The following is a 115,343-nucleotide window of genomic DNA, read 5'->3' on the forward strand; positions in this document are numbered from 1 at the left end:
CTCATTTCTTTAATCGACATAAGTATCTTCATTTTTGTTGAGGAAGGCGTATGGTAAGCCCATCAAGAGACCCCCACCAATAAAGTTTCCGACAAAGGTTACACCCCAGTGACGAAGAATATTAGGTATGTCAAAATTAGCAATTGAATCTGCTGCAACACTAAACTTAACAATCGCAAAAGAAGCAAAGTTCGCAGCAATGTGTTCGTTTGTTAAGAATACAAACATGTAAATTGCTGACAAAACAAGCCAAAGTTTAGCCCCACCGTCTTTCACCAAAACAAATGAAAGAATGGCAATGTTTACAAAGATATTGGCTAAAATACCTTCAAGTAAGACTAACTCATTGGAACGACCTAACTTCATCTCTACAACCCCTGAAATGAAGCTATCATGTGTTAGATTTGCATAGGCTGCTGAGTGGGCAAAGCCCCAACCTGCTATCAAAGCTCCGATAAGGTTGAACAAGGTACAGTAAAGCAAAATCTCAGCTGTTTTTCTCCAAGAGATTTTTTTCAAGAAACTACCAGCTGTTAAAAACATCATATTTGAAGTTACCAACTCGGCATTCAAGAAAACAATGTAGGCCAATCCCCAAGCAAAAACGAATGGGAAGAGGAAGCGACCACTGCCTGGTGCGATTTTATTTATCAAGTCAGCACCAACTGCACCTGCAGCCGTACTAAATGTCAGAAAAGCACCTGCAAACATGGAACGAATCGCATACTTAAACTTACTTTGGCTATAAAGACTTTCTTTCTTCTTACAAGCAAATTCAATCTTTGAGATAAATTCTGAAGAGACCATAAAAAAACTCCTAAAACTTTTATTTGTGAATATTATAACATAAAGCACGCATTTTGAAAAGCCTTTCTTGTATACGTTTTCTACAAAGAAAATCAATGCATTGGGGAATTCCATAAATCTCTCCTTTACCCATTAACAGAAAAACATTCCAATGTTTCAAATTGATCATCCAAAAATTCAAACTCAAATAGGTGCCAGTCATCGAATGTTTGCTCACAATAACTAACTGTTCCTTGATTGTAGTCAATGATAGGTTTCCCCAGCTTGTTCTTCACATCTTCCTCGCTGACTTCTCCATACATTTCCTTAAGATCAGCTAGCATGAAGTTGATAATTCTATTGAGATTTTCCTGATAATTTTTTGATAACAGTTCAACTTTATCTATAAAGTCACAATCAGGCTCTTCGTCCCAAACAAAGGTCACTCCCTCATGCTCATAAGTGTATTGCTGTAAACTCTCATCAAAATTCATTGTTCACTCTCCAAATCATTATCATTTACTAAAAATTTATTAACATTAATCAAAATGTTCAAATGTTTTCATAAAAATGTCTTCTACACGCACATACGATAAAATAACAACGCTTGCAATGATTAGAAGATATCATCAGAATGTTCACTTGCTTGTTGCACAAACTCGAAAATATTCGAAGATATGGGTTTCATTTCCAGTGAACCTAATGCCCCCAAATCATTCATATAAATAGTGTCGTCAGAATCTTTCTTTATAAAAAAAGCGACATCCCCATCTTGCCCAATCAGGAAAAAATCTGGTTCCCACTCTTCTATTTGGTAGGTGGAGTTTCTCTCTAGCAAATCTAGCCTCGAGTATAAGGTGATACCTGTATTCTCTATTACCAACTCTCCTGCTTTGTCGATTTTGCTCAAGAATTCTGCGTATAGGTTTGGAAGTACCAAGTCAATCTGATTATTCATTGTCAACTCTTCATCTATTTTTCCTACTGCGAAAGTCCTATATTTCATCTTCACTTAGTTCTCTAAAATGTGAAATATGATATCCAAAATAACACTTCCCCCGATTTTCCTATGAAGATTCAGTGTCCAGCCATATTGGCAATTTCTCCCAAGTATATCATAGGAAGGTCCTTGTCAAATGGAAAACTACTTGTTGTATCCTCTTTGAGCGTAGCTAAAGACTTTTCTCTTAACTGACTCATTATCTATCCTCTCTTATACTAGACATCCTTCGGTTTCTTACGATAAATCTTTCAACCTATTGACCAGTTTCCTTTCATATTGAAAAGATACCATTAAAGTTGAATGATCATCTTGCGAGTATCATACATTATCAAATTTTATAGTTTTCAATTTCTTCTCTACTCATGCCTACAAGTTCTGTCGTCCACAATCCTACAATGTCCGACAAGACTGAATCGCAGGTATACTCTTCTTCACCGTCTATATACTTACAGGAAAAGACAGGTTTCCTTGTCGCTGCTTGATAAAATGCCATGGCTACTTTTTCTAGTTTTTGGGGATTGAAATCAAGTGATAGTTTTTGAGCCATATTTCCTCGTACCAGATCCCAATTTTCCTGCTTAACCTGATAGCTTTCTCGTATTTTAGACACATAGCCCCTACAAAATGCTTTCAATAAGTCTGTATTCTGATAAAGATACTGACAGCTAAAATCCGAAATACAACCTGCGTGAAGTAGGAATGTCAGTAAGTCATCCAGACTTTCTGCTACTCTTCCCACTTGGCCCTCACTTCCGATAAAGCCTATGCTGTTATCTTCAAGAAAAACATATTCGCCCCCACTGCCATCCTGGGCAAATGCCTTACAGGCAAGAGAGTATTCCTCATTGTTCCCTGAAAACTGGACTTCACTTATCTTGTCATAAAAATAAATATCACATTCAGTCATCAGTAAGGTCCTTAACTGTTCATTTTCTCTGACTTCTTGTAGCTTATCCATGATCATTCCTTTCTTAAACTAAACACTTATCCATCTATTACAATTCTAATATGGTAGTTTTTAGTTTCATTCTTTAGATTCTTCACAAGGAGATCATTCTGTTTTGATTTGCCACAGAAAAATGATAGAGTCTTTCTGTTTTTCTGTTCAATAAACACATGATACCTTGCCCCATTCAATTTGACACTTCGAATATATTTGACTTCAATCCTTCTGATGTTATTCAGCGGAATGATTCGCTTCACAAATACGAAAGCATTGTGAATATAAAGTCTCCCATTGGCAATGTGAAATGGGGCAAAAAAATTACCACCACTACGACGGACAATTATAAAACGTCGCCAAAAGATTAGTAAAAGAATAGAGGCTAATAAGTAAAAGGCAAAACTAAAGACAGGACTTTCCCACATCGTTTTCATTCCAATCCAAAAATATTCGAACATGTATTATTCTCCTTTGACCGACGGTTCTATTTGACAAAAACCAGTGAAAAATACAATTCACTGGTTTTTGAGGTTAATAACGTTGTCTATACGGTTGATTAAAGGCCTTCAAAATATCCTCAGAAGTCTCTGAATAAGCTTTTGATTCTTTAAAAATCCCCTTAACAATTATACGCTCAGTCGCATTATAGTCCACACAAGTTACCAGCGTAATCTCCTTAACTCCTTCACGATCTTCGATTTCATCTACTCGGTCCGGAGTAACGTGTTTAACTTCCGTAATCTCATAAGTATAAACCTTATCCTTATCGGTCAGGTAAATTTTCATGCCCGCTTTGGCATTGACCAAAGGCGAAAAGAGCATCTGACTTGCATTTTCAGCAGTAAAGATGTGGTGGCTGGCTAGTGAATAATTGCCTTCCCCCATTTTCTGATTTGCTTTCATGGTCCCTGCCCCGTAGAACAAGTTTACATTATCCAAACCTTTAAAAATAGGCAGGTTGATCTCTACTTCAGGAATGGCAATCCCTCCTATAACTGGAAGTTGTTGAGCATCCCACTGGGCAGCTAACACCGCTTCTGATGAGATGGATTTGACAGAATCAAAATCAAAATTTCCCTCTGTTTCTTTATTCTCTTCAATCTTTTCCTTAGTCACCTGACTGACTTGGTATTTATTGGTGTTCCACACCATAAAGAGATCTCGAATCTTTGAATTAAAAATCAAAGCTAAGGATAAAAGAATTAAGAAAACCGCTAAAATATTGAGAAATAGATTCCTACGCTTATTCTTCTTACTTTTCGTTTTTTTATGAGACATTATGCTTTACCTTCTGTTTCGTTTTCAGTCCCAACTTCTTCTTTTTCTACCGCATCCACCGTTGTAAAGGTCACAATCTTGGCATCCTGGTCTAGACGCATCACCTTAACTCCCATAGTTGAGCGTCCTGTTTGTGAAATATTGGCAACGTTTGTTCGAATCATGACCCCTGTATCCGTGATAATCATCAGGTCTTCATCACCTTTAACAGTGAGGAGACCTGCCAGAGGACCATTCTTCTCAGCAACATTGGCTGTCTTCATCCCTTTACCACCACGACCTTTTGTTGGATATTCAGTTGCAAGAGTACGTTTACCATAACCTTTTTCAGTGATGATAAGGACCTCGTCCTGGTCAGTGATGACACTAGCACCAACTACAGTGTCTCCATCACGGAGGTTAACACCTCGGACACCTGTCGCGATACGGCTCATACCACGAACGGCTGATTGATTAAAGCGAACGGCATAACCAAACTTAGTACCAATGATGATATCTGTATCTTCTTCTGTCAGCAAGACATTAATCAGTTCATCTTCATCCTTGAGATTCAAAGCTTTAAGTCCATTTTGACGGATATTAGCAAATTCTTTAACACTGGTTCGTTTCACGATACCGTGACGGGTTGTGAAGAAGAGATAGGCGTCATCACTACGTTCAGATTTAACATTAATGATGGTTTGTATGCTCTCCCCTTCATCCAGCTTCAAAAGATTGACAACCGGCAATCCCTTAGCGGTACGACCATATTCAGGGATTTCATAACCTTTTAGTCGGTATACGCGTCCTTTATTAGTAAAGAAGAGCAAGTGATCATGGGTGCTGGTTGAAACCAACTCACGCACAAAGTCATCATCCTTAACTCCTGTACCTTGGACTCCACGACCACCACGTTTTTGAGCAGTAAATTCACCTTGGTCCAAACGTTTGATATAGCCCTTGTTAGAAAGAGTGATTAAGACATCTGACTCCTCAATCAAGTCTTCATCTTCAAGAGTTAAGGCTTCTCCAACCATCAACTCGGTACGACGTTTGTCACCAAATTTACGTTTTACTTCATCTAATTCATCTTTTATGATTTGCACTACGCGTTCTGGTTTAGCAAGAATATCGGTTAGGTCTGCAATCAAGGCAATCAATTCATCATATTCAGACTGAATCTTATCGCGTTCCAATCCTGTCAAACGACGAAGACGCATATCAAGGATAGCCTGACTTTGACGTTCAGAAAGCTTAAACTTGCTCATCAACTCAGCTTGTGCTTCCGCATCCGTTTCACTAGCACGGATGATACGGATCACTTCGTCTATATGGTCTAGCGCGATTAAAAGGCCTTCTAAGATGTGCGCACGCGCTTCTGCCTTTTCCTTGTCAAAACGAGTACGGCGAACAACCACTTCTTTTTGGTGCTCGATATAAGCATCCAAAATTTGACGAAGGGACAAAATCTTTGGTACGCCATTTTGAATAGCAAGCATATTGAAACCAAAGTTGGTTTGCATCTGGGTCATCTTGAAGAGGTTATTGAGGATGACATTTGCAGAAGCATCACGCTTCACTTCGATAATGAAGCGAACCCCTTCGCGGTTGGACTCATCACGTACAGCTGTAATGCCCTCAATTCGTTTTTCCTGAACCAAGCGAACAATATGCTCATGTACCTTGGTTTTATTGACCATATAAGGAAATTCTGTTACCACGATGCGCTCACGCCCTGTCTTAGTCGTCTCAATCTCTGTTCGAGAACGGAGGACAATGGAACCTTTACCAGTCTCATAAGCCTTATGGATACCTGATTTCCCCATGACAAGGGCACCAGTTGGAAAATCTGGACCAGGTAAGACTTCCATCAAGTCCTTAGTCGTCACTTCAGGATTGTCCATAAACAACTTCACCGCATCAATGGTTTCACCTAGGTTGTGGGGTGGGATATTAGTTGCCATCCCAACAGCGATACCAGTTGCCCCATTGACCAAAAGATTTGGAAAACGAGCTGGCAAAACCAAGGGTTCACGTTCGTTAGCATCGTAGTTGTCTACGAAATCAACTGTGTTTTTACTGATGTCACGAAGCATTTCAAGAGCAATCTTGCTCATACGAGCCTCAGTGTAACGCTGTGCGGCGGCACCATCCCCGTCCATGGAACCAAAGTTTCCATGTCCATCTACAAGCATGTAACGGTAGCTCCACCACTGAGCCATACGAACCATGGCTTCATAAATAGATGAATCCCCGTGTGGGTGGTATTTACCCATAACATCCCCTGTAATACGGGCTGATTTTTTATGAGGTTTGTCTGGTGTAACACCTAGTTCATTCATTCCGTAAAGAATACGGCGGTGAACAGGTTTTAAGCCATCTCGAACATCAGGAAGAGCACGCGCTACGATAACACTCATGGCGTAGTCGATAAAGCTAGTCTTCATCTCCTTTGTCAGATTGACATTCACTAAATTTTTATCCTGCATTAATAAATGCCTCATTTCACTATTAGTAATTAGGTATATTATACCATAAAATGTCCTTCATTTCAGTCTTTGAAAACCACTAAAACGTTTACATTTGGAAGTGAATATAATATCCGTGACAAAGTTTTTTAAAAGTGATAAAATGGAGGTGTATGGGAAATCCCAAAAAAAAATGAAGGAGACGTTTAGAAAAATGACTTCAACTAAACAACACAAAAAAGTGATCCTTGTTGGTGACGGTGCCGTAGGTTCTTCTTACGCTTTTGCACTTGTTAACCAAGGAATTGCACAAGAGCTTGGAATTATCGAAATTCCACAATTACACGAAAAAGCTGTTGGTGATGCGCTTGACCTTAGTCACGCCCTTGCCTTCACTTCACCTAAAAAAATCTACGCTGCTCAATACTCTGACTGTGCAGACGCCGACCTTGTTGTTATCACTGCAGGTGCTCCTCAAAAACCAGGCGAAACTCGCCTTGACCTTGTAGGTAAAAACTTGGCTATCAACAAATCAATCGTAACACAAGTTGTTGAATCAGGTTTTGATGGTATCTTCCTTGTTGCGGCTAACCCAGTTGACGTTTTGACTTACTCAACTTGGAAATTCTCTGGATTCCCTAAAGAACGTGTTATCGGTTCAGGTACTTCACTTGACTCAGCTCGTTTCCGTCAAGCACTTGCTGAAAAATTGGATGTTGATGCTCGTTCAGTTCACGCCTACATTATGGGTGAACACGGAGATTCTGAATTTGCGGTTTGGTCACATGCCAACATCGCTGGTGTAAACCTTGAAGAATTCCTTAAAGACACTCAACACGTTCAAGAAGCTGAATTGATTGAATTGTTCGAAGGTGTTCGTGACGCTGCCTACACAATCATCAACAAAAAAGGAGCTACCTACTACGGTATCGCAGTAGCACTTGCTCGTATCACAAAAGCAATCCTTGATGACGAAAATGCAGTACTTCCACTTTCAGTCTTCCAAGAAGGTCAATACGGTGTTAAAAACGTCTTTATCGGTCAACCAGCTGTTGTTGGTGCACACGGTATCGTTCGTCCAGTAAACATCCCATTGAACGACGCTGAAACTCAAAAAATGCAAGCATCTGCTAAAGAATTGCAAGCTATCATTGATGAAGCATGGAAAAACCCTGAATTCCAAGCAGCTTCTAAAAACTAATTAAAAGAAGGTTCCCAAACATGGGAACCTTTTTTCTTTTACTGTAAAGGCTTAAGCCCTATTTTTCAAAAGACTACTTATCTCAGAAGTTATATATCATATCAAAGACTCAGTTGAAAAATACCTAAATTTATACATATATAACTAAAAAAATGAAATCAACAGTGGTATGTGCCATGAAAAAGTATTCGTCTTTGCCCCAAAATGCCCCAAAGCAACAAAAAAAGCCTATTGACCAAGCTAGAAAGCTTGATACAATAGGCTTTTTCTAAATTCATTATTTAACAGCGTCTTTAAGAGCTTTACCAGCTTTGAATGCTGGAACTTTAGAAGCTGCGATTTCGATTTCTTTACCAGTTTGTGGGTTGCGACCTTTACGTGCAGCGCGTTCACGAACTTCAAAGTTACCAAAACCAATTAATTGAACTTTTTCACCAGCTGCAAGGTATTCAGTTACTGCTGCAAATACAGCGTCAACTGCTGCTGCTGAATCTTTCTTAGTCAAGTCTGTAGCTTCTGCCACTTTAGCGATCAAATCTTGTTTGTTTGCCATGTTAACAAATCCTCCAAATAATTTCTGATTAACAAATATAATCATATCCTAAAATTGCCCATAGGTCAAGTCAAAAGCGCCATTTCAAACATTTTTCTCTATTTTTTTAGGAATTATAGCGGATTAGAATTGCCCAAGCATTCTCTCCAGTATGAGTTTGAATAATAGAGCCAGTTTCCAGTACAGAGATTGGTTTCTCAACATAGGCTTGCAATAAACTCTTCATCTCATTTGCCCATTCATTCGTTCCAGCATAGGAAATTCCAATTTCTGCAACTGATTTATGAGTAAGGGCCACCGTTAACTCTTCAAGCCATTTTTTGAAAGTTTTCGCACCACGCCCTTTGACGATTGGTTGAAGTTCGTGGTTTTTCATCTGCATCACTACACGAATATTTAATAGTGAGCTCAATAGTCCCGTTACACGTCCAATACGCCCACCTTTCACTAGGTTTTCTAGAGTCGAAACACCGATATAAAGCTCTGTGTGATTCTTCACTTCTTCTATATGTGCCAGAATAGTTTCTAAATCTTTACCCTCTTTAGCAAGTTTTGCAGCTTCAACAACTTGAAACTTCATAGCCTGATCTGTAAAGGAACTATCAATAACAGTCACATTAGAACTTGAGAGGCTTGCGCCTTGGCGAGCAGCTTCAACCGTTCCAGACAAGGCATGAGACATATGAATAGCAACAACCTGACTGCCATCTTTTCCCAGCTCTTCAAAGACTTCAGCAAACACTCCCACAGGTGGTTGACTCGTTTTAGGGAGATTCTTGCTTTGTTGCATAAGATGAAGGAATTCCCCCTCTTTTAGATCAGCATCTGAGTAGAGTACGCCATCAATCATAACTGATAAGGGGACAATAGTGATATTTAATTCTTTAACTACTTCTGGTTCGATAGTAACAGAAGAGTCCGTTACAATTTTTACTTGTGTCATAAGTTCAATCTTTCTATTCTTCTCAATAGGATTGGGATTTTTCACTCTTATTATATCAAAAAAATGATAAAAAATCATAAGTGATCCAATTAAAAAAACTGAATTTTTGGTATAATCTATCTATAGAAAAGCGAGGAACAGCTATGATTCGAAAAGTTCAACCGATTATTACGATTATATTTGGAGCAGCTATCTATGCCTTTGGTCTCACCTACTTTGTTGTTCCTTATCATCTATTTGAGGGAGGGGCGACAGGTATTACCTTGATTACCTACTATCTTTTTAAAATCCCTGTCTCATTGATGAATCTCTTGATTAATATCCCTTTATTTATCCTAGCTTGGAAAATATTTGGACCTAAGACCCTCTACTCCAGCCTTCTGGGTTCTATTTCTCTCTCTATTTGGCTAGCAATTTTTGAGCGTATTCCTTTGCACATCGACTTGCAAGGGGATCTCATCATTGTCGCTTTGGTCTCAGGAGTCTTACTGGGGGTTGGTTTAGGAATTATCTTTAATGCTGGTGGAACCACTGGTGGTTCTGATATCGTTGCCCGTATCCTCAACAAATACACCAATATTTCGATTGGGAAATTGCTCTTTGGGATTGACTTTTTTATCCTAATGTTGATTTTGATTATCTTCCAGGATCTTCGTCTAGTTACCTATACCCTCTTGTTTGACTTTATCATCGCTCGCGTTATTGACCTTATTGGCGAAGGGGGTTACGCTGGCAAAGGATTTATCATCATTACTCAATATCCTGACCAACTGGCTGATAAGATTAATGAGGAACTTGGCCGTGGCGTTACCTTTATATCTGGTCAAGGATACTACAGCAAAAAGGATTTAAAAATTATCTACTGTATCGTCGGTCGAAACGAAATCGTAAAAATGAAAGATATGATTCACCAAGTCGATCCTCAAGCCTTTATCACCATCACTGAGGCTCATGAAATTCTGGGTGAAGGATTTACTTATGTGAAAGATTAAAAAAGCTGGGAATTCCCAGCTTTTATTTTTCTTCTGTAAGAGTTGAATGATGGTAACCGTAAGTAAAGTAAATGACTAACCCAACCACAAGAGCAATGCCAAAGGCAATCCAGGTATCTAGACTATATTGAAGCATAAAGGAAACACAGATAAGGATGGAAAGGATTGGCAAAAGTGGCACCAAAGGAGTTTTAAACTCTCCTTTTTGGGGCATTCCCTTATCTTTTCTGAGTTTTATTATTCCGTAGGCTAGCAAAATGAGATAAGCTAAGGTACAAATATTTAAGAAGGCTGCAATACTGGCTAGAGGAAATACTCCTGCAGCAAGGGCTGAAACAACTCCTGTTAAGAGGGTCGCATTTTTAGGAACGCGACTGGTCTTGCTTAGTTGTTTGAAACTTTGAGGTAAAAGTCCATCACGTGCTAAGCTATATATCATTCGAGACAAAGCATAAGTCATGGAAATACATACCGTTATCAGGGTTAGAATGGCTACAAGCGAAACATAATTTGCTGCCCAGCCGATACCAATACTCCGTAATGAAAATGCTACTGCATCGTCCACATTGAGCTTACTGTAGTGAACAATCCCTGTCAATACTAAAGTTACCAAGGCATAGAGAATGGTGACGATTGTTAGAGAAAGGACAATTCCACGAGGAATATTTTTTTGCGGGCTTTGGATTTCATCAACTGCCATGGAAATAGACTCAAATCCGAGAAATCCAAAGAACATCAAAGATGCACCTGCCATAATCCCAGTGCTTCCTCCATAAATCTGGCCAAAGCCAAAAGGAGCAAAATTCGACCAATTTTCAGGTTTGATGTACCAAATACCAACTAGGATAAATAAGGCTAGAGCAGAGAATTTCAAGATTACTAGAAGCGAATTAAAGCGTAAGGCTGCCTTGGAATTTAATAAAACCAATCCTGTTACCAAGGTCAGCACCAAAATAGGTAGAAGGTCGATATAGGTTCCTTGTTCAGGGTTGAAGGTGCCATTTAAGGCTTGGGGCATGGAAATACCATAATCACTGAGTAATCCCTTAAAGTAAGCTGCCCAGCCAGACGCCACACCTGAAACAGCTGTCATGAATTCCATGATGGTCAACCAGCCAGCAATCCAGGCTGGCAATTCTCCTAAAATCGCATAGAGATAACTATAAGCACCTCCAGTTGCAAGTACACGAGAGGCAAATTCTGCAAAAAAGAGAGCTGATAAAGAAACACATAAGGCAGAAATCACAATGGAAATCACTAGTGAGGGACCAGCTAGAGTAGCCGCCGCTGTTCCTGTAATGGTGAAAATCCCCGTCCCTACCATAGCACCGATTCCCAATAGAATCAAATCCCACAATTTCAAATGGCGACGCATCTCTGTCTGTCTCAGACTAACATCCTTGGTTCTAAAAATATTCATACTTCATCTCCACTAAATGTAATTGTTTTATTTTACCATATAAAAGCATTTTTGTGAATATTTATTAGGTTCTTTTTTGAAAAAAATTCTGAACAGAAAGGATTCCTGTTCAGATTTTGCATATTCTTATCCGACTGAACCTTCCATTTCATAGCTAATCAAGCGGTTCAGCTCAACCGCGTATTCCATTGGAAGTTCTTTTGTGAAGGGCTCTACAAATCCCATGACAATCATCTCGGTCGCCTCAGATTCTGACAATCCACGGCTCATGAGGTAATAGAGTTGTTCCTCTGAAATCTTAGATACCTTGGCTTCGTGCTCCAATGCAACTTGCGAGTTGTGGATTTCATTAAATGGAATGGTATCTGACGCTGATAAGTCATCCATGATAATGGTATCACACTCGATATGAGAAACAGATTTCTTCGAGTTCTTGTTGAAGGTTACTTGTCCACGGTAGTCCACCTTTCCTCCACCTTTAGCGATGGATTTAGACACGATAGACGAGCTTGTATGTGGAGCATTGTGAATCATCTTGGCACCCGTATCTTGGTGTTGCCCTGCATTAGCAAAGGCGATGGAGAGCATGGTTCCACGCGCACCTTCTCCATCTAGGTAAACAGATGGGTATTTCATGGTTGTTTTGGCACCCAAGTTACCATCAATCCACTCAACAGTCGCATCTTTCAAGGCTTTGGCACGTTTTGTTACCAAGTTATAGACATTATCAGACCAGTTTTGGATGGTTGTATAGCGCATGTAAGCTCCATCCAAAGCAAAGATTTCTACAATGGCAGCGTGCAAGCTATTGCTTGAATATGTTGGTGCTGTACATCCTTCTACGTAGTGGACGCTTGCTCCCTCATCAACGATAATCAAGGTACGCTCGAACTGACCTGTATTTTCGTTGTTGATACGGAAGTAAGTTTGAAGCGGAATATCTACCTTGACCCCTTTTGGTACGTAGATAAAGGTTCCACCAGACCACACTGCCGAATTGAGGGCTGCCAACTTGTTATCAGTCGGCGGTACCAACTTCGCAAAATATTGTTTGAACAAGTCTGGGTATTCCTTGAGGGCAGAATCTGTATCTGTAAAGATGATACCTAACTTCTCAAATTCTTCCTTCATGTTATGGTAAACTACTTCTGACTCATACTGGGCAGAAGCTCCAGCTAGATAGGCACGCTCAGCTTCTGGAATCCCGATACGTTCAAAGGTTTCTTTGATTTTTTCAGGAACTTCATCCCAAGAACGAGCAGGTTTATCAGATGGTTTTTGGTAGTAGATCAAATCATCAAAGTCAATCTCTGACAAGTCTGCTCCCCAAGTTTGCATGGGCATTTTCTTGAAGGTTTCATAAGACTTCAAACGGAACTCCAACATCCACTCAGGCTCACCCTTGGCAGCAGATAATTCACGAATAACACCTTCGTTGAGTCCTTTTCCTGTCGATAGGACAGGCTCTACATCGTCATGGAAACCAAATTTATATTCACCAAGGTCAATTGGTTTTGGTTCTACTCTTTCTTCAGCCATAATATCCTTTCTTTCATTATATATTTCTATGTTTCTTATTTATCTTCTTGATTTTCAATTGTCTTCTTAAGAGCGTTCCAAGCTAGGGTTGCACACTTGATTCGCTGAGGGAATTTAGCAACACCTGATAAGAAGGCAGCGTCTCCAAGTTGGTCTTGACGCTCATCTTTTTGCCCTTGTACCATTTCAGAAAAAATAGTTGCTAATTCTAAAATCTCTTGCTTTGTTTTACCTAAAACTGCATCTGTCATCATGCTAGCAGAGGCAGTTGAAATCGTGCATCCTGAGTTTAGAAAAGCGATATCTTCCAAACGATTCTCTGCATCAAACTTGACAGAGAGATTGATGACATCCCCACAGGTTGGATTGTTGAGACTGATTTGCTCAGCGTCTTCTAACTTCCCTTGGTGATGGGGGTTTTTCGAATGGTCCGCTACCACTGCCATATAAAGGCTATCTAGTTTAGAAAGTGCCATTGAAAAACTCCTTTGTCTTTTGTAGGGCATCGACTAGTTTGTCACAATCTGCCTTAGTATTGTAGATATAAAAACTTGCACGAGCTGTTGCTGGGACTTCCAAATATTGGAGCAAAGGTTGAGCGCAATGATGACCCGCACGAACTGCTACTCCTTCATAATCCAAAGCGGTCGCAAGGTCGTGAGGATGGAGATCACCTAGGTTAAAGGCAATAACACCCGAACGTTGAGCCAGGTCCTGAGAACCATAAATGGTCAGTCCTTCAATTGCCTGAAGTTTTGGATAGACGTAGGCTATCAATTCTTGTTCATGGACTTCAATGACATCCATGCCAATTTTTTCTAGATAATCCACTGCAGCAGCAAGCCCAATTGCACCAGCCATATTAGGAGTTCCAGCCTCAAATTTCCAAGGCAATTCCTTCCAACTAGCAGATTGCTCATAGACGAAATCAATCATTTCGCCGCCAAATTCTACTGGAGACATTTGCTCAAGATACTTTTCTTTGCCGTAAAGAACACCAATACCAGTCGGACCAGCCATCTTGTGACCTGAAAAGGCAAAGAAGTCTACATCCAAGTCCTGGACGTCAATCTTCATATGAGGCGTAGATTGAGCACCATCCACCACCATAATAGCACCAACTTTATGTGCCATTTGAGTGATTTCCTTGATCGGATTAACCACTCCAAGAACGTTTGATGCGTGAGCTAGTGAAACAAACTTAACTTTGTCAGTCAATTTAGAACGCAAGTCATCCATATCCAGAGCTCCATCCTTGAGATAGACATAGACAAGCTCCGCTCCAGTCTTGCGGCAGGCCTCCTGCCAAGGAATGATATTGGAGTGGTGTTCCATGACAGAAATCAAGACCTGGTCTCCCTCAGTCAAGATTTCTTCAGCATAACGTGCTACCCAGTTAAGACTGGTCGTCGTTCCTCTGGTAAAGAGAACCTCCTTTGTAGAACCAGCATTGATAAACTTACGAATAGTCTCACGCGCAGCTTCATAAGAAGCAGTCGCTCTCTCAGCCAATGTATGAACACCACGGTGAACATTGGCATTGTCCTCCTCATAGTAGCGGTTGATCGCTTCCAGAACTGCTAGTGGTTTTTGTGTCGTCGCAGCATTGTCCAGATAGACCAGTGGTTCATCGTTAACGATCTGGTCTAAAATCGGAAAATCCTTGCGAATCGCTTCTACATCTAACATAGGCTTCCCCTTAGCGTTTTGACAATTTTTCTTCGATGGTTGCTATCATTTCATCACGAACTTCCTTGACAGGGATCTCAACGATAACGGATCCAAGGAACCCACGAACAACCAAGCGTTCTGCAGTTGCCTTGTCCAAGCCACGGCTCATGAGGTAGTACATGTCTTCAGGATCCACCTGACCGATAGAAGCCGCGTGGCCTGCAGTAACATCATTTTCATCAATCAAAAGAATTGGGTTGGCATCAGAACGCGCTTGGTCTGAAAGCATCAGAACTCGACTTTCTTGTTGGGCATCTGCTCCCTTAGCACCCTTAATAATGTGGCCAATACCATTGAAGGTCAAAGTTGCTTTTTCAAGGATAACCCCATGTTGGAGGATATTTCCGATAGAGTTGCACCCGTAGTTAGTTACACGAGTGTCAATCCCTTGCACCTGACGACCACTTGAAAGAGCTACGACTTTAAGGTCAGCATGGCTACCATTTCCAATCAAGTCACTATCAAAGTCCGCAACGACATTTCCTTCGTTCATGACACCAATTGCCCAGTCAATGCTTGCATCGTTGCCTAGTTTACCACGACGGCTAATGTAGGCAGTGACATTTTCACCTAAGCGGTCAATCGCAGCAAACTTGACTTGCGCACCAGAACGAGCAATCACTTCAACTGTGATATTGGCAGTTGCTTTTGCACTACCTTCGCCACGTGATTCTAAACGTTCAAGATAGCTAATTTTAGAGTTTTTACCAGCGATAATGAGGATATGCTTGTTAAATGGTACATCGCTATCACTGTCTTGGTAGAAAATTCCTTCAATGGGCTCTGCAATCTCAACATTATCAGGAATGTAGAGAACAGCACCACTGTTAAAGTAGGCTGTGTGATAAGCTGCTAATTTATCATCGTCATATTTAACAGACGACATGAAGAATTCCTCAATAAGCTCTGGAATTTCTTCTAAAGCTGAGTGGAAGTCTGTAAAGACAACCCCTTGTTCAGCCAATTCAAGTGGAATTTGTTCAAAAACAGTTTGAGTCCCTACTTGAACCAATTTCAAGTGATTATCTAGAGCTGTGAAGTCAGGAACATTTGCTGATGGTTCGCTTTCTGTAATGGTTCCATCTCCAAGATTCCAACGGTGAAATTTCACACGCTCGATGACTGGTAACTCCAAACTCTCAATCTTATCAAAAGCTTTTTGACGGAGGTCTGACAACCAGCTTGGTTCAGCGTGCGTTTCTGAAAAAAGTTTAATAGTTTCTTTAGTCATTTACTTCTCCTAAAAGATACGAGGGAATTACAATTCTTCCTTGTAGTCGTAGCCAAGTTCTTCAGCTAGTTTTGCGTATCCTTCACGTTCCAAACGGGCTGCTAATTCTGGACCTCCAGAAAGGACCACACGACCTTCCATCATCACATGTACCACATCAGGTGTGATGTAGTTCAAAAGACGTTGGTAGTGAGTGATGATCATAGCACCAAAGCCTTCACCACGCATAGCATTCACACCTTTCGATACAACTTTAAGGGCATCAATATCAAGACCTGAGTCAATCTCATCCAAAAGGGCAAAAGTTGGTTCCAACATCAAGAGTTGAAGAATTTCATTGCGTTTTTTCTCACCACCAGAGAAGCCTTCGTTGAGGTAACGTTCTGCCATTTCTTCTTTCATGTTGAGCAATTCCATTTTCTCGTCTAGTTTAGTGATGAACTCACGAACTGAAATCTTTTCATCATCTTCTTTTCCAGCATTCATGGCTGCACGCAGAAACTCTGCGTTAGTAATTCCAGGGATTTCTGATGGGTACTGCATAGCCAGGAAAAGTCCCATACGCGCACGCTCGTCCACTTCCAACTCAAGGATATTTACACCATCAAACAAGACCTCACCTTTTGTGACTTCATAGTTGGGGTTTCCCATGATAGCAGCAGAAAGAGTCGATTTACCAGTACCATTTGGTCCCATAATGGCTGCGATTTCTCCAGTTTTCAGAGTCAGATTGACTCCTTTCAAAATTTCTTTTCCTTCAATCTCAACGTGAAGATCTTTGATCTCTAATACTGACATGATAGTTCCTTTCTTTTTCAAACATTTTGCTCAATACCTTAGGAAATTGCTTACAATCCCTAAAAAATAGGACAAAAGGTCAATAAATATACTCTACTAGTATAACAAAAAAAAGCCTAAAAGGCTTTTATTTTGTTTAGAAGCTGGGGGCTAATCCTTGCGGTTTAGGTGCTGATCAATAGCGTCTACAATTTTTCCCATCAGGTAGCTTAACCTAAAGTTTCGAAAGAGTAAAATCGCCCAAAAAGCTGCCATAACGTAGCGACCAGTCATCAAGGATTCATTGAAGAAATAAGTCTCAGCTGCCGTGAATAACGCTATTATGATAAATTGTTGTCTATTCATAAGATTATTGTATCATGAAATCCACTTTTAGTCTTCTTCAACCATGACTTTATCAGCTAGAAATTCAAATCCTTCTGGAATCAGACTCTCTTCTTCCACCTCTTGGTCAGCTTGAGAAGACTTATTTTTAGCTGAAAATGCTGCTCGAACCTCTTTCCATTCCTCTAAGGAAATGGCTAATATTTCAGGTGAAAATCCTGCTGCCTGGCTGAGAATATTGCCAAATATGGTATTGAGGTTATCCCTTTTCATGGTTTGCCCAGCATTGAAATTAGACTCAAAGGCTAAAATAGCATGGTGTTCATTGGCCGCAACTGGCTGAGAACCAACGAGCAGAGCCTTATCCGGACCAGCTAAGCTTTCAATCACTTCTCCCCATGCATTTTGGAGGCGAATCAAGTTTTGCCGTGCCAAATCAGGATTTTCGACAGCTTCTTGCAGGATAGTCTGAACTTTGTTGCGATCCACTCGATAGACTGTCTTGGAAGTGACTGGACGGCTAGGAACTGGCACCACTTGTTTAGGAGCTGTTTCAACATTGGCAAGTTCTTGTTTGAGACGAGCGACTTCCTGTCTCAGTGCAGCTATTTCGCCTTCGACAGCTTCTGAAAGCACTGGTTCAGGCTTAATCTCAGCTAAACGAATGGTCATCATCTCAGCATAAATCTTAGGTTGCAGGCTTGCTTTCATATCTGCCAAGCTCACAGTCGCTATTCGAATCATTTCAAAGAGGCCTCCCTGAGATAAAGCTAGATTGTCCTTAAAAACTGGACTATGATGAGTATTTTCGCCACCCGTCTGGACGACCAGTAAATCACGCAAATACTGCAAGAGATCCGTCACAAAACGAGTCATGCTCTTGCCATTCTCAAATAAAAGATTCAAAGAATCAAGTGCTTTTGGAACATCCTGTTGAGACAAGGCAGCTACATAGTCATCTAGTGCTGATAAACTAATGGTGCCTGTAATCTCCTCAGAGATAGCAGTCGTGAGCTCGTTTCCCTGTGTTAAACTCAAAGCTTGATCCAGAATGGACAAGGCATCCCGCATTCCACCTTCAGCTCGTCTGGCAATGATTTCCACAGCCTCCGGTTCAGAACTGATATTTTCTTTTTCTAGAATATGATAAATATGCTCCTTGATATCTTGAGTTTTAATCGATTTGAACTCAAAACGTTGAACACGCGATAAAATGGTTGCAGGAATCTTATGCAATTCAGTGGTCGCCAAGATAAAGACAACATTCTGAGTTGGCTCCTCAAGAGTCTTCAAAAGCGCATTGAAGGCTCCCGTAGACAGCATATGGACCTCGTCAATAATATAGACCTTGTAACGTGCTAAGCTAGGTGCATAGGTAGATTTGTCACGAATTTCACGGATTTCATCGACTCCGTTATTCGAAGCTGCATCCATTTCGATAACATCTTCTAGGCTACCTTCTGTCACTGCCTGACAGATATAGCAGTGATTACATGGTTCTCCATCCACTTGATTTGGGCAGTTCATGGCCTTGGCAAAAATCTTGGCTACGCTAGTTTTCCCAGTTCCACGAGGGCCTGAGAAGAGATAGGCATGACTAATCTTTTCCTGCTCGACCGCTTGTTTTAGGGTTTTAGCCACAACCTCTTGACCTACCAGTTGTGAAAAAGTTTGGCTTCTATATTTTCGATAAAGTGCTTGATACATTAGGCTTTCTCCTCAAACATCGTAAAGTCCCATTCTGTCTTCTCAAGCAAAATAGCGACAAATTGTTCCAAGTAATCACGGTCAATGGCATTGTAATCATCAATAAGTGAAGAATCCAGGTCTAAGACACCCAGCAATCGACCATTCTTGAGCATGGGAACTACGATTTCACTCTTGGCCATACTATCACAAGAAATGTAGTTTGGATAGGTGCTCACATCGCCAACTAAAACAGTCTCTTGAAACTCAGCAGCTTCTCCACATACGCCTTTTCCAAGCGGAATGCGAATACAAGAAACACCACCCTGAAAAGGACCTAAAACCAACTCGCTACCATCAAACAGATAAAAACCTGCAAATACAGTATTCGGAAAGCGAGATTTTAGGAGGGCACTAGCATTCGAAAGATTGGCAAGAACATTGCTCTCACCTTCAAGTAAATAAGAGAGTTCCTCATTTAACAATTGATATTGTGATTGTTTTTCTGAATCTAACATAGAACTATTATATCAAAAATGGGAAAGAGACAAAAGAAAAATCCCTTGTTTTAAACAAAGGATTTTGCGATTATCAATTTGATTAAAGTTCGATATCACCGAACAAGTCAGCCATTGAGAATCCTGTTTGTGTTTCTGGAAGTTCGAAATCACGTTTTTCTTGACGTTTTGGACGACGTGGACGAGCAGCACGTTTTTCTTCTTTTTGTCCTTCTTCTTGAGCTGGACGTTCTTCAAGAGCTTTGATAGAAAGTGATACACGTTCTGCGTCAGCGTTAACATCAAGGACTTTAACAGTAACTTCTTGACCAACAGTAAGAGCTTCTTTTGGATTTTCGATACGTTTGTGTGAAATTTGTGATACGTGAACAAGTCCATCGATACCTGGCAATACTTCAACAAATGCACCGAAGTCAGTCAAACGTTTAACTGTTCCTTCTACTACATCACCTTTAGCCAATTTTTGCTCAACGCCATCCCATGGTCCAGGTGTTGTTGCTTTAAGTGAAAGGGATACGCGTCCTTCTTCTTCATTAAGATCAAGGACTTTAACTTCGATTTCTTCACCAACAGTTACAACTGATTTAGGTGATACGTTACGTTCGTGTGACAATTCAGTCAAGTGAACCAATCCGTCAACACCACCGAGATCGATGAAAGCACCGAAGCTAGTGATACGAGCAACTTTACCAGTTACGACATCACCAACAGCCAATTTACTGAATACTTCAGCACGAGCTGCTGCAGTAGCTGCTTCAACAACTTCACGACGTGAAAGGATGAAGCGGTTTTCTTTAGGATCAACTTCTTTGATCTTAGCATCAAATTCTTGACCTACGAAACGCTCAGTGTTACGTACGAAACGAGTATCCAACATTGAAGCTGGGATGAATCCACGAACACCTTCAAATTCTACTGAAAGTCCACCTTTAACGGCACGAGTTCCTTTAACAGTAACAACTTCTTCTTCGCGTCCTACAAGTTTGTCCCATGCTTTGCGAGCTTCAAGGCGTTTTTTAGATACAAGGTATGTAACTGTATCAGTATCTTTACCAACTACTTGACGAAGTACAAGAACATCCAATACTTCTCCTACTTTCACAAAGTCATTGATATCTGCATCGCGATCGTTTGTCAATTCGCGAAGAGTCAAGACACCTTCAACACCAGTCCCAGAGATTGCAACGTTAGCTTGAGTCGCATCAACTGTCAATACTTCAGCACTAACAACATCACCAGGCTCAACTTGGCTAACGCTATTTAGCAAATCTTCAAATTCGTTCATCTAAAAAATCCTCCAACAATCAAGTCTTTCCAAACTTGACATACTTATAATTTTTTTCCTAAGCACCCGCAAGGACATGTTCATATCGTTCACGTCTATCAATTATAAAAATAAAATACCCTAAGATATTTTTCTTTTTATCTTGAACTTATTACCTAAGAACTGGGGTAGCTGGATTCGAACCAACGCATGAGGGAGTCAAAGTCCCTTGCCTTACCGCTTGGCTATACCCCATTGATAAATGGAGAGAGAGGGATTCGAACCCCCGAACCCGAAGGAGCGGATTTACAGTCCGCCGCGTTTAGCCTCTTCGCTATCTCTCCAATGTTTAACGAGAACTATTATATCATGAAAATTTCAATAAAACAAGTATTATTTTGTCAAATTATAGTTTTCAATCAAAATTTCCACAGCTTTTTCAAGTTTTTTATAAAAACTATCGACATTTCCATTCTTTATGATGGCAAATTGGCTATCTAATTCGGCAATTTCGCCAATGACCTTTTTCCCGATTGTCAAAACGTAGCCTTCATAATTGTCTTTTCCAACAGTCACTTTAGCATCTGTTAATTGAATTTCAATTTTCTTATCTTTTTTACTCATACTGTACCTCTTTTCACTTTTTCTATTGTACAAGAAAATACTCAAACTAGCAAGAAAAAACTCCATTTCAGTCCTTACAACTGCTATGGAGTTCTTCTTTACTTCGTGTCTTTTAGTCCACTTTGACAATCCATCCCTCTGGTGCTTCCACATCACCAAATTGGATACCAGTCAATTCATCGTAGAGTTTACGTGTAACAGGACCTACTTCCGTTTCACTATAGAAAACATGGAAATCATCGCCATGTTGAATCCCCCCAATTGGAGAAATAACTGCTGCTGTACCACAAGCTCCTGCCTCTACAAAACGATCCAAATTATCGATTGGGACATCGCCTTCAATCGGTGTCAAGCCCAAGCGGTGCTCTGCCAAGTAAAGCAAAGAGTACTTGGTAATAGATGGCAAGATGGATGGACTCAATGGCGTAACAAATTCATTGTCTGCCGTGATTCCAAAGAAGTTGGCTGATCCGACTTCTTCAATCTTTGTATGTGTAGATGGGTCTAGGTAGATAACATCTGAAAATTGGCGTGACTTGGCCATTTTACCTGGGAGGAGACTGGCAGCGTAGTTACCACCTACCTTGGCCGCACCCGTACCATTTGGAGCTGCCCGGTCGTATTCATCCTGAATCAAGAAGTTAGTTGGGACTAAGCCGCCTTTGAAGTAGTTGCCAACCGGCATAGCAAAGATGGTGAAAATATACTCTTCTGCTGGTTTTACCCCGATGATATCTCCGACACCAATCAAAAGTGGACGAAGATAAAGTGTTCCACCTGTTCCATATGGTGGTACGTATGCTTCATTTGCACGCACAACTGCTTTACAAGCTTCTACAAACATTTCTGTCGGAACTTGTGGCATCAAGAGACGGTCACAGGTACGTTGCAGACGCTTAGCATTTTCATCAGGACGGAAAAGTTGAATACTACCATCCTTCGTACGATAGGCCTTCAAACCTTCAAATGCTTGCTGTCCATAGTGAAGACTTGGAGAAGACTCTGAAATATGCAAGGTCGCATCCTCTGTCAATTCTCCTTGATTCCATTGACCATTTTTGTAGTGAGCGATATAACGGTAAGGTAGTTTCATATAAGCAAAGCCAAGATTTTCCCAATCAATTGCAACTGTCATGTGTTTCTCCTTTATACTATTCAAACTATGTGTTCTATTCTACACTTTTCTAGTGAAATTTCAAGTATTATTTGTAATTTTCTGAAAATTTTTTCAACATAAAAAAAATCAGCCCTCTGGACTGATTCTTTTTACGAATTTGTTTTGTCCTCTTTAAAGACTTCTTTGAGGTAAGCATCGAAAACTTCTTCATCTGAAATGGTATCTGAGATAAAGCTTCCATTGCTAGTACGTTCTGACAGGTTCAAGTCTTGCAAGCGACTCTCATAGATTGTTCCCTTATTAGATTGGACAAGCAGCGTTTGGTCGTTTTCTTCTACTTCTGTACTAAAGAGATCACCAACGAAGCCTTGTTCTGCAACTGCTCCTGCTAAAAAGACACGGTGCGGTTTGTTTTTCAACTCACGCAAGACTTGTAGACCTCGTTTGGCACGGCTGGTCGCTGGAATTTCCTCAATGGAAACGCGTTTCAAACTTCCACGTTGGGTCAAGAGGTAGAAGGATGAGGTGTTACAGATGAAGGCAGCCTGAAGTTCATCATCTGCTTTCAGGTTCATAGCCTTGACACCCGCAGCTTTGGCACCAACAACCGGAACCTCTTCGATATTGAAACGAAGGGCATAACCGTTTTGGCTAATCAAGAGTACATCATCCAGTTTAATTGGAGCCACCGCTATAATCTGGTCTGTCTCGTCTTTGAACTTAGCATACTTGACAGACTTAGACTTGTAGGTCCGCCATGGAGAGAATTCTTTGCGTTCTACACGCTTGATTTGACCGAGACGAGTAGCTGCAAAGTAGGTTGTCGCATCATCAAACTGATCCACGACTTCTACATAAAGGATTTCTTCGTTAGTTTCAAAGTTTGTAATGGTCTGGCTCAGATGCTCTCCGATATCTTTCCAGCGAATATCTGCCAATTCGTGGATTGGTCGATAGATGACATTCCCAAGAGTCGTGAACATCAAGAGATGCTGGGTTGTCTTGGCAGTTTGTACAAAGATCAGACGATCATCATCACGTTTGCCAATTTCTTCCAGAGTGGATGCTGCAAAGGAACGCGGGCTAGTACGCTTGATATAACCTGCCTTAGTCACGCTGACATAGGTATCTTCCTCGGCAATCAAACTAGCTGTATCAATCTCGATTACTTTTGCTGTATCTTCCAAAGTACTCAAACGTGGTGTCGCAAATTTCTTCTTGACCTCACGGAGTTCTTTCTTCATGAGATTGTACATAGTCCGTTCATCACCGATGATCGCCGCAAGCATGGCAATCTTCTCACGAAGTTCTGCTTCTTCTTCCTGCAAGACAACCACGTCTGTATTGGTCAATCGATAAAGTTGTAAAGTAACGATGGCCTCAGCCTGCTCTTCTGTAAAATCATAGCTGACCTTGAGGTTTTCCTTGGCGTCAGCCTTATTCTCAGAAGCACGAATAAGGGCAATGACTTCGTCCAAAATCGAAATCACGCGAATCAAACCTTCAACGATATGGAGACGTCTTTCAGCCTTTTCCTTGTCAAAACGGGAACGTGCCAAAATCACTTCACGACGGTGGGCGATGTAGCTAGACAAAATGGGGACAATCCCGACCTGACGAGGCGTGAAATTGTCAATCGCCACCATGTTGAAGTTGTAATTGATTTGTAGGTCGGTGTATTTGAAGAGATAGTTAAGAACGAGCTCTGTATTAGCATCTTTCTTGAGCTCAATAGCGATACGAAGACCGTCACGGTCAGACTCATCACGAATCTCAGCAATACCTGCCACCTTGTTATTGACACGGACATCATCAATTTTCTTGACTAGATTAGCCTTGTTGATTTCATAAGGAATCTCAGTAATAACGATTTGCTCCTTGCCACCTTTTAACTTTTCAATCTCAGTTTTAGAACGAACGACCACGCGCCCTTTCCCAGTTTCATAAGCCTTTTGGATCTCGTCACGCCCCTGGATGATAGCTCCTGTAGGGAAGTCTGGTCCAGGCAAGAATTCCATGAGTTTGTCCACCTTGGCTGTTGGGTGGTCAATCATGTAAACAGTCGCATCAATGACTTCAGCCAAATTATGCGGAGGAATATCTGTGGCATAACCAGCCGAAATACCAGTCGAACCATTGACCAAGAGGTTTGGAAATGCTGCTGGCAAAACCGTCGGCTCTTTCTCCGTATCGTCAAAGTTCCAAGCAAAGGGGACAGTCTTTTTCTCGATATCCTGAAGGAGATAGCCAGCAATCTCAGATAAACGAGCCTCAGTATAACGCATAGCCGCAGGCGGATCACCGTCCATAGAACCGTTATTACCGTGCATTTCAACGAGAATCTCACGATTTTTCCAGTCTTGTGACATACGAACCATGGCATTATAGATAGAAGAATCCCCATGTGGGTGGAAATTCCCCATGATGTTACCGACAGACTTGGCAGACTTACGATGGCTCTTGTCAAAGGTGTTGCCATCCTTATTCATAGAATAAAGAATACGGCGCTGAACCGGCTTCAATCCATCCCGAATGTCTGGCAAAGCCCGGTCTTGAATGATGTACTTGGAGTAGCGACCAAAGCGCTCTCCCATGATGTCCTCCAGGGACATGTTTTGAATGTTACTCATATAGGATACAGAGCCCGTAAAATACAAAGGAAATTTATCTTTTTCACACAGCATTTAGGGCGTGTTCAACTCCTTTCAAAGAATATAGAGTAGGTTTTGTAGAATAAAGGATATTTTACGGAAATTAGTACCGTGTTCAGTTACGATAAATAACCAAACGACCCTTTCTGTAGTTTAATCTTTTAAATTATATAATTTATTTAGTTAGTGATTTGAAAGTCTCTCCTCAGCATACTTAATCATCCTCTCTGCCACTTCCTTATCATAGTCAAGGCCCATCTTGTTAGCAAGGTATTGAGCTTCTTGGTGGAAATGTTTCATTGTTGCAAATAAAGACTGAGTGATTTTTTCTAAACTGGAGAAATCAAGCAGATTTAAGAATTCCTTCTCTTTCTCAGTAGGTAAATAGTTAAAGAGATATTTATAGTTCTTGCCAATATCGACAGTCCCCTTATCACTTGCTACCTGCCAGGCTAAGACCTTCAGGAGTTCTTGGTGACAAATCCCATAGAGATGGTCAGTAGCGTAGAGTAGTTGCTTGCGACAGATTCCTTTGACTACGTAGGCTGACACCCACCAAAATTCATTGCAGGCTTTTTCAAAATCTGTCTGACTAGCTGGACTTGTCCAGTAACGTTGAGGACTTGGTGAATAAGGGGCAAACAAACCCTTAGTGTCCTCTAGCACCGTGAAATCCGCTTCGCTTTCTACCCACTCCTTGATATACTCTTTAGGACATAGAGTCAAATCAATCCGATTGCCATCTTCAAAGAGCATGAGGTAGAGACGACGGTTGCCAAGGATATTATGCTGCTCAATCAAGCGTTTGCCAAACCGATCCAACCAAGAAAGGTCACTCGTCAGATTATCTAAGTCGTCCACGACATAAACAACATCATAGTCTTGAAACTCATCTTTTGGTGCTTTTGTATCCGTTCGTGAACCAGACATAGCGACAGCATTGACTTGTAAAGTTTCGGCAGTCTCTAAAATCAATCTCAGCATTTTCGCTTCACTTCTATGTTGTCCACACATATCTTTTATAGAGTTATTTTTCATAGCTGTCTTGCTCCTCTTGTTTTTGGATGTCTCGTATTCTTTTCTTCTCAAGTTCGCCTACTATCAATTGGATAGTCGAACCAATTCCCATAACGATTAAAACAAAATAAAACAATTTAATATCGTTTCTATGATATATTTTAAAACTTCTCCATAATACAAAAGTATTTACTAATGAAAGAAGGAAAAGCAAAATAGCATTGAATAGGAGTGTTATAGCAAACTTACTCTTAAAATACCTATAATGTTTTCCAATTCTATAGAGGGTATATAGTGAGAACACAATCATCAAAGGGGTGAAAGCAAGTGCATAAAATAAGATAAACCCTATTCCTGAGTATGGTTTACTTTCCATTGGTAGATCTAATAGACAGATAGCAATAGTGAGGATGTTCAATATAAACAAGGATACTGTGCGAGCACACTCTTTTCTACCTTTATTGGTCGTTAAATCATATATAATTCCAAAAATGGCTAGGAGAACAAGGAAAAAAGGCAACATTAATAACGTAATCAATACCGCACCTCCAGGATGATTGAAAGTAGTCAACTTGGAAATAGATTAGCAAGCTTTACCTGTATAATTTTTGATACCTGCAATGTAATGTATAATCCAACAATCCTGTCACAGTTTCTATAAAACTAAATCTTGCCTCGCTTATTAGTTGAAATAACCTAATATTTAGTTAAAACTAAAGATTAACCATTTGTCATTCTACTAATCTTTTTTAAATTCGAAGATTTGCCCATTAGTAGCAGAAAGTCCATCTAAATTAAATATTTCAAGATTAATTGTATCTTTATCTTTCTTTTCAACCTGATATCGAATTCCATTATCATCAACTAAGTTTACGACCGAATCTTTACGATCCTTTACTTCTAGATTCTCAGCTATTTTTCTTTCACCACTTAAAATAGTCCATTTCCCACTTTCTTCTTTAAATTCATACTTAGAATTTGTTTGATCACTAGTCCATGTACCTTTTAGCCATGCTTCCTTAGAGGAACAAGCAGATAAAATAACAGCCATAAAAGCAACTAATACAACTACATATATTTTTTTCATCATAACTCCTTTGTAATTTCAAAATTTATTAAAACACTGTCGCTTCTTCCAGCGTAAACTTGACATTATCTTCAATCCATTTACGGCGTGGTTCAACCTTATCTCCCATGAGGACATTGACGCGGCGTTCAGCGCGTGCCAAGTCTTCAATCGTGACACGGATGAGGGTACGCGTTTCTGGGTTCATGGTTGTTTCCCAGAGCTGGTCCGCATTCATCTCACCAAGTCCTTTATAGCGTTGGAGTGTGGCACCTTTGCCGAACTGTTTGCGGAGTTCTTCTAACTCGCCGTCCGTCCAAGCATAGGCCACTTCTTCTTTCTTTCCTTTCCCTTTGGACATCTTGTAAAGAGGCGGAAGGGCGATATAGACATGTCCTGCCTCGACTAGTGGACGCATGTAACGGTAGAAAAAGGTTAAGAGCAAGGTCTGAATATGGGCACCATCTGTATCCGCATCGGTCATGATAATAATCTTGTCATAGTTGGCATCCTCAATGGAAAAGTCTGCTCCCACACCCGCTCCGATGGTATAAATCATGGTATTGATTTCTTCATTTTTGAGAATATCCGCCATCTTAGCCTTGGCCGTATTGATAACCTTACCACGAAGGGGCAAGATAGCCTGGAACTTACGGTCACGACCTTGTTTGGCAGAACCACCGGCAGAATCTCCTTCGACTAGGTAGAGCTCGTTCTTTGCTGGATTTTTAGACTGGGCTGGGGTCAATTTTCCAGACAGCAAGCCTTTGTCTTTTTTATTTTTCTTGCCATTTCGGCTCTCATCACGCGCCTTACGGGCCGCTTCACGGGCATCACGAGCCTTGATAGCCTTTCTGATGAGATTTGAAGCTAGTTCTCCATTCTCCATTAGGAAGAAAGTCAACTTATCAGATACTATGCCATCCACAACAGGACGAGCCAGTGGACTCCCCAGTTTATCCTTGGTCTGACCTTCAAACTGGAGGTGTTCTTCCGGAACTAGAATAGAAAGAACGGCTGCTAGTCCCTCACGATAATCTGAACCTTCTAGGTTTTTATCTTTTTCCTTGAGAAGTCCCGTCTTACGCGCATAGTCGTTCATGACCTTTGTAATGGCAGACTTGAGTCCCGTCTCATGCGTCCCACCGTCCTTGGTACGAACGTTATTGACAAAGGATAGAATGTTATCTGAAAATCCATCATTGTACTGGAGGGCAACTTCCACTTGGAAACCATTATCTTCCCCTTCAAAGTACAGAACCGGCGTCAAGGTTTCCTTGTCTTCATTGAGGTAAGAAACAAAGTCCTGAACTCCATTTTCATAGTGAAATTCAATCGCTTCATCTGTTCGCTTATCTGTCAAAGACAGGGTCACATTTTTCAAGAGAAAGGCTGACTCATTGAGTCGTTCTGAAATGGTATTGTACTTAAAATCAGTCGTAGAAAAGATAGTCGCATCAGGCATGAAGGTAACCTTAGTACCTGTCTTAGATTTGGGTGCTGTACCAATTTTCTTCAAGGTTGTGACGGGTTTCCCGCCATTTTCAAAACGTTGCTTGTAGACTGCGCCATCACGAGTGATTTCTACTTCTAGCCAACTTGATAGGGCATTAACAACAGAAGACCCCACCCCGTGGAGACCTCCAGACGTCTTATAGCCTCCTTGACCGAATTTCCCTCCGGCGTGAAGAATGGTAAAGATAACCTCGACAGTTGGAATTCCCATGGCGTGCATACCAGTCGGCATCCCACGACCATGGTCTTCTACTGTTAAACTTCCGTCTTTATTGATAGTCACATCAATGCGATCACCGAAGCCAGACAAGGCCTCATCGACTGCATTGTCCACAATTTCCCAGACTAGGTGATGGAGACCTGCACCGTCGGTCGAACCGATATACATCCCCGGACGTTTACGGACCGCATCCAACCCTTCTAGCACCTGAATGGCGTCATCATTGTAGTTATTAATATTGATTTCCTTTTTTGACACAAGGAACCTCCTATTTGTTCATCTTTTCTATTTTACAGGTTTTCTAGCGATTTTGCAAAGCTTTTCCCATTCAGCCGTCACAATTTCACAGGATATTCTCTGACTTTCCACAGCATTTCATGGTATAATAGGTCTATGATGACATTTGTATTATTAATTCTAGCTTATTTGCTAGGTTCGATTCCGTCTGGTCTTTGGATTGGACAAATCTTCTTTCAAACAAATCTGCGTGAACATGGTTCTGGAAATACTGGAACGACCAATACTTTCCGTATTTTAGGTAAGAAAGCGGGTATGGCAACCTTTGTGATTGACTTTTTCAAAGGAACCTTGGCCACTCTCCTTCCAATCCTTTTCCACCTACAAGGTGTATCGCCTCTTGTCTTTGGACTTTTAGCTGTAATTGGACATACCTTTCCTATCTTTGCAGGATTTAAAGGGGGCAAGGCTGTCGCAACTAGCGCTGGAGTCGTTTTCGGATTTGCGCCTATCTTCTGTCTCTACCTAGCAGTCGTATTCTTTGGAACCCTCTATCTTAGTAGTATGATTTCCTTGTCTAGCGTTGTCGCTTCTATCGCAGCCGTCATCGGAGTTCTCCTATTTCCACTATTTGGTTTTATCCTAAACAGCTATGACCCTCTCTTCATTTTGATTATCCTAGCACTTGCTAGCTTGATTATCATTCGTCACAAGGATAATATCACACGTATCAAAAATAAAACTGAAAATCTTGTCCCTTGGGGACTAAACTTGACACATCAAAATCCTAAAAAATAAAACGCCAGTTTAAACTGGCGTTTTTTTGTATGCTTATTTTGATTTGATGTAGTTAATACCGTCTGCCTTTGGTGCGACTGCTTTTCCAAAGAAGGCTGCCAAGACAAGGATGGTCAAGACATAAGGGGCGATTTGAAGGTAAACCGCTGGTACTCCTTGTAGGAAAGGCAATTGAGAACCGATAACTGCCAAACTTTGTGAAAGTCCAAAGAAGAGACTAGAAAGCATAGCACCGATTGGGTTCCATTTACCAAAGATCATCGCAGCAAGAGCGATAAATCCAGGACCAACAATAGTTGTCACTGAGAAGTTAACTGAAATGGATTGAGCATAAATCGCTCCACCAATTCCCCCTAGGAAACCTGATATGATAACCCCAAGATACCGCATCTTGTAGACATTGATCCCCAAGGTATCTGCTGCCTGAGGGTGTTCACCGACAGAGCGAAGGCGAAGACCAAAGCGTGTCTTGAAGAGGATAAACCAAGCAAAGAATGAGAAGGTAATCGCGATATAACCTAGCAAACTTGTTGACTTGAAGAAGATATCTCCAATCACTGGGATATTAGCCAAAACTGGAAAATCAAAACGTCCAAAGGTCTGGCTTAAGTTATCCGTTTGTCCTTTATTATAAAGAACCTTAACCAAGAAAACTGCTAGGGCAGGAGCCATCAAGTTCAATACTGTACCACTGACAACATGGTCCGCACGGAAATGAACTGTAGCGACTGCATGAATGAGGGAGAAAATAGCTCCCACGACACCAGCAACTAACAAGGAAATCCAAGGAGTCGCTGCTCCAAGTTGTTCTGCAAACTCAAGGTTAAAGACAACCCCAGAAAAGGCTCCCATAACCATAATTCCTTCAAGACCGACGTTAACGACACCACCACGTTCAGAGAAGACTCCTCCAATACTCGTAAAAATAAGTGGTGCTGAGTAAATCAGCATAGAAGAGACCAAGAGGGTGAGTAATGTTGTAATAGACATCCTTACTTACCTCCTTTAACTTGTTTTTTTGGTTTGACAAAATGTTCGATAATATAGTGAACACTGACAAAGAAGATAATGGACGCTGTTACAATGCTGACAAGTTCAGACGGAACTTGCGCAGCGTTCATACCCGGCGCACCAACTTGTAGAACGCCAAATAAGAAGGCTGCAAAGAGAATCCCAATTGGTGAATTCCCAGCAAGCAAACTAACCGCCATCCCGTTAAATCCGATAGCTAATGATGAACCTTGAACGTAAACGTTTTGGAAGGTTCCAAGACCTTCGACCGCTCCACCAAGACCAGCTAATGCACCAGAGATGATCATTGATAGGATGATTGTACGTTTTGCTGAAATACCAGCGTACTCTGAGGCATGGGGATTGAGACCAACTGCACGAATTTCAAAACCGAGAGTCGTTTTCTTGAGCAAGAACCAAATCACACCAACAGCAATGATGGCAAAAAAGATTCCGATATTCATACGAGAATTGCCAGTTAACTCAGATAACCATGGTGTTTGATAAGTGGCATTGGCACTCACACGAATCGTTGAGTCTGTACTTTGCATAAAGTCTTTCGGGAAAGAATGAATAAAGGCATTCCCTACGTACAAAACAATATAGTTCATCATAATGGTTACGATAACCTCTGATGTACCTAAATAAGCTCTGAGAATACCTGGAATAGCACCTACAATCCCACCTGCAATCAAAGCAATTACTACGGTCGCTAAAATCAACATTGGGCGTGGCATGTCCGGATGCGACAAAGCAAACCAACCACTAAGAATCCAACCCGCTAGTGCCTGACCAGGAAGTCCAACGTTAAAGAAACCTGCACGACTAGCAACTGCAAACCCCAGACCAATCAAGATAAGAGGACCCATGGCACGGAAAATTTCACCAATCCCACGGAGACTACCAAAAGCTGTATAGAACAACTCCTCATAACCCCAGATAGCATCGTAGCCGAAAATCCACATGACAATGGCTCCGAGCAAGATTCCTAAGAATACGGAAATCAAGGGAACCGAAATTTGTTGTAACTTTTTAGACATCATCCTTCTCCTTTCCCAAGTTTCCACCTGCCATCAAGATACCAAGTTCTTGTTTGTTAGTCGTTTCTGGCGACACAATACCTTGAATCTTCCCATCATGAATAACAGCAATTCGGTCTGAAACATTTAAAATCTCATCCAATTCAAAGCTGACAACAAGCACAGCTTTTCCGTTATCACGTTCTTCAATCAAGCGTTTGTGGATATATTCAATGGCACCGACATCCAAACCACGAGTTGGTTGGCTGACGATAAGGAGATCAGGATCACGATCAATCTCACGAGCGATAATCGCTTTTTGTTGATTTCCCCCTGAAAGAGCTGCTGCTGGGACAAATTCGCTCGCCGCACGGACGTCAAATTCTTCCATTAATTTTTTGGCATGTGAAGTGATATTCGCATAGTTTAAGATACCATTCTTGCTAAGTGGTTCTTTGTAGTAGGTTTGAAGAGCGATATTTTCTGAAATCATCATATCCAAAATCAAACCATCACGGTGGCGGTCTTCAGGAACATGCCCTACACTGAGTTCCGTAATTTGTCGAGGGTGCATCCCTACGATTGATTTGCCTTTTAATTCAATACTACCAGACTCAACCTTACGAAGACCCGTGATGGCTTGAATGAGTTCAGATTGGCCATTGCCATCAATACCTGCAATACCGACAATTTCACCAGCACGAACATCCAAAGAAAGATTCTTCACAGCTGGTATACCTCGGTTTTCATTAACAACCAAGTCTTTGATAGACAAGACTACTTCTTTTGGTTGTGGTGCCTGTTTCTCCGTTTTGAAGGAGACAGAACGTCCCACCATCATCTCTGCCAAGTCCGCATTGGTTGCCCCTGCAATCTCCACCGTCTGGATTGATTTCCCACGACGAATAACCGTCACTCGATTGGATACCGCACGAATTTCATCCAGTTTATGGGTAATCAAAATAATGGATTTTCCTTCTTTAACAAGGTTTTTCATGATAGCCATCAACTCATCAATCTCTGAAGGAGTCAATACTGCCGTAGGTTCGTCAAAGATGAGGATATCAGCACCACGGTAAAGTGTCTTCAAGATTTCTACACGTTGTTGAGCACCAACGGAAATATCTGCCACCTTGGCAGCAGGATCCACTGCCAAACCATAACGTTCAGAAAGAGCCTTGATTTCTTTAGTAGCTTCAGCTATATCTAGCACACCATTTTTAGTGATTTCACTCCCCAAAATGATATTTTCAGCTACTGTAAAAGCCTCAACCAACATAAAATGTTGGTGAACCATCCCAATTCCAAGACTAGCGGCTTTAGAAGGTGAATCTAGTTTGACAACTTGACCATTCACGGCAATTTCACCACTAGTTGGCTCGAGAAGTCCTGCCAGCATATTCATCAGAGTGGATTTACCCGCTCCATTTTCTCCTAAAAGTGCATGGATTTCACCTTTTCGCAGTTGCAAGTTGATCTTGTCGTTCGCTACAAATTCACCAAACACCTTGGTAATATCCCGCATCTCAATGACATTTTCGTGTGCCATATGCTTTTCCTTTCCGAGGTTTATTTTGTTTCAATAAAACCTGCTAATCGTGTTAACAAGTTCTATTGAGACAAAAAATTGCCTCAATTCTTAAAGAAGCGACCGATGGTCGCTTCCTAAGAAATGACTTTTATCCATTATTTTTCAGGAACTTTTACGCTTCCGTCAAGGATTTTAGCTTTTGCGTCTTCAACAGCTTTTTTACCTTCTTCTGAAAGGTTTGTTACTGCCAAGTCAACCCCTTTATCCTTCAATGAGTAGACAATAACTTGTCCGCCAGGGAATTCACCTTTTTCTGTTTTGTTGGCAATATCTTTTACAGTTGTACCAACTTGTTTCAATGTAGATACAAGAACAAAGTTTGATTCTTTACCATCTTTAGAAGTGTATTTACCTTCTGCTGCTTGGTCACGGTCTACACCAATAACCCAAACTTTTTCGTCTTCATTTTTACTTTCGTTCAAAGATTTTGCTTCAGCAAAGACACCAGCACCTGTACCACCAGCTGCTTGGTAGACAACGTCTGCACCTGCAGCGTATTGAGCAGCTGCAATTGTTTTACCTTTGGCAGCATCACCAAATGAACCAGCATAGTCAACTTGTACTTTGATAGATGGGTCTACTGACTCAACACCAGCCTTAAATCCAGCAGCGAAACGTGAAATAACTTCAGATTCGATACCACCTACAAAACCAACTTGTTTTGTTTTAGTTGTTTTAGCTGCTGCAACACCAGCAAGGTAAGCTGCTTCGTTATCAGCAAATGTTACGCTCGCAACATTCTTTTGATCTTTGATCACATCATCAATCAAGACATAGTTTAAGTCAGAGTGGTCTTTTGCTGCCTCTTCAACTGCATTGTGAAGTGCAAAACCAACACCGAAGATCAGGTTGTAACTTCCAGCCGCTTGTTGCAAGTTGTTAGCATAGTCTGCTTCGCTTGTTGATTGGAAGTAAGTATAACCTTTATCTTTAGAAAGATTGTGTTCTTTACCCCAGTCTTGCAAACCTTCCCAAGCTGATTGGTTAAATGATTTATCATCAACACCACCAGTATCTGTTACGATCGCTGCTTTGGTCTTCATTTCTGATGAAGATGAAGCTGCGTTACGAGAAGAGCGGTTACCACATGCAGCAAGTCCAACTGCTGCCACTGCAACTAGACCAAGGCCTAGCCATTGTTTCTTGTTCATTACTGAACCTCCTAAATAAGATGTGCAACGATGTTGCAAGTATGGATTGGTTGGCCACAAGGACCGCGTCACTCAAAGAGTGACTCAGACTAGTTTAAGTCTGTAAAAGAGTATGGAAGTAACTCCCCGACCGTCATCTCGACCGTCGATTTATCTTTAGCGACTAAGGTCACTTTTAGATCTTTTTCAAAAAATTCAACCATGACCTGGCGGCAAGCACCACATGGCGAGATGGGTTTTTCAGTCTGTCCATAGACAATCAACTCTGAAAACTCTCTTTGGCCTTCGGAAACTGCTTTGAAAATCGCTGTACGCTCTCCACAGTTTGTCAAAGAATAGCTAGCATTCTCAATATTAACACCTGTATAAACGTTACCATCTTTCGCCACTAGAACAGCGCTAACAGGAAAATGAGAATAGGGTACATAGGCTTGCTTGCTGGTTTCAATTGCTAAGTCAATCAACTCAGTAGTCGCCATCTGCTAATTCTCCTTTTAAAATTGCCACACCAGCTGATGTTCCAATACGAGTAGCGCCTGCTTCCACAAAGGCAAGAGCGTCTGCATATGAGCGAGCTCCACCAGCAGCCTTAACTCCCATATCTGGTCCGACTGTTTTACGCATCAACTGAACATCCTCTATAGTGGCACCACCAGTTGAAAATCCAGTTGATGTTTTGACAAAGTCAGCACCTGCTTTCTGGGATAATTGGCAAGCCACAACCTTTTCATCGTCTGTCAACAAGCAAGCTTCAATAATGACCTTAACCAACTTGTCACCACTTGCTTCTACAACAGCACGGATGTCCGATTCAACTAAATCAAGATTGCCTGATTTGAGGGCACCGACATTGATAACCATATCAATCTCATCTGCACCATTTTGGATAGCTTCCTTGGTTTCAAAAGCTTTTACAGCTGAAGTTGTCGCTCCCAAGGGGAAACCAACTACTGTACAAACCTTTACATCTGAGCCTTCAAGTCCTGTTTTCGCATGTTTTACCCATGTGGGATTAACACAAACGCTGGCAAAGTCATACTCACGCGCTTCAGATAGCAAACGATCGATTTGTTCTTGAGTTGCATCTTGCTTTAAGAGCGTATGATCTATGTATTTATTTAACTTCATTTATTTTCAGACTCCTCTCTTTTTTTACGAGATGATTTCAATAATTTCCTGCAAACGTTTCACTCTGTCATTTATTTTAACATATTTTTGGAATTCTGTAACTAGTTGTGGGGAAATTTTTCCATTTGTATAAACTTTTGCGACAATTTCTCCCTTTTGAACGGAGTCCCCAACCTTCTTCTCAAAAACGATTCCAGTTTCATAGTCTAAATCATCAGACTTGACTGCGCGACCAGCTCCCAATCTCATGGCATAGAGACCAAATTCCATCGCTGGAAGGGCTGAAATAACACCTGACTCTTGGGCCGGGATATCCACTACATGTTCAACATTTACCGGGCGATAGAGATCTTCTAAATCACCGCCTTGAGCCGCCACCATTTCTTCAAACTTAGCCAGCGCTTGGCCGTTTTCAAGGTGTTGACGTACTTCTTCAACTGTCTTCTCAACATTTGCCAAACCAAGCATAATCTGAGCTAGTTCACAAATAAAGTGACTGATATCTTCTCGACCTTTTCCTTGGAGAATCTCGATTGCCTCAAGAATTTCAAGACGATTGCCAATGGCTCGTCCCAAGGGTTGACTCATATCAGTAATGACTGCTACTGTCTTTCTTCCAACAGCCTTACCCAAATCGACCATGGTTTGAGCCAATTCACGCGCCTCATCGACAGTCTTCATGAAGGCACCCTCACCAACAGTCACGTCTAGCAAAATGGCATCTGCTCCAGCAGCAATTTTCTTACTCATGACAGAACTAGCAATCAAAGGAATGGTATCGACAGTTGCTGTCACATCACGAAGAGCATAGAGAAGTTTGTCTGCTTTAACCAGCTGATCTGACTGCCCAATGACAGATACACCAATGTCCTGTACCTGACGAATGAAATCTTCTTGACTGCGCTCCACTTGGTAGCCCTTGATTGCTTCCAACTTATCTAAGGTCCCGCCAGTGTGTCCTAGTCCCCGACCACTCATCTTGGCTACTGGCACACCAAAACTGGCTACTAAAGGTGCTAAAATCAAGGTCACTTTATCACCAACACCACCTGTCGAGTGTTTATCTACTTTGATACCTTCTATGGCTGACAAATCAAACTCTTGCCCCGTCTTAACCATATTCATGGTCAGGTCAGAGATCTCACGTGTGGTCATTCCTTTAAAATAAATAGCCATAGCAAAAGCAGACATTTGATAGTCTGGGACAGTTCCAGCCACATAGCCTTCTACCAACCATTTTATTTCAGCCGTAGTCAGTTCTTGACCATCTCGTTTCTTTTGGATTAAATCAACTGCTCTCATTCTTTCACACTTCTAAGGATATAGTATCCCTTATCTTTCTTTACGATATCACAATTGCCAAAAACGTCTTCCATCTTACTTTTAGCACTTGGAGCTCCTTGTTTTTTCTGAATGACAATGGTTAAATCTCCTCCGTCATTCAAGAAATCTCTGCTCTTTTCGATAATCTCATGAACAACCTGTTTGCCCGCTCGAATCGGCGGATTGGAAATAACATGGTCAAACTTCCCTTCAACTTGTTCATAGATATTGGATTGGAAAATAGTTGCTGAAACTTGGTTTCTCTCAGCATTTTTTCGCGCCAAGTCCAAAGCACGATTATTGATATCGATCATGGTTGCTTGAACTCCGTAAGCCTTGACCAAAGAAATCCCTAGGGGACCGTACCCACAGCCGACATCTAGCACCCGCTCGCCTTTTTCAACCTCGAGACACTTCAGTAAAAGCTGACTACCAAAGTCAACCATCTTTTTACTAAAGACACCTGCGTCCGTTAAAAAGGTCATTTTATGTCCCAACAATTCTACTCGCAACTCATGAATGTCGTGAGCAGCATCTGGATTTTCTGCATAATACATTTTACTCATAAAACTATTTTAGCATATTTTAAGGTTTTTTAACACCGTTTACAAAGCTAAAATTCAACAAACAAACTAAATCTGTTATGACAATAATTAAAAGATTTTTGTATTACTTCCTCTATTTTTGATCTTTTAGAGCAACTTATAGCAACTTTCAAGAATCAGAATGAGAAATATCGAATTTCATTCTCTCTTTAGATGAGAAATATGATATACTAAAATATCGAACGAGGAAAAAATATGACCAACGAATTTTTACATTTTGAAAAAATCAGCCGTGAAACCTGGCAGTCCTTGCATCGCAAGACAACCCCTCCCTTGACAGAGGAAGAGTTAGAATCCATCAAGAGCTTTAATGACCAAATCAGCCTGCAAGATGTGACAGATATTTATTTACCATTAGCTCATCTCATCCAAATTTACAAACGCACCAAAGAGGATTTAGCCTTTTCTAAGGGAATTTTTCTCCAAAGAGAGAGTAAATCTCAGCCCTTCATCATCGGTGTTTCAGGAAGTGTTGCTGTAGGAAAATCAACAACTAGCCGACTTCTGCAAATCCTTCTGTCTCGTACAGTGACTGACGCTACTGTGGAGTTAGTGACGACCGATGGTTTTCTCTATCCCAATCAAACGTTAATAGACCAAGGAATCTTAAATCGCAAAGGCTTTCCAGAGAGTTATGACATGGAAGCCTTACTGAATTTTCTTGATCGCTTAAAAAATGGACAGGATGTTGATATCCCCGTCTATTCTCACGAGGTTTATGATATTGTTCCTGGGGAGAAACAACGTGTTAAGGCTGCAGATTTTGTGATTGTTGAAGGCATCAATGTCTTTCAAAATCCTCAAAATGAGCGCCTTTACATCACCGACTTTTTTGATTTTTCCATCTATGTAGACGCTGCTGTTGAGGACATTGAGAGTTGGTATTTAGACCGATTTTTAAAACTCCTTAGCTTTGCACAAAACGATCCAGACAGCTACTATCACCACTTTACGCAAATGCCAATAGAGGAAGTAGAGTCTTTTGCCCACCAAGTATGGAGTGATATCAACCTTACAAATCTACAAAACTATATTGAACCAACAAGGAATCGGGCCGAGGTTATTCTCCACAAGGCTAAAAACCATGAAATCGATGAAATTTACCTAAAAAAATAATTTCCCCTTGTCAAAACATAAGTTTTCAGATATAATAGTATAGTTAGTAAATATGGAGGTAAGAACATTGGCAAACATTAAATCAGCTATCAAACGCGCTGAATTGAACGTTAAACAAAACGAAAAAAACTCAGCTCAAAAATCAGCTATGCGTACTGCTATCAAAGCTTTCGAAGCAAACCCTTCTGAAGAACTTTTCCGTGCTGCTAGTTCAGCTATCGACAAAGCAGAAACTAAAGGTTTGATTCATAAAAACAAAGCAAGTCGCGATAAAGCTCGTCTTTCAGCTAAACTTGCTAAATAAGAAACAGTCCATAGAGGCTGTTTTTTTGACCTCTAATCAGAAAAGGTAGAAAATGAAAATCGCAATCATCGGTTATTCTGGTGCTGGTAAGTCAACTCTAGCAGAAAAGTTATCTAACTACTACTCCATTCCCAAACTGCATATGGACACCCTCCAATTTCAACCAGATTGGCAAGACAGTGACCGTGATTGGATGAAATCCGAGATGAAAAGCTTTCTAAACAATCACTCAGACTGGGTCATCGATGGCAACTACTCTTGGTGTTATTACGAGGAAAGAATGCTAAAAGCTGACCAAATCATCTTTCTCAATTTTTCACCATGGACTTGCTTACTGAGGGCCTTTAAGCGTTATCTCAAATACAGAGGTCAAGTTCGAGAAAGCATGGCAGCAGGCTGTCCTGAACGCTTTGACTGGGAGTTTATCCGATGGATTCTCTGGGATGGGCGGAGCAAATCCGCTAAGGAATGCTATAAGGGGGTTCAAGAAACCTATCCAGAGAAAATAATTGTTCTCAGGTCGCAAAAGAAGATAGATTACTTTTTAGAAAATCTCACACGTAACAAGAAAAACCAACGTGCCTAACGTTGGTTTTTTGCTTTTAGCCAATCACACTTCCGTTTGGTACAGCTGGATCAACTGTGAGAAGGGTTAATTTGCCATCATGTTCAGCTGAGAGGATCATCCCTTGGCTGACATATTTTTTCATCATCTTACGGGGTTTGAGGTTGGCAACGATTTGGACTTTCTTGCCGACCAATTCTTGTTCATTTGGATAGTATTTCGCAATTCCTGAGAGGATTTGACGATCTTCACCATCGCCAGCATCTAGGCGGAATTGAAGCAACTTGTCAGAACCTTCTACTTTAGAAACTTCCTTAACTTCTGCGACACGGATTTCAACCTTATCGAAGTCTTCAAACTTGATTTCTTCTTTGTTTAGTTTGAGTTCGACTTCATCTGGATTCCATTCTTTTTCGACTGCTGGTTTATTACCTTCCATTTGTTCCTTGATATAGGCGATTTCTTCTTCCATATCCAGACGTGGGAAGATTGGTGTTCCTTTAGCTACTACAGTTACACCTGATGGCAAATCAGCCAAGCTCAAGTTTTCAAGGCTAGAAACTTCTGCCAATCCAAGCTGAGTCATGACCGCACGACTGGTTTCCATCATAAATGGCTCAATCAAGTGAGCGACAACACGAAGGCTAGCTGCCAAGTGGCTCATAACGCTTGCCAACTGATCACGAAGAGCTTCGTCCTTAGCCAAGACCCATGGAGCAGACTCATCAATGTATTTATTAGTACGAGAGATAAGAGTCCAGACTGCTTCCAAAGCACGTGGATAGTCGACTGCTTCCATGTGTGTATGGTAGTCAGCGATAGATTGCTCTGCAACGTCAGCAAGAGCATTGTCAAACTCTGTCACTCCTTCTACATAGGCAGGGATTTGACCATCAAAGTACTTGTTAATCATAGAAAGCGTACGGTTAAGAAGGTTTCCAAGGTCATTTGCCAATTCATAGTTGATTCGACCTACATAGTCTTCAGGAGTGAAGGTTCCGTCTGAACCAACTGGAAGGCTACGCATGAGATAGTAACGAAGTGGATCCAGTCCATAACGCTCTACCAGCATTTCAGGGTAAACGACATTCCCTTTTGACTTAGACATCTTGCCGTCTTTCATGACAAACCAACCGTGGGCAATCAAACGATCTGGCAATTTTACATCCAACATCATCAGAAGGATTGGCCAGTAGATAGAGTGGAAACGAAGAATGTCTTTTCCAACCATGTGGAATACTGTTCCATTCCAGAACTTGTCAAAGTTACCATGTTCATCTTGACCGTAGCCAAGAGCTGTCGCATAGTTTAGCAGGGCATCAATCCATACGTAGACAACGTGTTTTGGATTAGATGGCACTGGCACACCCCAGGTAAAGGTTGTACGAGATACTGCCAAATCTTCCAAACCAGGCTCGATGAAGTTACGTAACATTTCATTAAGACGACCATCTGGAGTGATGAAATCAGGGTGCGATTTGAAAAATTTAACTAAACGGTCTTGGTATTTGCTGAGGCGAAGGAAATAAGACTCTTCTGAAACCCACTCCACTTCATGTCCTGATGGAGCGATACCACCCGTCACATTTCCAGCTTCGTCACGGAAAACTTCCGCAAGCTGGCTTTCTGTAAAGAATTCCTCATCTGAGACTGAATACCAGCCAGAGTATTCACCCAAGTAGATATCATCTTGAGCAAGCAAACGTTCAAAGACCTGAGCCACTACTTTTTCATGGTAATCATCAGTTGTACGGATGAATTTATCGTATGAGATATCGAGTAATTTCCAGAGTTCTTTGACTCCAACCGCCATCCCATCAACATAAGCTTGAGGTGTGATACCAGCTTCTTCCGCTTTTTGCTGGATTTTCTGACCATGCTCGTCAAGACCTGTCAAATAAAAGACATCGTAGCCCATAAGGCGTTTGTAGCGAGCTAGGACATCACAAGCGATGGTAGTATAGGCAGAACCGATATGAAGTTTACCAGATGGATAGTAAATCGGTGTTGTAATATAAAAATTCTTTTCAGACATAATTTTTCCTTTCCAGGCAAATGAAACCTGTTTTTCTAACACTTCATTATATCATATTTTTAGTGATTTTCGATAGGAAAATCCATACAAAAACAAGACAGACAAATGTCCATCTTGTTTTTTCTGCTCTATATCTTATTCATAACGAAGGGCTTCAATCGGATCGAGCTTAGAGGCTTTATTGGCCGGCAAGACTCCGAAAATCATACCAACGCTGGCTGATACAGCCAAGCTAAAGAGAGCAATTGGGAGGGAAACCCCAACTTCGATACCTGCAATCATATTTTGCAACAAGATACCTGCTAACATTGTCAAGCCTGCTGCACTTACTAGGCCAATGATACCACCTAGTAAGGTCAAGATCATGGACTCAATCAAAAACTGTACTAAGATATTAGCCCGTGTAGCTCCGAGAGCCTTCCGCAGACCAATCTCACGCGTACGTTCTGTCACCGAGACTAGCATGATATTCATGACACCTGTTCCTCCCACAAAAAGAGAGATCCCTGCAATGGCACTGATAACAGTGGTCATAAAGCCAAAGATTTGTTGCACTTCTTGGAAGGCGGCAGTGGCATCCGCAACTTGGTACTCCCCTTGCTGAAGACCTGCAATCTCAGTCAGTTTTCGAGCCAACTCCGGACCTAAGGTCTGCGTTAGACTAGTATCATTGACACGAAAGACGATGTTCGAGATTTCATCAGTATTAAAATTGGCTGCAAGAGAGATATTGGTCGTAATTGGAAGACCACCAATCCCAAAGGCTTTAGCAGTTTTGGCTTCATTGCTCGAATAAACGCCAATCACACGGTAACTAAATTCATTGACAGAGATGACTTGATTAACCGCAGCTTCTGGACTATCGAACAAACTCTTGGCTAGTTCTTCGTCCAGCAAAATCACACTGGCAAACTCCTTGTAGTCTTGCGGTCTTAGACTTCTACCCGCAACGATTTCATTTTCAACTGCGTTCATGTAGGTGCTATTTCCGCCTGTCAGAGTCGCTCGTTCAACCTTCTTATCCTTATAAGACAGGGTGACGTTAGTCGAGTTAGTGACATAGTAACTGTCTACTCCTTTGAGTTTAGCAGCCTCCTTGACCCAGGATTCTAGTGGTTTTGGTGGTTCAACATGAACATCCTCTTCTTTCCCACTGACTGTCAAAGCGGATTGTTTCTGCGTAAAGGAACCGTCCTTGCTTTTGATAGGAGAGAAAAAGACATGGATATCCTTCTGTGATTTGGTCATGTTTTTATTGACCTGACGAGACATGGAGTCTCCCAGAGCCATGATGACAACGACAGACGAAACTCCGATGATAATCCCGATCATGGTGAGGAAGGAACGCATCTTGTGGGCCATGATGGATGAAAAGGCAAATTTCAGATTCTGCATCTTAGTTTTCCTCCTTTTCTACCTGAGCACTGTCAGACGAGATGACACCATCACGAATGACAATTTGGCGTTTGGCATAGGCGGCAATCTCAGGCTCATGCGTGACCATGATAATGGTCTTCCCTTCCTTGTTTAACTCCACCAACAGTTGCATGATTTGATTTCCTGTCTTGGTATCCAAGGCTCCTGTGGGTTCGTCTGCTAGGATGATAGAGGGATTATTTACCAAAGCACGCGCAATCGCTACACGTTGCTTTTGACCACCTGATAACTCGGAAGGCAAATGCTGACTGCGCTCCGTTAGCTCAACCTTTTCCAGAAATTCCTCCGCCAATTTCCGACGCTTTGAAGCCGAAACACCAGCGTAAATCAAGGGCAATTCGACATTTTGAAGCGCATTGAGCTTGGACAAGAGAAAGAACTGCTGAAAGACAAAGCCGATTTGCTGGTTGCGGACCTTGGCCAGTTGTTTCTCTCCAAGACCTGCCACTTCTTGACCTTCAAGGTAGTACTCTCCACTAGTTGGTGTATCCAACATTCCGATGGTATTCATCAACGTAGACTTACCAGAACCAGATGGTCCCATAATGGCAACAAACTCACCTTCATGAACTTCTAGATTGATATTTTTAAGGACCTGCAATTCTTGGTCACCATTTCGATAACTTCTACAGATATTTTTGAGACTAATTAGTTTCTTCATCAGCCTTCACCTCTTTTCCTTCTTCCAAGGAAGATGTTGGATTACTGATGACCTTGGCTCCGTCTGTCAAACCTGAAGTAATTTCTTGGTTGTCTGCATCCGCATTCCCCAAAGCAACTTCTACCTTCTTCGCTTTTTTCTGGTCGTCAACGATCCAGACATAGTTTTTGTCATTTTCGGTAACGACACTTGTCAAAGGAACAAGGAGGGCTTTACTCTTGTTTTTGACTTCCACACTGACAGAGAAGCCTTGTTTCAACTCACCGATATCGCTGGTCACATCAACAGTATAAGGGTACTTAGATCCAGTATTCCCTCCAAGGGCTGCATTTGCTGCTTCTCCATTGTTTTTAGGATAATCAGAAATATAGCTTATTTTTCCTGTCCAGCTCTTATCTTGGTAAACCTTCGAAGTAAAGGTAACTTCTTGGCCTACAGAAAGGTTGGCAAGGTTGTATTCAGACAACTCCCCTTTGACCTGCAAGTTTTCATTACTTACGACATGTACTACCACTTGGCTATTACCTGTTGGCGTTTTGGAAACATTACGATTAACTTCAACTACAGTCCCTTCTAGTGTACTGAGGACAGTTGCAGCATCTAGCTGAGCTTGAGCCTTGTTGAGCTGAGCCACAGCATCTGCACGGTTATCCTTGGCATCACTGATTTGAGAATCAATAGAAGATACTGAAGAAGTCGCTGCTTGCGCTTGTTCTGGGAGTCCAGCTTCTGTTGGAACCTGTGGAGAAGCTGGTGCAGCTGATGCATTTTCACGAGCTTTGTTTAACTCCTCGATATGACGGTCTGCCTTTGCAACTGCACGATCTGCTGCATCATAGGCAGCTTGAGCATCCGCACTGCTGTATTTGACCAAAGCTTGCCCTTCTTCGACCTTGTCCCCAACCGAAACAAGAATTTCATCTAAATCTCCCTTACTAGCATCAAAATAAACGTATTGTTCATTTTTTGCTGTAACCGTACCTGACAAGAGAACCGATGAAGCAACGGAACCTTCCTTAGCAGTAACGATATGAGAGGTTTCATCCTTGACTGCTGACTGGGAAGGTTGTCTAAAAATCAAAATCCCCGCAGCACCGATAACAATAGCACTGGCAACACCAATCGCTGTGTATAATTGCCATTTTTTTGCCTTCTTATTTCTTTTCATTTTTAAGCTCCTTTATTCTTTTGCCTTACAAAAACCATTATATCAGAAACACCAAACCCAAACAATGACAGTTCAGATGGAAACAATGACAATTCAGGATCATTATTTCGTTCGGTATTCGTTTTTTGGATTATTGTGCTAGATATATAATACAATATCTTTTGGAATTTGGCAAGCGTTTTTATAATTTTTTTATCGTAGCAGATTTTTGCATTCAAAAAGTAAAAACGATAGAATATGACTATCAAAGCTATAAGGAGTTTTCTATGAGAGAATATGATATCATTGCCATCGGTGGAGGGAGCGGTGGCATTGCCACCATGAACCGAGCTGGCGAACACGGTGCTAAAGCAGCTGTTATCGAGGAGAAAAAATTAGGTGGAACTTGTGTCAACGTTGGCTGTGTTCCTAAGAAAATCATGTGGTATGGAGCGCAAATCGCTGAAAGCTTCCACCACTACGGTCCTGACTATGGTTTTACAAGTTCAGATGTTCAATTTGATTTCGCAAAACTTCGTCAAAATCGTGAAGCCTACATCGATCGTGCCCGCTCGTCTTATGATGGAAGTTTCAAGCGCAACGGTGTTGATCTGATTGAAGGTCGTGCTCATTTCGTTGATTCCCACACAGTCAGCGTTAATGGTGAATTGATTCGTGCCAAACATATCGTGATTGCGACTGGTGCTCGCCCAAGCATCCCAACTATCCCTGGAGCTGAACTCGGTGGTAGCTCAGACGATGTCTTTGCTTGGGAGCAACTTCCTGAATCCGTTGCGATTCTTGGAGCTGGCTATATCGCCGTTGAATTAGCAGGTGTTCTCCACGCACTAGGAGTAAAAACTGATTTGTTTGTCCGTCGCGATCGTCCCTTGCGCACTTTTGACAGCTACATCGTTGAAGGTCTTGTCAATGAAATGGAAAAAACAGGTCTACCTTTACACACACACAAGGTACCCGTCAAGCTCGAAGAAACGGAGCAAGGCATTACGATTCATTTTGAAGACGGTTCTAGTCACATTGCAAGCCAAGTTATCTGGGCTACCGGTCGTCGTCCAAATGTAGATGGTCTGAATTTAGAAAAGGCCGGCGTTACACTCAACCAACGTGGATTTATCCAAGTGGATGAGTATCAAAATACAGTTGTAGATGGCATCTACGCCCTTGGAGACGTTACTGGAGAGAAAGAACTGACCCCAGTAGCCATCAAGGCAGGACGCACCCTATCTGAACGTCTTTTCAACGGAAAAACAAATGCCAAGATGGACTACTCAACTATCCCTACTGTTGTCTTCTCCCACCCAGCAATCGGAACGGTTGGTTTAACCGAGGATCAAGCTATCAAAGAATACGGCCAAGATAACATCAAAGTCTACAAGTCAAGTTTTGCATCTATGTACTCTGCTGTTACAAGCCATCGTCAGGAATCTCGCTTCAAACTCATCACCGCCGGTGCTGACGAAAAAGTTGTTGGCCTTCACGGACTCGGTTACGGAGTGGATGAGATGATTCAAGGATTCGCTGTTGCCATCAAGATGGGAGCAACCAAGGCAGACTTTGACGCTACAGTAGCTATCCACCCAACCGCTTCAGAAGAATTTGTGACTATGCGCTAAATACTAAAAGAGACCTCGAGAGGTCTCTTTTTACTTGCAAAATCGGCTGTTACAAAATTGTTACCTTGATCGGAAGAATAGGTTGACTTTTCTTTCTGAATTAGTATAATAGTTACTATAATTTTGAAAAGAGGTTAACAGTTTTGAAAAAAGCTCATATCTATGCTATCCCTGCTATCGGTGCTGCTCTCATCGCCGTATTGGCACAAATCAGTCTCCCTATCGGTCCTGTACCCTTTACTTTGCAAAACTTTGCAATTGGTCTGATTGCTACTGTTTTTAGACCCAGGGAATCCGTTCTATCTGTAGCTCTCTATCTCCTGCTGGGAGCCATTGGTTTACCTGTCTTTGCAGGGGGTGGTGCGGGATTTCACGTTTTAGTCGGTCCAAGCGCAGGCTATCTGTGGTTCGACCTTGTCTATGCGGGAATTACATCTTATCTTATCCATCAAAATAGTGGCTACATTCGCATTTTCCTAGCCAACCTCTTGGGTGACTCCCTGGTCTTTGTCGGAGGTATCTTCAGCCTCCACTTCCTTGCTGGGATGCCATCTGATAAGGCGCTAGCAGTTGGTGTCCTTCCCTTTATCCTCCCTGATCTTGGTAAGATTATTGCCATTAGTTTCATTAGCCGTCCACTACTCAAACGATTGAAAAGCCTTACTTATTTTTCAAGATAAAAAATAGTCCAGAACAAGCGTTCTGGACTATTTCCTTTCAAATTACTTCCTAAGAACTAACTGAAAATTAACTCTCTTTTAGAGATTATTTATTTTTACGGCTTACAAAGTACAATCCACTAGTCACTGCCATCAAAGCAAGTCCTGCAACTACTGCTGCGCTAGATGCTTTTTCACCAGTGTTAGGAAGTTGAGGTTTTGGACCTGGTTTTCCTGGTTCATTTGGTTTTCCTGGTTCATTTGGTTTACCTGGTGTTGGTTTTTCTGGAGTGTGTGTATTTGTGATATTGAAGCCTTCTACTTTAGATGAATAACCTTCAACCGGCACTTCTTCTACAGAGTACTTGAATTCTGTACCTTTAGTATCTTTATAACGCTCAAGACCTGTAAACTCATAAGTCCAACCAGTTGCTTCTGAAGCTACCGCAGTCTTACCAGTGTCTTGACCATCGGCAAGAAGTTTCACTGTGATAGATGCTGGACGGATACCGTCTTTGTTCTCTTCATCTTTCCAGATCTTCTTACCTTTTACAGATGTTTTCTCTGGTGTGTATTCATTGGTAACTGTGTACTTACCATCTTTGTCCGTAGTAACTGTTGAGGTATATTCTTTTACAGCCACTTCTTTGACAGTGTACTTGATTTCTGTACCATTTTCATACTTAGGAAGTGCTTTTGATTCGAACTTCCAACCAGTTGCTTCTGAAACTTCAATTTCTTGAACGAGTTCAGCTTTTTCGCCTTCACCCTTAAAGATTTGAACTTTCACTTTATCTGCACGTTTGCCGCTTTGGTTGTTGTTATCTTTCCACACCTTAGTTCCTGAAAGAACGACTGTTTCTATGTCATGAGTGTTTGTCACCACTTGACCAGTCACAGACTCTTTGTAACCAGCTGGTACATCTACTTCCTTGATTGAGTAAGTGATTTCTTTACCAGCTTCGTATTGTGGAAGATTTGTGAAGGATGCTACCCAAGTGTTAGCGTCTGTCTTATCCTTAGCTGTCAAGGTTAATTTCTTACCTTCAACAGCTACTGGATCTGCATCTCCTACTTTTTTATAAAGTTGAACCGTTACGGACTCAGGACGTTTGCCGTCTTGGTTGTTCGCGTCGTTCCATACTTTTGTTACCTTGTAGTCGATTGCTTTTGGAGTATACTTGTTGGTAATATTAAAGTCAGTAATAGAAGATTCATACTCTGAAACTTTTTCTTCTGTTACAGTGTATTTAATCTCTTTACCATTCTTATATTTTGCAAGATTTGTAAATTCAACAGACCAAGTGCCGTCTGGTGCAGCTTGAATCTCTTTTGAATCAACTTTCTCACCGTCTGCTAAAAGATTGATTGTAATCTTAGTTGGACGTTTGCCATCTTGGTTATTCGCATCATCCCAGTTCTTGGTTGCTTTTACAACAACTTTTTCTGGAGAATAGCTATTTGTGATGGTGAATCCTGAGGTTGCATCTCCAGTAACGTCAGGAGTATATCCAGTAACAGTTACTTCTGCTACTGTGTAGGCAATCGCTTTACCAGCTTTGTTCACATCAAGATCTGTGAAGCTTCCTGACCAGTTATTGTCTTTATTGAGTTTAAGGGTCTTACCTGTGTCTTGACCATCGGCAAGGAGTTTAACGGTGATAGAATCTGGACGTTTGCCGTCTTGGTTCTCGGCATCATTCCAAACTTTCTTCACTGGAACTTGAGTCTTACCTGGTGTGTAGCTATTGGTAATAGTGAAACCAGTTGTGGAATCTCCTGTTACCTTAGACTCATATTCTGCGACTGAAACTTCTTCGATAGTGTACTTGATCGCTTTACCAGCTTTGTTCACATCAAGATCTGTGAAGCTTCCTGACCAGTTATTGTCTTTATTGAGTTCGAGGGTCTTACCTGTGTCTTGACCATCGGCAAGGAGTTTAACGGTGATAGAATCTGGACGTTTGCCGTCTTGGTTCTCGGCATCATTCCAAACTTTCTTCACTGGTACTTGAGTCTTACCTGGTGTGTAGCTATTAGTAATGGTGAAGCCAGTTGAGGCATCTCCTGTTACTTTAGACTCATATTCTGCGACTGAAACTTCTTCGATTGTATAGGCGATTGGAGTGCCACCTTTATCTGCATCCAGATCGGTGAAAATAGCTTGCCAGTTGTTCGCAGCATTCAATTCACGTGTTTGACCAGTTTCAACACCATCTGCTAGAAGTTTAACAGTAATAGAGCCCGGACGTTTGCCATCTTGGTTCTCGCCATCATTCCAAACTTTCTTCACTGGAACCTGTGTTTTAGCTGGTGTGTAAACATTAGTGAAACTTGTGCTACCATCACTTGCATCACTGCGGTATTCAACCGTTTTATGCAATTTACCTTGACCATCATCGGTTACAGTTACTGTAGCTGTGACGGTCTTGGCATCGTAGGTGATACCATTTTCAGTTGTCCCAGCTTTTACTTCCTTGATAGTGTAAGTATAAGTACCTGCTTCATCGAAGGTCAATTCATGAAACTTAACTTTTCCATCTGCATCATTCTTCGCTGTTTCAACATTACCAGCCTGGTCTGTCAACGTAAATTCGAACTCATTTTCTTGAGCTCCTGTCGTACGACCAGTCAACTGCTTAGTTACTTCAAGAATGACCTTAGCATTAGTTGCTTTATAAGTATTTTTGAATGTCTGAATTCCACCATCAGTAGCTCTATTCACTGCATCAGTAAGTGATGGTACAAGATTAGAACTAGGTGCTGAAGAGACCAAATTAGCTGACGGAAGTGCCACAGCAGTAATAGGATGATACAATACTGTCGCAACCAGTTTACCTTTTCCATCATCTGTTACACTTACTGTGACTGGTACTGTTCTAACATCGTAAGTCACACCATCGATGGTTTGACCAGCATTCACTTCAACAACAGTAAATTCGTGTTCACTCGCTTTATCGAAAGGAATATCTTTGAAGACTACGCGACCAGCTGCATCGTTCTTAGCTCTTTGAACTTCTTGGCCATTTTTGTCTTTCAAGATAAATTCAAATTCTTCGTTTTGAAGAGGTGTTGGACGACCACCCACCAATTCTTTTTTGACTTCAATATCAGCCTTAGTTGGTGAAGTACCATAGGTGTTTGTGACAGTTAAATCAGCTGTTTGATTGGCTGTATAACCATCTACAGCAGTGACAAGATTGCCATCTTCATCGACTTCCATCACACTATAAGTGTACTTCACACCGTGCTCATCTGTCGCAGGAAGGTCTGTCCATTCTATAGTTCCATCTGTTTTGGGAACTTCTTTTTGACTAACACCAACTACTTCTTCAATCGCTCCACCTTCTGGCGTACGATAGAGTTTGAAGTAGACAGTTGGACGAATATGTTCCTGACCGCCAACCCAGATTTTCTTAGCCGTCACGTTTGTCTTTGGAACTTCGTAAGTGTTGGTGACTTTGTTGTTTCCGTTATAGGATACAACATAGCTGTTGTCGCCTACTTTGACTTTCTCTCCTTCTTTCAGAGGAAGACCCGTCTGATTTTCAAGTTCTCGAACAGAATAAACTAGCTTGCTTCCATCAACATCACGTTCAGGAAGTTGATTTTTCCATTTATAAGTGTAAACACCATTAGACTCTGTCACTTCAGGGGTGTAGTTCCCAGTAACAGGTTTTGCATCTGCAACAGTTTGTCCTTCTTTGTGCACATACAAACCGAGTTTGACTTCTTTGTAGTCAGTTGCTTTTCCGTTTTTCCAAGTCTTGGTTGCTTCAAAGTCAACTGTCACACGTTTGTTAGAGATATTGAGGGGAACACCTTTTCCATCTTTCATCTCCACTTCAAACTCTTGACTATTTACCTGATAGCCTGATTTAGGAGTTTTTTCTTTAACAATATACTTACCATCACTGAGAGCCTCTGAAAGAGCAATTCCGTCTTTATCTGTTGTAACGGTATCAACCAAATTATTAGTGGTTTTCTCACGGATTTCAAAGACAACGCCTGCCAACTTAACATCTGCATCCGCTTCATCGTATTTTGTGATTTTGATCTTTCCAGCAATATCAGCAGTAACAGTTGCACCTACAGATTTAACCGACTTTAAATTAAACGTTGCCTCTGTTCTGGTTCCGGTACTACCTCCGTATTTTTCCCAAATAAGTTGTGGTTGGTTATCAATCAAGTACTGCGCTGAGTTACTTATCGTTGAAGTATCTGCTGGTGAGGACGTATCATACGTTAAGAAAAAGCTCTTTGTTCCCATATTAGTCGGCATGAGCAACTCAAATCCTCGTTTCCCGTTGACAAAGGTCAACAAAGCTTTTTTATCTGAGTTAGCCTTGTATACCTCCGGATCGGTTGTGATTTCGTATTCATCACCTAAATGTTTAAGAGCAGATGAATTCGTATTCGTCGTTTTGAATTCCGCTTCATGCAGAGAGAAAGTACCTTCCACATAGTTAGCAAAGGCTCCCTTTGAAACGTCATCTGTAATCTTCACCACATGTCCAGTCATATCTTTCTTAGCGCGATTAATCTTCATCTGAAAATGTGCTCTCGCCTTATTGTTATCGTTATAACCGTACTTTGTAATAGTTTCTCCAATCACGTCAGTCTGTTCATATTTATCCACTTTATACGTGATGGTCTGTGTTTTACCATCTGGCAAAACATAAGTAACCGTTTTCCCCTCTTTTTGGAGTGTTTCAGTTGCTTCTGCAACAAAGTCCCCACGGATATTCTGCTTGTCCTTCACCTTGTCATTGAAGGTAAATACCAGCCGATGGTTAGCATTATCCACCTGGACAGTCCCCATTTTGATATTTGACGTCGAATCAATCAAATCCAGACTACCATCCGTCAAACTCAAGTTATCTGGAGCCTTTACGATAAAGTAATCTCCAGGCTTAATCACGTTCGCCTGTACACCAGGGAATGAGAATTCACCTGAATATTTCAATTTCATCGAAGTATCATTTGAACCATGAATTCCTTCAGTCTTGCTTCCTGTAGATGCTATAGTAATCTCCAACTTCTCGACATGGGCCTTATCGGTAACATCAGTTGCAGCATGTGCTTCACCTGTCGGGAAGAACATCAGCAATAGCAAAAGAGGGAATACTAGAAAACCTAGTACTTTCTTTAGTTTATCCATAAAAAATCCTTTCTATTTGATTAAATTTAATTGAGAAGTATGTCACATCTGTTCAGTAGGCAACACCCCTTTCAATTGCTAGATTTACCATAAGACTCTTCCTATGGTAGCTGCGACGGTTACTTGCTATGGCTAGTAATACTGCTCAAAGTAATGATTTAATTTAATCTTTAATAGGATTTCTTACTCACTTATGAATGAAAACTCGCAAAATATCATTCATCTTATTATACCATAACCTCAAGTATTATATTAATTTTTCATGAATATTCCTTAAAGAAAAAATTTACAGTTTGTCTACTTCCATCATGACATACATAGTGAGTTCATATTGGTGTTTAAGGTATTTGGATTATAAAAGTTCTCAAATATTATAAATTTCAAGGTATATTATCAACAAAAACATTTTCTAAAATATAATCTAGAATAAGCTCATGGAAGATGGATAGTTTTAAATTATATATTATGCAATGCACACTTTGTTCTTTATACATCATTTTAAAGTTTTTATTACATTATTTTTCCTATTATAGTTTAGCAAAATAGACACTTTTTATATCATTCATTAGGAGAATTGTTGATTCTATGTTATAATTTATCTAGTAATATAAACAATATTAAAATATTTTATCGCTGTAATTCTTTACCAACAGTTTCTTTTAAGTTGTCAATTTTATCTAATATTTTAATCGATACCTATTCACAATTTATTTCATAGAAAGGGCGCTTATGACTAAAGATACTCGAAATTCTATCATTTCTGCTTTTATATCACTAGCTAAACAAAATCCTCAAAGTAGTTCCTTCACAATGAGTGAAATTGCTAAAAAAGCGGGTATTTCAAGACAAGCGATTTATCAAAAACATTTTCATAACTATGATGATATTATCAAATATATTCACGAACAAGCAGATCAACAAATTTTCCAGATATTTAATAATTATTGTTCAAGAAGGGATGGAAATCCGATTGAGTGTTTTGCAAATTTTGCGATTCCTTTGATCTATGAAAATAGGAATATCATTCGAACACTTTTTATAACTCAAGCAGATCCTGGTTGGAAGGAGTTCCTAAGAGATACTTATTCAAAATGGATTCTAAAGAATGTCCACTACAACAAGGAATTTGACTTTAGTGAAGATGACATGACCTATGTCGTCACAAACATGATTATCACTTTTATTGAAGCTTGGATACGAAAAGAGAACCCTACTCCACCAGAAAAGTTTAAAAAAACGTTTCTCCTATTAACAACAATATCTCTTCGAGACTATATGATTTTACAAGAAAAGGATAGTGAGTAAAATTCACTATCCTTCTCTCATTTCCCACCTTTAAAGGCATCCACCATTACCTGAAATTCTTCATTTGTAAGAGTAATTCCCTTGCCCATTTTAGTATGATCTGGGCTCCAAGCGCGAATGTCAAACTTTGCAGGGGCTCCATTAAAGCTGACGCGATTGATTTCCTTGGTCCATCCTTTTTCATTTTCAGACAGGGTCAGTAAGTGTTCTTCGATTTCAAATGTAAATTCTGCCATTTTGTTCTCCTTTTAAGTTTTCATTAGATTATTCGAAAAATCTTGTAGTTTTTAGAAAAATTTTATATAATGTGGATATGTAAGGAGGGAGGATTCTATGAGACAGGCATTCCAACTAGTTCTAGATAAACTACATAGTTTTCTCAATGGGAATGATGATCATCCTCAAATCGAGGACAACTCCCTCACTGCTATGATTGAACAAGCCATCCAGAAAAAGACGGCTGTTCATGTGATACTTGCAGAAACAAGTTTTACGGGTGATATTATCAAACACGACGCCAATCGCCAACAAATTATCGTCAAGAATTTTTCAAAAAACGTGACTCGAATCATTCGTATCAGTGATATTAAACGGCTTCGTTTTGTTCCCTCAACCGTACAACAAGCTCAGAAAAGTCTATTTAAGAAAGAGTGAGATGTTCATTGCATCCCACTCTTTTTCTTAACGGATTTGTTCAAAATGAAGATGAACGGAGATATGGTCGCCATAACCACTTCTCTCCAAATCGCGTTGCAAGCGATAAGAGATATAGTGCTCTGCAATGGTAATGTAGCCAGCTCCAAGTAAGCGGTGCTCAACCATTGACTGGATCATGCTGATAGTCGCACGTTCCACTTTTGCTTCCTCCAAGTCCAAAACGACTTTTTTAGTAACTTGTGCAAGGTTTTGACGCAAATCATCTGTCAAAACATAAACGGTTTGAGCTGCTTTTAGGACAGCTTGGTAAATTTTATCTGGATCAAATTCAGCAATTTCTCCATTACGTTTGATTACTTGCATAAGGTTCTCCTTTATTCTTTGTTTTCTTTGATTTCAGCCAGCATTTTTTCTTCTTCGGCTGTTAGTTGATAGTTTTCTAGCAAGTCAGGTCTGCGCTCGTAGGTTTTCTTTAGGCTCTCATACAGTCGCCACTGACGAATCTTTTCATGGTGTCCACTCATGAGCACATCTGGAACCACCATGCCACGATAGTCATAAGGACGTGTGTACTGAGGATATTCGAGGAGTCCCGAAGAAAAACTGTCATCTTGGTGGCTAGACTCCTTGCCAATCACTTCAGGAATCAGGCGAACGGTCGCATCGATCATGGTCATGGCCGCCAATTCTCCTCCAGTCAAGACATAGTCTCCTAGGGAAATCTCATCGGTTACCAGGGTCTTGATGCGCTCGTCATACCCTTCATAGTGACCACAAATAAAGATCAGTTCATCTTCCTGAGCCAAATCCTCAGCGTAAGCTTGATCGAACTGTTTCCCAGCAGGATCAAGAAGAATGACGCGGGGATGTTTCTTTTCAATAGCATCAAAGGCATCAAAAATAGGTTGGGCTCGGAGCAACATCCCCTGACCGCCTCCGTATGGCTCATCGTCAACATGACGGGCCTTTTCAGCATATTCTCTGAAATTATGATACTGGATATCCAAGAGCCCTTTTTCTCGAGCCTTTCCAACAATCGAGTGTTCCAACGGAGAAAACATCTCTGGAAAGAGGGTTAAAATATCAATCTTCATCATCTAACCCTTCTAAGATGTCCACATCAACCCGCTTGTTTGGAATATCAACATTGAGAACTACTGGCGGAATGTAAGGTAAAAGCAAATCTCGCTTGCCTTTTCGCTTGACCACCCAGACATCATTGGCACCTGGTTGCAGGATTTCCTTGACGGTTCCAATCAAGTTTTCCCCCTCGTAAACATCCAAACCGATAATCTCGTGATAATAGAATTCACCATCATCTAAATCGTTCAAATCTTCCTCAGCGACCTTGAGACTATAACCCTTGTACTTTTCAATCGCATTGATATGGTACATATCTTTGAATTTGATAATGTCAAAATTCTTATGCTTACGGTGGCTAGCGATGGTCACTGTTTGGATAAACTGATCTTTTTCATCAAATAAAGCCAGCTCTGCCCCTTTTTTAAAACGTTCCTCGGCAAAATCCGTCACAGACAAGACACGCATCTCACCCCGCAAACCTTGCGTATTAACGATTTTTCCAACATTAAAGTAGTTCATCTTGTCTCCTATATCTATTTCTATCCTTTATTTTATCACGTTCCAAAGATTTTCACAAGTTGAAGAAAATCAGCTATAACCCCAAAATAGCTAGTAGTTTCCTCTTTAATGTTAATTTATATTTGAAAGAAGAAATATTTATATTCCCGTTATACATATTACTATAAAATGTATACTCCCCAATTTGACCTTGACTTGTCTTCCATTTCATTCTTAAACTAGGTATAGTCTCAGGTAAATTTGTATGAATCAATAAGCATGTATAATTTTTTAAATTTTTAACTGTATGTATTTTATCTTGAACGACTAAACGATTACTTTTTGAATCATAGATTAAAGAATAAAATTCTACAATTTCAATATCAACTTCTTTTGGATAAAAAATCAAATGGTTATAATGTTTATCATTTTTATTATGTTTAAACTCATAAATATGATGAAATCTCGTATGTAAGGAATCAAATTCGATTGGTTTAATTGCCTGAATTTCGATATTATTAATATAGGCCTTATTCTGGAAACTAATTTTTAAAATTACACCTATAAAAGTCGAAATCTGTATGATTCGTAATAACCAATCAATATACATCGCCCAGTCTATTTTTAAAAAATAATCAGTGTCCAATATTTCTCAAATCTCCCTCCAAAAAACTTTCCAAATCTCGTTCATGTTGGTACTTAATGGCAGCCTTCTTATCTTTGTCAAAGATGCTTTTGGTTAGGTCAATATGATTGATGGCCGCAATTGCGACAGTGTAGTGAATGATATCTGCCAGTTCTTTGGCTAGTTCCTCATTTGAGTCCTGAACGCCCTATTTTCGACCAGAGCGCCCATTCAAGACCTCAGCTACTGCTCCGACTTCCTCCACTAACTTGATAAAGAGGCCTTCCTCAGTTCGAGACTGCTGATAATGTTCGAGTAAGTAGGCTTGTAATTGTCTTATCGTTAAATCCTTCATCTTCTCCTCCTCACAAAAAAGCGAGACATCTGTCCCGCTTTTTTATTTTTCATCGATAACGATTCTTACTTTCTTGTCTTCAGTTGGGACAGAGTAGACAATCGTTCTTATCGCTGAGATAGTGCGACCCTTACGACCGATAACACGACCGACATCGCTTTGGTCAAGATCCAAGTGATACTCCAAAAACTCTGGTGTGTCTTCAATCTTGATAGTTAAGGCATCAGGTTGTGAAATCAAAGGTTTCACAATCGCAATAATGAGATTTTCAATCGTATCCATCTGTCAACCTACTTTAAACTTATTTTGAGAATTTAGAATCGTGGAATTTTTTCAATACGCCTTCTTTTGAAAGGATGTTGCGAACTGTATCTGAAGGTTGAGCTCCATCAGCCAACCATGCAAGAACGCGGTCTTCTTTCAAAGTTACTTGGTTTTCAGCAACAAGTGGGTTGTAAGTACCAACTGTTTCGATGAAACGTCCATCACGTGGTGAACGTGAGTCTGCTACGTTGATACGGTAGAAAGGTTTTTTCTTAGAACCCATACGAGTCAAACGGATTTTAACTGCCATTTTTTAATGTCTCTTTTCTTATTTTTTATTTCGGTGAAATAGCTGAGCTATTTAGCACATGTTCTATTATAGCAGATTTTTAACAGGTGTCAAGAAAAAAACTTGACAGAGTTTTAATTTTTTACTACTAGAAATTTTTAGTAAAATCATTAACATTTGAAATCACCTCTCTTTTAGGGTACAATGGTAGAAATGAATTTTTGAGAGGAAAACAATGAAAAAACTAGCAACCCTTCTTTTACTATCAACTGTTGCCCTTGCTGGGTGCACTAGTATCCAACGTGGTCTGCGTGGTGATGACTATGTCGACTCCAGTATCTCTGCTGAAGAAAGCTCAAAAGCAGCTGCTCAGGCTGCCAAAGATTTGAATGACGCTTTGACCAATGATAATGCTAACTTCCCTCAACTTTCTAAGGAAGTTGCTGAAGATGAAGCTGAGGTCATTTTACACACAAATCAAGGCGATATCCGTATCAAACTCTTTCCAAAAATAGCACCTCTTGCGGTTGAAAACTTCCTTACTCACGCTAAAGAAGGCTACTATAACGGCATCACCTTCCACCGTGTCATCGATGGCTTTATGGTCCAAACTGGAGATCCTAAGGGAGATGGTACAGGCGGCCAATCTATCTGGCATGATAAGGATAAAACGAAGGACAAGGGAACTGGTTTTAAAAATGAAATCTCTCCTTACCTATACAATATCCGAGGAGCCCTTGCTATGGCTAACACTGGTCAACCAAACACCAACGGTAGCCAGTTCTTCATCAACCAAAACTCAACAGATATTTCTGCTAAACTCCCTACTAGCAAGTATCCAAAGAAAATCATCGAAGCTTATAAAGAGGGCGGAAATCCTAGCCTAGATGGCAAACATCCTGTCTTTGGTCAAGTGATTGAGGGCATGGATGTTGTCGATAAGATTGCCAAGGCTGAAAAAGATGAAAAAGATAAACCGACTTCTGCTATCACCATTGATAGTATCGAAGTGGTGAAAGACTACGACTTCAGCAAAAAATAAGCCATCAACAGATAAGGAGACGATGATATGATTCTATTTTGGGGTTCTAAAGGTTATCAGAAAGATTTGGGACATACGCAAACTGCAATCGAATGTGGTCACTGCAACAATACAGATACTTGGGAAATTGTAGAAACTGGACGCAAGTTCACACTCTACTGGATTCCACTTTTCCCTTATGGTAAGAGTTACTTCGTTTCTTGTCCGATTTGCCACTACGGTAAAGAAATTGAGAAATCTGAAGTTGAAAGCTTTTTAAATTACTAGTCAAAAAAGCCAAGTCATTTCGACTTGGCCTTTTTAGTGCTTTTAAGTTAGCTTGTTAAAGTCCCAGATTTGGTCCATCCAGCCTTCATAAAAGTCTGGTTCGTGACAAACCATAAGAATGCTTCCTTTGTATTCTTTAAGCGCCCGTTTGAGTTCTTCCTTAGCATCTACATCCAAGTGATTAGTCGGCTCATCCAGCACTAAAACGTTGTTTTCACGGTTCATCAAGAGACAGAAACGCACCTTGGCCTGTTCCCCACCTGACAAGACCTGAATCTGACTTTCGATATGCTTGGTCGTCAAACCACAACGAGCAAGGGCTGCACGAACTTCTGCTTGGTTAAGTGCAGGAAAGGCATTCCATACAGCCTCAAGAGGAGTTTGGCGATTCCCACCTTCTACTTCCTGTTCAAAGTAACCAAGTTCTAGGTAGTCACCGCGTTCGACTTCTCCAGCGATTGGTGGAATAATACCCAAGAGAGACTTCAAGAGAGTTGTTTTCCCGATACCATTTGCCCCAATAATGGCAACCTTTTGATTGCGTTCAAAGGTAAGATTTAAAGGTTTGGTCAGAGGACGGTCATAACCAATCTGCAAGTCCTTGGCTTGGAAGATAAAGCGCCCAGGGGTACGAGCTGGTTTGAAATCAAAGGACGGTTTTGGCTTCTCACTTTGCAGTTCGATAATATCCATCTTGTCGAGTTTCTTTTGACGGGACATGGCCATATTACGCGTTGCAACACGCGCTTTGTTTCGAGCCACGAAATCCTTGAGGTCTGCAATCTCTTTCTGTTGACGTTCATAGGCCGCTTCTAGCTGAGATTTCTTCATAGCATAGACTTCTTGGAACTGGTAGTAGTCACCAGAATAGCGAGTCAATTGTTGATTTTCCACATGGTAGACGATATTAATCACGTCGTTGAGGAAAGGAATATCGTGCGAAATAAGAACAAAGGCATTCTCATAGTTTTGGAGATAACGCTTGAGCCAGTCAATGTGTTCAGCATCCAAGTAGTTGGTTGGCTCGTCAAGCAACAAAATATCTGGTTTTTCAAGGAGAAGTTTAGCCAAAAGGACCTTGGTTCTTTGTCCACCTGATAATGCTGTTACATCCGTATCCATGCCATAGTCCATGACACCGAGAGCACGCGCTACTTCATCAATCTTAGCATCCAAAGTATAGAAGTCACGACTCTCCAAACGGTCTTGGAGTTCGCCAACTTCTTCCATCAGCGCGTCGATATCTGCACCCTCTTCTGCCATCTCCATATAGAGGTCATTGATACGTGCTTCTGCTTTAAATAGCTCATCAAAGGCCGTACGGAGCACATCACGAACAGTTTGACCTTCCTTTAGCACAGCGTGCTGGTCCAGATAGCCAGCAGTCACATATTTGGACCACTCCACCTTCCCTTCATCTGGCAACATCTTACCAGTCACGATGCTCATAAAGGTTGATTTTCCCTCACCATTGGCACCGACTAAACCGATGTGTTCACCCTTGAGGAGACGGAAAGACACATCTTCAAAAATTGCACGGTCACCAAAACCGTGACTCAGATTTTTAACTTCTAAAATACTCATTCTAATTCCTTATCTTGTTTTTATGCAATCCTTTATAGAGGAGCCAAGCCAGATAGCCTCCCAAGGTGTTGGTCCACAAATCATCAATCTCAAAGACGCGATTAAAATCAAAGAAAAAGTCTAAGATCAGTTGCGTACACTCAATTCCCAGACTCAGTAAAAAACTGAGAAGGAGGATTTTTTTCGTTTGCTGCAAGTTTGGACAGAGATAAATCAGTTGAAAGACCAGAGGGAAAAGCAAGAAAACATTCAAGAGGTTCTGCAAAAAGATCCAAATGACTTGTCCCAAACTAGTCACTTCACCCAGATTCCACAGGGAGTTTAAGGGAGTTAAAAGAAAAACCAGGCGTCCAAAAGTTTGAATACCTGGAGTTTCCACTCCTGTAGGAAGTTGAGGCTGGGGTGTAAAACAAAAACAGACAATGCAAAGACTGTAAGTAGCCACTCCCAATCTCAAGATTAATTCTCTTTTTTTAGTCATTTTATGGCTTTACCGCTGCGACTGCCTTCTGGCGGTCACGTTTCATTGTATTGGAGCGCAATTGTCCACAAGCTGCATCAATGTCTGTACCATGTTCTTGACGAACAACACAGTTGACCCCTTTTTTCTTGAGGGTATCGTAGAAGGCCATCACGCGCTCTTTAGGACTACGGCTATATTGGTCATGTTCACTAACTGGGTTATAGGGAATCAAGTTTACATAAGACAATTTCTTGATATTTTTGAGCAATTCCGCCAGCTCCAAGGCTTGTTCAACACCGTCGTTGACTTCATTGAGCATGATGTATTCAAAGGTCACACGGCGATTGGTTGTTTCGATATAGTACTCAATAGCAGCAAAGAGTTTTTCAATCGGAAAGGCACGGTTAATTTTCATGATGCTTGAACGAAGATCATTGTTTGGTGCGTGAAGGGAAACAGCGAGATTAACCTGTACGCCTTCATTAGCAAAGTCACGAATTTTATGGGCCAAACCTGAAGTTGAAACTGTGATGTGACGAGCACCGATAGCCATCCCCTTGTCATCATTGATGGTACGGACAAAATTCAAAACATTGTTGTAGTTATCAAACGGTTCACCAATTCCCATGACAACGATATGGCTGACACGTTCGTCCTGGCCACGCTCATCAAAGTATTTCTGAACCAGCATAATCTGCGCTACAATTTCCCCGTTATTAAGGTCACGTTGCTTCTTAATCAAACCAGAGGCACAGAAGGTACAACCGATATTACAACCGACCTGAGTGGTCACACAGACTGACAAACCGTAGTGTTGACGCATCAGTACTGTCTCAATCAACATGCCATCTGGCAACTCAAAAAGATACTTAACGGTACCGTCAGCTGACTCTTGCACAATTCGTTGTTTCAAAGGATTTACGACAAACTGCTCATTGAGCTTAGCAATCAAATCCTTGGAAAGATTGGTCATTTCTTCAAATGACTGGACACGTTTACGGTAGAGCCATTCCCAGATTTGATCTGCACGGAATTTCTTTTCTCCTTGTTCTAATACCCATTCTTGCATGGTTTGACGTGTTAAACTATAAATAGACGGTTTCATCTCTTCTCCTTATTCTCTATCTATTTCTGACGAATGACAAAATGGCGCTGTCCCTTGTCCTCTTTCTGAGACTTTTGGTCCTTATGACGACGTCTATTTCGCTTATCCGCATTTGGTTTTCTCTTGTTTTGCGAAGGTTTCTTGCCTCTTCTAGGAAGGTTCTCCTCCTCTTTTTTACGCATTTTCTTGTCAAATGAAGCCCGTTTCGGTGCTTGATTTTCAAGGACAAAATAGGCACAGCCATAACTACAGTACTCTAAAAGATAGTCCTGTAACCGGCTGATCTTTTCATTTTTTTCCTCTGTTCGGTCGTCTTTATAAAAGCCACGTAGACGGAGCTGTTCATTGCTCCAGTCCCCCACGACATAATCAAACTTGGTCAACACTTCTGAAAAGCGCTGATTAAAGACTGTCACATCGAAAGCATCCTTGATATTTTCAACCAAGGTAAAAGCAATCCCTTCAGTCTCAACCTTATCCCCATTTACCTGAAATTCTGGGCCAGGAAACTTGTTATAGTTGTATAATTCAGGTGCAATTTCTTTACGCATAGTTTTCCTTTTCCACGATTACTTAACACTCTATTCTACCATATTTTCTAGCAGTTGGCACGAATATCCTGAAAATGAAAAAAGTCTGACGATTCTGTCAGACTTCTGCTTTATAACCTTAAAAAGAGAAGAACAATTCTTCCCTCCATATTTTATTATTTAGCTGCTGCGTAAAGCTCATCTACCTTGTTCCAGTTAATGACTGAGAAGAAAGCTTTGATATAGTCAGGACGCACGTTGCGGTATTTGACATAGTAAGCATGTTCCCAAACGTCCAAGCCCAAGATTGGTTTTTTACCTTCTGAGATTGGTGTGTCTTGGTTGGCTGTAGAAGTCACTTCAAGCTTCCCTTCTTTGTTGACAACCAACCATGCCCAGCCAGAACCAAAGCGAGTTGTAGCTGCTGCTGTAAAGGCTGCTTGGAACTCTTCAAATGAACCAAATGTTGCATCGATTGCTGCTGCAAGTTCTACTGAAGGAGCTGTTTTTTCAGGAGTCATCAATTCCCAGAAAAGAGCGTGGTTCAAGTGTCCACCACCATTGTTGATAAGCGCCTGACGGATATCAGCTGGGATAGAGTCTACATCAGCAAGCAAGGCTTCAAGGTCTTCACCGATTTCAGGGTGTTTTTCAAGAGCAGTATTCGCATTGTTGACGTAGGTTTGATGGTGCTTGTCATGGTGCAAGTGCATTGTTTCTGCATCGATATATGGTTCCAAGGCGTCATATGCGTATGGAAGGTCTGGTAAGATAATAGCCATCTGTAATACCTCTTTTTCTTTCTATATGAAGATGATAACGCAATCATCCTCTTTTTTCAAGTTTTTTGCTCATTACGCTTGGCTAGATATCTGTAACAGCGCTCTCTCAAAAAGGTAGCCTTTTTCATAGACCCCTGTCTTAATCTGGTAGTCTGTTTCAATCAAATAAGAAATCGCTCGCTTGAGAAAAGCCAAGGAAATCCCTCTCGAATCTCTGAATGCGAACTTGATTTGATAAGGATTAGGATTGCGTCCCAAGTAAGTTCCCAGACTGCTTGCAATCTGTGATTCCGTCTGACCAGTCTCTGATAAAATTTTCACCTGGGTAAAAGTTCGAAACTGTCCTAACATGACCGCTATGAGCTTGATTTCGTCCTCCCCTTGCAAGGTCAAATCTCTAACCAAGTCACGGGCCTGATCAATCTTTTTATCTAAAATAAGCTGAGTCAAATCAAAAATGTTGTCCTGCAGGGTCTTGGGAATAGCCTCGACAATATCCTTCTCCTCAATCACTCCGTCGGACTTATAAGACTGCAAAAAAAGGAGATTTTTCTGGATTTCACTAAATTGAAAACCAGACTTGATGAGTAGATTTTCAAAGGATTGCCCCACAAACTGCAAACCTTGTTTTTGGCTCCATTTTTGGAAATACTGGCGGAGTTCTTGTTCCTTGGGTTCAATAGCATCAAAGACAGTCGCATCTCGTTTGAGCAATTTGACCAGCCGTCTTTTACTATCTAGCTTTCCTTCCGCAAATATCAATAACTTGGTTGTTGGCGAAGGGTTATCAAGGTATGCCTCAAATGACTTGAGCTCATCATCTGTTAAAAAACGTTTCTTGGTTGTTGTGATATCGACAAAATGGTCTAATATCACGATTTTCTCATCCGCAAAGAAGGGAAGGCTGACCAACTCCAGTTCCACATCCTTGTAGACCACTTCTTTCATATCAAAGTATGCAAAGTTGAGATCAGCTGGATCATAACCAATCTGCTTCAGCACTTGACTCTTCATCACTTCAAACTGGCCCAGGTCTGTCCCTGTAAATAAGTTCAAGCTAGATAGACTTGATAAAGTCAACTTCTGACTGTCTTCAATGGCAAGCATCTTCTCTCCTTTCTTCTGATTTTTTTCTAACTTTAATCAATATAGCGCAATTTCCCACGGAAATCTTCTAGGCTCTCGTACCCTTTTTCCACCATGATTGCTTTGAGTTCCTTGGTAATGCGCTCAAAAGCACCGACGCCTTCCTTGTGAAGGGTAGTTCCTACTTGCACCATGCTAGCACCACAGAGGATATGTTCAAAGGCATCACGACCCGTTAGAACGCCACCCGTTCCGATGATTTGGATTTGCGGATTGAGACGTTGGTAGAAGGCATGGACATTCGCTAGAGCGGTTGGCTTGATATACTCTCCACCAATGCCACCGAAACCATTTTTAGGACGAATGACAACCGATTCATCTTCTATATAAAGACCGTTTCCGATAGAGTTCACACAGTTGACAAACTTGAGCGGATATTTGTTGAAAATAGCTGCCGCTTGATCAAAGTGAACAATATCAAAATATGGTGGCAATTTGATCCCAAGAGGTTTTGTAAAGTAGGCAAATACCTCTGACAAAATCCGGTCTGTTGTCTCAAAATCATAGGCAATTTGAGGTTTTCCTGGAACATTTGGACAAGAGAGATTGAGCTCTGTCAGTCCTTTGAATTCACTCTCTTGAACTTTTTTCAAGATGGCATGTGTTTCTTCTGGAGACATGCCAACTAAAGATAGAAAGAAAGTTCGGTTTGGCTCTTTTTCCTGCAAGTCCAAAAGATAGTCCAGATAATAGTCTAAGCCATTATTTGGTAAGCCCATGGAGTTGATAGAACCAAGTGGAACATCCTGGTAGCGTGGCTCAGGATTGCCCTGACGAAAGTCCAAGGTCGCTGTCTTCGTGACAAAAGTACCCGCCGCTGAGTTTTTGACCCCTTCAAGCTCTTCTATCGTCATACAAGCAACACCCGCCGCATTCATCAAGCAATTGTCAAACTCAAAGCCAGCTATTTGTGTTTTCGTTGATACCATGATTCTGATCCTCCAGATTCCTTTTATTTCTAATATTATACCATACTTTAAGATTTTCTCTTTGAGAAACTAATTTCTATATAAAATGTTTGGTTTTGTAAATTGAAAGAATTTTTAGAAAATTTCTGTTTTTTTCTTTACACTCAAAAAAAATTCTGCTATAATGGCTCATGTAATAAAATATAACAACAAAAGGAGAACGATATGACATCTGCTAAAGACTATATCCAAAGCGTGTTTGCAACTGTGAAAGCTCGTAATGGGCATGAGGCTGAATTTCTCCAGGCGGTTGAAGAATTCTTCAGCACTTTGGAACCTGTATTTGAAAAACATCCCGAGTATATCGAAGAAAACATCTTGGCACGTATCACTGAGCCTGAGCGCGTAATTTCTTTCCGAGTTCCTTGGGTTGACCGTGATGGAAAAGTCCAAGTGAACCGTGGTTACCGTGTTCAATTCAACTCAGCTGTTGGACCATATAAAGGTGGACTTCGTTTCCACCCAACTGTAAACCAAGGGATTTTGAAATTCCTCGGCTTCGAACAAATCTTTAAAAACGTTTTGACTGGACTTCCAATAGGTGGAGGTAAAGGTGGATCAGACTTCGATCCTAAAGGGAAGACTGATGCTGAAGTGATGCGCTTCTGCCAAAGCTTTATGACAGAATTACAAAAATACATCGGACCATCTCTTGACGTACCTGCTGGTGATATCGGTGTTGGTGGACGTGAAATTGGTTACCTTTACGGACAGTACAAACGTCTTAACCAATTTGATGCGGGTGTCTTGACTGGTAAACCTCTTGGATTTGGTGGTAGCTTGATTCGTCCAGAAGCAACTGGTTATGGTTTGGTTTACTACACTGAAGAAATGCTCAAAGCTAATGGTAACAGTTTTGCTGGTAAGAAAGTGGTAATTTCAGGTTCTGGTAACGTGGCTCAATACGCTCTTCAAAAAGCGACTGAACTTGGTGCAACTGTTATCTCTGTATCTGACTCAAATGGTTATGTCATCGATGAAAATGGTATCGACTTCGATCTTCTAGCAGATGTGAAGAATAACCGTCGTGCACGTTTGACTGAGTACGCTGCTGAAAAAGCCACTGCTACTTACCATGAAGGTTCTGTATGGACTTACGCTGGTAACTACGACATCGCTCTTCCATGTGCGACTCAAAACGAAATCAATGGTGACGCAGCTAAACGTTTGGTTGCTCAAGGCGTTATCTGTGTATCTGAAGGTGCTAACATGCCTAGTGACCTTGATGCGATTAAAGTCTACAAAGAAAACGGAATCCTTTACGGACCTGCCAAAGCTGCTAACGCTGGTGGTGTAGCTGTATCAGCGCTTGAAATGAGCCAAAACAGCCTTCGCCTCTCATGGACACGTGAAGAAGTTGATGGACGCCTCAAAGACATCATGACCAACATCTTCAACACAGCTAAAACAACTTCTGAAACATACGGTCTTGGTACTGACTACCTTGCAGGAGCAAATATCGCTGCCTTCGAAAACGTAGCAAACGCTATGATTGCACAAGGTATTGTTTAAAATTCATTTGCTCAATCCTCAATCGTTATGATTGGGGATTTTTATGTTGGCTTCAAAAAAGCTCACCATTTAAAATAGTAAACTTAAAATCAAGATTTATTTTACCTCTACTAAGGCAAAAGACAGGCATTCAACTATTTCATTTACTGCTTCATCTATGTCTAGGTCCTCATTATCATTCAACATCATTGGAAGAGCATAAGAAAGACTCAAAGCTAGAATATAACGAACGATTCTTTCATTTGACCAATCTCGGATAACACCATTTTCTTTAAACTGATTCAGAACTGGACTAATTGGCTTAATGATAGAGCGAACAATAACATTCCCTAACTGGTCAGAAATAGTTTTATCAATAAAAGAACGACTCAAGAGAATTTTAACTTGCATTTGATTCTCCTGAATGAAAACTAGTCTATCTCGAACAATACTTCTTAAAAATAGTGGAAAAGACTCTTGGTTTGCTGTAAATTTCTTCTCAGAAAAATCAGCAATTACATCTGGAATAACCTGTTCGAGAAAAGTTGACAGAATAGCCTCTAAGATGCCTTCCTTGGTCTTAAAGTAACTAAAAACGGTCCCTTCTGAAACTCCAGCCTCCTTAGCAATAAGGCTGGCTGTTGTATTTTCAAAGCCAATTTCTGAAAATAGCTTTAGACTTGATAATAATACTTGACGTTGTTTTAAACTCAAGTTGCTATTTTCTAATGTCTGAGCATACTTTTGTTCTAAACTATCCATTGCTGACACCTATCTGCTACTCTCTTACTTTTACAACCTTCTTACCTCGAGTGTGTCCCGACTTCAGACTACGATATGCCTCTCTAACAGACTTTAGAGAAAAATCATAAACCTGATCAATATTCAGCCGAACCTTCCCATCTGAGACCATTTCCGCTAGAACTCTAAAATCATCATATGTGGAATGTCTCGGACCCGTGAACTGAGCTCCTCTTATAATAACATATGGTGAAGGTACTAGCGTTCCAATAGCCGTGCCCTTCAATCCCAAACTGAAAGCCAATTTAACATAATCACTTCCATAGCAATCCAAGAATTTTGTAATTGGCTTTGCACTTGCTGATAGAAGAGCATTCTGGATGTTCTCTTCGTAGGCTACCGGTATAGCACCTAAAGACTTCAGATAATCTGAATTCTTCTTATTTGCAATTCCGATAACTGTTGCACCCTTAGCAACTGCATACTGTACTGCAATACTTCCAATACCACCTGCCGCTGCTGAAATCACTACAATATCTTTAGAGTTTAGCTCAATCTTTCTAAAAGCACCTCCCACTGTTAGAGAGGCTACACCCATAGTAGCTGCATGGTTCATATCAATCATATCTGGTTTCGATACGATTTCCGATTCATTGACACAAATTTCTGTTGCCAAAGCTCCCCTCTTGGTTCCCAATCCAGGGTCACTGATCATTGTTCCAAAAACCTTATCCCCTACTGCAAATCTATTTACTCTTTCACCAATTTCTATGATAACTCCAGCAAAATCCCGACCAACACCTCTTGGAAAAAGAGATGATTTTGACTCAAACCAACGACTTGGCTTCCTTAGTTTTGTCATAAAAGATAGAAATCGGAGTGGCTTTGCACCTTCAAAAGTCTTATAATCAATAGGATTTAAACCAACAGCATGAACTTCTATCCTAACTTGATTCACTTTCAAAGCGTCAGATTTAATGTTCACTAAATCTAACACTTCTTCATCACCGAAACGACTATATTGTATTGCTTGAACAACCATTGTATGAACTCCTTTACACATCTACAAAATTGAGTGAGCACTCAATCATTTTTCTTGATTATACACTTATTCTTCATAGATTTCAACTATACTGTTTCCAAAACTTCTAACTAAGTGAGCTGTTCATGATAAAAATAGATCTATTTTTATCATGAAAGATTATCAAACTATAACTCAAAGAAATCCGACTGCTTATAAAAGCAGCCGGATTTTTATATATCTAACTTTTCAAAAAATTTGCCTGTTGACTGCTTTTCTTTTAGCTTCTCAAGCAGCTCATTTTCCAGAAAAGGACTTAGTTCGTCAAAATCTTGACAAACCTTAAAGACAATCTCTCTGTCCAACTGACCATAAACTAATTCGTAATAGTCCTTATGATGTTGCCAATTCTGGTCATAATTGATATCTGTTCGTTGATAGTAAACAATATTTTGCTTCGGTGTCAGGTAAATCTTCTGCGTCAGAATGCTTTTCTGATCTTTGGACAATTTACTGCGACTAAAAATCTTAACACCTTGAAAAATCTTGCACTCATGGATACCTTGATTTGTGACTTTTAATTCAACTCTTTTATAGTGCATATAGCCACCTCCAAAAACTACTTTCATTATATCAAGTTTTGGCAGATTTGCAAGCAAAAGTGTCATTTCCAAAAGTCTTTTGTCGCTGCTAAAATCTCTTCTGTCGGTGTTACTGTAGCCTCAATAATGCTCTTACCAGTCTTTTTCAGATAAGCTTGTATCAGATGATAGCCATAGGCATAGCCTGCAGCATAGGGCATACCGACTGGTATCTGACCCTGTATCTCAGCTATTTCATCACCGTAAAGATAAGGAGCCATTTCCGCCATCCCTGTTAGCTGAAGCCGACTTGAGATGATGGGCTTAATCTCTTCTAACTGCTCTGGACTGATTGAAGTAACCCAAGGCCCAATGAGATCTTTGCCATAGAGCTCAGCTGCAAAAGACTCTGCCAAGCCTTCACTGACTACCCAGTCTGCTAATGTCGTCTGCTGGTTCCATTTGATAAATTGGAAGCGGACATTATGATTGCACTCGTGGGCCAGTGCCGCTTGCACACGTGGCAAAGTATAGTCATTCGGTAGCAGACTAAGCATGAGGTAACCTGGAATTCCACCATCTCCGCTATAACCCTTATTGAGCTGTAACATGGCCTTTTCAGGGTTGCCCAATAAAATAGTAAAATGGTAATCCTCAACCTCTAAATCATAGCCAGCTTGCTTAAAAAGACCGATACTCCTCTTGATTGTTTCCTGGCAGTCCTGCCAGAGTTGATCAGAGCTCAGAGCGTCGATAGCTGGTCTATCCTTTTCTGAGAGAGTTGCGGGCAACTGATTCATAAAGCCAAGCAGGAACAAGGCATCAAATCCTCCAGGATACTTCGCTTTCAGAGGAATGTGTTGCGTTTGATATTTTGTTGCAAAAGGTGCTAATATTTTGGCTCGAAAACAACCTTCTCTCTTTTCTAAGGGTAGCTCTAACATCTCTTGATAAACTTTATCTGAACGAATCATATTGATTTTCATAGTAATCTCCTTTCTTATCTACTATTAGTATAATCCCTTACCCAAGGTCAGGGTCAAGACTAAATTTAAATATCTTTTAAAATTTTATTGAAATTACCTCAAACCGTTCGAGAATTACCTTCAATAAAGTGCTTTAATACTGAGATTATAATATCCGGAGTATAAACAAATTAAAAACTTACTTTTCTACTGTTAATAGGAATGATGATACTAGAAAGAAAATAAATCCTGAAGAGTAAAAACTTGGATCATTTTTTATGGAAAGCCTATTATTCAAAAGTTGTTTGTCTCCTAGATAAACTATATAATAGTTTGCCCCTTTTTTGCCCCCTCGCGAACAAAAAGAAAAACCGCTACTCCTAAGAATAGCGGTTTAATCATATTTTTAAGCTACTAAAGTAGTTGCTCTATTATTTAAGAGTAACTGAAGCTCCAGCTTCTTCCAATTTAGCTTTGATTTCTTCAGCTTCTGCAGTTGGAACGCCTTCTTTAACGAGAGCTGGTGCACCATCAACAAGTTCTTTAGCTTCTTTAAGTCCAAGACCAGTGATTTCACGTACAGCTTTGATAACGCCAACTTTTTTGTCACCAGCAGCTGTCAATTCAACGTCAAATGAATCTTTAGCAGCACCAGCGTCAGCAGCACCAGCTGCAGCTACAGCTACAGGAGCAGCTGCAGTTACACCAAATTCTTCTTCGATAGCTTTTACAAGGTCGTTCAATTCAAGGATTGAAGCTTCTTTAATTTCAGCAATAATGTTTTCAATGTTCAATGCCATTGTTATTTCCTCCAAATAAGTTTTTAATTATATAATAGTTTTTTTCGTAGCTATGCTACGCTGCGTAGCTTAAGATTAAGCTGCGTCTTCTTTGTTGTCTGCAACCGCTTTGACTGCAAGAGCAACGTTGCGCACTGGCGCTTGAAGTACAGAAAGGAGCATAGAAAGAAGTCCTTCGCGGTTTGGAAGAGTTGCAAGAGCAACGATTTCTTCTTTAGATGCGACAGCGCCTTCGATTGCACCACCTTTGATTTCAAGTGCGTCAGCGTTTTTAGCAAAGTCGTTCAAGATTTTCGCTGGTGCGATAACATCTTCGTTAGAAAACGCTACTGCAGATGGTCCAACAAAAACAGATGCAAGGTCTTCAAGACCAGCTTTTTCAGCTGCACGACGCAAGATTGAGTTTTTAATGACTTTATACTCAACTTCGCTTCCACGAAGCTCACGACGAAGAACTGTATCTTGATCAACTGTCAAACCACGAGCGTCTACAACGACAATAGATGCAGCAGCTTTCATTTTTTCAGCTACTACGTCAACTAGTTCCGCTTTTTTAGCAATAATTGCTTCACTCATTAGTGTGTTCACCTCCGTAATTATTTTGCTTGGGGAATTTTTTCAAAAGAAAAACGCGCCCAAACCTAGACACGAAAGTACAATACGCTTCTTTTTACATGATACGTTTTGTCCTCGGTAGGATCTTTATGAGTCGAGCTCCCCTACTGTCTTAGGCAGTTTTTTTCAAACCGTATATAAGTATAGCATAGACAAAAAAAGAATGCAAGATTTTTGCAAACTTTTTTGAAATTTTTTTAAATCTCTACCGTCAAAACTTTGCCTTGCTTGACAACTTGTTCTCCTGCAATATAGACATCGTCAACATCACTGGATTTGACTGCGTATACGAGGTGAGAGAGCATATTTTCCTGAGGTTGGAGATGGATTTTTCCTTGAGGTTGGATGACGAGAAAATCTGCTTGCTTGCCAACTTCCAGACTTCCTATCTGTTCTTCCATTCCAAGAACCTTAGCACCTTCTATCGTCAGAGCTTTGAGGGCTGTCTCGATGGGAAATTGGCTGGCATCTCCACTTTTCATCTTTTGAAGAAGGGCTGCAGTCCGTCCCTCCTCAAACATATCTAGATTGTTATTGGAAGCAACCGAGTCAGTCGCAATTCCGACTGCTACTCCTGCTTTTTGCAGTTGGATGATTGGAGCAATCCCTGAGGCCAGTTTGAGATTGCTGATAGGGTTGTGGGCAATAGCCACTTGAGAGGATGCCAAGCGCTTAATTTCTCGATCGTTTAGTTCGACCCCATGAGCAAAGACAGACGGATGATCTAAGTAACCTAGTTCTTCTAGAAAGGCAAGGGGACGTTTGCCATAGCGTTTGAGGATAATTCCTGATTCCTCCTTGGTCTCCGCCACATGGATATGGATAGGAATGTCCAGCTCTTTTGCCATATCTAAGCTCGCTTCCAGCAAGTCTCTACTACAGCTATACGGAGAATGTGGAGCTACCATAACCTTGAAATTTGGATTTTCATATCCTAAAATTTCCTCTATAATAGTTCGTGTTCTGCTTATGGTCTCAGCAGTTGTTTCTGTCTCTGAAGAAAAGAGGGTCGGTGAGAAATAACAACGCATCTTTGAAGCCTTGACTGCCTGATAAATTTGCTGGATATCCACACCATTGGGATTATACATATCGTTGAAGCTTGTTGTCCCTGACTGGAGCATTTCTGTCAGAGCTTCTTTGACCGCCTTGGTAGTCATGTCGGGAGTAAAACCTGCTTCTGCTGGCCAGATATAGTCATTGAGCCATTCATGGAGATTGCTGTCATCCCGGATTCCTCGCAAGCCCGTCATAGCAGAGTGGGTATGGCAATTGACCAATCCCGGCATGATCCAGGCTCCCTGATAGTCTATAATCTGCTCAGCTTTCTCTAAAATCTCTGGCTCCTCTTGGCCGACATAGACGATTTGAGAGTCCTTAACGGCTAAGATACCATCCAAATAAACATGGAAATCTTGGTCACAAGTCACGGTATTTACATGCTGATAGACTTTCATTGTTTTCTCCTTCTAAGACCCTGATTTTTTCTAGCTATTGTAACAAAAAAGTCACCCGAAGGCAACTTTTAGTGTCATTAAGACTTTAAATGGACAGGGATGGCTTATTCAGAGCTAAAAGCCGCAGCCTTTTGCATTTGGTAATACTTGCCCTTTCTAGCCATGAGATCCTGATGGTTACCATGCTCCACGATGTCACCATCCACCAAGACTAGAATCAGATCCGCATCCTGAATAGTAGACAAGCGGTGGGCAATGATAAAACTTGTTCGTCCCTTCATGAGTTTGGCAAAGGCATCCTGTACCAGCACCTCTGTCCGCGTATCGATGGAGGAAGTCGCCTCGTCTAAGATAAGAATCTTTGGAATGGCTAGAAAGACACGGGCAATAGTCAAGAGCTGAGCCTGACCGACAGAGAGAGATTCACCCGCATTTTCCAGTTTGGTATCATAGCCCTTCGGCAGTTGTTGGATAAAGAAGTCTGCATTGGCTGCTTTGGCAGCAGCAATCACCTGCTCCCGACTGGCTTCAGGATTGCCAAAGGCAATATTGTCATGAATGGTCCCTTGCTTGAGCCAAATTTCCTGTAGCACCATGCCAATTTGTTGTCTCAATGATGCTCGGGTATAATCATAAATGGAACGACCATCTAGCAAGACATCTCCCGATTTAATGGGATAAAAACGCATGAGGAGATTGATGAGGGTTGATTTGCCAGCACCTGTCGGACCAACGATGGCCACCTTGCTACCAGCAGGAATGTCAATGGATAAATCCTTAATCAAAACCTTCTCAGGATGATAGCCAAAAGAGACATGTTTAAAGGAAATAGCCCCCTTCACTTGGTCGCTGGTCAATACTTCCTTACCTGTTTCAACCACCTCAGGGCTCTCTAAGACAGCATAGACACGCTCTGCGCAAGCGAGAGCACTTTGCAATTCGGCTAGAACAGAAGAAATATCGTTAAAGGGCTTAGTGTACTGCTGAACATAGTTCAAAAAAGTCACTAAACGCCCAATGGTCAAGGTTGAACCCATCATGATACGATAGGCTCCCACTCCAGCAAGAAGGGCATAGATGAGTGCATTAACAAAGCGAGTTGAAGGATTAACCGTTGATGAATAAAAGATGGCTGACTGAGAATAGTCTGCGTAGTTATCATTAGCCTCATGCAATCTTTGGATAAACTCTCCTTGAGAATTAAAGGACTGGATAATAGTCTGTTGGCTAAGCGATTCTTCAATCAACTGGGTCTGAATCCCTCTTGTCTCCGTTTGCTTTTGGAAGAGATGATAGGATCTCTTGGCAATAAAGCGTGAAATCACCATGGATAGGGGCGTCAACAGCAAGACCAAGAGGGTCATGAGGAGATGAATTTGGAGCATGGCTAGAATACTAACCAAAATCATCAAGACACCAATGAAAAATTGGTTAAAAATCATGGTCAAGCCAGCTGCCAACTGTTCGATATCCGTGGTTACACGACTAACCATCTCCCCACTACCTTGTCTATCTACAAAGGCATTCGGTAAACGATGGAGTTTATGGATGATTCGCTCTCGCAAGTCTTTGGTATAAGAAAAGATTAGGCGATTATAGAGGAGAGGATTGGCCCATTGAACCAGAGTATTTCCTATGACCACCAATATCATCTGAATGAAAATCTGCCAAAAAACTAGCGAAGAATCAGCTACTAGGACCTGGTCAATAACCTGCCCAATCAAGATAGGTAGGTAGATTGATAAAGCAACTTGGGCAATAGTTCCTAGGAAGGCTAGGAAAAGGAGGAAAGGGTGACTTGCAAGGTCTTTAGCCAAACGTGTGAGCGTCTGGTTTGCAGTTTGTCGTTTCATGCTAGTCCTCCTTTCCATGTTGGGAAGCATTGATTTCACGATAGACTTGACTGGACTTTATCAAGTCCTCGTGCTTGCCGATAGCTAGGAGCTCGCCTTTTTCCAAGAGGAGAATCTGGTCAGCCATCTGTAAAGTCGAAGTTCGTTGAGAGATCAAGATTAAACTTGTATTTGGCAGATTTTCTCGGATAGCTTTCAAGAGCTTAGACTCGGTAATGGTGTCGAGGGCCGAGGTTGCATCATCTAGGATGAGAAAAGGTGCTCGGCGCAAGACTGCTCGGGCGATAGACAACCTTTGTTTTTGCCCGCCTGAGAAATTTCGACCTCCTGCCCCAACTAGGGCGTCTAAGAATCCTTCCTTTTCACTGACAAAATCCTTTGCTTGCGCAATCTCCAAGGCCTGCCAGAGTTCTTGGTCAGATACTTCTCGATTGAAACCTAGAGTCAAGTTGGAACGAATAGTTCCTTTAAAAAGTTCGACTTTTTGAGGCACATAGGCAATCCAAGACCGCCACTGTTCCAAATTAAGAGGACTACGTCCATCTCGATAAAGGTCAATGCTTCCCTTATCTGCTGGATAAAGTCCAAGTAAGACTTGCACCAAGCTTGACTTACCAGAACCTGTTCCTCCAATGATACCAAGGATTTGTCCTTGAGTCATATCAAAGGAAATGTCTCTCAGAGAAGGCTGGGCCGCATCAGGATAGGTAAAGGTCAATTCTTGGACTTGTAAAACCTGATTACTGGTAGCTTGCTTTTGTTCTAACTCTGAATAGATGTCTTCTGGAACCTCAGCAAAGACTTCCTCGATTCGCTTAGCTGAGATATAGGACTGGTTGAGAGAATTGATCAGCATAGCTAGTTTGACCAATTCCACCAAAATCTGTAAGAGGTAGTTGATAAGGGCAATGAGAGTACCTTGACTGAGTAAACCTCCTTGAATTGAAATATAGCCCTGCCAGATGATGACGAGGAGGGTCCCATTAACAATCAGATAGGTCAGAGGTGTTAACAAACTAGACCAGAAACCCGTCTTTTCTTGCAATCTAGCATAAATTTGGTTAAGGGTTTGAAAAATCTGTAACTCTCGTTTTTCTTGCCCAAAAGCACGAATCACCCGCATCCCTTGTAATTGCTGGCGCGTTTCCTGAACCAGTTGGTCCGTTTTCTTTCTGAGACCACTGTAGAGAGGATTGACCAGACGAGAGAGCCCAACAATAACGATTGTCAAAAAACCAACCATGACCAAAAACCAGAAAGTCAGCTCAGCTGAGATGCGATAGGCCATAAAGATTGCCCCAAAAACGATAATAGGCGCTCTCAAAAAGAGACGCAGAAACTGATTAATACCAGTCTGAATCTGGTAGGTATCCGAGGTCAAGCGAGTGACCAAGCTAGAAGTTGTCAAACGGTCTCTGCTTTCCTTTGGTAAAGAAAGAATATGACGATAGAGGTCGTTAGTCAATTCCTTGGCAAAACCTACCGCTGCCTTTGCTGAATAAAATTGAGCAATCAAGGCTACTAAAACGCCAATCACTGCAAAGATAAGGAGTAGGCCAATCTGCATCCAAAGGTGTCCTTGATCTCTCTGAGGCAAGGATTGGTCAACAATCCCAGCAATCACCATGGGAACCAAGAGTTCAAAAACAGCTTCTAGCAGCTTGAACAGGGGTGCTAGAATCGACTCTTTGATGTAGGGTTTGAAGTAAGATAGTAAGTGTTTCATAAATCCCTTCTATTCTTATTCTGGAAATGAAGAAAGTGGGAAGCCCCACCCTCTCAGTTTTATTTGTTTAAGTAAGGTAATAGATAGCCATATCCTGCTTTTTCCATCTCATCCTTGGCTACAAAGCGCAAGGATGCAGAATTGATACAGTAACGGAGGCCACCTAATTCCTGAGGACCATCTGTGAAAACATGACCCAAGTGAGCATTTCCTGACCGAGAACGAACCTCGATTCGCTCCATCCCATGGCTCAAGTCCTTGTAGTAATGAATCAATTCCTTGGAAATCGGACGACTAAAACTTGGCCAACCACATCCTGAAGCAAACTTATCCTTGGCGAAAAAGAGAGGCTCACTCGTCGTGATGTCTACATAAATCCCTTCTTCAAAGGTTTGGTTATAGGCATTGCTAAAGGGAGCCTCTGTTGCAGCTTCTTGGGTGACACGGAAGGACTCTTCCGACAAACTTTCCCTTAACACTTCTTGACTAGGCTTTTCATAATTTGAGGCGTCAATCAATGGCTTCTCAGCATCTGTCACATCGATATGACAGTAACCGGAAGGATTTTTCTTGAGATAGTCTTGATGATAGTCTTCAGCCAGAATATAGTGGCGAAGTTTCTCCACTTCTACTGCAATCTTTCGACCCAACATACGCTCCTGCTCCCGCACCACTGTATAGATAGCTGGCAGATCTACTTCATCTTGGTAATAAATACCAGTACGATATTGGCGACCACGGTCATTCCCCTGCTGGTTGATAGATAAGGGATCGATGACACGGAAATAATAGAGCAAAATTTCTCGAAGTGACACTGTTTTCTCATCGTAAATCACTTGAACAGTTTCTGCATGGTCTGTTTCCTTGAGTAACTGGTAATTGGTCGTTTCAACTTGGCCATTAGCGTAGCCGACACTGGTAGCTAGCACTCCAGAAATGCGGGAAAAATATTCCTCTAGGCCCCAAAAACAACCACCCGCTAGATAAATTTCTGCCATCTTTATTTCTCCTTTATCAAGTTTTTAACTAATACTCTTCGAAAATCTCTTCAAACCACGTCAGCTTACATCTGCAACCTCAAAACAGTATTTTGAGCTGACTTCGTCAGTTCTATCCACAACCTCAAAACACTGTTTTGAGCAACCTGCGGCTAGCTTCCTAGTTTGCTCTTTGATTTTCATTGAGTATAAACTTCTTTTCAAAAAAAGGATAGGAAGCCCTCTGGTCGAGAGTTTCCCCATCCTGTCTTCTATTCTTTATTTTGCTTCGACACGGACACCTTGGGTATCAACTTTTAGGTCATGCAATTTCCCTTTGAAAGGTTGCTTTTGCAATTCTGCCTTGATCGTTGGCATCTTGTCATGAGAAGCTAAGACCATAACTGTCGGCCCGGCACCAGAGAGGTAGGTCGCATAGGCACCATTCTCTTTAGATACTTGCTTAATCGTCGCAAATTCACGGACCAGACTTTGACGATAACGCTCATGGAAGAGGTCCCCTTCGATTGCTTGTCCAGCTGTCACCATATCTCCTGCCAACAAGGCCGCAACAGCCACATTGGCAATCGAACTAGCTGCAACAGCTTCCTTGTAGGATAACTTTTTAGGCAAAACACCACGGCTGTCTCGAGTACGCAATTCATAGTTGGGAATATAAGCTAGAAAATCACACTCGGGGAAGTCTGCCACGATCACTGAAACGTGCCCTTCAACAGAACTCGCAACAACGAGATTTCCATAGATAGCCGGAGCCACATTGTCAGGATGCCCTTCAATCTTGGTCGCCAGTTGCAATTTATCGTGGTTAGATAAGTTGAGATTGCCCAGCTGGTTGGCCAGTTCAATCCCAGCAACGATAACAGAGCTAGAAGAACCCAAACCACGCGCCAAGGGAACATCACTGGTCATTTTCAAGCGTCTTGGTTTCAAGTCAGGTGCAATTTGCAAGGCAATCTTGAGCAAGAGATTACGCTCGTCATGGGGAATCCATTTGCCAATCTGGTGTTCAATCAACCACTCATCCCGTTCTTCACAAACCTCAATTTGAAGATACTTGGTTACAGCTACACCGACCGAATCAAAACCTGGCCCGATATTGGCACTGGTTGCAGGTACAATAATCTTCATCTTATTCTCCTAGCACCTTGAAGGTATTCAAGAGGTCAAACTCTGATACCTTGGTCAAGTCAGCTGAAACCTTTTCAAGCTGCGCTTTATTGATCTTATGTGTAATGATGACCACACGCGCTTTGTCACCCTTTTTGCCATCTTGGAGGATTTGCTTGAAGGAAATATCTTGAGCATTAAAGATTTCAGCAAGTTTCAAGACCTGACCTTTTGAGTCTGGAGCCAAGATTGAGAAGTAATAATTGGCTTTGACATCCTCAGGATTAGCCAAGACCAGTTCACGGCTATATTCGTTGAAGTCTTTACCAATGGTACCATCATTTAAGCGACGAACGATACGGACAATATCTGCTACAACACTTGTTGCAGTTGGTTTTTGACCAGCACCTGGTCCGTAGTACATAGATTCACCGATACCGATAGACTCTACAAAGACGGCGTTCATGACACCATTCACACTAGCAAGTGGGTGTGCTTTAGGTAGGAAGGTTGGGGTAACTTCTGCGGCAATACCTGAAGGAGTTTCTTCGATAGAACCAACCAATTTCACAACATAGCCAAGCTCTTGAGCCATAGCTACATCTTCTGGTGTGATGTTGCGGATTCCCTTGTGGGCTACATCGGCAAAGGCAACCTTCATCCCAAAGGCAAATTGACTTAAAATGACCATCTTGTAGGCTGCATCAATCCCATCAACGTCATTTGTAGGATCACTTTCAGCAAATCCAAGTCTTTGAGCTTCAGCCAGAGCATCTTCATAAGACCAGCCTTCTTCGACCATCTTGGTCATCATAAAGTTAGAAGTTCCGTTAACGACACCAAGAACGCGCGTGATTTTATCAGAAGCCAATGAATTTGCTAAGGTACGAAGAATTGGAATCCCACCAGCTACTGCTGCTTCGTAGTAAAGTGCTACATTATGATCTTTAGCGATTTCTAGCAATTCTGCGCCATGGACAGCCAAAAGATCCTTATTAGCAGTAACAACGTGTTTCCCAGCTTCCAAGGCACGAGTGATAAAGGTCTTAGCAGGCTCGATACGTCCCATCAATTCTACTACAATCGTAATGTCTTGATCTGATAAAATATCATCTACATTGGTTACAAAGTTAAAGTCATTCCCTGCAGCAAGCAAGCGATTCTTTTCATCTTCATCCTTGACCAATACCTTAGCCACTTCAATCTCTGAATGAGCTGACTGAACGATTTTTTCTCCATTTTCCTTTAGGAGGAATGGCACACCACTTGCAACGGTACCAAATCCAAGTAAAGCAATTTTAACTGTCATGTTTGTCTCCTAGAAATTTTCTGATATAGCCATTATAACAGAATTTTGTGAAAATTCCTATTATAGTAAATCACTATCTCAGTCTAGTAAAGAAAAAACGAATCCCATGATTCGTCTTTCTTAATAAATGAAAATTGATTTTAAAAATTATGAACGAATCTTTTGCAGATTAAGAACTGCATCGTGATTGATCAAGATTTGCCCATACTCTTGCAAAACTGAACGACTGATATCACTGTCGTCAGCAAATTCACGCATACGAGCCAAGAGCCAGGCTGGATATGGACTAGGATGATTCTCCACATCAACTAAGATTGTCAAATAGTAGTACCCATTCATCTTATAGAGTTCAGATGTTTCCATCTGGTAGTTAACCGTCTTTGCAAAAGCAACTAAGTCAGCAAGGCTTGAAAAGCGCAGGATATAGTAGATATAAGGTTCTTTCTTATTCTCCGTCTCCTTGTCTGCCTGCTCTTGCTCTTCTTCCTTTGCTTCGACCTGCTCTAGAGATTGGATGGCCTCAATATCATCCTTGGTCTTTTCTGCAATGCTCTTTTCCAAGGTTTTGAGAAATTCATCCGGCGACATTTGGGCTAATTCTTCCATGTCGGGTAGATCTGCCAAATCTTCAAAATCCAGATTCTGGTCAATCTTGGACTTGGTCACAAAAACATCGACCTTATCTGGTTTTGGCGTCACACGGAAACTCAGCATGCCACTATCCAAGAAATTGTCGGGCATCTCTAATTCATCTAAAATAGCATAGAAAAACTCTTCTGTTTTTTCCTGAGGAACGAGAAAGTCTGCAATCTCCATTCCCCGATCCATCAAATCATCTAAAGTCATCGTGATTTTCAGTGTTGTATCACTAATTTGTTTCATCTTCATATCTAGTAACCTCATACTTTCAGTCTATCTATTATACTAGATTTTTACGATTTTATCAAAAGAATGAAGCGAGAATATGATATAATACTAGATATGATTTTAGATTTAAGAAAGAAAGTTCAATGAAAAATATAAAAGTAAATGCCTTGGCCAGCTTGCTGGTCAATGTTCTCAATATCGTTTTTCCACTGATAACCAACCCTTATCTGACGCGGATTCTCAGCAAATCCAACTACGGTTATTTCAATACGGCCAATACCTGGGCTAGCTTTGTTATTCCACTAGCTGCCTTTGGGATATACAACTACGGGATTCGAGCTATCAGTAAGGTCAAGGATGACAAGAATAAAATCAACTACGTCTTTTCTAAGTTGTTTTATATCTCGGTTTTTACCTCTCTCCTGACCACTGGTATCTACTTCCTCATTATCTTCTTTGACACCAGCATTGAGAATCTGAAAGTCCTCTACTACATCCTAGGGGCCCAAGCACTCTTCCAATTTCTCAATATCGAATGGATGAACGAGGCTTATGAAAACTATGCCTTCATCCTCTACAAAACGTTAATTATTCGAATTACCATGCTAGTCGCTATCTTCGCCTTCGTTAAAACGGCAGATGATATCGTTCCTTATGCTATCGTTATGACAGCGACCACTATCCTCAACTACCTGCTCAGTTTTCTTTGGATTAAGAAGGAAGTTTCTTTTGTTAAAATTGGATTCGTCGAATTAGCTAAAGCTTCTAAACCGCTCTTCACTATGCTTCTCTTAGCAAACGCTAATATGCTTTATACCTTGCTAGATAGAATGTTTATCACCAAGGGACCGGATGAAAACTATATTTCCTATTATACAATTGCCTATAGTATCGTCATGCTGATTGCCAGTGTCTTGAGTGGAGCTATCAACGTAAGTATTCCGCGCCTTGGCTACTATCTCGGTAAAAAGGATTACAAGTCCTACAATTATCTCGTGAATCAAGCGGCATCCTTATTCTATTTCCTTATGGTTCCAACTAGTATTGGGATTATGATATTAGGACGGTACGCAACTGTTATTTATTCTTCTGAAAAGTATCTTGAAGCAGGTATCGTAACCAGCGTCTTCGCTTTTCGTACCATCATCTGGGCTATTGAATTGATTCTTGGTAAACAGATTATCTTTATCAACGACCATGAAAATCGCTTAACTGCCTTTTACTTCCTCGGTGGTGGCGCCAATATACTATTAAATAGCATCTTGTATTTCAATAATATTTTTGCACCTGAGTATTACATCGCTACGACCATTATCGCAGAAACTATCGTAGTTTTACTTGAAATTCATTTTATCAAGAAACATCAACTGATTAGTTTAAAAGAAATTTTTATAACCTTAACACGTTATAGCCTCATATCCCTTGGTTTTATCCCAATCTTCTATATTTTCAAAATGATTTTCCAAATCAATTCCTACACAGTAAACTTCAATATGATTCTCATGGTTCTTTCCACCGTAGCAACTTGTGGTATCTATTATCTCTTGGCCCTCTTTATCGCCAAAGACAAAACACTCCACTATGCACTGAACCTTGTACTTGCTAAATTAAAACGAAATTAAAAAATCCCCTACTGATAAATTAGTTGCCAGTAGGGGATTTCTTCTTTATTCTTTTTCCTTCTTTTCAGAAGCGTTGGCTTCTAGGTTTGAATCTTGTTTAGGTTGTTCAACAATAGAGGAATTAGATTCTTGTTTCTGTTCTGGCTTAACTGCCTCGCTATTTACAGCAGCAACAGCCTGTTTCCAGATACCTTCTTCGTTTACTTTATAACCATCAGGTGTTGTTGCGTTCTTCAATAAAGAACCATCAGCTTGGAAATAGTACCAATTACCATCAAGCTGTTTCCAACCCGTTTGCATAGCTCCTGATTCATCAAAGTAATAATGATCACCATTTACTTTATGAAGACCAACCAACATGATACCATCTTCAGGATTTAGATAATACCAAACGCCTTTGTCTTTTATCCAACCAGTTTTCATGGCTCCATTTGATTCAAAGTAACGGTAATGATTATCAGACCATTTCCAGCCAGTTTGCATGGCACCAGATTTGCTAAAGTAATATTGCTTACCATCTACTTGATGAAGGCCGACCAGCATAATGCCTTCTTTTCCTTCAAGATAGTACCAAGCTTCACCATCTTTCAACCAACCAGTTTTCATAACTCCAGAACTTGCAAAATAGTTCCAGTGACCATCAACAAAGGCCCAGCCTGTTTGCATGGCACCACTGGCATTCAAATAGTAACGGACACCATTGATATCTTGGCTTCCAGTTAACATGATGCCATCTTTATCCAAATAATACCATGTTTCCTGATCCTTGACCCAACCAGTTTTCATAGCTCCAGAACTTGCAAAATAGTTCCAGTGACCATCAACAAAGGCCCAGCCTGTTTGCATGGCACCACTGGCATTCAAATAGTAACGGACACCATTAATATCTTGGCTTCCAGTTAACATGATGCCATCTTTATCCAAATAATACCATGTTTCCTGATCCTTGACCCAGCCGGTTTTCATAGCTCCAGAACTTGCAAAATAGTTCCAGTGACCATCAACAAAGGCCCAGCCTGTTTGCATGACACCTTCTTGATTAAAGTAGTACGTGCTTCCATTAATATTCTTTTTACCGACAGTCTTTAGCCCATCCTCATCATAGAAATACCAATCTGAATTAATCTTTTGCCAAGTTGAAGGCTTACCTGCTGCTTGGAGTGCACCACTTTCGCTAAAGAACATCTTCTTGCCATTATAGACTTGATGTCCTGTTAGCATCTTCCCATCTGCCGCAAAGAGATACTTTTTCCCTCCAATTTCAGAGAGCTCGCTAAATCGTCTAGCACCATTTGATTGGATATAATACCAAGAGTCATCTAGTTTGAACCAACCACCAGTTTGCATTTTACCATTTTGGTTCAGATAGTAATCATTCCCTTTGGCATTTTCTCCCCAGTCGTCGTTAAGATGAAGCCAGCGACCTGCTTGCATTTGTCCCTTTCCGTTAAAGAAGTAAGTGGCTCCGCCAATCTCTCTCCAGCCGATAGCCATTTCTCCGTCAGTCAAACGATATTTCCAATAACCATCTTCTTGATACCATTTTTCGTCAACTACAGGGATATCAGGGAAGGTATTTGAAACATTAGCAAATCCTTTATCGCTAATATCAAAAACGGTAGCGTCTTGAGTTTGGCTAGCGGCATGCAGAACCTGAATATTTTTCTTCTGAAGGTATTCTCTGGTTGAAGCAACATTAATATCTCCACCAGTTGTCTGAATAACCATTTTTGGTGATAAGTTTTCAAGGAAATTAATCGTATTTGAAATTGTCGCATCATAATGGTGGTTCCATTTCATCATATCAACCTTGCCGATAACTGGACCTAACTTATCTTCTGCTCCCTCAGCATTATCCAAATCTCCACCAAGATAGATTCTCTTTCCTGCCACAGTCACCACTGAAACAATGGAGTTGGAGTTATCATCTCGAACTCTTTTCAGATTCCCATCAGCATCATATTCATTCTTATAGTTATAGAGTTGGATATCCATATCACCTAATTTTAGATGGCTATCCTCATCTGAAATATTCTGAATAAGAGTAACTCCGCGTCTTTGAGCTGCTCTCAAAGCATTATCATAATTAAAAAGATTATCCCAAAGTCCCCAGTGTGAGGTGATCCGATCATCTGAATATTTTTTCAAATAAAACTTACCGACTTGATATCGATTGAGTATTTCATCCGCTCCACCAATATGGTCACTATGGACATGAGTTCCTAGAATAAAATCTAATTTTTTTACACCTATTTGATCCAGGTGGCGAATCAAGCGATCTTCCAATACTTGATTATTTCTCATGGAAATTCCCCAGCGGCTTGGATAGCGTGGGTCACTCCCATCAGGGAAATCATAGTCTTCTCCCATATCAATCAAAGCATAATGACCATTACTTTCCAGAAGGATGGCATCACTTCCAGATTTTGCTTTAGTATTTATGAAATGGATACGATTGCCCGAACCTGCAGAGATAGTATCTGCATCTACTCCTTGCGATAACTGAATCAGTAATAGAAAGAATGCGAGAACACTATATCTAACTGATTTTAATAACCATTTATTTTTCATCTTGAAAACTCCTTTATCTTAACAATAAGCAACTTTTACTAATCTAATCAATCCAGTAGTTTTTATCCCCTCCTGGGACTTGCTGCTCAATAGGGGGTGGAGTCATATAGTTTTCTCCAAATTCGTAGACAAGTATTTCATGGTATTTTTTAGGAACCTTGACCACAATGTTTTCATAAGGCATATCAATCAAATCATAGAGCCATTCTTTTTTTATACCATTTGGATAATAAGGGTCATAGATAGTACAAGTAAGATCTGTTGCTTGATCTACACTATACTTCAAAGCAAGACTCTCTAATTTTTGATTCCATAGCTGTGGAGAAGTTAAGCGGAAAATAGCTGATCCCATATAACGAGGGAGGTTTTTAAGTCCACCATTCTCAGACTTGATCCCTTTAAAATTCAAAGAAGAAAGGCGAACGAAATATTTGTAGAGTTTCATTTTCTTACGGTCACTTTCCTGTGTTACGACACCATCATATGGAAAAATGTCAACGCAAGTTCCCAATACGACCGTTGGGTCTACGAGGTTAGCATCTCGACGTGTCCTTACATCATAGACTCTCATATAACTGTATGGATATCCCTTTGTTTCTCTGAATGAAATCAATTTATAGTAGGGATGATTTTCATTTTGTAAAACCTTATACAGTTTTTCAAATTCATCACGCGCTAAGGAAATATCTGTATCATCATCCCAAGGGATGAATCCTTTATGGCGTACAGCTCCTAGTAAGGTTCCAAAATCAATAAAGTATTTGATTTGATGTTGTTCACAAAGCTCATGTAGATACTTTAAAATATCCAATTCTACTTGTTTGATTTCTTCAAGAGTTAAAGTTCTTTCAGACATAGGTTTTATTCTCCTAAATTTGACTATATTTTTAAACGTTTCTTAATTTCAATCTCGTCATTTAGACCTTTTAATAATCTTCCACAATTTAAAATCATGATGAGATACTCTTTGTTCAACCGGTGGCAATTGCATATAGTCTCCGTAGTCTGAGGTCAAAATTTCATGATAATTTTTCGGAATGGTAAATTCCTTACCTTCAAATGTTCCAGTAGTAGCTTGTTCCAGCCATTCACGTCTCCACACTGGTTTGTTCATATCTTTGTAGATAAGATAATCCACTTGCTCATAATCTGAGACTTTACGGGATTTTGCAAGCTCTTCAATCTGGGCAACGTATTTGTTCGTATTGGTGAAATAGAAAATAATAACTGACACATAGCGTAGCAGTGAATTCAGTACACTTTTCGTATTAGTAATGCCTTTAAAGGTGTAGCAACTCAATTGACGTTTCTTTATCAGTTTCGTCATCTTGTTTTTAAATTCTACGTCATCCTCGTAGCCATCTACAGGGAAAATATCTACATATATCCCCATATTTGAATCGATGCGAACATCTTCTTCCAACAAGTAGGTATGGTTATCCTGCACTTTCATGAAGGGATAGACATAGTTGAGATTATTTTTATAAGACATGACCTCGTAACGTTCATCAGGGTTAGCGATAAGGTAGTCTTGTAACTTTTCATAATCTTCTCGTAACATGCAGATATCCATGTCATCATCCCAAGGGATAAATCCTTGATGGCGAACAGCACCAATTAGACTTCCATATGTTAAGAAATACTTAACCCCAATTTTCTGACAAACTTCATGAATATACTCCATGATTCCAAGTTCCATCTGTTGAATTTCACTGACATCTGTTACTTCTTGATACCGAATTCCTTCATCCTGTTTGCAGACTACAAGTCCATAGCCAATCGCTAGCCAGAAGATGATATTAATAAAGTTGGTTGAATACATAATCTGACTTTCAAATAATTGACCAAGCAAGATACCGAAGAAAAGGATCATGATCAATTTATCAGTATTTTTCTTGGAAACAATCAAATAAGTTAAAAAGCGCTTGATTACATATCCCAATATAAGAAAGAAGAATGCTAAGCCTAGAACTCCCGAACTGACAAATATGGTCACAAAAATGTTATGGAAATTCCCACCGATAAGGGAGTTTTGAATCTCAAATTTACTGAAATATTCTGTATAGTAATCTGGAACATTTCGTACACCATAACCAAAAATTGGTTTCGTACTTCCCATCTTGATGGCATTTTTCCAGATATAGGTTCTACCACTTGGTGTTGTTTCAATCAGATGGAGCTCACCATTCTTCTTAGCGACAGACGAATCTGTTTCAGCATAGGATTGTCCTTTGTTTAAATCTAAGACAGTCGTAGTTTCAGATGAAATATAGATTGAAGTTACATAGCTTAATCCAATATTAGTTGCAGTAATCAGCAAACCAACAACTATAAAAGTGAGGAATCGTTTAACGATACTTCCTCTAGTAGCAAAGAAACTATAGAGTCCAATCATGAGAAGTAAAGAAAGTAAGGCTCCTCGACTTTGCATCGTAGCGAAGTAAACTAATTGAATCACATTGTTCAGTTTAAGATAAACAGAATACTTACTTCCTTTATGGATCAAATACATAGCCAAAATAATGCTAATGTATGAAAATATCGCACTAGCATTAGGATTAACAATTCCCCACAGACGTCCATTCATGACACCATAGTAATAAGATTGTTCGCCAATCTTAAATAGGATAAGAACTCTACTTACCAATAAACCAAACGCAAAAATTGCTGAAGAAAAAGATACAATTTGAACCGTATAGGCAATCCAGTCAAATAATTTTTTAAGTTGCCCTGATTGCAACATGGTAAATAGTAAAACATAGGTTACCATGAAGAGAATTTCAATCACATTTCCAATCAAATGTCCCGAGCGATTGAAAATAGCAGATAGCAGATGGCTTCCAGCTAATAGTCCAAATAAGGATAGAAATTTACGATCTACTGTGATTTCTTTCCACTTAAACAATAAAGTATAGCAAATATAAAGCACTACAATCGCTGACAATCCCTTATAGAGGGGATTTGCTATCTTATAAACCAGTGAACTCATACTTAAAATCGAAATGAAAACAAATAGATACGCAATCCATAGTTTTGATTTTTCAAAGTATTCATCCATTTTTGAAAAATTCATTTTCAACTCCTTCTCATGATATTAGTTTTTTAATCCAACAATTTTCTTATATAGCCATGGAGAAATGACAAGTGAAAGGATCGCTACCTTGCGAAAAGTAGTGAAATAAGCATCCTTCCATATTTCGCGTCGATGCTGAACAATCCAAGTCCTCAGCTCGGCTTTCTCCTTTTGATACTCTTCACGTGAAGTAAAGATAATTTTATCGTAAACTGTGATGTACGACCAACATTCTCTGTTTATTAATTCGTATTTTAAATTAGGAAAGGCTTGCGAAACTTGAGCGATTATTTGCTGATAAACTTCTATCGTATCAAACACATGCTGATTAACAGATGTTGTTGCACTTCCCTCACGATGATCATAATAATAAACAGGTTTGTCAATAAATACGCTACTGCATCTTGTCTTTAGTAGCAATTCAGTTAAAAATAGGGCATCTTCAGCTAGATGATAATTTGTATTAAACTTTTCATCCGCAAGCAGGTTTCTCTTAAACAGTTTTGCGACTGGAAAAAATGACGTTCTGGTAGTCATCAATAGTTCCTTCATGGTTTCTTCTGTTGACCAGAGTTCTGTTTTTCCAGAATGTGGAGGTATATCAGTTACAATGCCGTTTTTGATATGGTGCAGAGGAGCAATTACAAAGCCTACATTCAACCCTTCAACTGCACTTGCTAAAGTAGCTAGGTAATCCTGGGTAACGAAATCATCGCTATCAATAAAGGTAACCCAAGAACCCGTCGCTAGCTGAATTCCCATATTTCTAGCATTTGAAACACCAGCATTTTCGATATGATAAACCTTGATATTCTCATACTGAGATGCTAAGCGATCACAGATCTGTCCACTGGAATCAGTAGAACCATCGTTGATTAAGATTAACTCAAAATGGGCATAAGTCTGTTGAAGAATCGACTCCACACATCGCTCCAGATAGGCTTCTACATTGTAGACCGGAACGATAACGCTTATTTTTTCTCCCATCATGCTCCATATTCTCCCTTGTATTCTGTATAAGGCTTATCCATATCAGCTATGACAGCATCATGATGCGGTACTTGCTTGTCCGCTGGTGGTGGTGTCATATAGTCCCCAAAAGCAGTTCTGAGATAGGCATCATAACCGACTGGAATGGGCATCTCTGTTCCTTCAAATGGCAAGAAAAGATTATCTTCAAAAGATGCGATCGGGTATTTGTTTCTCATGTAGCCGGGACCTGAGCATAATTCCGTGATTCCATCGCTCTCAGCCAGACCATACTTGGTCATTTCTTTTTCAGCTTTTTTCCAAATGCGATAACGTAGAGATTTTGGAGTTAGGCCGAGTAAGATGCGACTTCCCCATTTCATGATAGCACCATGCTTTTCTGGGATAGTTTGGGCGCAAAAGAGTGAATAAATCAAAGCCCAACGAACCTGTTTCTTACGCTCAGCCGAATTTTTAGGATAATAATCCAAAGGTAAAACATCCAAAGCCAAACCGTGTGGCAAATCCAAATCCTTCTGATAAGGCTTGATACAAGTGGTTTCCTTGTCACGAATGGTGATAAAAAGGTTACGGTCTACAAAATCCTTCTTGCTCTTTGACAAGAAATAGCGCTCATCTGCATAACGGGGCCACAGTTCTGCCAATTTTTCATAGTCCTTGCGGGGCATGAAAAAATCTAAGTCATCATCCCAAGGAATGAAGCCCTTATGACGAAGGGCGCCAATGGCTCCTCCACCACAGAGATAGCATAACAAATCATGTTCTTTACAAAATGCGACGAAGTATTCAGCCATTTCCAGACTACGAGCCTGAATCGCTTTCAAATCACTCATATCTCTCCTCTTCTATCCAATAACGAGTTATATCATTTTATTATACCATAAAAAAGTCTTAAAAATCTATCAGATAGTAAGAAAAACCAAAGCTCAGACCACCATTTCACTAGTGAATCAAACTTTGATTTTCATTTATCGCCTTTTATCTCATTCCCATTTGAGCGAGTTTGGTTTGGTATTTATTTTGATCGACAAGAAGTCCTTGCCCTCCATAAACATCATAAGCATCTACCCAGTCACCAAGTTCTGGTACTGTGAGTCTTTCAATTCCATTTTGAGCACCTTCTAGGACAGATAATCCATTGGTCAACAAAAAGCTATACGGTAGATTGGTTGAAGTCATTCCAAAGACTTTTCCAAGTGCCTCTGATCCTGTAAAGAGCTTGGTTGGATCTTTGATCTGCTCAAGAACGGCTGACATGACTTGTTGTTGTCTCTTGGTACGACCATAGTCCCCTTCATCATCATCACGGAAGCGAGCGTAGTTCAGCAAGGTGGATCCATTCATCTGCTGTTTTCCAACTTTAATGGTTTGGGTTGGTGACTCTGTCTCTGTTGCATGAAGGTCGTCTCCGACTGTAGCTTCTGTCAGAGGTTGACCATTCAATGTTGAAAATTGAGCATCAATTGTTACTCCATCAGGGAAAAGAGTGTCAATAGCTGTTGCAAAGGCCTGGAAGTCAACTAGGGCATAGTACTTGATGTCCAAATCAAAGTTGTCTTTTAGAACCTTGCGGACCATTTCTGCCCCTTTTTGACCTTCTTGTTCCCCAAGTTCATAGGCAACATTTAGTTTGTTATCCGTCTGTTTCTGGCCATTTACAATCTTACTATACCCATCGATATAAACTAAGTTATCACGCATAAAGCTGACTAGCTTAATCTTCTTATCCGAACCACTGACATTGAGAACCATGATTGTGTCTGTACGGGTCTCCGCACTATTTTGACCAATTCGGCCATCTGTCCCCATGATTAGGATATTCACGCCATCTTTGGTATCCTGACCGTTAAAGACTTCTACTTGGGCTGCCTTGGCATCAGCTGGTTTATTGCTTGGATTGGCTGCCGAATGAAAACCTCGAAGAAACATGAAAATCATCCCTGCAGCAAGGCAAGTTATCAATAGCAAGAACCAAGTCAGTATTCGTTTGAAGCGAATTCTTCTTTTTTTCTTTTTGACTTTAGGCAGAGGAGCTACCTTTTCACGTCTCTTAGATCGGCTTCTACTGCCATAAGTCGGAAGATCAATATCTCTACCCCAAGTTTCTTCTTTTTCTTCTTGGTAGAAATGGTGAACTTCAGATTTGGGACCTGTCATTTTTTGCTGGAGATAGTCAAACTCCCTCCGTTCACGGTCGTTGAGGTAATGAATATTTTTGAAGAGATAGTCATAACGTAACTGCTCGTGATGACTTAAAGGATTTTCTTTGCTCATTGACTCTCCTTTTCTATATCAGTTATGGTAAAAATCGGGTAGGTTCCCAGTATCTTGTGCTGAATTCCAATGGCTTCTAGTTCTTGTCTGGCAAAATGAACCAGTTCTTTGTCACTATAGTCTATATCGATAATGAAAAAGTATTCTCCCAAGGCTGTTTTAAGGGGGCGACTTTCAATCTTTGTTAAGTCAATCCCCCTCCAAGCAAAGGTCGAAAGTGCCTTGTAAAGAGCACCAGGTAGATTGTCTGGTAAGGTCAAGGCCAAACTCATTTTTTCAGCTTGTGAGTTCAAAGGAATCATCGGTATCTCTGCCCCTAACACCCAAAAACGTGTGAAATTGGCTTCCATTTCTTGGATATCTTCTGCTATCAATTCCAAACCATACTCAGCGGCGGAGTTTCTAGGGGCAATAGCTGCAAAAGGCTGGTCTGGATGTTCAGCGATAAAGCGGGCTGCATAGGCTGTGCTTGCAGTTACTTCAAGCTGGGCTTCTGGATAATGCTCCTCTATGAATTTCTTTCCTTGAGCCAAAGCTTGTGGGTGTGAAAAAATCTTTTCAATCTTAGTATGACCAGAAACTGCCATCAGTTGCTGATGAATAGGTTGTACTATTTCTGCAACAGCCTGAATGTCCGCCTGATGAAAAAGATAGTCCAAGCTTTCATGAACACTACCCTCGATAGAATTTTCAACTGGTACCACAGAATAGTCCACCAAGCCCTGTTCATAGGCCTTGATAACATCTGTGATATTGGCAAAGGCCTGCAATTCCTCTTTGGGAAAGGCTGTCTGCACAACATGATGCGAAAAAGATCCCTTGGGACCTAGATAAGCAATTTTCATCTCAGTTCCTCTATAATTTCCTCTGGGCTTAACTTGGTCACATCCAAAACCCGACTGGCTACTTCCTCATACCAAGCCTGTCTTTCTTGAAAAATCTCTCGCAACTCTTCCTTACTGTTGTTGAGAAAAAGTGGCCGTTGATTGCCCTTATCAGCTGAAATACGTTGGTAAAGGGTTTCAAAATCTGCTTTTAGGTAGATGTTATCAGGATTGGTTTTGAGCAAGTCACGATTTCTCTGAGAAATGACAACTCCTCCGCCAGTTGACACAACTCGGTCCGTTTTTAGTAAATCCGCTAAAACTTCTGACTCTACTTGACGAAAGGCCGCTTCTCCTTTTTCAGTGAAAAAATTGGTAATGGACATGCCCAAGCCTTCCTCAATTAAGGCATCCATATCTAGATAGTCTGGATCCAAGCCTCTTGCGATTGTGGATTTCCCAGCCCCCATAAATCCGAGTAATACCTTAGCCATGTATCAGGGTCTCCAAATCATCAAAGAAGCTTGGATAGCTGGTATTGATGGCTTCGGCACGGTCAAGCTCCACCTCTCCATCTACAACCAAGAGGGCTGCGATGGCTGTCATCATTCCGATACGATGGTCACCAAACGTATTGACTCTAGCGCCATGAAGGGGTGATTTCCCTTTGATAATCATCCCATCTGCTGTAGGAGTGATATCCGCCCCCATACTATTTAAAGCCTCTGCCACCACCTGAATGCGGTCGGTTTCCTTGACCTTAAGTTCTTCAGCATCCTTAATAACTGTGACACCTTGTGCTTGGGTCGCCAGAAGGGCAATAATAGGCAATTCATCAATCAAACGAGGAATCAAGGCTCCACCAATCTCTGTTCCTTTTAGATCTGAAAACTCAATAGTCAGGGTTGCAGATTTAGCGATTGGATCGATTTCAGTTATTTCTAGTTTTCCACCCATGGCGCGAATGACATCAATGATACCAGTACGCGTTTCGTTAATGCCCACATTCTTCAGCACGACACGAGAATTTGGAACAATCAATCCAGCGACTAGCCAAAAGGCAGCACTGGAAATATCTCCTGGAACGATAACCTTTTGTCCAGTCAATTTTTGCGGGCCAGAGACAGTGATCGTTTTACCATTCACACTTAAATGACCACCAAATTGTTGCAACATGTCCTCTGTGTGGTTGCGAGTGCATTCTTTCTCGATAATAACTGACTGACCCTGAGCCTGCAAGGCCGCAAACATCAAGGCAGACTTGACTTGGGCAGAGGCGATTGGCAACTCATACTGAATAGGTCTTAGGTTTTTCGTCCCTTTTAAATGAAGGGGAGGCAGGTCTCGCTCTGTTTGCCCTGAAATGCTAACCCCCATTTTTTTCAATGGAATCGTCACACGATCCATAGGACGTTTGGAAAGACTATCATCTCCAAACATTTCTACTTCGAAGTCTGCACCAGCAAGGACACCTGAGATCAGGCGAATCGAGGTACCAGAATTACCCATATCAAGAGCATTTTGCGGAGCTTTTAAGCCATCCATTCCAACACCTTGAATGGTAATAACCCCATCTTTATCCTCAATTTCAACACCAAGGTCACGAAAAATCTGCATGGTTGAAAGTACATCCTCTCCACGCAAAATATCATATACCTTGGTTTCTCCCTCAGCCAAACTTCCGAAAATAATCGAACGGTGACTAATAGACTTGTCACCTGGAACCCAGATACTGCCATGTAAGTGGCGAATGTTTGTTTTTAGTTTCATAGTTGACCTCATACTTGCAACACTTTTTCTTATTTTATCACAAAAAAGCCAGAAATTCCTGAAATTTCTGGCTTTTATACAGATAAAATACTATTTTAATAATTCTGAAACAGGTTCAAAGACAATTTTTTCAATGTCTGAAAGGTATATAGACAATTGTTGCTGTTTGGTAAAGAAATCTGACAAAAGAGCGTTCTCTTGGATTTGTTTGCTGAAAGACTGCATCTTTTCTTGGAAAGAGGCGTCTGGCATTTGTCCCGTTTGCGCCATGACTTGGATTTCTTGCTGGAAAGCGAGGTAGTCTGCAAAAATCTTGCTAGCTTGTTCATCAGCTTGGATGGCATCTTTTGCTGCCTTGACCGCCTTGTATTCTGGTAATTCGCGTAATCCGCGACTAAGTTCATTTGCACTATCGTAAATATTTGACATGATTTTCTCCTTATTTGATGACGACTGTGTAGTCCGTATTTTCTGTAATTAAGCGCTCAGCTCGTTCTAAGTCTTGAGCATTTTTAAAGGAAATTTGTAGAATCCCGTGAACATCTTCACGGTTTTCTTCGTTGATGTGGATATTAACCAAAGAAGTCCCACGAAGTAATTCCAAAATCCGCAAGATAACATCTTCTTCATCGGGAACATCGACATAGAGGTCATAAGAACTGTCCACACCACCACGCTTATGGATTTCCATGGCCTGACGTTGCGCACGCGCTTGGTTGAAAAAGTTCCAGATTTGCTCTTCATCTCCCTTGCTGATGGCTTGTCCAACCTCATCTAGGCGCTCCTTGAAATCCGCAATTCGATCTAGAATAGTCTCACGATTGGACAAGAGAATGGAAGTCCACATACCTGGCTCGCTTTCCGCAATGCGAGTCATATCTCGAAAACCACCTGCCGCAAAGCGCCTTGCCATCTCATGTTCTTGAGCATAAACTGCCGTCTGCTCCATAAGGCTGGAAGCCAGAATATGAGGAAAATGGCTAATCTGAGAAGTCACCCGATCATGCTCCTTGGCATCAATCTCGATAAAACGAGCATGAAGGCCTGAAAGCAGATCCTTCATTTCCTCAAGTGTGTCAGGACTTGTCAGGCTCGAAGGTGTGAAGATATAGTAGGCATTTTCAAAGAGATTAACATCCGCAGAGGCAGCCCCTGTCTTGTGGCTACCGGCCATGGGATGGGCCCCGACAAAGCGAACAGGATTACCAGCTAAATGTTCCTCCGCCGCATCCACGATGGCTGACTTGGTCGAGCCTGCATCCGAGATAATGACGCCTTCCTTCAAGTCTAAGTTTGCCAGCTCCTTAATAAAAGCAATGGTCTGTTTGATTGGCAAGGTCAGGATGATGACATCTGCTAGGGGAGCGAAACTGGCAAAATCATCCGTCGCACGGTCAATCATCCCCCGCTCCAAGGCAATGTCTCTCGAAGCCTGACTGCGATTATAACCTATAATTTCATAATCCGGATGATCACGCCTGATACCGAGTGCCATCGAAGCACCAATCAAACCGAGACCTGCGATATAGATGGTTTTTGCCATAAGGACTCCTTAATAGTTCTTTGTATAGTCTCGGTGCTTGGCAACTGCCTCTTTTAATTCTTCAAGATTATCTGATGAGAATTTTTCAAGGATTTCTTGTGCCAGAACCGTTGCTACAACGGCTTCCATGACCACACCTGCAGCTGGAAGGGCGGTCGGATCACTTCTCTCCACGGTTGCCTTGTAAGGTTCGTGGGTTTCGATATCCACACTCATAAGTGGTTTGTAAAGAGTGGGAATGGGTTTCATGACTCCACGAACAACGATCGGTTGCCCATTGGTCATACCACCTTCAAAACCGCCCAGATTATTGGTACGACGAGTATAGCCGTCTTCTTTAGACCAGAGAATTTCGTCCATAACTTGGCTACCTTTGCGGTAACCAGCTTCAAAGCCAAGACCAAATTCCACCCCTTTAAAGGCATTGATAGAGACAACTGCTTGGGCCAATCGCGCATCTAATTTTCTGTCCCATTGGACATAGGAACCGAGACCGACTGGAACACCTCCGACAACTGTTTCCACAACCCCACCGATGGTATCACCGTCACGCTTGATTTGGTCAATATAGTCCTTGATTTCTTGTTCTCGTTCTTGGTTGACAATAGAAACTTCAGACTGGGCAGCTCGTTCCTTAATCTCTGCGACTGTTAAGTTTTCTGGAACATCGATTTCCTTGCCACCAAAGACAACGACATGGTTTGCAATCTCCATATCCAGTTCAGCTAAGAGACGTTTGGCTACTGCTCCTACTGCAACTCGCATGGTTGTTTCTCGAGCTGATGAACGTTCCAAGGAATTTCGTAAATCATCAAAACGGTACTTGATTCCCCCTACCAAGTCGGCGTGACCTGGGCGAGGATGGGTAATTTTTCGTTTGCTTTTAAGGCGGTCTTCAATGTCCTCCGCAGACATGATATCCAGCCATTTTTGGTGGTCTTTGTTGATGACATCCATGGTAATGGGAGCCCCTGTCGTCTTCCCGTGACGAACGCCCGATGTAAAGACAACTTGGTCGCTCTCAATCTTCATACGACCACCACGACCATAGCCACCCTGACGGCGTTTAAGGTCGTCATTGATATCCTCAGCTGTCAAAGGAAGTCCAGCTGGAATTCCCTCGATGATAGTTGTCAGACGGGGGCCGTGTGATTCTCCTGCAGTTAAATATCTCATACGTTCTCCTTATTTTACCAAGTAGTCTTTCATCTCTTCCAGAGAAACTGGGTGAATGGTCGCTGAACCAAGCTCTGGTACCAAGACTAATTTCAAGGTGTTGCCACGCACTTTCTTGTCATGAGTCAAAGCTTGATAAAGCTTGTCAACATCCCAGTTTTCATAGTCAACAGGCAAAGCAAATTTCTGACACATAGCTGTGATGGACTGGGTTATGCCAGCTGGCATGAGGCCTTTTTCCTCAGCAACCTTGGAAATCTGAACCATGCCCATGGCCACAGCTTCTCCATGCATGACCTTGCCATAACCGGCAGTCGCTTCAATGGCATGGCCAATGGTGTGCCCAAAATTGAGGTAAAGGCGGACACCATTGTCCAATTCATCCTCGACTACCATCTTGCGCTTCACCTGACAAGAATGTTCAATCAAAGTCTCTGCATGTTCTAAAATGCTTTCTACAGAACCATCCAGTTCCGTCAAGAGAGCCCATAGTTCCGGATCCTCAATCAAACCATACTTGATGACCTCACCCATTCCCTCAATCAGCTCTCTTTTTCCAAGCGTTTCTAGGACAAGCGGGTCAATCAGAACCCCGTCTGGTTGGGCAAAGGTCCCCACCATATTCTTAGCAAACGGAGTATTAACACCCGTCTTACCACCGATAGAAGAATCTACCTGGGCTGTCAAACTAGTCGGAATCTGAACAAAGTGAATCCCACGCATATAGGTAGAAGCTACAAAGCCAGCCAGATCCCCAACGACACCACCACCAAGGGCCACAATCCCATCGCTACGAGTCAGACCTTGCTTGACTAGAAATTCATAGACTTTCTGAACAGTAGTTAAATTCTTTCTTTCTTCACCTTCTAAAAAGTCAAAAACAGCTACCTGAAAACCAGCATCTTCTAGGCTGAGCTTGACCTTATCCGCGTAGAGCGAGGCCACGCGGTTGTCTGTTACGATAACCACTTTTTGTGGTTGCCAGAGTTCTCGCAACCATTGACCTGTTTGCGATAGACAACCTTTTTTAATCTGAATATCATAAGGATGATGCGGAATATCGATTCTGATTTTCATAGGTGGTTCTCCTTTTCATTATTGGTATTTTTCTGTTAAAGACTGCCAAATCTCTTCAGTCGGCATTTCTTTACCTGTCCACAGTTGAAAAGCTTCAGCGGCTTGATAGAGCAACATTCCCAATCCATTGACGGCTGAATTCCCCTGACTTTTAGCCCATTTCAAAAAAGGCGTTTTAAAGGGTTGGTAAATAATATCGGCCACCAAGAGTTCTTCAGGTAAGACTATACTTGTCGGAACTGGTGACGACTGGCCATCCATCCCCACACTAGTGGCATTGACGAGCAGGTCCGACTCGGCAATCCTTGCTTGCAGTTCAGAAATATCTTCTAAAGCATACAAGTCCACTTTAAAGCCGGTTTGCTCCTGTAACTTGTCTAGATAAGGTCTTGTTTTTTCCATAGAAGCTGAACGAACAAAGACTGAAATCTGACTGGCGTCATCCAGAATAGCCTGTGCCAAAATAGCCTTGGCTGCTCCACCTGCTCCTAGTATGGTCATCTTTTTACCTGAAATTGTAAAAGAAGGCAAGCTCTTAAAGAATCCCTTGCCATCTGTATTATATCCAATTAAATTGCCATTATCATTGACAACGGTGTTGACCGCCCCAATCAAACGAGCCTCATCACTCAACTCATCTAGACAAGGAATCACCTGCTCCTTGTACGGCATAGAGAGATTGATCCCAAACATCTGGTAACGACGAATATTAGCGACTGTTTCTGCCAAATCACCCGCTTCAATTTCCAAAGCTACATAGACACCATTGGTAGCTGTAGCCTCAAAGGCACTATTGTGGATGAAAGGGGAGATGGAGTGTTTAATGGGATTTGCAACGACAGCCGCCATACGTGTGTAGCCATCAAGCTTCATCCAAAATCTCCCTGATTTTTTTCATGTTTGATAGAGAAATCTGACCTGGGGCACTCGCTGCATCTAGACTAGCAAATGACCAACTTGAACCCGTCACATCTGAAGTGATACGCGATACCTTACCCATTTTTCCCATGGAAATGGTTACGTACTCTTGTTCAGGATTGAGTGTTTTAAAACCACGTGTGTAGTTCATCAGGTCTAAAACATCCTGCTCCGTATGGGCCATGACAGATACCTTGACAACTTTAGGAGAAAGACTGGTCAACTCAGACAGGATCTCCATCATGTTCTCAGGTGTCTCTTGGAAATTATGGTAACTCAAAACGAGATTTGGAAAATCCAACATTTCCTCAAAAACATCCTTGTAGCTGAAGTACTCAAAATCCACATAGTCTGGTTGATAAAGTTGAGTGACTTCCTTGATAATTTGAACATACTCTTCAGAAGACAGTTCGATTTCTCCTCCCTCAGCTCGCGTGCGAAGGGTAAAGAGCAGTTCGCGACCTGCGAATTTCTCAAAAATTGCAGGTGCTACCTGTAAAATAGCTTCCTTGGCGAGGAAGTCTGCACGCCACTCGATGATATCGGCATCTTCATACCGTGTAGCATCCAGTTCTTGCGCTTCTTCTAAACTTCTTGGCATTACTGAAACGACTAATTTCATTTAGTTACCTTCATGCTAATCACCTTGAGGTAATTACTGCTTTCATCTTTTTTATTATAGGCAAAGTCTGCTGGAAGGCCATATTGGTTCAAAATCTGATACCTTCTTCCTGCAAAACCTTTATCAATTTGTTCTGTAAATTTCTGGCGGGAAACATTGGCAGCATTGATACTGGCAATGATAATGCCTCCCAGATTTAAAATCTCTAGGCTCTGGGAAATCAACTTGTGATAGTCCTTCGCCACAGAAAAAGTTTGTTTTTTATTGCGGGCAAAGCTTGGCGGATCAAGAACAATCACATCATAGGTCAAGCCTTTTCGCTTGGCATACTTAAAGTACTCAAAGACATCCATGACGATAAAACGATGATTGTCCGTGCTGAGTCCATTTGCCTGAAAATGTGCCTCTGACAACTCTCTGGACCGTTTGGCCAAGTCGACAGAAGTCGTCTCATTCGCGCCTCCCATAGCTGCAGCAACTGAAAAGGCAGCCGTGTAGGAAAACATATTGAGCAAGGATTTACCCATGGCTAGACCATCCACCAAACTCCCACGAACCTCATGTTGGTCCAGAAAAATACCTGTCATCAAGCCATCATTCATAAAGACTTGATAGAGCACGCCATTCTCAAGAACAGTAAAATAGTCTGGCGCTTCCTCACCATAAACATGGGCAGACTCGTAATCTAGACCTTTAAAACGAATCTTTTCATAAGCCCCCAAGACCTCAGGAAAAACTTCCTTAAAAGCCTTTATGATCAGCTCACGAATCTGATAAACATAGGAGTTGTACCAAGAAAAGACAGCATAATCTCCATAGAGATCAACAGTCAGACCACCAAAACCATCCCCCTCTTGGTTAAAAAGGCGAAAGGCAGTAGTCAAGTCATCTTGATAATAAGGCTTTCTAGCTTCCTTGGCCTTACGAAACAGAGATTCAAAGAAGATTTGGCTAAAGCTAACCTTTTCCTTGCTGATGAACCAACCAATTCCCTTGTTCTGCTGGGAAAGATAGGCGCTCCCTAAAAACTCTCCGCCTTGACTAAGAACTTCCACTTCTTGATCCGTCAGTTCAATATCTCTTAAATCACTTGCTTCCAAAAGAACTAGACCCTTAGCTAGCTTTTTTTCAACACGTCTGCTGACCCTAATTCCATTCATAGCTACTATTATAGCAAATTTTATGATAATTCTCAAAAAAGAAACCGCTTATCCATTTTTACTTTAGTTTACTAAGTGCCATTTTTGTTAAAATAAGTTTACTCAATTTATTTTTTCTCCTAAACATTCTTTCTCTAGCAATGGGAAGGAAATAGCCGTCTTTAAAAATAGACAATTTCAGAAATGGGTATAGAAAGTTGCGCAAACGTTTGCCTGGCGTTAAACTTTATGATAGAATAAAGAACAAGATTGACAAGTAAGAGGAAAAATCATGCAAAATCAAACACTTATGCAATACTTTGAGTGGTATCTGCCTCACGACGGCCAACACTGGACGCGACTGACAAATGATGCAGAGCACCTAGCCCATTTGGGAATTAGCCACGTATGGATGCCACCAGCCTTCAAGGCTACAAATGAAAAAGATGTGGGTTACGGGGTATATGACCTATTTGACCTAGGTGAATTTCACCAAAAAGGGACTGTTCGTACCAAATATGGATTTAAGGAAGATTATCTCCAAACGATTCAGACTCTCAAGGAGCACGGAATCCAACCAATGGCTGATGTGGTGCTCAATCACAAGGCTGCAGCAGATAAATTAGAAGCCTTTCAAGTTATCGAAGTCGATCCCGAGGACCGTACAGTTCAACTAAGTGAGCCCTTTACTATCAACGGATGGACCCACTTCACTTTTGATGGACGTCAGAAAACCTATAATGACTTTGAATGGCACTGGTACCACTTTACAGGTACAGACTACGATGCCAAGCGCCGTAAGTCTGGTATTTACCTAATCCAAGGAGACAATAAAGGTTGGGCAAACGAGGAATTGGTCGATAACGAAAACGGCAACTACGACTATCTCATGTACGCTGACCTGGACTTTAAGCACCCTGAAGTCATCCAAAACATCTATGACTGGGCTGACTGGTTCATTGAAACGACTGGAGTTGCTGGTTTCCGCTTGGATGCCGTTAAACACATTGACTCCTTCTTTATGGGCAATTTTATCCGTGATATGAAGGAAAAATACGGTGAAGATTTCTATGTTTTTGGTGAATTTTGGAATCCAGACAAAGAAGCCAATCTGGACTATCTTGAAAAAATTGAGGAGCGCTTTGACCTTGTCGATGTGCGTCTCCACCAAAATTTCTTTGAAGCCAGTCAGGCTGGAGCAAGCTACGACCTTCGTACTATCTTTACTGATAGCTTGGTTGAAGTCAAGGCTGACAAGGCTGTCACTTTCGTTGACAACCATGATACTCAACGAGGACAGGCACTTGAATCAACCGTCCAAGAATGGTTCAAGCCAGCAGCCTATGCGCTCATTCTTCTTCGTGAGCAAGGCCTTCCATGTGTCTTTTATGGAGACTATTACGGCATTTCAGGGCAATATGCTCAAGAAGATTTCAAAGAAGTTCTTGACCGTCTCCTAGCCATCCGAAAAGACTTGGCCTATGGAGAGCAAACAGACTACTTTGACGATGCCAACTGCATCGGGTGGGTTCGTTCAGGTGCTGAACATCAATCCCCAATCGCTGTCCTTATCTCAAATGACCAAGAAAACAGCAAGTCTATGTTTGTTGGTCAAGAATGGGCTAACCAAACCTTTGTAGATTTACTTGGAAATCACCAAGACCTAGTCACAATTGATGCTGACGGTTATGGAGATTTTCCAGTAGCAGCGGGTTCAGTCAGTGTCTGGGCGGCAAAATAAACCTATCAGTTACAAGTCAAATCCAACCGGATTTGGCTTTTTTGTATGCACAAAAAGACCTACCCAAATGGATAGATCTTTATCGTCTTACAATTTACCTGCTACTGCATCCAAGAGTTCTTGGATTTTCGCTTGGTTGCTTCCTCCTGCCATGGCCATGTCTGGTTTACCACCACCACGTCCATCAACGATTGGAGCCAATTCTTTAACTAAGTTACCTGCATGGATGTCTTTTGTCTTGCTGGCTACGAGAAGGTTAACCTTGTCACCAATAGCTGCAACTAGAACAAGGACGTCAGAGTAGTCTTTTTGTTTCCAGTTATCCGCAAATGTACGAAGAGCACCTGCGTCTGATACAGAAACTTGGCTTGCAATGTAACGGTGTCCGTTTGCTTCTTGAACATTCTTGAAGACATCACCTGCGGCTGCTGCTGCTGCTTTTTCTTTCAACTCAGCATTTTCTTTTTGGAGCTGACGAAGTTGTTCTTGAAGTCCTTCAATCTTATGAGGTACTTCCTTGAGTTGAGGGGCTTTCAAGTTTGCTGCGACGGCTTTCAGAGCGTCTTCTTGTTCGCGGTAGGCTTCAAAAGCTTCCTTACCAGTCACTGCCAAGATACGGCGAGTTCCTGATCCAATCCCTTCTTCTTTGACAATCTTGAAGAGACCAATTTCAGAAGTATTACCTACGTGGGTACCACCACAAAGTTCCACTGAGTAGTCACCAATCGTAACAACACGAACTTCCTTACCATACTTCTCACCAAAGAGGGCCATAGCTCCCATTTCTTTAGCAGTGTCAATATCTGTCTCAACAGTTTCTACTGCAATTGCTTCCCAGATTTTCTCATTGACCTGTTGTTCAATGGCGCGCAATTCTTCAGGAGTTACTGCTTGGAAGTGTGTGAAGTCAAAGCGAAGGAATTCGACTTCGTTAAGGGATCCTGCTTGTGTCGCATGGTTTCCAAGGATATTGTGAAGGGCTGCATGGAGCAAGTGAGTTGCAGTGTGGTTTTTCATGACACGGTGACGACGATTGGTATCGATGGCCAAGGTGTATTCTTGGTTCAAAGCAAGCGGTGCAAGAACTTCAACTGTATGAAGAGCTTGTCCGTTTGGCGCTTTTTGAACATCTGTTACAGTAGCAACAAGGTTTCCTGTAGCATCCAAGATTTGACCATGGTCAGCTACCTGTCCACCCATTTCAGCGTAGAACGGAGTCTCTGCAAAGATAAGAGAGGCAGTTCCTTCTGAAACAGCTTCTACTTCTGCATTATCCGCTACGATAGCCACCAACTTAGAAGGCAATTGACTAGCGTTGTAGTTGAAGACACTTTCCACTGTAATGTTTTGGAGGGTTTCATTTTGCATTCCCATTGAGCCGCCTTTAACAGCTGAGGCACGCGCACGTTCTTGCTGTTCTTTCATGGCTGCTTCAAAACCTTCACGGTCTACCGTCATACCAGCTTCTTCAGCAATTTCTTCTGTCAATTCTACTGGGAAGCCGTAAGTGTCGTAGAGTTTGAAGACATCTTGCCCAGCGATAACGTTTTGACCTTTTTCTTTCAAATCAGCTACAATGGTTTCTGCAAAGTGTTGACCTGAATGAAGGGTACGGGCAAATGACTCTTCTTCGCTCTTGATGATTTTTTCGATAAAGTCACGTTTTTCAAGCACTTCTGGGTAGTAGCTTTCCATGATTTTACCAACAGTTGGAACGAGTTTGTAAAGGAAAGGCTCGTTGATGCCCAATTTTTGACCATGCATAGACGCACGACGGAGAAGACGACGAAGGACATAACCACGACCTTCATTTCCTGGAAGGGCACCATCCCCGATGGCAAATGAAAGGGAACGGATGTGGTCAGCGATAACCTTAAAGCTCATGTTGTCGCCATCTTGGTCGTAGACCTTACCAGACAATTTCTCAACTTCACGGATGATCGGCATGAAGAGGTCAGTTTCAAAGTTTGTCTTAGCTCCTTGGATAACCGCCACCAAACGCTCCAAACCAGCGCCCGTATCAATGTTCTTGTGTGGCAATTCCTTGTATTCGCTACGAGGAACAGCAGGATCCGCGTTAAATTGTGACAAAACGATATTCCAGATTTCGATATAACGGTCGTTTTCGATATCTTCTGCTAGAAGGCGAATACCGATATTTTCTGGGTCAAAGGCTTCTCCACGGTCAAAGAAGATCTCAGTATCAGGTCCAGAAGGTCCCGCACCGATTTCCCAGAAGTTGTCCTCAATTGGAATCAAGTGGCTTGGATCCACTCCTACTTCAATCCAACGGTTGTAAGAATCTTTATCTTCAGGATAATAGGTCATATAAAGTTTTTCAGCTGGGAAATCAAACCATTCAGGACTTGTCAAAAGCTCATAAGCCCAAGTGATGGCTTCATCACGGAAATAATCACCGATAGAGAAGTTCCCCAACATTTCAAACATGGTATGGTGACGCGCAGTCTTACCAACGTTTTCGATGTCGTTGGTACGGATAGCTTTTTGCGCATTGGTAATACGCGGATTTTCAGGAATGATGGTTCCGTCAAAGTATTTCTTAAGAGTTGCTACCCCAGAGTTGATCCACAAAAGTGTTGGGTCATTTACTGGAACCAAGCTGACTGATGGTTCTACAGAGTGGCCTTTGCTTGCCCAGAAATCAAGCCACATTTGGCGAACTTGAGCACTAGATAGTTGTTTCATAATATCTCCTTATTTACTTGTTTAATTTGATTGGCTTTCTAGCATCTCCACATAGTCAATTGCGACACAGAGGGAAATGACCAGATCTGCATAAGAGTCTTCGAGAACAGTTACAGTATAAGTTGAGGTCAAATGGAAAATCTCTTTCCTAATCTCGGCGACAAGTTGATCTCGGTCATCCAGCAATTTGAAATTCAAATCCCAGATATTGCCCTCGATACGAAGCCCCAGATCATCAAACTCATACTTATCTCGAAAGAAGGTCAACTTCTTACGAATAACGAAATTTGAACCGTTTCGTAGCTGAATGTTAAAGCGAGGAAGCAAGGTGAAAAATTCTTTACTAATCTCACTGACTTGCTCACCATAGGCGTCATAGATGGTAAAGGTCTTAGGAATTTGGAAGAAAGAGCCCTCCACCTGATAGTTCACTACTCCTCTATCATCCTTGATATCGAAGCGTTCGCCCCCAAGACGAAACTTTTGTTTCACGAGAAATGTCTTCATAAACACCTCCAAAAATCAAAAGACAAGTCCATATCACGAAGGGCGAAAAACCGCGGTACCACCTTCATTCAATGAACTTGTCATTCTCTTATTCTTATGCAATTGTCTGATTGAGTAGCATGATTTTCTAGCTTAGATGGCTCGCAGCACCGCCATTTCTCTGGACTAAGACAACTGAAAATCAATTCTCAACTTTCTTATTATATCGTTTTTGGAGGAGTTCGTCAAGGTTGATGCCCAACTCATTTCTTTAGAAGTTTCCCAAATATTATATAGGCGATAGCCCACAAGAAACTTCCAACCAATAAGAATTGACCTAAAACAATGAGATAATCCAAAATTGAGACCAACTTATACCATCCACTAAATAGAAGACAGGGAAGAACAGTAAAAAGCATAATGATAAAATGTATAATAGATTGTTTAAATAGCGACCATTTTTCAATTTCATAAATTACCGAGGCTGATGCTATCGAGGTAGCAATAATACCAACCAAAAATGTACTTTTAACCTGAAAAATATCAATCCCTTGAAGTCTTATAAAAATTGCTAAACTGGTCATAATGACAAAAGGAATAATTCCTCTAAAAATAGCTTTTTTAATCATAACTACTACCTCAATCATAAGCTAAAATGCCTTTAACTCTATCGAAATTATAGCATAATTAAGTATATTTTTCTACTAATTCATGATCTATTTTAATAAATAACCTAGCCATAAAATGGTTAATTTTCTATGGCTAGGTTTTATTTTTGTCTGATTGAAATTATTTCCGATAGTAGATAATCTCCTACTTCCGGTACATTTTAAACTGTAGGAAGAGATCGCTATATTTGCCTGTCCATTTATGGTCAAATTTCTCATAAACTTCTAGGTTTTTCATGGTATCAGCGTCTGGATAGAAGGACTTGTCTTCTTTGGTCTCCTCTGGGAGCAATTCCTTGGCTGTGTTATTTGGTGTTGCATAGCCGACATATTCTGCATTTTTCAGAGCATTTTCGGGTTTTAGCATAAAGTTGATAAAGGCATAGGCGGCATCTTGGTTTTTAACGGTTTTTGGAATGACCATGTTATCAAACCAGAGATTGCTGGCCTCAGTCGGAACGACATACTTGAGATTAGGATTTTTCTCCAACATCTGGCTGGCTTCCCCAGAGAAGGTCACACCGATGGCAGCATTGTTCTGGATCATGTACCCCTTCATCTCGTCAGCCACAATGGCCTTGATATTTGGAGTCAGTTTGTAGAGCTTGTCTACTGTCTCTTCCAACTGCTGTGAATCCTTTGAGTTAAGACTGTAACCAAGCGAGTTAAGCCCGAGTCCCAACACCTCACGCGCTCCATCAAAGAGCATGATGGAATCCTTGTACTCTGGCTTCCAGAGATCGTCCCAATGTTCAGGCGCCTCCTCTACCATGTTTTCATTATAGACAATTCCCAAGGTTCCCCAGAAGTAAGGAATTGAGAATTTATTGCCCGGGTCAAAAGACTGGTTGAGGAACTCAGGTCCGATATTTTCGATTCCTTCAATTTTTGAATAATCGAGTGGTATCAAGAGGTCTTCGTCCTTCATCTTGTTAATCATGTATTCACTTGGGATGGCAATATCATAGGTTGTTCCCCCTTGCTTAATCTTGGTATACATGGCTTCGTTGGAGTCAAAGGTCTCATACTGGACTTGGATACCTGTTTCTTCCGTAAATTGCTCCAAAAGTTCTGGATCGATATAATCCCCCCAGTTGTAGATAACCAGTTTTTGACTATCTCGACTGTTGATTTTACTGTCTAGATGGTGGGCAATCCCCCACAAAACTAGGATAATCGCTACAATTCCTGCTAAAAATGAATAGAGTTTTTTCATGCTTGCTCCTCCTTCTCACGTGAGATAAAGTAATAGCCAACAACTAGGATAATACTAAAGAGAAAGACAAGGGCAGAGAGTGCATTGATTTCTAGCGAAATTCCCTTACGAGCACGAGAGTAAATCTCGACTGATAGGGTCGAAAAGCCATTTCCCGTTACAAAGAAGGTCACGGCAAAGTCATCCAGCGAGTAGGTAAAGGCCATGAAATAACCTGCAATGATAGACGGTGTCAGGTACGGAAGCATGATTTCTTTGAACATTTGAAATTGGCTGGCACCAAGGTCATAAGCCGCGTGAATCATATCATCATTCATTTCCTTGAGACGAGGCAAGACCATCAAGACCACGATTGGGATGGAGAAGGCCACGTGACTAGATAGAACCGTCAAAAATCCAAGTGAAAACTTAAGCTGGGTAAAAAGAATCAAGAAGCTGGCACCAATCATAACGTCTGGCGCAACCATGAGGATATTATTGAGCGATAGAAAGGCTTCTTGGTATTTCTTACGAGACTGGTAGATGTAGATGGCTCCAAAAGTTCCAATAACGGTCGCAATCAAGGCAGATAGAAAGGCCAAGAAAAAGGTTTGGGTGAGGATCAACATGAGACGACCATCACCAAACATGGTTTGAAAATGGCTCAAGCTAAAACCAGTAAAGCTGTTCATATCATCACCAGCATTAAAGGCATAGCCAATCAGGTAAAAAATCGGCAGGTAGAGGACAAGAAAGACCAGTCCCAGATAAAGGTTGGCAAATTTTTTCATCGTTCTCTCCTTTCCTTGGTCACCCACATAGTGAAAAACATGGTCAGGATGAGGATCACACCGATGGTAGAACCCATTCCATAGTTGTCATTTGTAAGGAAGTTCTGCTCAATAGCCGTTCCCAGCGTGATAACACGGTTCCCACCAATCAAACGTGTCAGCATGAAGAGACTCAAACTAGGGATAAAGACTGATTGGACACCACTTCTCACACCGTTCATCGATAAAGGGAAGATAACATGACGGAAGGTTTCCCACTTGGTCGCACCGAGGTCATAGCTGGCATTGATAAGATTGTTATCCATATCATCCAAGACATTGAAAATCGGCAAAATCATAAATGGAAGCTCGATGTAGCTTGCGACAAAAATAAAGGAGAAATCCGTAAAGAGCAACTGCTGCGAACCGATTCCGATAAATTCCAAGAATTGGTTAATAGAGCCATTTTGACCAAAAATCCCAATAAAGGCATAAGCCTTAAGGAGCAGGTTAATCCATGTTGGCAGGATAATCAGCATGAGCCAGAGTTGACGGTGCTTGAGACGAGTCAAAAAGAGGGCTGTTGGGTAGCTGATGAGAAGCGTCACCATAGTCACAATCCCTGCATAGAGCACAGAGTTGAAGCTCATTTTAAGGTAGGTCAAGTTTTGTGACGCAAAGTAAGATTTATAGTTTTCTAAACTAAACTGCCCTTCAATGTTGAAAAAGGATTGGCCGAAAATCAAGACCAAGGGTGCAAGAACAAAAAGGGCAATCCAAAGCATGTAGGGCACTACAAAGAGTTTAGAGGTTGTTTTCTTCATCTCTTTCCTCCTCGATCGCGTTAATCAGACCTGCTTCTTGCTCTTCGATTTCTACGTATTCTTCGATACGAGCATCGAACTCTTCTTCAGTTTCATTGAGACGCATGATGTGGATGTCTTCTGGTTCAAAGTCCAGACCGATTTCCTCACCCACAATGGCCTTACGAGTCGAGTGGATCATCCATTCATTTCCGAGCTCGTCATAGGCAATAATCTCGTAATGAACCCCACGGAAAAGCTGGGTATCAACCTTAACTTGGAGCTTGCCTTCTTCAGGAAGGGTAATGCGCAAGTCCTCTGGACGAATGACAACCTCGACAGGCTCATTTGGCTTCATCCCACCATCAACCGCTTCAAAGCGTTTGCCGTTAAACTCAACCAAGTAGTCCTCAATCATGGTTCCTGGCAAGATATTTGACTCACCGATAAAGGTGGCAACAAAGTGGTTGATTGGCTCATCGTAGATGTCCACAGGCGTTCCAGACTGAACAATCTCACCATCATTCATAACAAAAATCCAGTCACTCATAGCAAGGGCTTCTTCCTGATCGTGAGTGACAAAGACAAAGGTAATCCCCAATCGTTGTTGCAATTCACGCAGTTCATACTGCATGTCTGTTCGCAATTTCAAGTCCAGCGCTGACAAGGGCTCATCCAACAAGACCAAACGGGGTTGGTTAATGATGGCACGGGCAATGGCTACACGCTGACGTTGTCCTCCAGAGAGTTTACGGATGGAACGTTTTTCATAACCTTCCAACTGAACCATCTTGAGAACTTCTGCTACACGTTGCTCAATTTCTTTCTTGTCGATTTTACGCAAGCGGAGCGGAAAAGCAACATTTTCAAACACATTCATATGTGGAAACAAGGCATAGGATTGGAAGACTGTATGGACATCTCGCTTGTTGGTTGGGATGTCGTTGATCCGCACCCCATCCAGTAAAATATCCCCTGTCGTCGCATCCAGTAAACCTGCAATAATGTTTAGGATGGTTGACTTTCCTGAACCAGATGCGCCCAAAAGAGTGTAAAATTTCCCTTCTTCCAACTCAAAGTTAATATCTTTGAGAACCTTGGTGTTGCTGTCTTCAAAAACTTTAGAGACGTTTTTGAATTCAATAATTGGTTTTTTCAATTGTCATAAATTCCTTCTTTTTCATAAATTAACAGATCATGGCTCTGTCAGGCCGCTACTACCTCGTGTAGGAGATTAAACTGCCTACATACATCTTCACTCACGATAGGCTTTCACCCCCTTTACAATGGTTATAGCAGCAACTTTTCTACCCCAACCTTATTCCTTCTCACCCAAGATTCGGACTTCTCTTTCAAGAGTGACACCTGAGTGTTCCTTGACTTTTTCGATAACAGATTGGATCAAGTCCTCGTAGTCTTTCGCTGTTCCGTCAGCAACATTGATCATGAAACCAGCGTGCTTTTCAGATACTTCAACACCACCGATACGATAGCCTTTCAAACCAGCCTCTGAAATCAACTGACCTGCAAAATGCCCCACTGGACGCTTAAAGACTGAGCCACAAGATGGGTACTCTAAAGGCTGTTTGAGTTTACGAAGGTGAGTCAAGCGATCCATTTCCTGCTTGATAACCTGATGATTTCCTGGAGCTAGGGCAAATTTAGCTGACAAAACAATAGCTCCAGAATCTTGAACAGCTGAATGACGGTAACCAAAAGCCAATTCCTTGGCAGATAAGGTCTCGATTTCCCCTTCCTTGGTCAAAATTTGACAAGACTGCAAGATATGGGCAATCTCTCCTCCATAGGCACCCGCATTCATAAAGACTGCTCCACCGACGCTCCCTGGAATGCCACAGGCAAACTCGAAACCAGTCAAACTATGACGAAGGGCAATACGTGTCGTTTCAATCAAGTTGGCCCCAGCTTCCGCTTCAATGGTGTAGCCATCAACTGAAACGTTATTAAGCTTGTCACACAAGATGACAAATCCACGAATTCCACCGTCACGAACGATGATATTGCTGGCATTCCCTAGCACCATCCAAGGAATACTCTCTTGATTGGCAAATTGAACGACACGCGCCATCTCATAGCGATTCCGCGGCAAAACCAGATAATCCGCTCGTCCCCCTACCTTAGTGTAGGTATAGAGCTTCAATGGTTCCTTAAAACGAATATCAATTCCTTCTAATTGTTCTTGTATTCTAGTTACTAATGTCATATCTCTCATCCTTTTGTAAAGTGATTTCATTATACCATTTTTAAAGATTTTTGACGACTGGAAATTTCTGTATCCAATCTTCACGTAAAAAAAGAGGTCACCCCTCTTTTTATGATTTTTTCCAAAATGTAGATTTTGTCAGCCAGACAAGAGCTATAAGTTCTGCGAAAAGAATGAACTCAACTAGAAGCGGATTTGTAATCCATCCCACTTGAGATAGAGCTGGAGCTAAGTCAAACAAAGCATGCAAGCCATAGGCAGCAACGAGATAAATCCATTTCTTTTGACGGACACTTTGATAGACCCAGACAGTGAGGCTCATTTGGAGAACCAGAGCAAGGACACGCTCAACTCCTAGTAGATAGATCTGCCATGCTGATAGAGACTGAACTGTTTCTAATGTACTCTTTGTAAGAAGATTCGCCGCATCAGTATTTGATGACTGTACTAGTGAAAAGAGGATCAAAAGGCTAATCAAACTTCCCATTCCGAGATAGAGCATCTCCAAGCCCCCATGTCCCAAACCATAAGCCCAAGCATCTCGATCTTCCAACTTTCTCTTTTTCTCCAACCATTTAAAAAAGACAAGACGAGCCGTTTCCTCAAAGAGGGCAGCCATGGCGATTCCATAAAGGACATATAAGAAAGGTTGCTCCTGCATGAGCGGAATGGTTCCATCTTTTTGCGGATGGAGTACCAGAAGGTGAACCATCTTCTCTAACACTTGAGAAGAAACGAAAAATGCGATTGCCCCCAAGCCCATCACTGCAAGAGAGATTTTAAACCGTTTTTTGGCATACCAAGTTCCACCTACTAGAATGAGAACTAAAGCGATCATGGTGAGGATAATATGTACTGTCATCTTTTTCTCCTATTCTGACTTATCAATATCTTTCTTCATCTCATCAACGTTAAATTTGGCAAATAAATACTGGCGATCTTGGACTGGAAAACGTTGGTCCAACTGGTCGACTGCTCCAACCTCGATCATTCCTTCTTTGATAACAAAGTCCATCACATGCCCACCAAAGGTCAAATCATCAGAGATAAAATGCAAATGATAGCCTGCAACACTCACTCCATGGAACATCTCCGGTGTCCAAAATCCAACAATGGTTCCCGATACATTTTCACGGCTATATTCAGGTTGGTGAGTCGCAACATCAGCAAACTTGGTATCAGGTGTGGATTTAGGAATCATCCGCACATGCATTTGTGAAAATTCACCATGAATCTTGATGGAACGAAAAAGATTTTCTCCATCATAGTAGGACTCAATTCGTTTTTCCAATTCCTTATCTGTCATCTCAAAGCGCTGGCGGAAAATGACTTCTGCCTGATGAGGAACCACTGCTGCATAGGGAATAAGAGCATCCGTTGCCACCTCAACGATTTCAGGCGTTTGACCAGATCCTTTGGCTTGATAAGCCTTGCCATCAAGGACAATCAACTCCCCATCAATCGAATCAAGGGTTCCCAAACCGAGGTTACCATGTTCCAGCAATTCTCCTACTGTCATGGTTCCACCATAGAGACCAGCCATTAGGGCACCTAGAGTATTGTATTGAAATAATTTAACCGGTTCCTGCACTTTTCTATCCATTCTCTTTCTTATCTTTTATTCAATGAATCATCATACTTTCTAAGTATACCACATTTGCTCCTAGTTGTGAAAGGGAGAAATACTTTTCCCATTGCAAAGGAAGCAAAAAAAAGGTACAATGTAACAAAATCAAGGGAGGTCTGGAATGAAGAAAGAAAGTAAATACCAAGCAGTCGTTTCCTTTCTCAAAAAGGGTATCGAATCGGGAAAATTCCCAACAGGTAGCCGGCTTCCCTCTATCCGTCAACTGAGCCAAGACTTCCACTGTAGCAAGGACACTGTCCAACGAGCCCTGCTAGAATTACGCCATGAACAATACCTCTATGCCAAACCCCAAAGTGGCTATTATGTTCTGGAACAGGGGCAGCATCAGGACTTGGAAATCGAAGTCACTGATGAACATGCCAGTGCTTATGACGATTTCAGACTCTGCGTCAATGAAACACTGATTGGAAGAGAAAACTACCTCTTCAACTACTATGACAACCAAGAAGGTCTTGAGGAACTGAGACAATCTGTCCATCAACTTCTTTTCAACCAAGCCCTCTACTGCAAACCCGACCAACTGGTTCTAACATCCGGTACCCAGCAAGCTCTCTTTATCCTTTCTCAGATTGACTTTCCGAGCGAGGGAGAGGAGATTTTGGTCGAACAACCGACCTATCACCGAATGAACCGCCTCTTGGTCGCTCAGGGATTGACCTACAGGACCATTGAACGCCGAATCGATGGCATTGACCTTGAAGAACTGGAAGAACAGTTCAAATCTGGGAAAATCAAGTTTTTCTACACTATTCCTCGCTTCCACTATCCTCTTGGCCATTCCTATTCTGATCAGGAAAAAAGGGCTATTCTAGATCTAGTAAACCAGTATGGTGTTTACATAGTAGAGGATGACTATCTAGGAGATTTAGACCCTAAAAAAGGGCAGACCTTCCACTATCTGGACACTGAGGATCGGGTCATTTATATCAAGTCCTTCTCAACCAGCCTCTTTCCAGCCCTTCGTATCACAGCTCTCATTCTCCCAAATGCCCTAAAAAAGGCCTTTGTTTCCTACAAAAATATCCTAGACTATGACAGCAATCTCATCATGCAAAAGGCTCTCTCTCTTTACATCGATAGCCAGCTATTTGAAAAAAATCGACTGGCCAGACTGACCCTTCAAGAGAACTATCAGACTCAGATAAAGAAAGTGCTTGAAGAAAACACCTGTCCCTTGCCCCACTATCCTCTACATGATGGTCTTTTGCTTGATTTGAGAGACTATCCTAAAATCACCAGTTTAAAACACAGCTCACTCAAACTAGACTTTTTTGAGAAGGCTTATTTGGACGCCTGTCCTTATCAGTTCGCCAAAGTCACTCTTGAAAATCTAGAAGAGTTATTAGAATACATAAAAGCAGAATTGGATTAAAGTCCCACTCTGCTTTTTCTTATTGTTCAACTTCTGTTAGTTTCGCTGCTTTTTCAAGATAGCTTTGATAGGTTCCGTCATCTTTTAGTTTTTGGATAACCTTATCGACTACTGCTTTCAAGTCTGATTGATTCTTCTTAATAGCAACGGCATTGGCTTCGCCATCTTTCATTGTCAAATTAACAGTTGCAACGGCAAGATCTGAGTTTTTACCTGCGTAGCTAAGAGCAACTGGTTCATCCATATGAACAGCATCCACTTTTCCAGCCTGCAATTCATTAACTGCTTCCCCCATATTGGTCAAAGAAGTCAGTTGAGCATTTGGCAATTGTTCCTTGACCATGGTTTCTGGCACAGTTCCCTTTTGAGCTGCGATATTCGCACTTGCAAGGCTTGAAAGATCCTTGTACTTGTCTAAATCGGCTTTTCTAACCAAGAAACTCATCTTGTTTTCATAGTAAGGAATTGAAAAGTCAAAGACTTCCTTTCTCTCATCTGTAGCACTAATTCCTGCAATGGCTAAGTCAGCCTTTCCAGTTTGAAGGCTGGTCAGGACATTGTCAAAACTCATGCTAGAGATTTCAAGTTTAACTCCAAGCTCATCCGCAATCGCTTGAGCCATATCAATATCTGCCCCAACCACTTGGTTTTTACCATCTACCAAGGATTGGAATTCAAATGGTGCATAGTCTGGGCTGGTCGCAACAACTAGCTTCCCTTTTTGTTTAATAGCGTCCACAGCTGACTGGGAATTATCCGTTCCTGACTGGCAAGCTACCAAAACCATGCTGGTCAGCATGCTACACACAACTAATATCCATTTCTTAAATTTCATAAATAAACGACCTTTCTGTTATTTCTGAATAATTATAACTCTTTTAAAAATAGTTGTCAACCCTTTTAGAGATTTTGAATGTAAAATAATTCCTTTCATAAAAAGAAGACTGATTTATCACAATCAGCCTTTTATTCTGTATATTTAAACCATTTCTTATAGTTCGACAATCTTCCCTGTTTCAAAGTAAACAACCCATTCACAGATATTTTTAGCGTAGTCTCCGATACGTTCCAAGAAGGAAATCACCTGGAAGTAATCACGGCCTGTAACGATGGCTTCAGGATGTTTCCTAATCTCCTCTGTAGTAAGATCACGAATACTATCAAAGTAATGGTTGATTTTTTCGTCCA

111 protein-coding genes, 2 tRNA genes, 1 pseudogene and 1 other annotated feature (1 of these 115 cut by a window edge) are annotated in these 115,343 nt (G+C 41.2%); of the genes and pseudogenes, 16 read left to right on the top strand and 98 right to left on the bottom strand.

The window, feature by feature from the left end; all coding sequences use genetic code 11:
• Nucleotides 1-9 precede the first annotated feature (9 nt).
• The 8 genes from ACXYSL_RS01125 to gyrA all read right to left on the bottom strand — a co-directional run bounded on the left by ACXYSL_RS01125 (nucleotide 10) and on the right by gyrA (nucleotide 6,478).
• Nucleotides 10-807 carry a formate/nitrite transporter family protein gene (locus tag ACXYSL_RS01125; protein WP_000254787.1) on the bottom strand — a complete coding sequence of 266 codons (798 nt, stop codon included), beginning with the start codon at nucleotides 805-807 and terminating at the stop codon, nucleotides 10-12.
• Nucleotides 808-932: 125 nt separating this feature from the next.
• The gene (locus tag ACXYSL_RS01130; RefSeq protein WP_001008305.1) at nucleotides 933-1,280 is read right to left on the bottom strand and encodes a hypothetical protein; all 348 of its coding nucleotides are present in this window, start codon (nucleotides 1,278-1,280) and stop codon (nucleotides 933-935) included.
• 122 nt (nucleotides 1,281-1,402) lie between these two features.
• Entirely contained in the window at nucleotides 1,403-1,744 is a 342-nt protein-coding gene (locus tag ACXYSL_RS01135; RefSeq protein ID WP_458623732.1) for a hypothetical protein, read from the bottom strand.
• Nucleotides 1,745-1,863: 119 nt separating this feature from the next.
• Nucleotides 1,864-1,986 (bottom strand): hypothetical protein, encoded by a 123-nt coding sequence (locus ACXYSL_RS01140; RefSeq protein ID WP_458623733.1) that lies wholly within the window; start codon nucleotides 1,984-1,986, stop codon nucleotides 1,864-1,866.
• A gap of 131 nt (nucleotides 1,987-2,117) precedes the next feature.
• On the bottom strand, nucleotides 2,118-2,747 hold the full coding sequence (locus ACXYSL_RS01145) for a hypothetical protein (protein ID WP_458623734.1): 630 nt from the start codon (nucleotides 2,745-2,747) through the stop codon (nucleotides 2,118-2,120).
• A gap of 26 nt (nucleotides 2,748-2,773) precedes the next feature.
• Nucleotides 2,774-3,190 (bottom strand): hypothetical protein, encoded by a 417-nt coding sequence (locus ACXYSL_RS01150; protein ID WP_458623735.1) that lies wholly within the window; start codon nucleotides 3,188-3,190, stop codon nucleotides 2,774-2,776.
• Between the two features lie 73 nt (nucleotides 3,191-3,263).
• Nucleotides 3,264-4,010 carry a class A sortase gene (locus ACXYSL_RS01155; protein ID WP_458623736.1) on the bottom strand — a complete coding sequence of 249 codons (747 nt, stop codon included), beginning with the start codon at nucleotides 4,008-4,010 and terminating at the stop codon, nucleotides 3,264-3,266.
• Nucleotides 4,010-6,478 carry a DNA gyrase subunit A gene (gene gyrA, locus ACXYSL_RS01160; protein WP_458623737.1) on the bottom strand — a complete coding sequence of 823 codons (2,469 nt, stop codon included), beginning with the start codon at nucleotides 6,476-6,478 and terminating at the stop codon, nucleotides 4,010-4,012. Before gyrA ends, ACXYSL_RS01155 begins: the two co-directional genes overlap by 1 nt.
• Nucleotides 6,479-6,671: 193 nt before the next feature.
• On the opposite strand from gyrA, the gene ACXYSL_RS01165 reads away from it, so the two are divergent.
• Complete coding sequence (locus ACXYSL_RS01165; protein ID WP_125449308.1) at nucleotides 6,672-7,658, top strand: L-lactate dehydrogenase; 987 nt, start codon at nucleotides 6,672-6,674, stop codon at nucleotides 7,656-7,658.
• A gap of 277 nt (nucleotides 7,659-7,935) precedes the next feature.
• Here the strand turns inward: ACXYSL_RS01165 and ACXYSL_RS01170 are convergent, their stop codons facing one another.
• Together ACXYSL_RS01170 and ACXYSL_RS01175 are read right to left on the bottom strand one after the other, a co-directional pair.
• Entirely contained in the window at nucleotides 7,936-8,211 is a 276-nt protein-coding gene (locus ACXYSL_RS01170; RefSeq protein ID WP_001284630.1) for an HU family DNA-binding protein, read from the bottom strand.
• Nucleotides 8,212-8,317: 106 nt separating this feature from the next.
• Nucleotides 8,318-9,154 carry a DegV family protein gene (locus ACXYSL_RS01175; RefSeq protein WP_458623738.1) on the bottom strand — a complete coding sequence of 279 codons (837 nt, stop codon included), beginning with the start codon at nucleotides 9,152-9,154 and terminating at the stop codon, nucleotides 8,318-8,320.
• 143 nt (nucleotides 9,155-9,297) lie between these two features.
• On the opposite strand from ACXYSL_RS01175, the gene ACXYSL_RS01180 reads away from it, so the two are divergent.
• A complete protein-coding gene (locus ACXYSL_RS01180) occupies nucleotides 9,298-10,146 on the top strand; it encodes a YitT family protein (RefSeq protein WP_458623739.1) in 849 nt (282 codons plus the stop codon).
• A 22-nt stretch (nucleotides 10,147-10,168) separates the two neighbouring features.
• Here the strand turns inward: ACXYSL_RS01180 and ACXYSL_RS01185 are convergent, their stop codons facing one another.
• The 19 genes from ACXYSL_RS01185 to parE form a co-directional block, all read right to left on the bottom strand.
• Nucleotides 10,169-11,566 (bottom strand): APC family permease, encoded by a 1,398-nt coding sequence (locus ACXYSL_RS01185; RefSeq protein ID WP_458623740.1) that lies wholly within the window; start codon nucleotides 11,564-11,566, stop codon nucleotides 10,169-10,171.
• 126 nt (nucleotides 11,567-11,692) lie between these two features.
• Nucleotides 11,693-13,105 carry a Fe-S cluster assembly protein SufB gene (sufB, locus tag ACXYSL_RS01190; RefSeq protein ID WP_000797070.1) on the bottom strand — a complete coding sequence of 471 codons (1,413 nt, stop codon included), beginning with the start codon at nucleotides 13,103-13,105 and terminating at the stop codon, nucleotides 11,693-11,695.
• 35 nt (nucleotides 13,106-13,140) lie between these two features.
• Nucleotides 13,141-13,581: a Fe-S cluster assembly sulfur transfer protein SufU gene (sufU, locus tag ACXYSL_RS01195; RefSeq protein WP_458623741.1), complete on the bottom strand. Its 441-nt coding sequence runs from the start codon at nucleotides 13,579-13,581 to the stop codon at nucleotides 13,141-13,143.
• Nucleotides 13,568-14,794 carry a cysteine desulfurase gene (locus ACXYSL_RS01200; protein WP_458623742.1) on the bottom strand — a complete coding sequence of 409 codons (1,227 nt, stop codon included), beginning with the start codon at nucleotides 14,792-14,794 and terminating at the stop codon, nucleotides 13,568-13,570. Before ACXYSL_RS01200 ends, sufU begins: the two co-directional genes overlap by 14 nt.
• Before the next feature lie 10 nt (nucleotides 14,795-14,804).
• A complete protein-coding gene (sufD, locus tag ACXYSL_RS01205; RefSeq protein WP_295588686.1) occupies nucleotides 14,805-16,067 on the bottom strand; it encodes a Fe-S cluster assembly protein SufD in 1,263 nt (420 codons plus the stop codon).
• A 27-nt stretch (nucleotides 16,068-16,094) separates the two neighbouring features.
• Nucleotides 16,095-16,865 carry a Fe-S cluster assembly ATPase SufC gene (sufC, locus tag ACXYSL_RS01210; protein WP_000114489.1) on the bottom strand — a complete coding sequence of 257 codons (771 nt, stop codon included), beginning with the start codon at nucleotides 16,863-16,865 and terminating at the stop codon, nucleotides 16,095-16,097.
• Between the two features lie 150 nt (nucleotides 16,866-17,015).
• A complete protein-coding gene (locus ACXYSL_RS01215; RefSeq protein ID WP_001081604.1) occupies nucleotides 17,016-17,210 on the bottom strand; it encodes a DUF3272 family protein in 195 nt (64 codons plus the stop codon).
• A gap of 27 nt (nucleotides 17,211-17,237) precedes the next feature.
• On the bottom strand, nucleotides 17,238-18,896 hold the full coding sequence (dnaX, locus tag ACXYSL_RS01220) for a DNA polymerase III subunit gamma/tau (RefSeq protein ID WP_458623743.1): 1,659 nt from the start codon (nucleotides 18,894-18,896) through the stop codon (nucleotides 17,238-17,240).
• A complete protein-coding gene (locus ACXYSL_RS01225; protein WP_000887141.1) occupies nucleotides 18,896-19,393 on the bottom strand; it encodes a GAF domain-containing protein in 498 nt (165 codons plus the stop codon). The genes dnaX and ACXYSL_RS01225 overlap by 1 nt, the downstream gene beginning before the upstream one ends.
• Before the next feature lie 82 nt (nucleotides 19,394-19,475).
• Nucleotides 19,476-20,678: a 30S ribosomal protein S1 gene (gene rpsA / locus ACXYSL_RS01230; protein WP_001001620.1), complete on the bottom strand. Its 1,203-nt coding sequence runs from the start codon at nucleotides 20,676-20,678 to the stop codon at nucleotides 19,476-19,478.
• Nucleotides 20,679-20,840: 162 nt separating this feature from the next.
• A tRNA-Gln gene (locus tag ACXYSL_RS01235) sits at nucleotides 20,841-20,912 on the bottom strand.
• Between the two features lie 8 nt (nucleotides 20,913-20,920).
• A tRNA-Tyr gene (locus ACXYSL_RS01240) sits at nucleotides 20,921-21,001 on the bottom strand.
• Between the two features lie 49 nt (nucleotides 21,002-21,050).
• Nucleotides 21,051-21,281, bottom strand: a complete 231-nt coding sequence (locus tag ACXYSL_RS01245) for a DUF2969 domain-containing protein (RefSeq protein ID WP_000037103.1) — start codon at nucleotides 21,279-21,281, stop codon at nucleotides 21,051-21,053.
• A 112-nt stretch (nucleotides 21,282-21,393) separates the two neighbouring features.
• The gene (locus tag ACXYSL_RS01250; RefSeq protein WP_458624006.1) at nucleotides 21,394-22,431 is read right to left on the bottom strand and encodes a branched-chain amino acid aminotransferase; all 1,038 of its coding nucleotides are present in this window, start codon (nucleotides 22,429-22,431) and stop codon (nucleotides 21,394-21,396) included.
• A gap of 116 nt (nucleotides 22,432-22,547) precedes the next feature.
• Nucleotides 22,548-25,028 carry a DNA topoisomerase IV subunit A gene (gene parC / locus ACXYSL_RS01255; RefSeq protein ID WP_458623744.1) on the bottom strand — a complete coding sequence of 827 codons (2,481 nt, stop codon included), beginning with the start codon at nucleotides 25,026-25,028 and terminating at the stop codon, nucleotides 22,548-22,550.
• Between the two features lie 204 nt (nucleotides 25,029-25,232).
• Nucleotides 25,233-26,087 (bottom strand): aminoglycoside 6-adenylyltransferase, encoded by an 855-nt coding sequence (locus ACXYSL_RS01260; RefSeq protein WP_458623745.1) that lies wholly within the window; start codon nucleotides 26,085-26,087, stop codon nucleotides 25,233-25,235.
• A complete protein-coding gene (locus tag ACXYSL_RS01265) occupies nucleotides 26,077-26,589 on the bottom strand; it encodes a hypothetical protein (RefSeq protein ID WP_021164707.1) in 513 nt (170 codons plus the stop codon). The genes ACXYSL_RS01260 and ACXYSL_RS01265 overlap by 11 nt, the downstream gene beginning before the upstream one ends.
• Before the next feature lie 216 nt (nucleotides 26,590-26,805).
• Nucleotides 26,806-27,153 carry a hypothetical protein gene (locus ACXYSL_RS01270; protein ID WP_458623746.1) on the bottom strand — a complete coding sequence of 116 codons (348 nt, stop codon included), beginning with the start codon at nucleotides 27,151-27,153 and terminating at the stop codon, nucleotides 26,806-26,808.
• Between the two features lie 28 nt (nucleotides 27,154-27,181).
• Nucleotides 27,182-29,125 (bottom strand): DNA topoisomerase IV subunit B, encoded by a 1,944-nt coding sequence (gene parE / locus ACXYSL_RS01275; protein WP_458623747.1) that lies wholly within the window; start codon nucleotides 29,123-29,125, stop codon nucleotides 27,182-27,184.
• Nucleotides 29,126-29,260: 135 nt separating this feature from the next.
• Here parE and plsY point away from each other — a divergent pair, with 135 nt between their 5' ends.
• Complete coding sequence (gene plsY / locus ACXYSL_RS01280) at nucleotides 29,261-29,902, top strand: glycerol-3-phosphate 1-O-acyltransferase PlsY (RefSeq protein ID WP_458623748.1); 642 nt, start codon at nucleotides 29,261-29,263, stop codon at nucleotides 29,900-29,902.
• Nucleotides 29,903-29,935: 33 nt separating this feature from the next.
• Here plsY and ACXYSL_RS01285 read toward each other — a convergent pair whose 3' ends face one another.
• The 8 genes from ACXYSL_RS01285 to ACXYSL_RS01320 all read right to left on the bottom strand — a co-directional run bounded on the left by ACXYSL_RS01285 (nucleotide 29,936) and on the right by ACXYSL_RS01320 (nucleotide 37,691).
• A complete protein-coding gene (locus ACXYSL_RS01285; protein WP_025169599.1) occupies nucleotides 29,936-30,892 on the bottom strand; it encodes an ABC transporter permease in 957 nt (318 codons plus the stop codon).
• A 2-nt stretch (nucleotides 30,893-30,894) separates the two neighbouring features.
• Nucleotides 30,895-31,953: an ABC transporter permease gene (locus ACXYSL_RS01290; RefSeq protein WP_000038645.1), complete on the bottom strand. Its 1,059-nt coding sequence runs from the start codon at nucleotides 31,951-31,953 to the stop codon at nucleotides 30,895-30,897.
• The gene (locus tag ACXYSL_RS01295; RefSeq protein WP_268704141.1) at nucleotides 31,946-33,481 is read right to left on the bottom strand and encodes an ABC transporter ATP-binding protein; all 1,536 of its coding nucleotides are present in this window, start codon (nucleotides 33,479-33,481) and stop codon (nucleotides 31,946-31,948) included. Before ACXYSL_RS01295 ends, ACXYSL_RS01290 begins: the two co-directional genes overlap by 8 nt.
• A 137-nt stretch (nucleotides 33,482-33,618) precedes the next feature.
• Entirely contained in the window at nucleotides 33,619-34,674 is a 1,056-nt protein-coding gene (locus tag ACXYSL_RS01300; RefSeq protein ID WP_001036153.1) for a BMP family lipoprotein, read from the bottom strand.
• An 89-nt stretch (nucleotides 34,675-34,763) separates the two neighbouring features.
• Nucleotides 34,764-35,153, bottom strand: a complete 390-nt coding sequence (locus ACXYSL_RS01305; protein ID WP_084940612.1) for a cytidine deaminase — start codon at nucleotides 35,151-35,153, stop codon at nucleotides 34,764-34,766.
• Nucleotides 35,140-35,802 (bottom strand): deoxyribose-phosphate aldolase, encoded by a 663-nt coding sequence (gene deoC / locus ACXYSL_RS01310; RefSeq protein ID WP_458623749.1) that lies wholly within the window; start codon nucleotides 35,800-35,802, stop codon nucleotides 35,140-35,142. The genes ACXYSL_RS01305 and deoC overlap by 14 nt, the downstream gene beginning before the upstream one ends.
• Before the next feature lie 24 nt (nucleotides 35,803-35,826).
• Nucleotides 35,827-37,104 (bottom strand): pyrimidine-nucleoside phosphorylase, encoded by a 1,278-nt coding sequence (locus ACXYSL_RS01315; protein ID WP_458623750.1) that lies wholly within the window; start codon nucleotides 37,102-37,104, stop codon nucleotides 35,827-35,829.
• Entirely contained in the window at nucleotides 37,101-37,691 is a 591-nt protein-coding gene (locus ACXYSL_RS01320) for a class I SAM-dependent methyltransferase (protein WP_458623751.1), read from the bottom strand. The genes ACXYSL_RS01315 and ACXYSL_RS01320 overlap by 4 nt, the downstream gene beginning before the upstream one ends.
• Nucleotides 37,692-37,925: 234 nt before the next feature.
• On the opposite strand from ACXYSL_RS01320, the gene coaA reads away from it, so the two are divergent.
• The 3 genes from coaA to ACXYSL_RS01335 all read left to right on the top strand — a co-directional run bounded on the left by coaA (nucleotide 37,926) and on the right by ACXYSL_RS01335 (nucleotide 39,736).
• On the top strand, nucleotides 37,926-38,846 hold the full coding sequence (gene coaA, locus ACXYSL_RS01325; protein ID WP_045617327.1) for a type I pantothenate kinase: 921 nt from the start codon (nucleotides 37,926-37,928) through the stop codon (nucleotides 38,844-38,846).
• A 67-nt stretch (nucleotides 38,847-38,913) separates the two neighbouring features.
• Nucleotides 38,914-39,150: a 30S ribosomal protein S20 gene (gene rpsT / locus ACXYSL_RS01330; RefSeq protein WP_001274000.1), complete on the top strand. Its 237-nt coding sequence runs from the start codon at nucleotides 38,914-38,916 to the stop codon at nucleotides 39,148-39,150.
• A 52-nt stretch (nucleotides 39,151-39,202) separates the two neighbouring features.
• On the top strand, nucleotides 39,203-39,736 hold the full coding sequence (locus tag ACXYSL_RS01335; RefSeq protein WP_181186867.1) for a DNA topology modulation protein: 534 nt from the start codon (nucleotides 39,203-39,205) through the stop codon (nucleotides 39,734-39,736).
• A gap of 16 nt (nucleotides 39,737-39,752) precedes the next feature.
• Here ACXYSL_RS01335 and metG read toward each other — a convergent pair whose 3' ends face one another.
• The 4 genes from metG to ACXYSL_RS01355 all read right to left on the bottom strand — a co-directional run bounded on the left by metG (nucleotide 39,753) and on the right by ACXYSL_RS01355 (nucleotide 45,016).
• Nucleotides 39,753-41,750: a methionine--tRNA ligase gene (gene metG, locus ACXYSL_RS01340; protein ID WP_458623752.1), complete on the bottom strand. Its 1,998-nt coding sequence runs from the start codon at nucleotides 41,748-41,750 to the stop codon at nucleotides 39,753-39,755.
• A gap of 135 nt (nucleotides 41,751-41,885) precedes the next feature.
• The gene (locus tag ACXYSL_RS01345) at nucleotides 41,886-43,145 is read right to left on the bottom strand and encodes an ABC transporter permease (protein ID WP_458623753.1); all 1,260 of its coding nucleotides are present in this window, start codon (nucleotides 43,143-43,145) and stop codon (nucleotides 41,886-41,888) included.
• 1 nt (nucleotide 43,146) lies between these two features.
• Nucleotides 43,147-43,848 (bottom strand): ABC transporter ATP-binding protein, encoded by a 702-nt coding sequence (locus ACXYSL_RS01350; RefSeq protein WP_061598264.1) that lies wholly within the window; start codon nucleotides 43,846-43,848, stop codon nucleotides 43,147-43,149.
• Entirely contained in the window at nucleotides 43,832-45,016 is a 1,185-nt protein-coding gene (locus ACXYSL_RS01355; protein WP_458623754.1) for an efflux RND transporter periplasmic adaptor subunit, read from the bottom strand. Before ACXYSL_RS01355 ends, ACXYSL_RS01350 begins: the two co-directional genes overlap by 17 nt.
• 266 nt (nucleotides 45,017-45,282) lie before the next feature.
• Here ACXYSL_RS01355 and gor point away from each other — a divergent pair, with 266 nt between their 5' ends.
• A complete protein-coding gene (gene gor, locus ACXYSL_RS01360; RefSeq protein WP_458623755.1) occupies nucleotides 45,283-46,629 on the top strand; it encodes a glutathione-disulfide reductase in 1,347 nt (448 codons plus the stop codon).
• Between the two features lie 143 nt (nucleotides 46,630-46,772).
• The gene (locus ACXYSL_RS01365; RefSeq protein WP_458623756.1) at nucleotides 46,773-47,309 is read left to right on the top strand and encodes a biotin transporter BioY; all 537 of its coding nucleotides are present in this window, start codon (nucleotides 46,773-46,775) and stop codon (nucleotides 47,307-47,309) included.
• Between the two features lie 85 nt (nucleotides 47,310-47,394).
• Here the strand turns inward: ACXYSL_RS01365 and ACXYSL_RS01370 are convergent, their stop codons facing one another.
• On the bottom strand, nucleotides 47,395-52,449 hold the full coding sequence (locus tag ACXYSL_RS01370; protein ID WP_458623757.1) for a Cna B-type domain-containing protein: 5,055 nt from the start codon (nucleotides 52,447-52,449) through the stop codon (nucleotides 47,395-47,397).
• A 729-nt stretch (nucleotides 52,450-53,178) separates the two neighbouring features.
• Here ACXYSL_RS01370 and ACXYSL_RS01375 point away from each other — a divergent pair.
• Nucleotides 53,179-53,754 (top strand): TetR/AcrR family transcriptional regulator, encoded by a 576-nt coding sequence (locus tag ACXYSL_RS01375; RefSeq protein ID WP_458623758.1) that lies wholly within the window; start codon nucleotides 53,179-53,181, stop codon nucleotides 53,752-53,754.
• A gap of 17 nt (nucleotides 53,755-53,771) precedes the next feature.
• Here ACXYSL_RS01375 and ACXYSL_RS01380 read toward each other — a convergent pair whose 3' ends face one another.
• On the bottom strand, nucleotides 53,772-53,990 hold the full coding sequence (locus tag ACXYSL_RS01380) for a YdbC family protein (protein WP_084920649.1): 219 nt from the start codon (nucleotides 53,988-53,990) through the stop codon (nucleotides 53,772-53,774).
• 97 nt (nucleotides 53,991-54,087) lie between these two features.
• On the opposite strand from ACXYSL_RS01380, the gene ACXYSL_RS01385 reads away from it, so the two are divergent.
• Complete coding sequence (locus ACXYSL_RS01385) at nucleotides 54,088-54,408, top strand: hypothetical protein (RefSeq protein WP_001248070.1); 321 nt, start codon at nucleotides 54,088-54,090, stop codon at nucleotides 54,406-54,408.
• 27 nt (nucleotides 54,409-54,435) lie between these two features.
• Here ACXYSL_RS01385 and ACXYSL_RS01390 read toward each other — a convergent pair whose 3' ends face one another.
• The 7 genes and pseudogenes from ACXYSL_RS01390 to rpsP form a co-directional block, all read right to left on the bottom strand.
• Nucleotides 54,436-54,774 (bottom strand): ATP cone domain-containing protein, encoded by a 339-nt coding sequence (locus ACXYSL_RS01390; RefSeq protein WP_458623759.1) that lies wholly within the window; start codon nucleotides 54,772-54,774, stop codon nucleotides 54,436-54,438.
• A gap of 11 nt (nucleotides 54,775-54,785) precedes the next feature.
• Entirely contained in the window at nucleotides 54,786-55,505 is a 720-nt protein-coding gene (gene trmD / locus ACXYSL_RS01395) for a tRNA (guanosine(37)-N1)-methyltransferase TrmD (protein WP_458624007.1), read from the bottom strand.
• Nucleotides 55,495-56,013 carry a ribosome maturation factor RimM gene (gene rimM / locus ACXYSL_RS01400; RefSeq protein ID WP_458623760.1) on the bottom strand — a complete coding sequence of 173 codons (519 nt, stop codon included), beginning with the start codon at nucleotides 56,011-56,013 and terminating at the stop codon, nucleotides 55,495-55,497. The genes trmD and rimM overlap by 11 nt, the downstream gene beginning before the upstream one ends.
• Nucleotides 56,014-56,086: 73 nt before the next feature.
• The gene (locus ACXYSL_RS01405) at nucleotides 56,087-56,638 is read right to left on the bottom strand and encodes a hypothetical protein (RefSeq protein ID WP_195216450.1); all 552 of its coding nucleotides are present in this window, start codon (nucleotides 56,636-56,638) and stop codon (nucleotides 56,087-56,089) included.
• A pseudogene (locus tag ACXYSL_RS01410) lies at nucleotides 56,628-56,972 on the bottom strand (MazG nucleotide pyrophosphohydrolase domain-containing protein). The gene ACXYSL_RS01405 and the pseudogene ACXYSL_RS01410 overlap by 11 nt, the downstream one beginning before the upstream one ends.
• Before the next feature lie 42 nt (nucleotides 56,973-57,014).
• The gene (gene kphA / locus ACXYSL_RS01415; RefSeq protein WP_000379617.1) at nucleotides 57,015-57,254 is read right to left on the bottom strand and encodes an RNA-binding protein KphA; all 240 of its coding nucleotides are present in this window, start codon (nucleotides 57,252-57,254) and stop codon (nucleotides 57,015-57,017) included.
• A 19-nt stretch (nucleotides 57,255-57,273) separates the two neighbouring features.
• Nucleotides 57,274-57,546, bottom strand: a complete 273-nt coding sequence (gene rpsP / locus ACXYSL_RS01420; protein WP_000268760.1) for a 30S ribosomal protein S16 — start codon at nucleotides 57,544-57,546, stop codon at nucleotides 57,274-57,276.
• A gap of 214 nt (nucleotides 57,547-57,760) precedes the next feature.
• Here rpsP and ACXYSL_RS01425 point away from each other — a divergent pair, with 214 nt between their 5' ends.
• Nucleotides 57,761-58,567 carry a peptidylprolyl isomerase gene (locus ACXYSL_RS01425; protein WP_458623761.1) on the top strand — a complete coding sequence of 269 codons (807 nt, stop codon included), beginning with the start codon at nucleotides 57,761-57,763 and terminating at the stop codon, nucleotides 58,565-58,567.
• A 27-nt stretch (nucleotides 58,568-58,594) separates the two neighbouring features.
• Entirely contained in the window at nucleotides 58,595-58,834 is a 240-nt protein-coding gene (locus tag ACXYSL_RS01430; protein WP_458623762.1) for a zinc-ribbon domain-containing protein, read from the top strand.
• A 42-nt stretch (nucleotides 58,835-58,876) separates the two neighbouring features.
• Here the strand turns inward: ACXYSL_RS01430 and ACXYSL_RS01435 are convergent, their stop codons facing one another.
• From ACXYSL_RS01435 to ACXYSL_RS01465, 7 genes are all read right to left on the bottom strand, one after another.
• Entirely contained in the window at nucleotides 58,877-60,418 is a 1,542-nt protein-coding gene (locus tag ACXYSL_RS01435; RefSeq protein WP_200371236.1) for an ABC-F family ATP-binding cassette domain-containing protein, read from the bottom strand.
• A 1-nt stretch (nucleotide 60,419) separates the two neighbouring features.
• Nucleotides 60,420-60,899, bottom strand: a complete 480-nt coding sequence (locus ACXYSL_RS01440; RefSeq protein ID WP_458623763.1) for a VanZ family protein — start codon at nucleotides 60,897-60,899, stop codon at nucleotides 60,420-60,422.
• Nucleotide 60,900: 1 nt separating this feature from the next.
• Entirely contained in the window at nucleotides 60,901-61,986 is a 1,086-nt protein-coding gene (rlmN, locus tag ACXYSL_RS01445) for a 23S rRNA (adenine(2503)-C(2))-methyltransferase RlmN (protein ID WP_458623764.1), read from the bottom strand.
• Between the two features lie 20 nt (nucleotides 61,987-62,006).
• Nucleotides 62,007-62,537, bottom strand: coding sequence for a YutD family protein (locus tag ACXYSL_RS01450; RefSeq protein WP_084975092.1), 531 nt, complete (start codon nucleotides 62,535-62,537; stop codon nucleotides 62,007-62,009).
• A gap of 155 nt (nucleotides 62,538-62,692) precedes the next feature.
• Entirely contained in the window at nucleotides 62,693-63,298 is a 606-nt protein-coding gene (gene sodA, locus ACXYSL_RS01455) for a superoxide dismutase SodA (protein ID WP_458623765.1), read from the bottom strand.
• Nucleotides 63,299-63,370: 72 nt separating this feature from the next.
• Complete coding sequence (gene holA, locus ACXYSL_RS01460) at nucleotides 63,371-64,405, bottom strand: DNA polymerase III subunit delta (RefSeq protein ID WP_458623766.1); 1,035 nt, start codon at nucleotides 64,403-64,405, stop codon at nucleotides 63,371-63,373.
• Between the two features lie 32 nt (nucleotides 64,406-64,437).
• A complete protein-coding gene (locus ACXYSL_RS01465) occupies nucleotides 64,438-65,373 on the bottom strand; it encodes a dihydroorotate oxidase (RefSeq protein ID WP_084920627.1) in 936 nt (311 codons plus the stop codon).
• A 204-nt stretch (nucleotides 65,374-65,577) separates the two neighbouring features.
• Between ACXYSL_RS01465 and gdhA the strand changes: the two genes are divergently transcribed.
• Nucleotides 65,578-66,924: an NADP-specific glutamate dehydrogenase gene (gene gdhA / locus ACXYSL_RS01470; protein ID WP_061588269.1), complete on the top strand. Its 1,347-nt coding sequence runs from the start codon at nucleotides 65,578-65,580 to the stop codon at nucleotides 66,922-66,924.
• 96 nt (nucleotides 66,925-67,020) lie between these two features.
• Here the strand turns inward: gdhA and ACXYSL_RS01475 are convergent, their stop codons facing one another.
• The 13 genes from ACXYSL_RS01475 to mecA all read right to left on the bottom strand — a co-directional run bounded on the left by ACXYSL_RS01475 (nucleotide 67,021) and on the right by mecA (nucleotide 80,964).
• Nucleotides 67,021-67,665 (bottom strand): TetR/AcrR family transcriptional regulator, encoded by a 645-nt coding sequence (locus tag ACXYSL_RS01475; RefSeq protein ID WP_045617353.1) that lies wholly within the window; start codon nucleotides 67,663-67,665, stop codon nucleotides 67,021-67,023.
• A gap of 16 nt (nucleotides 67,666-67,681) precedes the next feature.
• Nucleotides 67,682-68,686, bottom strand: a complete 1,005-nt coding sequence (locus tag ACXYSL_RS01480; protein ID WP_458623767.1) for an NADP-dependent oxidoreductase — start codon at nucleotides 68,684-68,686, stop codon at nucleotides 67,682-67,684.
• A gap of 212 nt (nucleotides 68,687-68,898) precedes the next feature.
• A complete protein-coding gene (locus ACXYSL_RS01485; RefSeq protein ID WP_045617978.1) occupies nucleotides 68,899-69,267 on the bottom strand; it encodes an EXLDI protein in 369 nt (122 codons plus the stop codon).
• A gap of 62 nt (nucleotides 69,268-69,329) precedes the next feature.
• Complete coding sequence (locus tag ACXYSL_RS01490) at nucleotides 69,330-70,232, bottom strand: DUF2268 domain-containing protein (RefSeq protein ID WP_007522243.1); 903 nt, start codon at nucleotides 70,230-70,232, stop codon at nucleotides 69,330-69,332.
• A 410-nt stretch (nucleotides 70,233-70,642) separates the two neighbouring features.
• The gene (gene rplL, locus ACXYSL_RS01495; RefSeq protein ID WP_458623768.1) at nucleotides 70,643-71,011 is read right to left on the bottom strand and encodes a 50S ribosomal protein L7/L12; all 369 of its coding nucleotides are present in this window, start codon (nucleotides 71,009-71,011) and stop codon (nucleotides 70,643-70,645) included.
• 75 nt (nucleotides 71,012-71,086) lie between these two features.
• Complete coding sequence (rplJ, locus tag ACXYSL_RS01500) at nucleotides 71,087-71,587, bottom strand: 50S ribosomal protein L10 (RefSeq protein WP_458623769.1); 501 nt, start codon at nucleotides 71,585-71,587, stop codon at nucleotides 71,087-71,089.
• 38 nt (nucleotides 71,588-71,625) lie between these two features.
• Nucleotides 71,626-71,761, bottom strand: a sequence feature (ribosomal protein L10 leader region).
• Nucleotides 71,762-71,823: 62 nt separating this feature from the next.
• Nucleotides 71,824-73,083 (bottom strand): TRZ/ATZ family protein, encoded by a 1,260-nt coding sequence (locus ACXYSL_RS01505; RefSeq protein WP_458623770.1) that lies wholly within the window; start codon nucleotides 73,081-73,083, stop codon nucleotides 71,824-71,826.
• Nucleotides 73,084-73,187: 104 nt separating this feature from the next.
• Nucleotides 73,188-74,936, bottom strand: a complete 1,749-nt coding sequence (locus tag ACXYSL_RS01510) for an ABC transporter ATP-binding protein (protein ID WP_458623771.1) — start codon at nucleotides 74,934-74,936, stop codon at nucleotides 73,188-73,190.
• Nucleotide 74,937: 1 nt separating this feature from the next.
• Entirely contained in the window at nucleotides 74,938-76,662 is a 1,725-nt protein-coding gene (locus ACXYSL_RS01515) for an ABC transporter ATP-binding protein (RefSeq protein WP_458623772.1), read from the bottom strand.
• A 59-nt stretch (nucleotides 76,663-76,721) separates the two neighbouring features.
• Nucleotides 76,722-77,660 carry a peptide-methionine (R)-S-oxide reductase MsrB gene (gene msrB / locus ACXYSL_RS01520; protein ID WP_458623773.1) on the bottom strand — a complete coding sequence of 313 codons (939 nt, stop codon included), beginning with the start codon at nucleotides 77,658-77,660 and terminating at the stop codon, nucleotides 76,722-76,724.
• 258 nt (nucleotides 77,661-77,918) lie between these two features.
• Nucleotides 77,919-78,788, bottom strand: a complete 870-nt coding sequence (gene thrB / locus ACXYSL_RS01525; protein ID WP_458623774.1) for a homoserine kinase — start codon at nucleotides 78,786-78,788, stop codon at nucleotides 77,919-77,921.
• Nucleotide 78,789: 1 nt separating this feature from the next.
• Entirely contained in the window at nucleotides 78,790-80,076 is a 1,287-nt protein-coding gene (locus ACXYSL_RS01530; RefSeq protein WP_000216368.1) for a homoserine dehydrogenase, read from the bottom strand.
• Between the two features lie 147 nt (nucleotides 80,077-80,223).
• Complete coding sequence (gene mecA / locus ACXYSL_RS01535; RefSeq protein ID WP_000782711.1) at nucleotides 80,224-80,964, bottom strand: adaptor protein MecA; 741 nt, start codon at nucleotides 80,962-80,964, stop codon at nucleotides 80,224-80,226.
• A gap of 122 nt (nucleotides 80,965-81,086) precedes the next feature.
• Between mecA and ACXYSL_RS01540 the strand changes: the two genes are divergently transcribed.
• A complete protein-coding gene (locus ACXYSL_RS01540; protein WP_458623775.1) occupies nucleotides 81,087-82,565 on the top strand; it encodes an oligosaccharide flippase family protein in 1,479 nt (492 codons plus the stop codon).
• Nucleotides 82,566-82,610: 45 nt separating this feature from the next.
• On the opposite strand, the gene ACXYSL_RS01545 is transcribed toward ACXYSL_RS01540, so the two are convergent.
• The 16 genes from ACXYSL_RS01545 to ACXYSL_RS01620 form a co-directional block, all read right to left on the bottom strand.
• A complete protein-coding gene (locus ACXYSL_RS01545; protein ID WP_458623776.1) occupies nucleotides 82,611-85,136 on the bottom strand; it encodes an MBL fold metallo-hydrolase in 2,526 nt (841 codons plus the stop codon).
• A 43-nt stretch (nucleotides 85,137-85,179) separates the two neighbouring features.
• Nucleotides 85,180-85,992 (bottom strand): LicD family protein, encoded by an 813-nt coding sequence (locus ACXYSL_RS01550; RefSeq protein WP_084920604.1) that lies wholly within the window; start codon nucleotides 85,990-85,992, stop codon nucleotides 85,180-85,182.
• 57 nt (nucleotides 85,993-86,049) lie between these two features.
• Complete coding sequence (locus ACXYSL_RS01555; protein ID WP_096421981.1) at nucleotides 86,050-88,209, bottom strand: LicD family protein; 2,160 nt, start codon at nucleotides 88,207-88,209, stop codon at nucleotides 86,050-86,052.
• A 21-nt stretch (nucleotides 88,210-88,230) separates the two neighbouring features.
• On the bottom strand, nucleotides 88,231-89,199 hold the full coding sequence (locus ACXYSL_RS01560) for a glycosyltransferase family 2 protein (protein WP_096421979.1): 969 nt from the start codon (nucleotides 89,197-89,199) through the stop codon (nucleotides 88,231-88,233).
• Nucleotides 89,196-90,032, bottom strand: a complete 837-nt coding sequence (locus ACXYSL_RS01565) for a LicD family protein (protein ID WP_007520258.1) — start codon at nucleotides 90,030-90,032, stop codon at nucleotides 89,196-89,198. Before ACXYSL_RS01565 ends, ACXYSL_RS01560 begins: the two co-directional genes overlap by 4 nt.
• A 145-nt stretch (nucleotides 90,033-90,177) precedes the next feature.
• Complete coding sequence (locus tag ACXYSL_RS01570; protein WP_045617372.1) at nucleotides 90,178-91,473, bottom strand: LCP family protein; 1,296 nt, start codon at nucleotides 91,471-91,473, stop codon at nucleotides 90,178-90,180.
• On the bottom strand, nucleotides 91,470-92,318 hold the full coding sequence (gene pheA, locus ACXYSL_RS01575) for a prephenate dehydratase (protein ID WP_458623777.1): 849 nt from the start codon (nucleotides 92,316-92,318) through the stop codon (nucleotides 91,470-91,472). Before pheA ends, ACXYSL_RS01570 begins: the two co-directional genes overlap by 4 nt.
• Nucleotides 92,315-92,791, bottom strand: a complete 477-nt coding sequence (locus ACXYSL_RS01580) for a shikimate kinase (RefSeq protein ID WP_458623778.1) — start codon at nucleotides 92,789-92,791, stop codon at nucleotides 92,315-92,317. Before ACXYSL_RS01580 ends, pheA begins: the two co-directional genes overlap by 4 nt.
• Nucleotides 92,784-94,067, bottom strand: coding sequence for a 3-phosphoshikimate 1-carboxyvinyltransferase (gene aroA / locus ACXYSL_RS01585; protein ID WP_458623779.1), 1,284 nt, complete (start codon nucleotides 94,065-94,067; stop codon nucleotides 92,784-92,786). The genes ACXYSL_RS01580 and aroA overlap by 8 nt, the downstream gene beginning before the upstream one ends.
• Before the next feature lie 90 nt (nucleotides 94,068-94,157).
• Complete coding sequence (locus ACXYSL_RS01590; protein WP_033585642.1) at nucleotides 94,158-94,496, bottom strand: YlbF/YmcA family competence regulator; 339 nt, start codon at nucleotides 94,494-94,496, stop codon at nucleotides 94,158-94,160.
• A gap of 10 nt (nucleotides 94,497-94,506) precedes the next feature.
• Nucleotides 94,507-95,610 carry a prephenate dehydrogenase gene (locus ACXYSL_RS01595; RefSeq protein WP_414387919.1) on the bottom strand — a complete coding sequence of 368 codons (1,104 nt, stop codon included), beginning with the start codon at nucleotides 95,608-95,610 and terminating at the stop codon, nucleotides 94,507-94,509.
• Between the two features lie 9 nt (nucleotides 95,611-95,619).
• The gene (aroC, locus tag ACXYSL_RS01600) at nucleotides 95,620-96,786 is read right to left on the bottom strand and encodes a chorismate synthase (protein ID WP_458623780.1); all 1,167 of its coding nucleotides are present in this window, start codon (nucleotides 96,784-96,786) and stop codon (nucleotides 95,620-95,622) included.
• 9 nt (nucleotides 96,787-96,795) lie between these two features.
• A complete protein-coding gene (gene aroB, locus ACXYSL_RS01605) occupies nucleotides 96,796-97,863 on the bottom strand; it encodes a 3-dehydroquinate synthase (RefSeq protein ID WP_458623781.1) in 1,068 nt (355 codons plus the stop codon).
• A gap of 18 nt (nucleotides 97,864-97,881) precedes the next feature.
• The gene (locus tag ACXYSL_RS01610; protein WP_458623782.1) at nucleotides 97,882-98,736 is read right to left on the bottom strand and encodes a shikimate dehydrogenase; all 855 of its coding nucleotides are present in this window, start codon (nucleotides 98,734-98,736) and stop codon (nucleotides 97,882-97,884) included.
• A complete protein-coding gene (gene aroD / locus ACXYSL_RS01615; RefSeq protein ID WP_084939127.1) occupies nucleotides 98,726-99,403 on the bottom strand; it encodes a type I 3-dehydroquinate dehydratase in 678 nt (225 codons plus the stop codon). Before aroD ends, ACXYSL_RS01610 begins: the two co-directional genes overlap by 11 nt.
• Nucleotides 99,400-100,563: a class I SAM-dependent rRNA methyltransferase gene (locus ACXYSL_RS01620; protein ID WP_458623783.1), complete on the bottom strand. Its 1,164-nt coding sequence runs from the start codon at nucleotides 100,561-100,563 to the stop codon at nucleotides 99,400-99,402. Before ACXYSL_RS01620 ends, aroD begins: the two co-directional genes overlap by 4 nt.
• A 271-nt stretch (nucleotides 100,564-100,834) precedes the next feature.
• Here ACXYSL_RS01620 and ACXYSL_RS01625 point away from each other — a divergent pair, with 271 nt between their 5' ends.
• Nucleotides 100,835-102,283 (top strand): alpha-amylase, encoded by a 1,449-nt coding sequence (locus ACXYSL_RS01625; protein WP_458623784.1) that lies wholly within the window; start codon nucleotides 100,835-100,837, stop codon nucleotides 102,281-102,283.
• Nucleotides 102,284-102,370: 87 nt separating this feature from the next.
• On the opposite strand, the gene alaS is transcribed toward ACXYSL_RS01625, so the two are convergent.
• From alaS to budA, 10 genes are all read right to left on the bottom strand, one after another.
• Nucleotides 102,371-104,989 carry an alanine--tRNA ligase gene (gene alaS / locus ACXYSL_RS01630; protein ID WP_458623785.1) on the bottom strand — a complete coding sequence of 873 codons (2,619 nt, stop codon included), beginning with the start codon at nucleotides 104,987-104,989 and terminating at the stop codon, nucleotides 102,371-102,373.
• Nucleotides 104,990-105,010: 21 nt separating this feature from the next.
• A complete protein-coding gene (locus ACXYSL_RS01635; protein WP_458623786.1) occupies nucleotides 105,011-105,496 on the bottom strand; it encodes an LURP-one-related/scramblase family protein in 486 nt (161 codons plus the stop codon).
• 242 nt (nucleotides 105,497-105,738) lie between these two features.
• Nucleotides 105,739-106,104 (bottom strand): DUF3021 family protein, encoded by a 366-nt coding sequence (locus ACXYSL_RS01640; protein WP_458623787.1) that lies wholly within the window; start codon nucleotides 106,102-106,104, stop codon nucleotides 105,739-105,741.
• Nucleotides 106,105-106,288: 184 nt separating this feature from the next.
• Nucleotides 106,289-107,359: an ABC transporter substrate-binding protein gene (locus tag ACXYSL_RS01645; protein WP_458623788.1), complete on the bottom strand. Its 1,071-nt coding sequence runs from the start codon at nucleotides 107,357-107,359 to the stop codon at nucleotides 106,289-106,291.
• Nucleotides 107,356-108,129, bottom strand: coding sequence for an ABC transporter permease (locus tag ACXYSL_RS01650; protein WP_458623789.1), 774 nt, complete (start codon nucleotides 108,127-108,129; stop codon nucleotides 107,356-107,358). The genes ACXYSL_RS01645 and ACXYSL_RS01650 overlap by 4 nt, the downstream gene beginning before the upstream one ends.
• Nucleotides 108,126-108,932: an ABC transporter permease gene (locus tag ACXYSL_RS01655; protein ID WP_458623790.1), complete on the bottom strand. Its 807-nt coding sequence runs from the start codon at nucleotides 108,930-108,932 to the stop codon at nucleotides 108,126-108,128. Before ACXYSL_RS01655 ends, ACXYSL_RS01650 begins: the two co-directional genes overlap by 4 nt.
• Nucleotides 108,913-110,070 (bottom strand): ABC transporter ATP-binding protein, encoded by a 1,158-nt coding sequence (locus ACXYSL_RS01660; RefSeq protein WP_000742898.1) that lies wholly within the window; start codon nucleotides 110,068-110,070, stop codon nucleotides 108,913-108,915. The genes ACXYSL_RS01655 and ACXYSL_RS01660 overlap by 20 nt, the downstream gene beginning before the upstream one ends.
• Nucleotides 110,071-110,229: 159 nt before the next feature.
• A complete protein-coding gene (murB, locus tag ACXYSL_RS01665) occupies nucleotides 110,230-111,135 on the bottom strand; it encodes a UDP-N-acetylmuramate dehydrogenase (RefSeq protein WP_458623791.1) in 906 nt (301 codons plus the stop codon).
• A 109-nt stretch (nucleotides 111,136-111,244) separates the two neighbouring features.
• Entirely contained in the window at nucleotides 111,245-111,997 is a 753-nt protein-coding gene (locus ACXYSL_RS01670; RefSeq protein WP_458623792.1) for a YhfC family intramembrane metalloprotease, read from the bottom strand.
• A gap of 9 nt (nucleotides 111,998-112,006) precedes the next feature.
• Nucleotides 112,007-112,738, bottom strand: coding sequence for an acetolactate decarboxylase (budA, locus tag ACXYSL_RS01675; protein ID WP_000375408.1), 732 nt, complete (start codon nucleotides 112,736-112,738; stop codon nucleotides 112,007-112,009).
• Nucleotides 112,739-112,883: 145 nt separating this feature from the next.
• Here budA and ACXYSL_RS01680 point away from each other — a divergent pair, with 145 nt between their 5' ends.
• On the top strand, nucleotides 112,884-114,155 hold the full coding sequence (locus ACXYSL_RS01680; RefSeq protein ID WP_458623793.1) for an aminotransferase-like domain-containing protein: 1,272 nt from the start codon (nucleotides 112,884-112,886) through the stop codon (nucleotides 114,153-114,155).
• 19 nt (nucleotides 114,156-114,174) lie between these two features.
• Here ACXYSL_RS01680 and ACXYSL_RS01685 read toward each other — a convergent pair whose 3' ends face one another.
• On the bottom strand, nucleotides 114,175-114,990 hold the full coding sequence (locus tag ACXYSL_RS01685; protein ID WP_458623794.1) for an ABC transporter substrate-binding protein: 816 nt from the start codon (nucleotides 114,988-114,990) through the stop codon (nucleotides 114,175-114,177).
• 156 nt (nucleotides 114,991-115,146) lie between these two features.
• Nucleotides 115,147-115,343 carry the final stretch of a phosphate signaling complex protein PhoU gene (gene phoU, locus ACXYSL_RS01690; protein WP_000946477.1) on the bottom strand. 457 nt of this gene lie beyond the right edge of the window, so only the last 197 of its 654 coding nucleotides appear in the window; the start codon falls outside the window, past its right edge — the gene reads right to left on this strand; the stop codon is at nucleotides 115,147-115,149.

The sequence above is a fragment of the Streptococcus sp. V913 genome (genome assembly GCF_054353455.1).

What these genes read in the sequence shown, in the direction of transcription:
- ACXYSL_RS01125 (WP_000254787.1), bottom strand. Translation starts at nt 807, where the DNA reads ATGGTCTCTTCAGAATTTATCTCAAAGATTGAATTTGCTTGTAAGAAG.
- ACXYSL_RS01130 (WP_001008305.1), bottom strand. Translation starts at nt 1,280, where the DNA reads ATGAATTTTGATGAGAGTTTACAGCAATACACTTATGAGCATGAGGGA.
- ACXYSL_RS01135 (WP_458623732.1), bottom strand. Translation starts at nt 1,744, where the DNA reads ATGAATAATCAGATTGACTTGGTACTTCCAAACCTATACGCAGAATTC.
- ACXYSL_RS01140 (WP_458623733.1), bottom strand. Translation starts at nt 1,986, where the DNA reads ATGAGTCAGTTAAGAGAAAAGTCTTTAGCTACGCTCAAAGAGGATACA.
- ACXYSL_RS01145 (WP_458623734.1), bottom strand. Translation starts at nt 2,747, where the DNA reads ATGGATAAGCTACAAGAAGTCAGAGAAAATGAACAGTTAAGGACCTTA.
- ACXYSL_RS01150 (WP_458623735.1), bottom strand. Translation starts at nt 3,190, where the DNA reads ATGTTCGAATATTTTTGGATTGGAATGAAAACGATGTGGGAAAGTCCT.
- ACXYSL_RS01155 (WP_458623736.1), bottom strand. Translation starts at nt 4,010, where the DNA reads ATGTCTCATAAAAAAACGAAAAGTAAGAAGAATAAGCGTAGGAATCTA.
- gyrA (WP_458623737.1), bottom strand. Translation starts at nt 6,478, where the DNA reads ATGCAGGATAAAAATTTAGTGAATGTCAATCTGACAAAGGAGATGAAG.
- ACXYSL_RS01165 (WP_125449308.1), top strand. Translation starts at nt 6,672, where the DNA reads ATGACTTCAACTAAACAACACAAAAAAGTGATCCTTGTTGGTGACGGT.
- ACXYSL_RS01170 (WP_001284630.1), bottom strand. Translation starts at nt 8,211, where the DNA reads ATGGCAAACAAACAAGATTTGATCGCTAAAGTGGCAGAAGCTACAGAC.
- ACXYSL_RS01175 (WP_458623738.1), bottom strand. Translation starts at nt 9,154, where the DNA reads ATGACACAAGTAAAAATTGTAACGGACTCTTCTGTTACTATCGAACCA.
- ACXYSL_RS01180 (WP_458623739.1), top strand. Translation starts at nt 9,298, where the DNA reads ATGATTCGAAAAGTTCAACCGATTATTACGATTATATTTGGAGCAGCT.
- ACXYSL_RS01185 (WP_458623740.1), bottom strand. Translation starts at nt 11,566, where the DNA reads ATGAATATTTTTAGAACCAAGGATGTTAGTCTGAGACAGACAGAGATG.
- sufB (WP_000797070.1), bottom strand. Translation starts at nt 13,105, where the DNA reads ATGGCTGAAGAAAGAGTAGAACCAAAACCAATTGACCTTGGTGAATAT.
- sufU (WP_458623741.1), bottom strand. Translation starts at nt 13,581, where the DNA reads ATGGCACTTTCTAAACTAGATAGCCTTTATATGGCAGTGGTAGCGGAC.
- ACXYSL_RS01200 (WP_458623742.1), bottom strand. Translation starts at nt 14,794, where the DNA reads ATGTTAGATGTAGAAGCGATTCGCAAGGATTTTCCGATTTTAGACCAG.
- sufD (WP_295588686.1), bottom strand. Translation starts at nt 16,067, where the DNA reads ATGACTAAAGAAACTATTAAACTTTTTTCAGAAACGCACGCTGAACCA.
- sufC (WP_000114489.1), bottom strand. Translation starts at nt 16,865, where the DNA reads ATGTCAGTATTAGAGATCAAAGATCTTCACGTTGAGATTGAAGGAAAA.
- ACXYSL_RS01215 (WP_001081604.1), bottom strand. Translation starts at nt 17,210, where the DNA reads ATGAATAGACAACAATTTATCATAATAGCGTTATTCACGGCAGCTGAG.
- dnaX (WP_458623743.1), bottom strand. Translation starts at nt 18,896, where the DNA reads ATGTATCAAGCACTTTATCGAAAATATAGAAGCCAAACTTTTTCACAA.
- ACXYSL_RS01225 (WP_000887141.1), bottom strand. Translation starts at nt 19,393, where the DNA reads ATGTTAGATTCAGAAAAACAATCACAATATCAATTGTTAAATGAGGAA.
- rpsA (WP_001001620.1), bottom strand. Translation starts at nt 20,678, where the DNA reads ATGAACGAATTTGAAGATTTGCTAAATAGCGTTAGCCAAGTTGAGCCT.
- ACXYSL_RS01245 (WP_000037103.1), bottom strand. Translation starts at nt 21,281, where the DNA reads ATGAGTAAAAAAGATAAGAAAATTGAAATTCAATTAACAGATGCTAAA.
- parC (WP_458623744.1), bottom strand. Translation starts at nt 25,028, where the DNA reads ATGAGTAACATTCAAAACATGTCCCTGGAGGACATCATGGGAGAGCGC.
- ACXYSL_RS01260 (WP_458623745.1), bottom strand. Translation starts at nt 26,087, where the DNA reads ATGAAAAATAACTCTATAAAAGATATGTGTGGACAACATAGAAGTGAA.
- ACXYSL_RS01265 (WP_021164707.1), bottom strand. Translation starts at nt 26,589, where the DNA reads ATGTTGCCTTTTTTCCTTGTTCTCCTAGCCATTTTTGGAATTATATAT.
- ACXYSL_RS01270 (WP_458623746.1), bottom strand. Translation starts at nt 27,153, where the DNA reads ATGAAAAAAATATATGTAGTTGTATTAGTTGCTTTTATGGCTGTTATT.
- plsY (WP_458623748.1), top strand. Translation starts at nt 29,261, where the DNA reads ATGATGACATTTGTATTATTAATTCTAGCTTATTTGCTAGGTTCGATT.
- ACXYSL_RS01285 (WP_025169599.1), bottom strand. Translation starts at nt 30,892, where the DNA reads ATGTCTATTACAACATTACTCACCCTCTTGGTCTCTTCTATGCTGATT.
- ACXYSL_RS01290 (WP_000038645.1), bottom strand. Translation starts at nt 31,953, where the DNA reads ATGTCTAAAAAGTTACAACAAATTTCGGTTCCCTTGATTTCCGTATTC.
- ACXYSL_RS01295 (WP_268704141.1), bottom strand. Translation starts at nt 33,481, where the DNA reads ATGGCACACGAAAATGTCATTGAGATGCGGGATATTACCAAGGTGTTT.
- ACXYSL_RS01300 (WP_001036153.1), bottom strand. Translation starts at nt 34,674, where the DNA reads ATGAACAAGAAACAATGGCTAGGCCTTGGTCTAGTTGCAGTGGCAGCA.
- ACXYSL_RS01305 (WP_084940612.1), bottom strand. Translation starts at nt 35,153, where the DNA reads ATGGCGACTACTGAGTTGATTGACTTAGCAATTGAAACCAGCAAGCAA.
- deoC (WP_458623749.1), bottom strand. Translation starts at nt 35,802, where the DNA reads ATGAAGTTAAATAAATACATAGATCATACGCTCTTAAAGCAAGATGCA.
- ACXYSL_RS01315 (WP_458623750.1), bottom strand. Translation starts at nt 37,104, where the DNA reads ATGAGAGCAGTTGATTTAATCCAAAAGAAACGAGATGGTCAAGAACTG.
- ACXYSL_RS01320 (WP_458623751.1), bottom strand. Translation starts at nt 37,691, where the DNA reads ATGAGTAAAATGTATTATGCAGAAAATCCAGATGCTGCTCACGACATT.
- coaA (WP_045617327.1), top strand. Translation starts at nt 37,926, where the DNA reads ATGACCAACGAATTTTTACATTTTGAAAAAATCAGCCGTGAAACCTGG.
- ACXYSL_RS01335 (WP_181186867.1), top strand. Translation starts at nt 39,203, where the DNA reads ATGAAAATCGCAATCATCGGTTATTCTGGTGCTGGTAAGTCAACTCTA.
- metG (WP_458623752.1), bottom strand. Translation starts at nt 41,750, where the DNA reads ATGTCTGAAAAGAATTTTTATATTACAACACCGATTTACTATCCATCT.
- ACXYSL_RS01345 (WP_458623753.1), bottom strand. Translation starts at nt 43,145, where the DNA reads ATGCAGAATCTGAAATTTGCCTTTTCATCCATCATGGCCCACAAGATG.
- ACXYSL_RS01350 (WP_061598264.1), bottom strand. Translation starts at nt 43,848, where the DNA reads ATGAAGAAACTAATTAGTCTCAAAAATATCTGTAGAAGTTATCGAAAT.
- ACXYSL_RS01355 (WP_458623754.1), bottom strand. Translation starts at nt 45,016, where the DNA reads ATGAAAAGAAATAAGAAGGCAAAAAAATGGCAATTATACACAGCGATT.
- gor (WP_458623755.1), top strand. Translation starts at nt 45,283, where the DNA reads ATGAGAGAATATGATATCATTGCCATCGGTGGAGGGAGCGGTGGCATT.
- ACXYSL_RS01370 (WP_458623757.1), bottom strand. Translation starts at nt 52,449, where the DNA reads ATGGATAAACTAAAGAAAGTACTAGGTTTTCTAGTATTCCCTCTTTTG.
- ACXYSL_RS01375 (WP_458623758.1), top strand. Translation starts at nt 53,179, where the DNA reads ATGACTAAAGATACTCGAAATTCTATCATTTCTGCTTTTATATCACTA.
- ACXYSL_RS01380 (WP_084920649.1), bottom strand. Translation starts at nt 53,990, where the DNA reads ATGGCAGAATTTACATTTGAAATCGAAGAACACTTACTGACCCTGTCT.
- ACXYSL_RS01385 (WP_001248070.1), top strand. Translation starts at nt 54,088, where the DNA reads ATGAGACAGGCATTCCAACTAGTTCTAGATAAACTACATAGTTTTCTC.
- ACXYSL_RS01390 (WP_458623759.1), bottom strand. Translation starts at nt 54,774, where the DNA reads ATGCAAGTAATCAAACGTAATGGAGAAATTGCTGAATTTGATCCAGAT.
- trmD (WP_458624007.1), bottom strand. Translation starts at nt 55,505, where the DNA reads ATGAAGATTGATATTTTAACCCTCTTTCCAGAGATGTTTTCTCCGTTG.
- rimM (WP_458623760.1), bottom strand. Translation starts at nt 56,013, where the DNA reads ATGAACTACTTTAATGTTGGAAAAATCGTTAATACGCAAGGTTTGCGG.
- kphA (WP_000379617.1), bottom strand. Translation starts at nt 57,254, where the DNA reads ATGGATACGATTGAAAATCTCATTATTGCGATTGTGAAACCTTTGATT.
- rpsP (WP_000268760.1), bottom strand. Translation starts at nt 57,546, where the DNA reads ATGGCAGTTAAAATCCGTTTGACTCGTATGGGTTCTAAGAAAAAACCT.
- ACXYSL_RS01425 (WP_458623761.1), top strand. Translation starts at nt 57,761, where the DNA reads ATGAAAAAACTAGCAACCCTTCTTTTACTATCAACTGTTGCCCTTGCT.
- ACXYSL_RS01430 (WP_458623762.1), top strand. Translation starts at nt 58,595, where the DNA reads ATGATTCTATTTTGGGGTTCTAAAGGTTATCAGAAAGATTTGGGACAT.
- ACXYSL_RS01435 (WP_200371236.1), bottom strand. Translation starts at nt 60,418, where the DNA reads ATGAGTATTTTAGAAGTTAAAAATCTGAGTCACGGTTTTGGTGACCGT.
- ACXYSL_RS01440 (WP_458623763.1), bottom strand. Translation starts at nt 60,899, where the DNA reads ATGACTAAAAAAAGAGAATTAATCTTGAGATTGGGAGTGGCTACTTAC.
- rlmN (WP_458623764.1), bottom strand. Translation starts at nt 61,986, where the DNA reads ATGAAACCGTCTATTTATAGTTTAACACGTCAAACCATGCAAGAATGG.
- ACXYSL_RS01450 (WP_084975092.1), bottom strand. Translation starts at nt 62,537, where the DNA reads ATGCGTAAAGAAATTGCACCTGAATTATACAACTATAACAAGTTTCCT.
- sodA (WP_458623765.1), bottom strand. Translation starts at nt 63,298, where the DNA reads ATGGCTATTATCTTACCAGACCTTCCATACGCATATGACGCCTTGGAA.
- holA (WP_458623766.1), bottom strand. Translation starts at nt 64,405, where the DNA reads ATGCTTGCCATTGAAGACAGTCAGAAGTTGACTTTATCAAGTCTATCT.
- ACXYSL_RS01465 (WP_084920627.1), bottom strand. Translation starts at nt 65,373, where the DNA reads ATGGTATCAACGAAAACACAAATAGCTGGCTTTGAGTTTGACAATTGC.
- gdhA (WP_061588269.1), top strand. Translation starts at nt 65,578, where the DNA reads ATGACATCTGCTAAAGACTATATCCAAAGCGTGTTTGCAACTGTGAAA.
- ACXYSL_RS01475 (WP_045617353.1), bottom strand. Translation starts at nt 67,665, where the DNA reads ATGGATAGTTTAGAACAAAAGTATGCTCAGACATTAGAAAATAGCAAC.
- ACXYSL_RS01480 (WP_458623767.1), bottom strand. Translation starts at nt 68,686, where the DNA reads ATGGTTGTTCAAGCAATACAATATAGTCGTTTCGGTGATGAAGAAGTG.
- ACXYSL_RS01485 (WP_045617978.1), bottom strand. Translation starts at nt 69,267, where the DNA reads ATGCACTATAAAAGAGTTGAATTAAAAGTCACAAATCAAGGTATCCAT.
- ACXYSL_RS01490 (WP_007522243.1), bottom strand. Translation starts at nt 70,232, where the DNA reads ATGAAAATCAATATGATTCGTTCAGATAAAGTTTATCAAGAGATGTTA.
- rplL (WP_458623768.1), bottom strand. Translation starts at nt 71,011, where the DNA reads ATGGCATTGAACATTGAAAACATTATTGCTGAAATTAAAGAAGCTTCA.
- rplJ (WP_458623769.1), bottom strand. Translation starts at nt 71,587, where the DNA reads ATGAGTGAAGCAATTATTGCTAAAAAAGCGGAACTAGTTGACGTAGTA.
- ACXYSL_RS01505 (WP_458623770.1), bottom strand. Translation starts at nt 73,083, where the DNA reads ATGAAAGTCTATCAGCATGTAAATACCGTGACTTGTGACCAAGATTTC.
- ACXYSL_RS01510 (WP_458623771.1), bottom strand. Translation starts at nt 74,936, where the DNA reads ATGAAACGACAAACTGCAAACCAGACGCTCACACGTTTGGCTAAAGAC.
- ACXYSL_RS01515 (WP_458623772.1), bottom strand. Translation starts at nt 76,662, where the DNA reads ATGAAACACTTACTATCTTACTTCAAACCCTACATCAAAGAGTCGATT.
- msrB (WP_458623773.1), bottom strand. Translation starts at nt 77,660, where the DNA reads ATGGCAGAAATTTATCTAGCGGGTGGTTGTTTTTGGGGCCTAGAGGAA.
- thrB (WP_458623774.1), bottom strand. Translation starts at nt 78,788, where the DNA reads ATGAAGATTATTGTACCTGCAACCAGTGCCAATATCGGGCCAGGTTTT.
- ACXYSL_RS01530 (WP_000216368.1), bottom strand. Translation starts at nt 80,076, where the DNA reads ATGACAGTTAAAATTGCTTTACTTGGATTTGGTACCGTTGCAAGTGGT.
- mecA (WP_000782711.1), bottom strand. Translation starts at nt 80,964, where the DNA reads ATGAAGATGAAACAAATTAGTGATACAACACTGAAAATCACGATGACT.
- ACXYSL_RS01540 (WP_458623775.1), top strand. Translation starts at nt 81,087, where the DNA reads ATGAAAAATATAAAAGTAAATGCCTTGGCCAGCTTGCTGGTCAATGTT.
- ACXYSL_RS01545 (WP_458623776.1), bottom strand. Translation starts at nt 85,136, where the DNA reads ATGAAAAATAAATGGTTATTAAAATCAGTTAGATATAGTGTTCTCGCA.
- ACXYSL_RS01550 (WP_084920604.1), bottom strand. Translation starts at nt 85,992, where the DNA reads ATGTCTGAAAGAACTTTAACTCTTGAAGAAATCAAACAAGTAGAATTG.
- ACXYSL_RS01555 (WP_096421981.1), bottom strand. Translation starts at nt 88,209, where the DNA reads ATGAATTTTTCAAAAATGGATGAATACTTTGAAAAATCAAAACTATGG.
- ACXYSL_RS01560 (WP_096421979.1), bottom strand. Translation starts at nt 89,199, where the DNA reads ATGATGGGAGAAAAAATAAGCGTTATCGTTCCGGTCTACAATGTAGAA.
- ACXYSL_RS01565 (WP_007520258.1), bottom strand. Translation starts at nt 90,032, where the DNA reads ATGAGTGATTTGAAAGCGATTCAGGCTCGTAGTCTGGAAATGGCTGAA.
- ACXYSL_RS01570 (WP_045617372.1), bottom strand. Translation starts at nt 91,473, where the DNA reads ATGAGCAAAGAAAATCCTTTAAGTCATCACGAGCAGTTACGTTATGAC.
- pheA (WP_458623777.1), bottom strand. Translation starts at nt 92,318, where the DNA reads ATGAAAATTGCTTATCTAGGTCCCAAGGGATCTTTTTCGCATCATGTT.
- ACXYSL_RS01580 (WP_458623778.1), bottom strand. Translation starts at nt 92,791, where the DNA reads ATGGCTAAGGTATTACTCGGATTTATGGGGGCTGGGAAATCCACAATC.
- aroA (WP_458623779.1), bottom strand. Translation starts at nt 94,067, where the DNA reads ATGAAACTAAAAACAAACATTCGCCACTTACATGGCAGTATCTGGGTT.
- ACXYSL_RS01590 (WP_033585642.1), bottom strand. Translation starts at nt 94,496, where the DNA reads ATGTCAAATATTTACGATAGTGCAAATGAACTTAGTCGCGGATTACGC.
- ACXYSL_RS01595 (WP_414387919.1), bottom strand. Translation starts at nt 95,610, where the DNA reads ATGGCAAAAACCATCTATATCGCAGGTCTCGGTTTGATTGGTGCTTCG.
- aroC (WP_458623780.1), bottom strand. Translation starts at nt 96,786, where the DNA reads ATGAGATATTTAACTGCAGGAGAATCACACGGCCCCCGTCTGACAACT.
- aroB (WP_458623781.1), bottom strand. Translation starts at nt 97,863, where the DNA reads ATGAAAATCAGAATCGATATTCCGCATCATCCTTATGATATTCAGATT.
- ACXYSL_RS01610 (WP_458623782.1), bottom strand. Translation starts at nt 98,736, where the DNA reads ATGAAGCTTGATGGCTACACACGTATGGCGGCTGTCGTTGCAAATCCC.
- aroD (WP_084939127.1), bottom strand. Translation starts at nt 99,403, where the DNA reads ATGAAATTAGTCGTTTCAGTAATGCCAAGAAGTTTAGAAGAAGCGCAA.
- ACXYSL_RS01620 (WP_458623783.1), bottom strand. Translation starts at nt 100,563, where the DNA reads ATGAATGGAATTAGGGTCAGCAGACGTGTTGAAAAAAAGCTAGCTAAG.
- ACXYSL_RS01625 (WP_458623784.1), top strand. Translation starts at nt 100,835, where the DNA reads ATGCAAAATCAAACACTTATGCAATACTTTGAGTGGTATCTGCCTCAC.
- alaS (WP_458623785.1), bottom strand. Translation starts at nt 104,989, where the DNA reads ATGAAACAACTATCTAGTGCTCAAGTTCGCCAAATGTGGCTTGATTTC.
- ACXYSL_RS01635 (WP_458623786.1), bottom strand. Translation starts at nt 105,496, where the DNA reads ATGAAGACATTTCTCGTGAAACAAAAGTTTCGTCTTGGGGGCGAACGC.
- ACXYSL_RS01640 (WP_458623787.1), bottom strand. Translation starts at nt 106,104, where the DNA reads ATGATTAAAAAAGCTATTTTTAGAGGAATTATTCCTTTTGTCATTATG.
- ACXYSL_RS01645 (WP_458623788.1), bottom strand. Translation starts at nt 107,359, where the DNA reads ATGAAAAAACTCTATTCATTTTTAGCAGGAATTGTAGCGATTATCCTA.
- ACXYSL_RS01650 (WP_458623789.1), bottom strand. Translation starts at nt 108,129, where the DNA reads ATGAAAAAATTTGCCAACCTTTATCTGGGACTGGTCTTTCTTGTCCTC.
- ACXYSL_RS01655 (WP_458623790.1), bottom strand. Translation starts at nt 108,932, where the DNA reads ATGAAGAAAACAACCTCTAAACTCTTTGTAGTGCCCTACATGCTTTGG.
- murB (WP_458623791.1), bottom strand. Translation starts at nt 111,135, where the DNA reads ATGACATTAGTAACTAGAATACAAGAACAATTAGAAGGAATTGATATT.
- ACXYSL_RS01670 (WP_458623792.1), bottom strand. Translation starts at nt 111,997, where the DNA reads ATGACAGTACATATTATCCTCACCATGATCGCTTTAGTTCTCATTCTA.
- budA (WP_000375408.1), bottom strand. Translation starts at nt 112,738, where the DNA reads ATGGATAGAAAAGTGCAGGAACCGGTTAAATTATTTCAATACAATACT.
- ACXYSL_RS01680 (WP_458623793.1), top strand. Translation starts at nt 112,884, where the DNA reads ATGAAGAAAGAAAGTAAATACCAAGCAGTCGTTTCCTTTCTCAAAAAG.
- ACXYSL_RS01685 (WP_458623794.1), bottom strand. Translation starts at nt 114,990, where the DNA reads ATGAAATTTAAGAAATGGATATTAGTTGTGTGTAGCATGCTGACCAGC.